General features: G+C 48.3%; 112 protein-coding genes (1 of these 112 running past the window's edge). 95 read left to right on the top strand and 17 right to left on the bottom strand.

Annotation, left to right across the window (positions count from 1 at the left end):
• Positions 1–550, top strand: partial view of an isocitrate/isopropylmalate dehydrogenase family protein gene (locus tag ACZYR9_RS10845; RefSeq protein WP_488978499.1) — the 3' portion only. 524 nt of this gene lie to the left of the window's left edge; 550 of the gene's 1074 nt are visible here — the last part of the coding sequence; its start codon lies off the left edge, out of view; it ends in the stop codon at positions 548–550.
• A gap of 20 nt (positions 551–570) precedes the next feature.
• Here ACZYR9_RS10845 and ACZYR9_RS10840 read toward each other — a convergent pair whose 3' ends face one another.
• Positions 571–1443: a polysaccharide deacetylase family protein gene (locus ACZYR9_RS10840; protein WP_488978498.1), complete on the bottom strand. Its 873-nt coding sequence runs from the start codon at positions 1441–1443 to the stop codon at positions 571–573.
• Between the two features lie 384 nt (positions 1444–1827).
• Between ACZYR9_RS10840 and ACZYR9_RS10835 the strand changes: the two genes are divergently transcribed.
• The 9 genes from ACZYR9_RS10835 to ACZYR9_RS10795 all read left to right on the top strand — a co-directional run bounded on the left by ACZYR9_RS10835 (position 1828) and on the right by ACZYR9_RS10795 (position 12883).
• A complete protein-coding gene (locus tag ACZYR9_RS10835) occupies positions 1828–3573 on the top strand; it encodes a methyl-accepting chemotaxis protein (RefSeq protein WP_488978497.1) in 1746 nt (581 codons plus the stop codon).
• 159 nt (positions 3574–3732) lie between these two features.
• The gene (locus tag ACZYR9_RS10830) at positions 3733–4443 is read left to right on the top strand and encodes a FadR/GntR family transcriptional regulator (RefSeq protein WP_488978496.1); all 711 of its coding nucleotides are present in this window, start codon (positions 3733–3735) and stop codon (positions 4441–4443) included.
• Between the two features lie 100 nt (positions 4444–4543).
• Positions 4544–5734 carry an iron-containing alcohol dehydrogenase gene (locus ACZYR9_RS10825; protein WP_488978495.1) on the top strand — a complete coding sequence of 397 codons (1191 nt, stop codon included), beginning with the start codon at positions 4544–4546 and terminating at the stop codon, positions 5732–5734.
• Positions 5735–5751: 17 nt separating this feature from the next.
• Complete coding sequence (locus ACZYR9_RS10820; RefSeq protein ID WP_488978494.1) at positions 5752–6807, top strand: TRAP transporter substrate-binding protein; 1056 nt, start codon at positions 5752–5754, stop codon at positions 6805–6807.
• 60 nt (positions 6808–6867) lie between these two features.
• The gene (locus ACZYR9_RS10815; protein ID WP_488978493.1) at positions 6868–7398 is read left to right on the top strand and encodes a TRAP transporter small permease; all 531 of its coding nucleotides are present in this window, start codon (positions 6868–6870) and stop codon (positions 7396–7398) included.
• Positions 7395–8660, top strand: a complete 1266-nt coding sequence (locus ACZYR9_RS10810) for a TRAP transporter large permease (protein WP_488978492.1) — start codon at positions 7395–7397, stop codon at positions 8658–8660. The genes ACZYR9_RS10815 and ACZYR9_RS10810 overlap by 4 nt, the downstream gene beginning before the upstream one ends.
• 52 nt (positions 8661–8712) lie before the next feature.
• Positions 8713–10146: an NAD-dependent succinate-semialdehyde dehydrogenase gene (locus ACZYR9_RS10805; RefSeq protein WP_488978491.1), complete on the top strand. Its 1434-nt coding sequence runs from the start codon at positions 8713–8715 to the stop codon at positions 10144–10146.
• 85 nt (positions 10147–10231) lie between these two features.
• Positions 10232–11584 (top strand): FAD-binding oxidoreductase, encoded by a 1353-nt coding sequence (locus ACZYR9_RS10800; RefSeq protein ID WP_488978573.1) that lies wholly within the window; start codon positions 10232–10234, stop codon positions 11582–11584.
• A gap of 6 nt (positions 11585–11590) precedes the next feature.
• Positions 11591–12883, top strand: a complete 1293-nt coding sequence (locus ACZYR9_RS10795; protein ID WP_488978490.1) for a (Fe-S)-binding protein — start codon at positions 11591–11593, stop codon at positions 12881–12883.
• 127 nt (positions 12884–13010) lie between these two features.
• Here the strand turns inward: ACZYR9_RS10795 and ACZYR9_RS10790 are convergent, their stop codons facing one another.
• Positions 13011–13256 carry a hypothetical protein gene (locus ACZYR9_RS10790; protein ID WP_488978489.1) on the bottom strand — a complete coding sequence of 82 codons (246 nt, stop codon included), beginning with the start codon at positions 13254–13256 and terminating at the stop codon, positions 13011–13013.
• 196 nt (positions 13257–13452) lie between these two features.
• Here ACZYR9_RS10790 and ACZYR9_RS10785 point away from each other — a divergent pair, with 196 nt between their 5' ends.
• The 28 genes from ACZYR9_RS10785 (at position 13453) to ACZYR9_RS10650 (ending at position 38893) form a co-directional block, all read left to right on the top strand.
• Positions 13453–14409 carry an LLM class oxidoreductase gene (locus tag ACZYR9_RS10785; protein ID WP_488978488.1) on the top strand — a complete coding sequence of 319 codons (957 nt, stop codon included), beginning with the start codon at positions 13453–13455 and terminating at the stop codon, positions 14407–14409.
• A gap of 36 nt (positions 14410–14445) precedes the next feature.
• On the top strand, positions 14446–14649 hold the full coding sequence (locus ACZYR9_RS10780) for a hypothetical protein (RefSeq protein ID WP_488978487.1): 204 nt from the start codon (positions 14446–14448) through the stop codon (positions 14647–14649).
• A 524-nt stretch (positions 14650–15173) separates the two neighbouring features.
• Positions 15174–15974 (top strand): enoyl-CoA hydratase/isomerase family protein, encoded by an 801-nt coding sequence (locus ACZYR9_RS10775; RefSeq protein ID WP_488978486.1) that lies wholly within the window; start codon positions 15174–15176, stop codon positions 15972–15974.
• 137 nt (positions 15975–16111) lie between these two features.
• A complete protein-coding gene (locus tag ACZYR9_RS10770; protein ID WP_488978485.1) occupies positions 16112–17674 on the top strand; it encodes a benzoate-CoA ligase family protein in 1563 nt (520 codons plus the stop codon).
• A 105-nt stretch (positions 17675–17779) separates the two neighbouring features.
• A complete protein-coding gene (gene paaX, locus ACZYR9_RS10765; protein WP_488978484.1) occupies positions 17780–18658 on the top strand; it encodes a phenylacetic acid degradation operon negative regulatory protein PaaX in 879 nt (292 codons plus the stop codon).
• 17 nt (positions 18659–18675) lie between these two features.
• A complete protein-coding gene (locus ACZYR9_RS10760; protein ID WP_488978483.1) occupies positions 18676–20472 on the top strand; it encodes an adenine deaminase C-terminal domain-containing protein in 1797 nt (598 codons plus the stop codon).
• Between the two features lie 3 nt (positions 20473–20475).
• Complete coding sequence (locus ACZYR9_RS10755) at positions 20476–21246, top strand: enoyl-CoA hydratase/isomerase family protein (protein ID WP_488978482.1); 771 nt, start codon at positions 20476–20478, stop codon at positions 21244–21246.
• Positions 21247–21259: 13 nt separating this feature from the next.
• Positions 21260–22246 carry an MBL fold metallo-hydrolase gene (locus ACZYR9_RS10750; RefSeq protein WP_488978481.1) on the top strand — a complete coding sequence of 329 codons (987 nt, stop codon included), beginning with the start codon at positions 21260–21262 and terminating at the stop codon, positions 22244–22246.
• 70 nt (positions 22247–22316) lie between these two features.
• Positions 22317–23561 (top strand): ABC transporter substrate-binding protein, encoded by a 1245-nt coding sequence (locus ACZYR9_RS10745; protein WP_488978480.1) that lies wholly within the window; start codon positions 22317–22319, stop codon positions 23559–23561.
• Positions 23562–23609: 48 nt separating this feature from the next.
• Positions 23610–24476 (top strand): branched-chain amino acid ABC transporter permease, encoded by an 867-nt coding sequence (locus ACZYR9_RS10740; RefSeq protein ID WP_488978479.1) that lies wholly within the window; start codon positions 23610–23612, stop codon positions 24474–24476.
• Positions 24476–25501 (top strand): branched-chain amino acid ABC transporter permease, encoded by a 1026-nt coding sequence (locus ACZYR9_RS10735; RefSeq protein WP_488978478.1) that lies wholly within the window; start codon positions 24476–24478, stop codon positions 25499–25501. The genes ACZYR9_RS10740 and ACZYR9_RS10735 overlap by 1 nt, the downstream gene beginning before the upstream one ends.
• Positions 25491–26273 carry an ABC transporter ATP-binding protein gene (locus ACZYR9_RS10730; protein WP_488978477.1) on the top strand — a complete coding sequence of 261 codons (783 nt, stop codon included), beginning with the start codon at positions 25491–25493 and terminating at the stop codon, positions 26271–26273. The genes ACZYR9_RS10735 and ACZYR9_RS10730 overlap by 11 nt, the downstream gene beginning before the upstream one ends.
• 1 nt (position 26274) lies before the next feature.
• The gene (locus ACZYR9_RS10725; protein ID WP_488978476.1) at positions 26275–26976 is read left to right on the top strand and encodes an ABC transporter ATP-binding protein; all 702 of its coding nucleotides are present in this window, start codon (positions 26275–26277) and stop codon (positions 26974–26976) included.
• A 104-nt stretch (positions 26977–27080) separates the two neighbouring features.
• Complete coding sequence (locus tag ACZYR9_RS10720) at positions 27081–27905, top strand: methyl-accepting chemotaxis protein (protein ID WP_488978475.1); 825 nt, start codon at positions 27081–27083, stop codon at positions 27903–27905.
• Positions 27906–27948: 43 nt separating this feature from the next.
• Entirely contained in the window at positions 27949–28932 is a 984-nt protein-coding gene (locus tag ACZYR9_RS10715) for an MBL fold metallo-hydrolase (RefSeq protein ID WP_488978474.1), read from the top strand.
• Between the two features lie 124 nt (positions 28933–29056).
• A complete protein-coding gene (locus tag ACZYR9_RS10710) occupies positions 29057–29992 on the top strand; it encodes a Phenylacetic acid catabolic protein (protein ID WP_488978572.1) in 936 nt (311 codons plus the stop codon).
• A gap of 1 nt (position 29993) precedes the next feature.
• Complete coding sequence (locus ACZYR9_RS10705) at positions 29994–30320, top strand: metal-sulfur cluster assembly factor (RefSeq protein WP_488978473.1); 327 nt, start codon at positions 29994–29996, stop codon at positions 30318–30320.
• Positions 30317–30556, top strand: coding sequence for a hypothetical protein (locus tag ACZYR9_RS10700; RefSeq protein ID WP_488978472.1), 240 nt, complete (start codon positions 30317–30319; stop codon positions 30554–30556). Before ACZYR9_RS10705 ends, ACZYR9_RS10700 begins: the two co-directional genes overlap by 4 nt.
• A complete protein-coding gene (locus ACZYR9_RS10695; protein WP_488978471.1) occupies positions 30549–31190 on the top strand; it encodes a Phenylacetic acid catabolic protein in 642 nt (213 codons plus the stop codon). The genes ACZYR9_RS10700 and ACZYR9_RS10695 overlap by 8 nt, the downstream gene beginning before the upstream one ends.
• The gene (locus ACZYR9_RS10690) at positions 31180–31344 is read left to right on the top strand and encodes a PaaD-like zinc ribbon domain-containing protein (protein ID WP_488978470.1); all 165 of its coding nucleotides are present in this window, start codon (positions 31180–31182) and stop codon (positions 31342–31344) included. The genes ACZYR9_RS10695 and ACZYR9_RS10690 overlap by 11 nt, the downstream gene beginning before the upstream one ends.
• An 18-nt stretch (positions 31345–31362) precedes the next feature.
• On the top strand, positions 31363–32220 hold the full coding sequence (locus ACZYR9_RS10685; protein WP_488978469.1) for a 3-hydroxyacyl-CoA dehydrogenase family protein: 858 nt from the start codon (positions 31363–31365) through the stop codon (positions 32218–32220).
• Positions 32210–32971 carry a 3-hydroxyacyl-CoA dehydrogenase family protein gene (locus tag ACZYR9_RS10680; RefSeq protein ID WP_488978468.1) on the top strand — a complete coding sequence of 254 codons (762 nt, stop codon included), beginning with the start codon at positions 32210–32212 and terminating at the stop codon, positions 32969–32971. Before ACZYR9_RS10685 ends, ACZYR9_RS10680 begins: the two co-directional genes overlap by 11 nt.
• Positions 32968–34164, top strand: coding sequence for a thiolase family protein (locus ACZYR9_RS10675; protein WP_488978467.1), 1197 nt, complete (start codon positions 32968–32970; stop codon positions 34162–34164). Before ACZYR9_RS10680 ends, ACZYR9_RS10675 begins: the two co-directional genes overlap by 4 nt.
• Positions 34165–34175: 11 nt before the next feature.
• The gene (locus ACZYR9_RS10670) at positions 34176–35657 is read left to right on the top strand and encodes an aldehyde dehydrogenase family protein (protein ID WP_488978466.1); all 1482 of its coding nucleotides are present in this window, start codon (positions 34176–34178) and stop codon (positions 35655–35657) included.
• Between the two features lie 53 nt (positions 35658–35710).
• On the top strand, positions 35711–36487 hold the full coding sequence (locus ACZYR9_RS10665) for an enoyl-CoA hydratase/isomerase family protein (protein WP_488978465.1): 777 nt from the start codon (positions 35711–35713) through the stop codon (positions 36485–36487).
• Positions 36488–36560: 73 nt separating this feature from the next.
• The gene (locus tag ACZYR9_RS10660) at positions 36561–37097 is read left to right on the top strand and encodes a gamma carbonic anhydrase family protein (RefSeq protein ID WP_488978464.1); all 537 of its coding nucleotides are present in this window, start codon (positions 36561–36563) and stop codon (positions 37095–37097) included.
• Positions 37094–37879: an enoyl-CoA hydratase-related protein gene (locus ACZYR9_RS10655; protein ID WP_488978463.1), complete on the top strand. Its 786-nt coding sequence runs from the start codon at positions 37094–37096 to the stop codon at positions 37877–37879. Before ACZYR9_RS10660 ends, ACZYR9_RS10655 begins: the two co-directional genes overlap by 4 nt.
• A 33-nt stretch (positions 37880–37912) precedes the next feature.
• Complete coding sequence (locus tag ACZYR9_RS10650) at positions 37913–38893, top strand: beta-ketoacyl-ACP synthase III (RefSeq protein WP_488978462.1); 981 nt, start codon at positions 37913–37915, stop codon at positions 38891–38893.
• Positions 38894–38944: 51 nt separating this feature from the next.
• Here ACZYR9_RS10650 and ACZYR9_RS10645 read toward each other — a convergent pair whose 3' ends face one another.
• The 4 genes from ACZYR9_RS10645 to ACZYR9_RS10630 all read right to left on the bottom strand — a co-directional run bounded on the left by ACZYR9_RS10645 (position 38945) and on the right by ACZYR9_RS10630 (position 42350).
• Positions 38945–39196, bottom strand: coding sequence for a DUF1450 domain-containing protein (locus tag ACZYR9_RS10645; protein WP_488978461.1), 252 nt, complete (start codon positions 39194–39196; stop codon positions 38945–38947).
• Between the two features lie 68 nt (positions 39197–39264).
• Positions 39265–40539: a metal-dependent hydrolase family protein gene (locus ACZYR9_RS10640; RefSeq protein ID WP_488978460.1), complete on the bottom strand. Its 1275-nt coding sequence runs from the start codon at positions 40537–40539 to the stop codon at positions 39265–39267.
• Positions 40540–40659: 120 nt separating this feature from the next.
• Positions 40660–41439 carry an alpha/beta fold hydrolase gene (locus ACZYR9_RS10635; protein WP_488978459.1) on the bottom strand — a complete coding sequence of 260 codons (780 nt, stop codon included), beginning with the start codon at positions 41437–41439 and terminating at the stop codon, positions 40660–40662.
• 194 nt (positions 41440–41633) lie between these two features.
• Positions 41634–42350 carry a FadR/GntR family transcriptional regulator gene (locus ACZYR9_RS10630; RefSeq protein ID WP_488978458.1) on the bottom strand — a complete coding sequence of 239 codons (717 nt, stop codon included), beginning with the start codon at positions 42348–42350 and terminating at the stop codon, positions 41634–41636.
• A gap of 243 nt (positions 42351–42593) precedes the next feature.
• On the opposite strand from ACZYR9_RS10630, the gene ACZYR9_RS10625 reads away from it, so the two are divergent.
• The gene (locus ACZYR9_RS10625; protein WP_488978457.1) at positions 42594–43499 is read left to right on the top strand and encodes a fumarylacetoacetate hydrolase family protein; all 906 of its coding nucleotides are present in this window, start codon (positions 42594–42596) and stop codon (positions 43497–43499) included.
• 385 nt (positions 43500–43884) lie between these two features.
• Here the strand turns inward: ACZYR9_RS10625 and ACZYR9_RS10620 are convergent, their stop codons facing one another.
• The gene (locus ACZYR9_RS10620; RefSeq protein ID WP_488978456.1) at positions 43885–46008 is read right to left on the bottom strand and encodes a PAS domain S-box protein; all 2124 of its coding nucleotides are present in this window, start codon (positions 46006–46008) and stop codon (positions 43885–43887) included.
• A 247-nt stretch (positions 46009–46255) separates the two neighbouring features.
• Between ACZYR9_RS10620 and ACZYR9_RS10615 the strand changes: the two genes are divergently transcribed.
• The 6 genes from ACZYR9_RS10615 to ACZYR9_RS10590 all read left to right on the top strand — a co-directional run bounded on the left by ACZYR9_RS10615 (position 46256) and on the right by ACZYR9_RS10590 (position 54793).
• Complete coding sequence (locus tag ACZYR9_RS10615; RefSeq protein WP_488978455.1) at positions 46256–47407, top strand: type III polyketide synthase; 1152 nt, start codon at positions 46256–46258, stop codon at positions 47405–47407.
• Positions 47400–48131: a methyltransferase domain-containing protein gene (locus tag ACZYR9_RS10610; RefSeq protein WP_488978454.1), complete on the top strand. Its 732-nt coding sequence runs from the start codon at positions 47400–47402 to the stop codon at positions 48129–48131. The genes ACZYR9_RS10615 and ACZYR9_RS10610 overlap by 8 nt, the downstream gene beginning before the upstream one ends.
• Before the next feature lie 2 nt (positions 48132–48133).
• Complete coding sequence (locus tag ACZYR9_RS10605; RefSeq protein ID WP_488978453.1) at positions 48134–49282, top strand: NAD(P)/FAD-dependent oxidoreductase; 1149 nt, start codon at positions 48134–48136, stop codon at positions 49280–49282.
• A gap of 34 nt (positions 49283–49316) precedes the next feature.
• On the top strand, positions 49317–51467 hold the full coding sequence (locus ACZYR9_RS10600) for an MMPL family transporter (protein ID WP_488978452.1): 2151 nt from the start codon (positions 49317–49319) through the stop codon (positions 51465–51467).
• A 304-nt stretch (positions 51468–51771) separates the two neighbouring features.
• Positions 51772–53346 (top strand): phosphoenolpyruvate carboxykinase (ATP), encoded by a 1575-nt coding sequence (gene pckA, locus ACZYR9_RS10595; protein WP_488978451.1) that lies wholly within the window; start codon positions 51772–51774, stop codon positions 53344–53346.
• 187 nt (positions 53347–53533) lie between these two features.
• Positions 53534–54793 (top strand): ATP-binding protein, encoded by a 1260-nt coding sequence (locus tag ACZYR9_RS10590; RefSeq protein ID WP_488978450.1) that lies wholly within the window; start codon positions 53534–53536, stop codon positions 54791–54793.
• A 70-nt stretch (positions 54794–54863) separates the two neighbouring features.
• On the opposite strand, the gene ACZYR9_RS10585 is transcribed toward ACZYR9_RS10590, so the two are convergent.
• Both ACZYR9_RS10585 and ACZYR9_RS10580 read right to left on the bottom strand, forming a co-directional pair.
• Complete coding sequence (locus ACZYR9_RS10585; protein ID WP_488978449.1) at positions 54864–55073, bottom strand: hypothetical protein; 210 nt, start codon at positions 55071–55073, stop codon at positions 54864–54866.
• A gap of 98 nt (positions 55074–55171) precedes the next feature.
• Complete coding sequence (locus tag ACZYR9_RS10580) at positions 55172–56605, bottom strand: aminotransferase-like domain-containing protein (protein ID WP_488978448.1); 1434 nt, start codon at positions 56603–56605, stop codon at positions 55172–55174.
• A 232-nt stretch (positions 56606–56837) separates the two neighbouring features.
• Here ACZYR9_RS10580 and ACZYR9_RS10575 point away from each other — a divergent pair, with 232 nt between their 5' ends.
• On the top strand, positions 56838–57785 hold the full coding sequence (locus ACZYR9_RS10575; RefSeq protein WP_488978447.1) for a carbon-nitrogen hydrolase family protein: 948 nt from the start codon (positions 56838–56840) through the stop codon (positions 57783–57785).
• A gap of 220 nt (positions 57786–58005) precedes the next feature.
• A complete protein-coding gene (locus tag ACZYR9_RS10570) occupies positions 58006–58908 on the top strand; it encodes a WD40/YVTN/BNR-like repeat-containing protein (protein WP_488978446.1) in 903 nt (300 codons plus the stop codon).
• A gap of 64 nt (positions 58909–58972) precedes the next feature.
• Here ACZYR9_RS10570 and ACZYR9_RS10565 read toward each other — a convergent pair whose 3' ends face one another.
• Positions 58973–61294, bottom strand: a complete 2322-nt coding sequence (locus ACZYR9_RS10565) for an ankyrin repeat domain-containing protein (RefSeq protein WP_488978571.1) — start codon at positions 61292–61294, stop codon at positions 58973–58975.
• Positions 61295–61485: 191 nt separating this feature from the next.
• Between ACZYR9_RS10565 and ACZYR9_RS10560 the strand changes: the two genes are divergently transcribed.
• Together ACZYR9_RS10560 and ACZYR9_RS10555 are read left to right on the top strand one after the other, a co-directional pair.
• Positions 61486–61917: a BlaI/MecI/CopY family transcriptional regulator gene (locus ACZYR9_RS10560; RefSeq protein WP_488978445.1), complete on the top strand. Its 432-nt coding sequence runs from the start codon at positions 61486–61488 to the stop codon at positions 61915–61917.
• Positions 61914–62780 (top strand): M56 family metallopeptidase, encoded by an 867-nt coding sequence (locus ACZYR9_RS10555; protein ID WP_488978444.1) that lies wholly within the window; start codon positions 61914–61916, stop codon positions 62778–62780. The genes ACZYR9_RS10560 and ACZYR9_RS10555 overlap by 4 nt, the downstream gene beginning before the upstream one ends.
• A gap of 71 nt (positions 62781–62851) precedes the next feature.
• On the opposite strand, the gene ACZYR9_RS10550 is transcribed toward ACZYR9_RS10555, so the two are convergent.
• The gene (locus tag ACZYR9_RS10550; protein ID WP_488978443.1) at positions 62852–63199 is read right to left on the bottom strand and encodes a four-helix bundle copper-binding protein; all 348 of its coding nucleotides are present in this window, start codon (positions 63197–63199) and stop codon (positions 62852–62854) included.
• A 179-nt stretch (positions 63200–63378) separates the two neighbouring features.
• Here ACZYR9_RS10550 and ACZYR9_RS10545 point away from each other — a divergent pair, with 179 nt between their 5' ends.
• The 5 genes from ACZYR9_RS10545 to ACZYR9_RS10525 all read left to right on the top strand — a co-directional run bounded on the left by ACZYR9_RS10545 (position 63379) and on the right by ACZYR9_RS10525 (position 68169).
• Complete coding sequence (locus ACZYR9_RS10545) at positions 63379–64059, top strand: urease accessory protein UreH (protein ID WP_488978442.1); 681 nt, start codon at positions 63379–63381, stop codon at positions 64057–64059.
• 196 nt (positions 64060–64255) lie between these two features.
• Entirely contained in the window at positions 64256–64456 is a 201-nt protein-coding gene (locus ACZYR9_RS10540) for a cation transporter (RefSeq protein WP_488978441.1), read from the top strand.
• Between the two features lie 49 nt (positions 64457–64505).
• On the top strand, positions 64506–66947 hold the full coding sequence (locus tag ACZYR9_RS10535) for a heavy metal translocating P-type ATPase (RefSeq protein WP_488978440.1): 2442 nt from the start codon (positions 64506–64508) through the stop codon (positions 66945–66947).
• Between the two features lie 200 nt (positions 66948–67147).
• On the top strand, positions 67148–67414 hold the full coding sequence (locus ACZYR9_RS10530; RefSeq protein ID WP_488978439.1) for a QcrA and Rieske domain-containing protein: 267 nt from the start codon (positions 67148–67150) through the stop codon (positions 67412–67414).
• A gap of 230 nt (positions 67415–67644) precedes the next feature.
• Positions 67645–68169: a gamma carbonic anhydrase family protein gene (locus ACZYR9_RS10525; RefSeq protein ID WP_488978438.1), complete on the top strand. Its 525-nt coding sequence runs from the start codon at positions 67645–67647 to the stop codon at positions 68167–68169.
• A gap of 10 nt (positions 68170–68179) precedes the next feature.
• Here the strand turns inward: ACZYR9_RS10525 and ACZYR9_RS10520 are convergent, their stop codons facing one another.
• Both ACZYR9_RS10520 and ACZYR9_RS10515 read right to left on the bottom strand, forming a co-directional pair.
• Positions 68180–68866: a response regulator gene (locus tag ACZYR9_RS10520; protein ID WP_488978437.1), complete on the bottom strand. Its 687-nt coding sequence runs from the start codon at positions 68864–68866 to the stop codon at positions 68180–68182.
• Positions 68867–68896: 30 nt separating this feature from the next.
• Entirely contained in the window at positions 68897–70474 is a 1578-nt protein-coding gene (locus tag ACZYR9_RS10515; protein WP_488978436.1) for an ATP-binding protein, read from the bottom strand.
• 91 nt (positions 70475–70565) lie between these two features.
• Here ACZYR9_RS10515 and ACZYR9_RS10510 point away from each other — a divergent pair, with 91 nt between their 5' ends.
• The 5 genes from ACZYR9_RS10510 (at position 70566) to ACZYR9_RS10490 (ending at position 75763) form a co-directional block, all read left to right on the top strand.
• Positions 70566–71753: a CaiB/BaiF CoA transferase family protein gene (locus ACZYR9_RS10510; protein ID WP_488978435.1), complete on the top strand. Its 1188-nt coding sequence runs from the start codon at positions 70566–70568 to the stop codon at positions 71751–71753.
• A gap of 32 nt (positions 71754–71785) precedes the next feature.
• A complete protein-coding gene (locus tag ACZYR9_RS10505) occupies positions 71786–72571 on the top strand; it encodes an enoyl-CoA hydratase-related protein (protein ID WP_488978434.1) in 786 nt (261 codons plus the stop codon).
• 86 nt (positions 72572–72657) lie between these two features.
• Positions 72658–73716 carry a Bug family tripartite tricarboxylate transporter substrate binding protein gene (locus tag ACZYR9_RS10500; protein ID WP_488978433.1) on the top strand — a complete coding sequence of 353 codons (1059 nt, stop codon included), beginning with the start codon at positions 72658–72660 and terminating at the stop codon, positions 73714–73716.
• Between the two features lie 90 nt (positions 73717–73806).
• Positions 73807–74226, top strand: coding sequence for a tripartite tricarboxylate transporter TctB family protein (locus ACZYR9_RS10495; RefSeq protein WP_488978432.1), 420 nt, complete (start codon positions 73807–73809; stop codon positions 74224–74226).
• A gap of 16 nt (positions 74227–74242) precedes the next feature.
• The gene (locus ACZYR9_RS10490) at positions 74243–75763 is read left to right on the top strand and encodes a tripartite tricarboxylate transporter permease (RefSeq protein WP_488978431.1); all 1521 of its coding nucleotides are present in this window, start codon (positions 74243–74245) and stop codon (positions 75761–75763) included.
• A 91-nt stretch (positions 75764–75854) separates the two neighbouring features.
• Here the strand turns inward: ACZYR9_RS10490 and ACZYR9_RS10485 are convergent, their stop codons facing one another.
• The gene (locus ACZYR9_RS10485) at positions 75855–77063 is read right to left on the bottom strand and encodes a XylR family transcriptional regulator (RefSeq protein ID WP_488978430.1); all 1209 of its coding nucleotides are present in this window, start codon (positions 77061–77063) and stop codon (positions 75855–75857) included.
• A gap of 158 nt (positions 77064–77221) precedes the next feature.
• On the opposite strand from ACZYR9_RS10485, the gene ACZYR9_RS10480 reads away from it, so the two are divergent.
• The 24 genes from ACZYR9_RS10480 to ACZYR9_RS10365 all read left to right on the top strand — a co-directional run bounded on the left by ACZYR9_RS10480 (position 77222) and on the right by ACZYR9_RS10365 (position 101203).
• Complete coding sequence (locus ACZYR9_RS10480; RefSeq protein WP_488978429.1) at positions 77222–78022, top strand: sugar phosphate isomerase/epimerase family protein; 801 nt, start codon at positions 77222–77224, stop codon at positions 78020–78022.
• Positions 78019–78999 (top strand): aldo/keto reductase, encoded by a 981-nt coding sequence (locus ACZYR9_RS10475; protein ID WP_488978428.1) that lies wholly within the window; start codon positions 78019–78021, stop codon positions 78997–78999. Before ACZYR9_RS10480 ends, ACZYR9_RS10475 begins: the two co-directional genes overlap by 4 nt.
• Before the next feature lie 31 nt (positions 79000–79030).
• Positions 79031–79177 carry a hypothetical protein gene (locus ACZYR9_RS10470; protein ID WP_488978427.1) on the top strand — a complete coding sequence of 49 codons (147 nt, stop codon included), beginning with the start codon at positions 79031–79033 and terminating at the stop codon, positions 79175–79177.
• The gene (locus ACZYR9_RS10465; protein ID WP_488978426.1) at positions 79174–80130 is read left to right on the top strand and encodes a Gfo/Idh/MocA family protein; all 957 of its coding nucleotides are present in this window, start codon (positions 79174–79176) and stop codon (positions 80128–80130) included. Before ACZYR9_RS10470 ends, ACZYR9_RS10465 begins: the two co-directional genes overlap by 4 nt.
• A 66-nt stretch (positions 80131–80196) precedes the next feature.
• Positions 80197–81405: an MFS transporter gene (locus ACZYR9_RS10460; protein WP_488978425.1), complete on the top strand. Its 1209-nt coding sequence runs from the start codon at positions 80197–80199 to the stop codon at positions 81403–81405.
• A gap of 85 nt (positions 81406–81490) precedes the next feature.
• Entirely contained in the window at positions 81491–82504 is a 1014-nt protein-coding gene (locus tag ACZYR9_RS10455; protein WP_488978424.1) for an LLM class flavin-dependent oxidoreductase, read from the top strand.
• 413 nt (positions 82505–82917) lie between these two features.
• Positions 82918–84255, top strand: coding sequence for an ABC transporter substrate-binding protein (locus tag ACZYR9_RS10450; RefSeq protein WP_488978423.1), 1338 nt, complete (start codon positions 82918–82920; stop codon positions 84253–84255).
• Positions 84256–84352: 97 nt separating this feature from the next.
• Positions 84353–85270 carry a carbohydrate ABC transporter permease gene (locus ACZYR9_RS10445; protein WP_488978570.1) on the top strand — a complete coding sequence of 306 codons (918 nt, stop codon included), beginning with the start codon at positions 84353–84355 and terminating at the stop codon, positions 85268–85270.
• Between the two features lie 3 nt (positions 85271–85273).
• Positions 85274–86116: a carbohydrate ABC transporter permease gene (locus ACZYR9_RS10440; protein ID WP_488978422.1), complete on the top strand. Its 843-nt coding sequence runs from the start codon at positions 85274–85276 to the stop codon at positions 86114–86116.
• A gap of 44 nt (positions 86117–86160) precedes the next feature.
• Positions 86161–87696 carry an alpha-N-arabinofuranosidase gene (locus tag ACZYR9_RS10435; RefSeq protein ID WP_488978421.1) on the top strand — a complete coding sequence of 512 codons (1536 nt, stop codon included), beginning with the start codon at positions 86161–86163 and terminating at the stop codon, positions 87694–87696.
• A 70-nt stretch (positions 87697–87766) separates the two neighbouring features.
• On the top strand, positions 87767–89275 hold the full coding sequence (gene arfA, locus ACZYR9_RS10430) for an arabinosylfuranosidase ArfA (protein WP_488978420.1): 1509 nt from the start codon (positions 87767–87769) through the stop codon (positions 89273–89275).
• Between the two features lie 201 nt (positions 89276–89476).
• The gene (locus tag ACZYR9_RS10425; protein ID WP_488978419.1) at positions 89477–90466 is read left to right on the top strand and encodes a LacI family DNA-binding transcriptional regulator; all 990 of its coding nucleotides are present in this window, start codon (positions 89477–89479) and stop codon (positions 90464–90466) included.
• Positions 90467–90648: 182 nt separating this feature from the next.
• Positions 90649–91173: a thiol-disulfide oxidoreductase ResA gene (gene resA / locus ACZYR9_RS10420; RefSeq protein ID WP_488978418.1), complete on the top strand. Its 525-nt coding sequence runs from the start codon at positions 90649–90651 to the stop codon at positions 91171–91173.
• Positions 91174–91280: 107 nt separating this feature from the next.
• The gene (locus ACZYR9_RS10415) at positions 91281–91502 is read left to right on the top strand and encodes a hypothetical protein (RefSeq protein ID WP_488978417.1); all 222 of its coding nucleotides are present in this window, start codon (positions 91281–91283) and stop codon (positions 91500–91502) included.
• Between the two features lie 122 nt (positions 91503–91624).
• A complete protein-coding gene (locus ACZYR9_RS10410) occupies positions 91625–92638 on the top strand; it encodes a LacI family DNA-binding transcriptional regulator (RefSeq protein ID WP_488978416.1) in 1014 nt (337 codons plus the stop codon).
• Between the two features lie 211 nt (positions 92639–92849).
• Positions 92850–94169 carry an extracellular solute-binding protein gene (locus tag ACZYR9_RS10405; protein WP_488978415.1) on the top strand — a complete coding sequence of 440 codons (1320 nt, stop codon included), beginning with the start codon at positions 92850–92852 and terminating at the stop codon, positions 94167–94169.
• A gap of 61 nt (positions 94170–94230) precedes the next feature.
• On the top strand, positions 94231–95166 hold the full coding sequence (locus ACZYR9_RS10400) for a carbohydrate ABC transporter permease (protein WP_488978414.1): 936 nt from the start codon (positions 94231–94233) through the stop codon (positions 95164–95166).
• Positions 95163–95981 carry a carbohydrate ABC transporter permease gene (locus tag ACZYR9_RS10395; protein ID WP_488978413.1) on the top strand — a complete coding sequence of 273 codons (819 nt, stop codon included), beginning with the start codon at positions 95163–95165 and terminating at the stop codon, positions 95979–95981. The genes ACZYR9_RS10400 and ACZYR9_RS10395 overlap by 4 nt, the downstream gene beginning before the upstream one ends.
• 31 nt (positions 95982–96012) lie before the next feature.
• Positions 96013–96777: a sugar phosphate isomerase/epimerase family protein gene (locus ACZYR9_RS10390; protein ID WP_488978412.1), complete on the top strand. Its 765-nt coding sequence runs from the start codon at positions 96013–96015 to the stop codon at positions 96775–96777.
• A 24-nt stretch (positions 96778–96801) separates the two neighbouring features.
• Positions 96802–97821 carry a Gfo/Idh/MocA family protein gene (locus ACZYR9_RS10385; protein WP_488978411.1) on the top strand — a complete coding sequence of 340 codons (1020 nt, stop codon included), beginning with the start codon at positions 96802–96804 and terminating at the stop codon, positions 97819–97821.
• Between the two features lie 176 nt (positions 97822–97997).
• Positions 97998–98579, top strand: coding sequence for a DUF421 domain-containing protein (locus tag ACZYR9_RS10380; RefSeq protein WP_488978410.1), 582 nt, complete (start codon positions 97998–98000; stop codon positions 98577–98579).
• A gap of 196 nt (positions 98580–98775) precedes the next feature.
• Positions 98776–99033, top strand: a complete 258-nt coding sequence (locus ACZYR9_RS10375; RefSeq protein WP_488978409.1) for a hypothetical protein — start codon at positions 98776–98778, stop codon at positions 99031–99033.
• A gap of 180 nt (positions 99034–99213) precedes the next feature.
• Positions 99214–99693: a nucleoside deaminase gene (locus tag ACZYR9_RS10370; protein WP_488978408.1), complete on the top strand. Its 480-nt coding sequence runs from the start codon at positions 99214–99216 to the stop codon at positions 99691–99693.
• A 172-nt stretch (positions 99694–99865) separates the two neighbouring features.
• Entirely contained in the window at positions 99866–101203 is a 1338-nt protein-coding gene (locus tag ACZYR9_RS10365) for a DRTGG domain-containing protein (RefSeq protein ID WP_488978407.1), read from the top strand.
• 94 nt (positions 101204–101297) lie between these two features.
• Here the strand turns inward: ACZYR9_RS10365 and ACZYR9_RS10360 are convergent, their stop codons facing one another.
• A complete protein-coding gene (locus tag ACZYR9_RS10360) occupies positions 101298–102089 on the bottom strand; it encodes a phosphatase PAP2 family protein (protein WP_488978569.1) in 792 nt (263 codons plus the stop codon).
• A 239-nt stretch (positions 102090–102328) separates the two neighbouring features.
• Here ACZYR9_RS10360 and ACZYR9_RS10355 point away from each other — a divergent pair, with 239 nt between their 5' ends.
• Positions 102329–102739 (top strand): cytochrome-c oxidase, encoded by a 411-nt coding sequence (locus ACZYR9_RS10355; protein ID WP_488978406.1) that lies wholly within the window; start codon positions 102329–102331, stop codon positions 102737–102739.
• 90 nt (positions 102740–102829) lie between these two features.
• On the opposite strand, the gene ACZYR9_RS10350 is transcribed toward ACZYR9_RS10355, so the two are convergent.
• Positions 102830–103144 carry a YbjQ family protein gene (locus ACZYR9_RS10350; protein WP_488978405.1) on the bottom strand — a complete coding sequence of 105 codons (315 nt, stop codon included), beginning with the start codon at positions 103142–103144 and terminating at the stop codon, positions 102830–102832.
• Positions 103145–103223: 79 nt separating this feature from the next.
• Positions 103224–103670 (bottom strand): DUF6376 family protein, encoded by a 447-nt coding sequence (locus ACZYR9_RS10345; protein ID WP_488978404.1) that lies wholly within the window; start codon positions 103668–103670, stop codon positions 103224–103226.
• 392 nt (positions 103671–104062) lie between these two features.
• On the opposite strand from ACZYR9_RS10345, the gene ACZYR9_RS10340 reads away from it, so the two are divergent.
• From ACZYR9_RS10340 to ACZYR9_RS10290, 11 genes are all read left to right on the top strand, one after another.
• Positions 104063–104938 (top strand): sugar phosphate isomerase/epimerase family protein, encoded by an 876-nt coding sequence (locus ACZYR9_RS10340; RefSeq protein ID WP_488978403.1) that lies wholly within the window; start codon positions 104063–104065, stop codon positions 104936–104938.
• 34 nt (positions 104939–104972) lie between these two features.
• Positions 104973–106250: an ABC transporter substrate-binding protein gene (locus ACZYR9_RS10335; protein WP_488978402.1), complete on the top strand. Its 1278-nt coding sequence runs from the start codon at positions 104973–104975 to the stop codon at positions 106248–106250.
• 46 nt (positions 106251–106296) lie between these two features.
• Positions 106297–107067, top strand: coding sequence for an ABC transporter permease (locus tag ACZYR9_RS10330; RefSeq protein ID WP_488978401.1), 771 nt, complete (start codon positions 106297–106299; stop codon positions 107065–107067).
• Between the two features lies 1 nt (position 107068).
• Positions 107069–107866 (top strand): ABC transporter permease, encoded by a 798-nt coding sequence (locus ACZYR9_RS10325; RefSeq protein ID WP_488978400.1) that lies wholly within the window; start codon positions 107069–107071, stop codon positions 107864–107866.
• An 11-nt stretch (positions 107867–107877) separates the two neighbouring features.
• Positions 107878–108678, top strand: coding sequence for an ABC transporter ATP-binding protein (locus ACZYR9_RS10320; protein ID WP_488978399.1), 801 nt, complete (start codon positions 107878–107880; stop codon positions 108676–108678).
• A 28-nt stretch (positions 108679–108706) separates the two neighbouring features.
• Positions 108707–109747 carry a Gfo/Idh/MocA family protein gene (locus ACZYR9_RS10315; RefSeq protein WP_488978398.1) on the top strand — a complete coding sequence of 347 codons (1041 nt, stop codon included), beginning with the start codon at positions 108707–108709 and terminating at the stop codon, positions 109745–109747.
• A gap of 14 nt (positions 109748–109761) precedes the next feature.
• Complete coding sequence (locus ACZYR9_RS10310) at positions 109762–110796, top strand: Gfo/Idh/MocA family protein (protein WP_488978397.1); 1035 nt, start codon at positions 109762–109764, stop codon at positions 110794–110796.
• A complete protein-coding gene (locus ACZYR9_RS10305) occupies positions 110789–111829 on the top strand; it encodes a Gfo/Idh/MocA family protein (RefSeq protein ID WP_488978396.1) in 1041 nt (346 codons plus the stop codon). Before ACZYR9_RS10310 ends, ACZYR9_RS10305 begins: the two co-directional genes overlap by 8 nt.
• Positions 111830–111915: 86 nt before the next feature.
• On the top strand, positions 111916–112932 hold the full coding sequence (locus tag ACZYR9_RS10300; protein ID WP_488978395.1) for a LacI family DNA-binding transcriptional regulator: 1017 nt from the start codon (positions 111916–111918) through the stop codon (positions 112930–112932).
• Between the two features lie 14 nt (positions 112933–112946).
• Positions 112947–114266: a sulfatase family protein gene (locus ACZYR9_RS10295; protein ID WP_488978394.1), complete on the top strand. Its 1320-nt coding sequence runs from the start codon at positions 112947–112949 to the stop codon at positions 114264–114266.
• 15 nt (positions 114267–114281) lie between these two features.
• Entirely contained in the window at positions 114282–115097 is an 816-nt protein-coding gene (locus ACZYR9_RS10290; RefSeq protein ID WP_488978393.1) for a sugar phosphate isomerase/epimerase family protein, read from the top strand.
• Positions 115098–115343 lie beyond the last annotated feature (246 nt).

The raw sequence follows: 115343 nt of genomic DNA, 5'->3' as shown, positions 1-115343 counted from the left end.
TATGAGACGTCGCAAGAAGGTAACCATCGTCCACAAAGCCAACGTGATCAAGCTGGGGTACGGTTTGTTTCTGGAGACATGCCGCGAGGTAGGCAAGCAATACCCTGAAGTACATGTGGACGACTGCCATATTGATGCGGTGACGGCTCATCTGGTTCGCAGAGCCAAGGATTTTGATGTGATCGTCACAACCAACATGTTCGGCGATATTCTCTCGGATCTGGCCGGCGAGCTGACAGGCAGCCTGGGTCTTGCCCCTTCGATCAATACGAACGGCCATCAAGCGATGGCCCAAGCGGCTCACGGTTCGGCGCCGGACATTGCCGGCAAAAACATGGCGAACCCGACGGGGATACTGCTGTCAACGGTGATGCTCTTGGATTGGCTGAACAGCCGCCATAACGATCCGCAGCTGGAGGACATGGCGCGTCTTGCGGAGCAAGCCGTCCTCAGTACGATTTCCGAAGGGATCCGTACCCGTGATTTGGGCGGCAGCGCTACAACCACGGCATTTACTCAAGCGATTATGGAGAGGATACGAAGGTCTTAAGTATAAGCAAAGAAGTGCGCCTAGCCTGATGCTTCTTTCTTCAGGTTCAACAGCTGAGGAACGCTAACCAGCTTGCAGCCGCCGCTGCGCAGCGTTTGGATGACAACGGGAAGGGCGTCTAACGTTCCCTGCAGGCTTTCGCCGACACCTCCGGCACTGTGCTGAAGTATAATCGATCCCGGAGTCGTATGGGCCAGAATGTTAGCGGCGACCTGTTTGCCGTTCAACTGCATCCAATCCAGGCTGTCCACATTCCATAAAATGATTTTTTTCTTCGCTTTCATCGCCTCTTCTACGACGGTATTGCTAAGCGCTCCGTAAGGCGGCCGAAAGAGGGCGGGTGCTGCTCCTGCCAGCCTTTGGATCGCCTCATCGGTTCGTTGGATTTGGGAGCGGATCTCTTCAGCTCCCAGCCTGGCCATATTGGGGTGGTCCCAGCTATGATTGCCGATCGTATGTCCTTCCCGTGCGATACGGCGCAGCACATCGGGGTTTCTCTCGCAACGGCGGCCAACGACGAAAAACGAAGCCTTCACTTGGAAACGGGCCAGCACATCGAGAATCTTCGGGGTCCATTGTTCGTCGGGACCGTCGTCGAACGTTAAGGCCGCTTCTTTGCGCAGAGGACCGTGAAGTATGACCTCGGTCGGATATTTGGCTGACCAATCGATATGCTTCAGGTAAGGGACGTATTCCTCCGGTCTTTCAGGACCTCCGCTATGAGGTTCCATCGTGGCCGGCTTTCGTAATCTGCCGTTGGCAGCCCATACACCGGGGGAACCATACCACAGATGATGGGATGAAGGGGCGTTGGGCCTTACGCAGCAGGAAGGACCATATCCGATAGGACCTCTCCGACCGGTCCAAGGGTTTATTGAGAAAAAAGGCTGCATCGATCAAACTCTCCTAAATAGTATAGGCGGAAAGCCCGATTCAAGCGCGTTTCCCGCATTCAAAATTTCGGCGGATGCGCCCGTATTTACAGCCTATGCGCAACCGCATAAACGTGTTCCTTATCATAAGTCCATCAGAAATTCTGATGGGCTTTTTTGGAGTAGGAAAACAACACTTTCGTAAGCGCATACATTAAAGTTATAAGACTATAGTCCTTCATTTTGTCGAAACTTAATAAAAAAATCCCAAAAAAACCTAAAGGTTAGGGATTTCTATGTCGATATAATAGATACATTATGCAATAAAAACGCAACCATCCTAAGATTTGGAGGGAAAGGCGCTAACATCAAGCGGTTTCTTAATTTAGCATTGGAGGAGAAGGCATGAAATGGTTTAAAAATTTGTTTAATGTGCTTCATTGGTTTAACAATTTGAAAATTGCGTGGAAGTTTCTTCTAAGCTTCTCAGTCGTGCTGCTTATTTTGGTAGCTATTGGGATATTCGGCATTACGAATGCCAATAAGATCAATAGTAATTTGGAAGATATTTATGCAAACCGTTTGGTGGCCATTACTGAGTTGGGTACGGTATCCTCAAATTTGCATAGAATCAACAGCAGTGTCGGAAGTTACATGTTAAACGAGGATGCGGAAAGCAGAAAGACGGAACAGGCCAAAATTGAAGAAAGTGCCAAACAGATCGATGAGGCGCTGCAGCGGCTCTCCACTGTCCAACTCACGGCTGCGGAACAAAAGGAATTGAACCTGTTCGTAAGTTTATGGCAGCAGTATCTGCCTGAAGTGGAAAAGGTATATGGTTATATTAGCAATAACCAGATGGCATTTGCGGTCACCCATTATCAGAGACAAGTATTGAACCGGATGAGTGGCGTAGACAGAAGCTTCCAAAATTTCATTGAAATGAACAAGGCTAACGCGAATAAGGCATATACGGATTCCAACCACGTGTATCAGGGCGTTATTCAGTTCTCAACGATATTTATCGTAGTTTCTTTTATCGTATCGGCATTGATGGGTTATTTGATGACGACCTCGATCCGTAGGCCGTTGAACCAGCTTTTAGGACTTTCCGAGCGCATAGGACGGGGGGATTTATCCCAGACGATCAGCATCAAGCGCAAGGATGAGTTCGGAGATTTGGCGGAATCATTTGAGAAAATGAGATTGAATCTGATCGACATCGTGGAGAACGTAAAGCACTCCTCCGCCATATTGTCGGGCTTGTTTAATGAAATTCGGGAGCATGCCGATAATACCGGCAAGGCCTCCAACTTATTCTATGAAGGCTTGCAGGATAGCGCTGAGAAATCGAGAGTTCAATCCGAACAAGTAACCAACGATGCCATTATTATCAAGGAAATGGCCCATGGTCTCCAGCAGGTAGCCGGCAGTATCGATCAAATCGGAATTCATTCCATTGAAATGGAGCAGTCGTCTACCAGCGGTGTCGTTGTCGTTCAAAAAGCGGTGGATAAGATAAGCCATGTACAAAAAGAAGTCCATCATTCGTTTGAAACCATGAGTCATTTAATGGAGCTTTCCAGAGAGATTGAACAAGTCATGCACACGATCAGAAGCATTGCCGAGGAAACCAACCTGTTATCCTTGAATGCCTCGATTGAAGCGGCACGAGCCGGTGATGCGGGACGGGGATTTGCGGTGGTCGCCCATGAAGTCAGAAAGCTGGCGGACAACAGCAGTCAGGCGGCAAATCATGTGCAAACGATGATTTCCAAGATTCAGCAAAGCAGCGAGAATGCCATGAAGTCTATCGAGCTTTCACTTCGAGAAATCGACGAAGGTCAAGCCAGTGTGGGAGAAGCCGGTAGGGCTTTCTCCGAAATTCAAAGCTGGATTCTTAACATCAACAATAACATTCAGGATGTATCGGCATCCGTTGAAGAATTGGCGGCGGGAAGCCAGCAAATCAATGTATCCATTCAAGGGATCGAGCAATTCTCTACTCAAACGGCTCAATCGAGTCAGGAATTTGCCGCCATTTCAGCCGAACAAATCCATTCTATGGATCAGGTGATCGGATCCATTCGACAGCTGTATGAGACGACGCAGGAAATGAATAAGGCGATTAACCGGTTTGTTTTAAAATAGCAATGAGCAAGGGAACGTCGGGATCTTAAGATTCCGGCGTTTTTGCTATGTAAAATAATTGTTGAAATTGTTCGAATTCAGTGGTAAAATGGTTTTCAGGTAAGGTGGTATTACCACTTAGCCACTCTACAACCCGATCAATTTAAAGGCGTGATTAATTTGAATTATGCTCCAATCAAAAAACAAAAAGTACATGAGATTATCATTGGCAGAATTAAAGAGTCCATTGAATCGGGAGAGTTGAAGCCTGGAGACAAGCTTCCGGCAGAAAGAGATTTAGCAGCGATGTTTTCCGTTTCCAGAGGGCCTATTCGTGAGGCCATCAGCGTGCTTGCTTCGAAAGGAATCATTACAGTAAAGCCTGGAAGCGGTATCTTTTTGAATCATAACGATAAAGACGAACTGTTCTCGTTATTCGATTCCATTCTAAACGACGGGGAACAGGATATATTTGAATTGCTGGAATTGCGTATCGGCGTCGAAAGCTACGCAGCTTTCTTTGCCGCCCAGCGCAGAACCGAGCAGGAGCTGAAACGAATCAAAAGCGCACTCGACCAAATGGAAAGCTCCATCAAGCGGGGGGAGCTTGCCGTTGAAGAGGATTTTGCTTTTCATAGGGCGATCATTGAAGCCAGTCATAACTCGATGATGATCAATACGTTCAAGTTAATCTCGGATATTTTTATTCAAGGGGTATACCAGGCTCGGATTGACGCCCTTAAAATTCCGGGCAAAACAGAAGAGGTGTTTGTTGAGCACAGACTGGTCTACGAAGCGATCCTGGCTTCAGATGCCGAAATGGCGCGAAAAGCCATGGCTGATCATATCGGCAACATTTCGCATCAATTGAATGCGATGGAAGAAATTTGATCCCACGGGTGCTCTCTCAAGCCAAGTGGGAGAGCAAACCGTTTTACATATAAGAGATGGTCGTGCTTGGATTGATACATTTCCATCTGGTGATCGCATTATGTTGATAGAAAGGGGCAGCAGCAATTTGGACAGCTACAAATATTTTATGCCTACACATATGGAGTGTGGGAAGGGGCTCGCGAGAAAAACGGGAGAGTTTTTGAAACCGTATACAAAGGATAAAGTGCTGATTGTCACAGATCCGGGAGTCAGAAAAGCCAACATTCTGGAACCGATCGAAGCTTCATTGAAGGAACACAGCATCCCATATGACGTCTTTGATGAAGTGGAGCCCAATCCTACGAGCGAGGTGGTCGAGAAAGCCGCCGGCTTTTTACAAAAGGATAGCTATGATCTCGTATTAGCCGTTGGCGGAGGAAGCAGTATCGATACGGCGAAGGCTATCGCTGTGATGGCCAATAACAGCGGGAGCATTCTCGATTATGAGGGAGTGAACAAAATTCCTAATCCAGCGCTGCCGTTGGTTGCCATTCCTACTACAGCCGGAACGGGGAGTGAAGCCACATCCTCCACGGTAGTTACAAATACACAAACCTTATTTAAAACGGCGATTCTAAGCCCGTATTTATATCCGAAGCTGGCGATTTTGGATCCTGAGCTTACCTTGCGTTTACCGCCTTCTATTACAGCTGCCACAGGAATGGATGCGCTTACTCACGCTATCGAATCATATACTTCCAAGCTGGCCAATCCCGTAAGTCAGGCTTTGGCGATACAAGCTGTAAAAATGATCGGCGAAAACCTGCATAAAGCCTACTTTGTGGGGACGGATTTGCAAAGCAGGGAAAATATGCTTGCGGCCTCTTTCATTGCCGGAATCGCTTTTGCTCACTCGCGGTTGGGCAATGTGCACGCGATTTCACATACATTTGGAGGCGTTTTCAATATTCCTCATGGAATCGCGAATGCGACTTTACTGCCGTATGTGCTTGCATTTAATCTGCCTGCGAGTCCTGAGAAATTCAAGGATATTGCCGCTGCCCTAGGGGAGGATGTGAGCGGTTTATCGACGATGGAAGCAGGACGGAAGGCTATTGAAGCTGTCGTAAAGATGAATAAGGCGTTTCATATTCCTAACAACATCAAAGATTTGGGAGTATCGCTCGATTATCTGCCGCAAATGATCAAGGACTCTATGAGAAGCGGCAATGTATTAGCGAATCCGAGACTGACCAGCGATAACGATATTAAACAAATTATTGAAAACGCTTATCAAGGCGTTATATAAATAAGGGGGTCATTATTGTGAAAAAATCGGTCTTATCCATGGTATTCGTATTAGCAGCAGGAGCGGTATTATCCGCATGCTCTTCCTCTAGTCCTTCTGCCGGAACGGCAGGGAATTCGGGCGGTGCGGCTGCACCGGGCAAAACGTATGAAATTAAAGTCGCCCACTCCGCTCCGGCTACGAATGACCGGCTTGAAACCTCTTTGCAGGAATTCAAAAAAGAAGTGGAATCCAAAAGCAATGGCGCAATCAAAATTAATACCTTTCCGGCAAGTCAGCTTGGCGGAGAAAGAGAACAAATCGAGGGCGTCCAATTGGGCTCGCTTCATATGGCTGCTGTAAGTACGGGACCGCTTCCGGGTGTATTCAAAGACTCCATGGTGTTTGATCTGCCGTTTCTATTTAACAATGAAGAGCAGGCCCATAAAGTATTGGATGGCCCGGTAGGTCAAGAGCTTTTGCAAAGCATGGTGACTCAGACAGGCATTCGCGGACTGGCTTGGGGTGAGAATGGCTTCAGACACTTTACCAATAATATAAGACCCGTACAAAAGCCGGAAGATTTGAAAGGCCTGAAAATCAGAACTCAGGAAAACCCTCTTCATATGGATATGGTAAAAGCGTTGGCCGCCAGCCCAACACCGATGGCGTTTGGAGAAGTGTATTCGGCACTTCAGCAGGGAGTGATTGATGGCCAGGAGAACCCGATCTCCTTGATTGAGAGCATGCGTTTTTATGAAGTGAATAAATATGCGACTTTAGACGGTCACGTGTACAGCCCTTATGTGCTTTTGATCAATGATGCTTTCTATCAAACGCTTCCGCAGGAGCTCCAGCAGGTGATGGCGGACGCAGCCAAGAATTGGAGTAAAGTGCAGCGTGACTTGAATAAAAAACAAGTGGACGCAGGTCTGGAGAACCTGAAGCAAAAAGGGATGAATATTCTTGAATTGACGGATGCGGAGAAGGATGCCTTCCGGAATGCGACCAAATCCGTTTATGACAAATACCGTAATGAGCTGAGCAGCGGGCTGATGGATAAAGTTGTGAAGGCCGCAGAAGAAGCAAAATAAAAGAATTCATTCAGTCCGGGGGCTCTCCCTGGACTGCTTTAACGGATTGGGGGCGGGATTTTGCGGAAATTGGTTAAAGGGATAGATAAGATTCTGACCAAAATTGAAGAGAATCTTCTTTTTGTTCTAATGCTCGCAATGCTTATCGTAGTATTTATAGGGATCATGAACCGTTTTATTCTTAAAGAATCATTGCCATGGGCGGAAGAGCTTTCCCGGTATTTATTAATTTGGTCTGCCTTGGTTGGAGCGAGTCTGGGCGTGAAGCATTCCGTTCATATCAGCATTGATGCGATAACGAATTTTATGCCTCCGCGACTGCAGCGGGGTATCGTTATTGTGAGTTATATCCTTTCTTTTAGCTTTTGTGTAACCGTGCTGGTCATCGGGATCCCGTTTGTGCTGAGATTAATGGAAACCAATCAGCTTTCTCCGGCCATGAGAATCCCGATTTATTTTGCGTATGCCTCTGTGCCGGTAGGTATCTTCTTTATGGCGATCCGTTATTTTTGCTTGACGGTGTATGAATTTACAACAAGCCGTCAGGCGGCTGAAAAGGTCGAAACCGACAAGGAGGTCTTGGCAGGGTGAGCGCTACTTTATTTCTATCGATGCTGACACTGTTGGCCTTAAATGTTCCGCTGGCGATCGGGATCGCATTCGCATCGATTATCGCTATTGTTTTTGCTTCAGATGTTCCTTCATTTGTAGCTGTTCAAAGAATATTTACGGGGCTGGATTCCTTTACGATCATGGCGATTCCGTTCTTTGTTTTAGCTGGTAAAATAATGGAAAAAGGCGGGATATCCCAGCGTTTGATCGGGCTTGCCGCAAGTATTGTAGGTTCCACAACAGGCGGTCTGGCGATTATCGCAATTCTTGCCAGCATGTTCTTTGCCGCCATCTCCGGGTCGGCGCCGGCCACGGTTGTGGCGATCGGAAGCATCATGGTTCCGGCCATGGTGAAAGCAGGATATGAAAAAGGCTTCTCCATTGCGCTGATGGCCACGGCTGGAACGATAGGCGTGATTATTCCGCCGAGTATTCCTTTCATTACTTATGGAATTACGGCAAATGTCAGTATCGGCGATCTGTTTATCGCAGGTGTCATACCAGGCATATTGATCGGGATCTCATTAATGATTTACAGCTACTTGTATTCTAAAAAGCATGGTTATCGCGGAGGAGAAAAAACCAGTTTTTCAAGATTCTTCAAGCAACTAAAGGTCTCGATCTTGGGCGTGCTCATGCCGGTGATTATTCTAGGCGGGATTTACGGCGGGATCTTTACTCCGACGGAATCGGGGGCGATTGCCTGCGTCTATGGTTTGATTGTATCCTATTTCTTTTATAAGGAATTGAAGCTATCGGATTTAAAAACGCTTTTTGTAGAATCCGGTTACATATCGGCCATGATTTTGCTCATTATGGCGGCTGCGAATATTATGAGCTGGATTTTGACGGCTGAGCAAGTTCCTAACAAAGTAGCCGCGATGGTGGGACCTTATGCTACAGACGGAATTATGCTTCTGATTATCATTAACATTATTTTGCTAATTCTCGGAACCTTCCTGGAATTGAATGCGGCTATTATTATTGTCGTTCCTATCCTGCTGCCATTGCTGGCTCAGTTCGATATTAATCTTGTCCATTTTGGGGTTATCATGATTGTAAACATGGCGATTGGTTTGTTAACCCCGCCGCTGGGGGTCAATTTGTTTGTGGCCAAAACGTTGGGAGACATCAGCTTCAATATGATCGTCAGAAGGGTTATCCCCTTATTAATTGTTGTAATCATCGATTTAGTTTTAATTACTTTTATTCCGAAAATATCGATGTTTCTTTTGGAATAAATGTTATAATTAGACTATTCACTTATTTAGGATCTTATGGGAGGTAGATATCGTGCTGTATATCAATGGAGAATTTTGTAACGCCAAGTCCAATCAAACCTTTGACGTGATCAATCCGGCTACAGGCGAGGTTGTTGAAAGCGTAGCCAAAGGTGGCGCGGAGGACGCTCAAGCCGCCATTGACGCCGCGCAGGCTGCCCTGCAGCCGTGGTCCCGCTTGACGGCGAAGGAACGCTACACCTATTTGACCCGGACGGCGGGGATCCTCCGCAGCCGTACCGAAGCGATTGCCGAGCTGATCACCCGCGAGATGGGCAAGCCGCTGGCCGAAGCCAGAGGCGAGATCGCGCTTGCGATCGACTATCTGGACTGGTACGCGGAGGAAGGCAAACGGATCTATGGTGATACCTTGCCGGCATCGGCTCCGAACAAGCGGATCATCGTCCTGCGTCAGCCCGTAGGTGTGGTCGGGGCGATCACCCCGTGGAACTTCCCGATTGCGATGATTACCCGCAAGCTGGCCCCGGCGCTGGCGGCAGGCTGCACGATCATCCTCAAGGCGGCATCGGCTACGCCGCTGGCGGCCATCGAGGTATTCAAAGCGCTGCATGAGGCCGGTGTGCCCAAGGGCGTAGCGAACCTGGTCAACGGCTCTGCCTCCGAAGTGGTCGGCACCCTGATGAAAAGTTCCGTGGTGCGCAAAATTACCTTCACCGGCTCTACCGAAGTCGGTAAAGAGCTGGTTCGCCAATCGGCCGACACGATGAAGAAAGTCTCGATGGAGCTTGGCGGACACGCTCCGCTACTCGTATTCGAGGATGCCGATTTGGAGAAGGCGGCTGAAGGTGCGATTGCCAGCAAGTTCCGCAACGCCGGGCAAACATGCGTATGCACCAACCGCATTTACGTGCACAAATCCGCTGCCGAGAAGTTTGCCTCCATCATGGCGGAAAAAGTCAAGAAGCTGGTCATCGGCAACGGCTTAAATGACGGCGTCAACATCGGCCCGTTAATTGATAAGGCGGCGATGGAAAAGGCGCAGGAGCATATCGACGATGCGGTAGCCAAGGGCGCAACGGTCATGACCGGCGGCAGCAAGCTGACCGAGGGCGAACTGGCCAACGGCTGCTTCTTTGCGCCGACAGTGCTGCTGAATGCGACGCATGACATGAAGATTTCCTATGAAGAAACCTTCGGCCCGGTCGCGCCGATCTTCACGTTTGAGACCGAGGAAGAAGCAATCCGCTATGCCAACGATACCGAATACGGACTGGCTTCCTATATTTATACCAAAGACGGCTCCCGTATGTTCCGGGTGGCCGAAGCGCTGGAATACGGCATCGTCGGCATCAACGACTCCCTGCCTACCGTAGCGCAGGCGCCGTTTGGCGGGATTAAGGAGTCCGGCGTCGGACGCGAGGGCGGCAAATACGGCATTGAAGATTATTTAGAGTATAAATTCCTGTCCCTCCAGTTGGACCTGTAAAAGGATGATTGCTGTGGCTTACCGAAAAATAGATTCAGACATCGTGCGCCGGGTGCGTACCATCATTCCTGATAGCAAACGCGTGATGACGGAGAAGCCGGATTTGGCCGGCTATTCCTTTGACGGCTCGTTTGGCACCTATATGCCGGAGCTGGTCGTGCAGCCCAAAAGCACCGCCGAGGTGGCGGCCATCGTCAAACTGGCCTACGAGGAAACCATTCCGGTGTATCCGCGCGGCCAGTCGACTTCGCTTTCGGGCGGACCGCTGCCGGTCGAAGGCGGCATTGTCCTGGACCTATCGCGGTGGGATGACAAGCTGGAGGTTTACCCCGAGGATCTTATCGCGGTGGTGTCCCCCGGCGTATTGACCTCCAACATTCATGCAGCGGCGGAAAAGGTTGGGCTGATGTATCCGCCGGATCCGAGCAGCTCCGCGGTTTCGACCATCGGCGGTAATCTGGCCGAGAACTCCGGGGGCCCGCGCGGCTTGAAGTATGGAGTGACCAAAGACTATGTGCTGGGGCTGGAGTTCGTCACGCCGCAGGGCGAGATTATCCGTACCGGCGGCCGTACGGTGAAGAATGTGACAGGCTACGATCTGACCAAGCTGATCGTCGGATCGGAAGGCACGCTCGGCGTCATTACAGAGGCGACGCTGCAGCTGATTCCCAAGCCGCCGAAAACGGCGACGCTTTTGGCGGTCTTTGACGACATCGTGACCTCCGGCGAAGCGATCTCGAAGGTACTGACCTCCGGTATCCTGCCCTCCAAAATGGAGATCATGGACCAGGCCTGCATTCATGCGGTGGAAAACTACGAGCCGAGCGGACTGCCGGTCGATGCCGAGGCGATCATCCTCATCGAGGTGGACGGCCATGCCCGCACGGTGGAGGAAGAGATCCGAGAAGCCGGACGGATTTGCGAGGCCATCGGGGCCCGAGAGGTACAAATCGCCAGCACGGCAGCGGAGGAGGCCAACTTGTGGAAGGCGCGCAAAATGGTGTCTCCGGCGATCACCCGGGTCAAGCCGACCAAAATTTCCGAGGATGCTACCGTGCCGCGCAGCCAGATTCCGGCGATGTTCGCCCGGTTAAAGAAAATACGTGAAAAATACAACGTCAATCTCGTTGTGTTCGGCCATGCCGGAGACGGCAATCTCCATCCGAACATTGTCGCCGACAAGCGGGACAAAGAAGAGATGAAGCGCGTCGAGCAGGCCGTGACAGAGATTTTTGAAACGGCGATTGAGCTGGGCGGTACGCTGTCGGGCGAGCACGGCATTGGAAACATGAAAGCTCCGTTCATGGAGATGGAGCTGGGCAAGGCCGGGCTTGAGATGATGAAGCTGATCAAGGATAGTTGGGATCCGAAAAACATTATGAATCCGGGCAAGATTTTTCCTGCCCCCGGACAGCGGCTCAACTTAACGGAGGGGTAGCGTCCGATGAATCATATCAAAGCATTGCCATATAACGAAACGATCCAATGCGTCCAATGCGGCTACTGCTTGCCGGCATGTCCCACCTACACGACCATGGAACGGGAAACCCATTCACCGCGCGGCCGGATCAATCTGGTGAGGATGGCGGCGGAAGGGCATCTGTCGGTAGGTGAGCTGGAGGGGCCGCTTGATCTTTGTCTGGGCTGCCGCGCCTGCGAAACGGCCTGCCCGTCAGGGGTGGAATACGGAAAAATTTTGGAAGGGGCGCGGGAGGTGCTCGCGGAGCATAAGGCGAAGCAGACTTCCAAACCGGTGCGTAAGCTGCAGAACGCCCTGTTCCAGGATGTCTTCCCGGACTCGAAGAAGCTTAAGGTCGCGGCCGATATGATCTGGCTGTACCAAAAGAGCGGACTGCAGAAGGTGGCGCACAAAGGCAAGCTGACGAGGGTTCTGCCCCCAAACCTGTGGGCCTTCGAGGAAGTGCTGCCGCAGGTGACGTCCCCCGCCGCGCGGCGTAATCGTCCGCGTCTTTTTGAGCCGCCGAAGGGAACTAAGCCGAAGTGGAAGGTGGCCTTTTTTACCGGCTGCATCATGGATGCGATGTTCGAGAAGATTAACCGGCTATCGATGGAGCTCTTGGCGCTGGCCGGCTGCGAGGTGCAGGTGATCGCGGAGCAGACCTGCTGCGGGGCGCTGCATGCGCATGCCGGACGCCGGGAAGATACGGTCATGCTGGCCAAGCGGAACATTGAGGCTTTTGAGCGGCTGGATGTCGATTTCATCATCAACAATGCGGGCGGCTGCGGCGCGATGCTGGTGGAGTACGATCACTTGTTCCATGACGATCCGCAGTGGGAAGCGCGCGCCAAGGCCTTCGTGGCCAAAACCCGTGATATTAGCCAGGTGCTGGCGCGATGCGAGCTGCCACTCGCCAAACCGGTTGACGAGATCGTCACCTACCAGCGCTCCTGTCATATGACCAATGTGCAGAAGGTAGTCAAGGAGCCTTTGGAGCTGATCAAGCGGATTCCGGGGATTGCGTATAAGGAAATGGCTAACCCGAATATGTGCTGCGGGTCGGCCGGAATTTACAATGTGGTTAATTACGAGGAATCGATGGAAATCCTCGACGTCAAGATGGAGTCGGTGAAGCCGACCCAGGCGACGACAATCGTCACCACCAACCCGGGCTGTCTTCTGCAAATGAAGCTGGGCGTACAGAGGGAAGGCATGTCGTCCAAGGTTCGGACGGTTCACCTCGTTGAGCTGTTGGCGGAGTCCTGCGGTATTTCATAAACGATTACAAGGGCTGTCCCATAAGTCATTCTGACTGAGGGGCGGCCCTTGGTTTTGGAATATGGAAGTAACCAGAGACGAGCCCGCTGTGAGGCAGCTTTGCTGCGTAAATTTGTGGCATGTACATTTATTGCTTCCCAAGCACCTGAAGCTTACCGTTATCCGGAATGGTGTAGTTAGGGCTTTGAAAGCCTCTTCTCACCAATTCCTTTCTCATACTCATACTCATCATTAAGCCGGTATGGCTTACAATCAGCACGTTTTCCTGGCCGGGAAGCACAACCTCATCCAAAAACGTTCGGGCTCGTGTCTCCGCCAGCTTTAATTCCAAACGGGTCTGACGATTCGTAAGCCATGACAAACGGATAAGCATGGCCCACCATAAGAAAGGTACAAGAAAGGCGCAGCGGAGGCCGCTATCATTTTACTTTAGCTCATAGAATTGATATCCTTTTTTTAAGGAGGAAGTTACATAAAAGGAGAAATGACAGGGCAACTTACCTTTAGCCCTGCGTTTTGGAAAATAAAGGGGTTCATGTTCATTTTGCATGGGAAGGAAATTTCGACCTATGAGTGACTTCAGTCGGCACCAAGGCTACAGACGAATGTTTAAAGAAAATCATTTGACGCTGGGATTGTTCTTTCCTTTGGAAGCGTATGAAGGAAGTATTCCCGAAATGAATCTGGAGGAACAGGTCAAGCTGGCAAAGAAAGCGGAGCAATTGAATTTTGCTTCGCTGTTTGTAAGGGATGTTCCATTGTATGATCCCAACTTTGGAGACGTAGGACAAATGTATGACCCCTGGGTCTATCTTGGCTACATAGCTGCCCATACCAAGAAGATTGCTCTGGGTACGGGAAGTATTATTGTAACGCTAAGGCATCCTTTGCATGTCGCAAAAGCGGCTGCTTCCACCGACATCATTTCCTGCGGCCGACTGATTCTTGGTGTGGCTACTGGCGACCGGCCTATTGAGTTTCCCAGTTTTTCGGCTGATTTTGATCAAAGAGGGGAAGGGTTTCGGGAAGCGTTGTCCGTCATCAAAAACGTATGGCAGCATCATTTTCCTGTCATTCAAACCTCCAGGGTACAGATGGTAAGCGGAGATCTTTTGCCCAAGCCGGATGGGGGCGACATTCCGATTCTCGTTACCGGTCATAGCGGCCAGTCTATGGAATGGATTGCGGCCCATGCAGACGGATGGCTGTATTATCCCCGTAATCTGTTTTATCAAACAAGCCTGATTCGCGATTGGCGCTCGCACGTGAAGGGCTTCAAGCCGTTTAGCCAGTCTTTATATATCGATTTGGCCGAAGACCCGGATGAAGCGGCAAGTGCCATTCATTTGGGGTTTAGAATCGGACGCCGTGGGTTGATCCGATTCCTTGAAAATTTGAAATCTGCTGGTGTAAATCATGTCGTATTCAATTTGAAATATGGACAACGCCCCGCAGCCGAAGTGATTGAGGAGCTTGGACAGGAAGTGGTGCCTTGGTTTCCAGCCTTAGATCATTTTGAAAATTGAAGATGATAACAGTAGAAAAATGGATGGAGGGTTCATATGTTTGTAGTGAAACTGTATAACAAATCGGCGGAATGTCTGCATATCGGCCGTTTCGACGATCTTGCCTCATCGGAAGAAGCAGCCAAGAAGGGATTAAAATATAGTCAGATAGCGATCATCTATGAAGGAGAAATGCCGATTAAGCTGTATGATACAGGCGAATATCAAGATGGTTTTCCTTTAGGCGTCGGAAGCTACTAATCAAAGCTCGGCAGCAAAGCCAAAGTAAATTCGGAATGACCGTCCGATTTGCTTTGGTTTTTTTTGTTCCCCGAAAAAGAGGGAAATATACCTGAAACAGGGAAATATTAAAATATTCAATTTGATCCCGGACATCGTAATAAACGACACAGTAATTTATATTATGATAATATAACGATTGTAAATAAAACGCAATATAAACTGGAGAATTAATGAGTTTGCATTAACCGTTCTTATAAATGTATGATATATAACGTTATTTTAGTAATAAATAAGTCCAAAGCAAAGCTTTGAAAGCGATTTCTAATCCTCGTTATCTTCCTAAAAGTTATATGATATAAAATCTTACGATAAAAAAACATAATATTGGTGTAAAATCGAGTATTTGAAAGAATTTATGAGATTTATCCGAGAAATCGCGGGAAAAATAACCAAATTTAATCTTGATAATATTCAAACAATTTTGTAAATTATGTATTGTATACGTAAGTCAAAAAAACGTAATAAATAGGAGGGTTATAACCATGTCATCCGTATCCGTTAACAATGAAACCGCACTCACGCTAAAAAAAGAAAATGGAATTGCTGAAATTCATCTGCACGTAAACAAAACGAACTCCTACAGTTTGGACTTTTATAAAGAGCTGAATGCGGCGATCGACGATATCCGCTTTGATTCCTCCATTAAAGTAGCCATCCTTATGAGCGATGTGCCTAAGTTTTTCTCCGCAGGAGCGGACATTAACTTCCTCAAAGCGGCTGAACCTCGTTTTAAAACGCAATTCTGCTTGTTCTGCAATGAGACACTGGATAAAATGGCGCGTTCCCCGCAAATTTTCATTGCCTGTCTTGAGGGGCATACTGTTGGCGGCGGTCTGGAGATGGCGCTTGGCTGCGACCTTCGTTTCATGGGCGATCAAGCAGGTAAAATCGGACTTCCGGAAATTTCTCTCGGGGTGCTGGCCGGAACCGGCGGAACTCAGCGCTTGGCTCGTCTCATCGGTTTCTCCCGTGCGCTGGACATGAATATCACCGGCAAAACGATTTCACCGCAGGAAGCTCTCGAAATCGGGCTGGTCAATGACGTATTCCCGCAGGAGCAAACGCGTGAAAAAGTGTTTGAATACGCCAGAAAAATCGTCAACAGCGCATCCTATGCGGCTTCGAACATCAAGCTTTCCATTATGAACGGCAAAGAAATGCCGCTGAATGTGGCCATTCGTTATGAAGGCGAGCTGCAAAATCTGCTTTTCCGCTCCGAGGATGCTAAAGAAGGGTTAAGCGCTTTCCTGGAAAAACGGGATGCCAACTGGCAAGGTCTGTAATTGAATCGACGACGGTGATCCATTAGACAGAGCAACTTTGAGACGACGACGATATCGGCTGCGGCTCATAGCTGATATTGTCGTTATCCCTTTCAAAAAAACGTTTGGTAACCCTGAACAAGAAGGTGGATATAACAATGGAACTACGTGGAATCGATTCTTCCTATAATGCGGCTGCCCGTTTTATCGACGACAATGTAATTAATGGATTAGGCGGCAAGGTTGCTGTTTATTATAAGGATCAAAGCATAACCTACAGCCAGCTGCAAGAATCCGTTAATAGAGCGGGAAATGGGCTTAGAGGGCTTTCGGTTGAGATGGAGAATCGCGTTTTACTGATATGTCACGATACACCGGAATTTATTGCCGCGTTCTATGGTGCGGTGAAGATCGGAGCGGTCCCTATTCCGGTCAATACCATTATGGCGCCCGCCGATTATGAATATTTTTTAAACAACAGCAGAGCGAAGGTGGTTGTCGTTCATGAAGACCTTTGGGAGCATATCCGTCACTTGCGTGACCGGTTTATTTTTCTCAAGCATGTCATAGTCATTCATGACAGCGCTGCCAAACGTACGGATGTGATTGATTATCACGAGTGGATCCAGGCGGCTTCACCCCGGCTGGAGGCGGTTCAGACGGGTCCCAACGATTCGGCATTTTGGCTGTACAGCTCGGGCAGTACAGGAAAGCCCAAAGGCGTAATCCATTTGCAGCATGATATGGAATGGGCTTATGATAACTATGCCAAGAAAATTTTGCAAATCAAGGAAGACGACATTACGTTTTCAGCCTCCAAGCTCTTTTTTGCTTACGGCTTGGGTAATGGAATGTATTTCCCGTTAGGGGCGGGAGCGTCGACCGCTTTGTTGCGGGAGCGTCCAAAGCCGGAAACGGTGCTTGAGACGATTGAGAAATATAAGCCGACGATCTTTTTCGGCGTACCGACGCTTTACGGCGCGATCATTGATCTGGTGGAGCGTTCCGGCAAAATGTATGATTTATCTTCCCTTAGGCTTTGCGTATCGGCAGGAGAAGCTCTGCCGGCCCAATTCATCAGGAAGTGGAAGCTGCTGTTCGGCGTTGATATCCTGGACGGAATCGGCTCTACGGAAGCGCTTCATATCTTCATATCGAACCGGATTGGAGACATACGCGAAGGCAGCACAGGCAAGATTGTTCCCGGTTATGAGGCCAAAATTGTAAATGAAACGGGAGAAACGCTTCCTCCAAATGAAACCGGCGATCTTCTCATTAAAGGGGACAGCATCGCCAGCGCCTATTGGAATCTTCACGAGGAAAACAAAAGGAAATTCAACGGAGAATGGTTTGAAACCGGCGATAAATACTATATGGATGAAGAAGGCTACTTCTGGTACTGCGGGCGCTCCGATGACATGATCAAAGTCGGGGGAATCTGGGTCTCTCCTGTCGAGGTTGAAAACGCTTTAATACGGCATGAGGCTGTGCTTGAGGTCGCTGTGGTGGGGGCGAAGCTGGACAGCAACCTGGTACAACCCAAAGCCTATGTGGTCTTAAAAGAAGGCATAGCCCCGTCGGAAAGCTTAAAAAATGATCTGAAGGATTTTTTGAAAAAAGAGCTGGCTCCCTATAAATATCCTAGAATCGTGGAGTTTATCGATGAGCTGCCAAAAACGGCCTCAGGTAAAATTCAACGCTTTAAGCTGAGAATCAGTTAGGATGACTCCATACAACAACCCCGTAATCTTGAAATTTTCTGGAAACTGACATAATCTATTATCAGTGATTAACTATATAAAATTTAGAAGGAGAATTAACCAAGCATGAAACCCAGATCACTGATGTTTACATTGTACGGTGACTTTATTCAATATTACGGCGGGGAAATTTGGATTGGCAGTCTGATTCGAATGATGGCTGAATTCGGGATTTCCGAATCCTCCGTCCGCGGCGCAACGCTCCGCATGGTACAGCAGGATCTTTTTGAGGTGAGAAGAGTAGGGAATAAAAGCTATTACAGCTTAACGGATAAAGGAAAACGCAGAATTGAGGACGGCGTCAGAAGGGTATATTCGATCAAGAGTCACAAGTGGGACGGGTTCTGGCGAATATTAACGTATTCCATGCCGGAGGAAAAGCGCGACTTGAGAAACCAGGTCCGCAAGGAATTAAGCTGGACCGGCTTCGGGATGATTTCCAACAGTACCTGGGTAAGTCCCAATCCCTTGGAAAGACAAATTTTAGAAATGATTGAAACCTACGAATTAAAGGAATATGCGATGCTGTTCAGCTCCAGCTCCTTATTGTCGCACGATCAGCAGTATATCATCGACAAAGGCTGGAATTTGCAAAGCATTCAAGGGGATTACAATACCTTCATCGAGACCTACAGGCCGAAATATGAGGTGTTAAAGGAAAGCGTTTGGAATGAATCCTTGACCAGCTTGGAGGCATTTGTAGAACGAACCTACCTTGTTCATAATTACAGGAAATTCCTGTTTAATGATCCGGGCTTTCCTCAGGATCTTCTGCCGCACGATTGGAACGGGAATGAAGCGAGGGATTTATTCTGGAATATGCACCAGCTTCTCTCTACCCTTTCGGTCAAATATTTTGAAAGCTTGTTTGAACAGGCCCCTGACCGGGAAATTCAGGCTAAAAGGGAGAAGGCCATCAATCCATTCGCAGAAATATATATTTGACCTGATCTTGAAATTCAATGCGTAAGGAGGACCTTGCTTTGAAATCACATGCAACAAGGATTGAATTGATTGACGTTGCACAAGGTCGCCGTCCCGCGGATCTGTTTATCAAGGACGGTACGGTGATCAACGTGTACTCAGGCGAGTTCCTGCAGCAAAACGTAGCTATCTATAAAGACCGCATCGCTTATATCGGGAATAGCGATGCGGCCATAGGGGAACAGACCAAGGTTATTGATGCTGAAGGGAAGTATGTTTCCCCAGGCTTTATTGAACCGCATGCGCACCCTTGGGTTGTTTACAACCCGATCAGCCTCGCAATGAAATCGCTTTCAATGGGTACGACGACGCTGGTAAACGATAATCTGTTTTTTTACCTTTTCATGGGGGCAGGCGGGTTTAAAGCCATGCTGCAGGATTTGAGGGAATTGCCGGGAAACAACTTATGGCTTGCGCGCCTGGTATCGCAGGCGGAATACCTCGAAGAGCGGGAAGATTTTAACTCCAAGGACGTCCGTTCTTTACTGGAGCTTGAGGAAGTCGTAGGTACGGCGGAGGTCACCCGTTGGCCGCTTCTGTATAAAGGTGACCCGTTTGTGATCGATACGATCGAGTTTGCCAAACGTCTGGGGAAAATATCGGATGGGCATACGGCGGGCTGCTCCTATGAAAAGCTGAATTCGATTGTGGCTGCCGGAATCAGCGCCTGCCATGAAGCGATTACGGCGGAAGAGGCGCTGGACCGGCTGCGGTTAGGGATGTGGACGACACTTCGCAACAGCTCGCTGCGACCGGATTTTCCTGAGATTATGAAACTGATCACAGAGAGAAAAGTAAGCACGAATCGCATTATGCTGACAACCGATGGTCCGCACCCTGCCTTTATCGAAGAACAAGGCTCCGTGGACGGGCTGCTGAGATCAGCGGTGGAGCTTGGGGTAACTCCAATGCAGGCGCTTCAAATGGCGACGATCAATCCGGCCACCTTCCTTGGCTTGGAGCAGGACATCGGCGGAATCGCTCCTGCCCGCCGAGCCGATGTGCTTATCCTGCCGAATCTGGTTGATTTTCGTCCGGAGCTGGTCATTTCCGCCGGTAAAGTTGCAGCGTCGGAAGGCCGGACGCTTGTATCTCCGCCGGTCATCGATTGGATGAAATATGTGTCCAAACCGGCGTTTGCCATCGACCGGGCGTTTCTCCAAAAGCCGGATTTATACCGTTACCCGCATACCTCTTCAGCAGAACCCGTACCCGTCATTTATTTCCAAAGCAATGTGATCACAAAGAAAAAAGATACCGAGCTGCCGGTGAAAAATGGTTTTGCGGATCTGTCGGAGCATTCGGGACTCGTCATGGCTAACCTGATCGACAGGGAGGGCCGATGGATCACCAAAGGGATCATGGAACGCTTTGCCGTGGATCTTGACGGGATGGCCTCCACCTATAATACGACGACGCAATTGCTTGTCATCGGAAGAGATGCGGAGGCTATGGCGAAGGCGGCGGCACGTGTCCATGACATGGGCGGCGGCATCGTCGTCGTAGACCGTGGAGAAATCATTGTAGAGATTCCGCTTCCGTTGGCCGGAATGATGACCACCGATCCGGATTTTCACAAGGCGGTGGAGTATCAGGAAATGCTTCTGTCCGAGCTGAAGCAGCGGGGATTTCCTTTCCACGACATTCTGTATACGCTGTTGTTCCTGACATGCGACTTCCTTCCCGGGCTGCGATTAATCCCTCTTGGCCTTTATGACGTGAAGGCGGGCGGGGTCATCCGGCCGGCTGCAGCGATCGAAACAGAAAGGGTGTAAACCGTGAGCGAATATCAGTGGATCGGCTTTTCGATCGAAGACAAGGTTGCCACTCTTGTATTGCAAAGAGCTCCTGTCAATGTCATGAACATGGAAATGATGGAGGAAATGGTTCACGCGCTTTCGTCGCTTCAGGGCAATGAACATTTGAATGCGCTCGTCATCCGTGCGGAAGGCAAAGTGTTTTCCGCGGGGGTGGCTGTGGAAGACCATATGGGCGACAAGACGGAGCCAATGATTCATTTGTTTCATCAAATGTTTTATTGTCTTGCTGACGTTCCCTGTCCGACGATCGCCGTGGTCGACGGAGCAGCGCTTGGAGGCGGCTGCGAGCTGGCTACGTTCTGCGATATCGTGCTCGCCAGCGAACGGGCGAAGTTCGGTCAGCCGGAGATTCATCTGGCGCTGTTCCCGCCCGTATCCATCGTAACCTTCCCTTGGATGACCAGCTATAACCGAACGATGGAGCTGCTGTTGACAGGGGAAAGTATCAGTGCGGCCAAGGCCTATGAGTGGGGGCTGGTCAACCGGGTCGTACCTTCCAATGAGCTGGACGGAGCATTGGAGCAGCTGCTCTCGCAGCTACGCTCCAAAAGTGCCCTGGCCTTGCGTTTAACGCGAAAAGCAGTCCGCCAAGCCATGTCCACAACCTTTGCTTCGGCAATCCAGCCCGTGGAAAACATTTATTTAAAGGAACTGGTGCAAACCGCAGACGCACAAGAAGGCCTGAATGCTTTTTTGGAGAAGCGTCAGCCTGTTTGGCGCAACAAATAGGGAGGCGCGCTTGATGATGGAGGAGATTAGAAAGGGCCTGTTCCGAATACCTATTCCGGTGCCGTTCCCGATGAAGTACATCTATTGCTATTTGGCTGCAGGACAGCAGGGGATGGCCATGATCGATGCGGGTTTTAATACCAAGGACGCACAAGAGGCATGGAAACAGGCGTTTGCCGAGCTGAAGCTTCAGCCCGGAGATATCGAGGTCATTTACCTTACCCATTTTCATCCGGATCATTCTGGTTTGTCGGGATGGATGCAGGAGTTGACCGGCGCTCCGGTCTACATCAGTGAAGCGGACCTGGCGATGGTGGACAGGGCGTGGAGAAACGACGATGTTCAAGCAAGGCTTGTCGGGCAAATGAGCATAGAGAACGGTGTGCCCGGGCGATTGGCGGAGCAAATTGTCGAACATATGTTGAAGCTCCATGACCACGTGCTTCCCCTGCCTGAGCTGAAGCCATTGACGATGCCGGAGATCAGATTGGGCGATGAGCTTTGGCGGGTCGTTCCGACTCCGGGACACAGCGACGGACATCGATGCTTCTATCAACCGGAGAACCGGCTTCTGCTTGCCGGAGATCATATTCTAGATAAAATCACGCCGAATATCAGCTTGTGGCCCGGAGGCCGGCCCAATCCTCTGGATGACTATGTTCAATCGCTGCGGCAAACGGCGGCGTTGGAAATCTCGTTGGCGCTTCCTGCGCACGGCAAGCCGATCGATAACCTTCCTCAACGGGTGTCGGAATTATTGAAGCATCATGAACAGCGGTTAGAGCAAATGTGGGGGCTCGCAAAGCAAGGGAGGACTGCGTATGAAGTGGCCTCGGAGGTGTTCCGGCATAAAGAGCTGACCCCGCACCAATGGCGGTTCGCTATGGCGGAGACCCTTGCTCATCTGGAATGTCTGGCCTTTCAAGGAAGGCTGAGCAAAAGCCAAGACGGTCAAATCACGATCTATACCCAAACGAATCCCAATGAAGCGGTGGTGTAAGGATTCCATTGAAAATATCTTTTTTCCTTCCGTGTTCCACAATTATAAAAATATATAGAGGTGATCAAGGATGAGAAAATTAAAAGGGAGTTTATTGATCGTTTTGGCTTTATGTATGGCATTCGTTACGGCCTGTGGACAATCATCGGGAACAACAACCCCAAATAACACCGGGAGCAATCCCGGTACAGGCGGCGCTTCAACCCCGCCCGCCAATGGCAAGGAGCCTGTAAAAGTAGGAGCTATATTGCCGTACTCCGGCGTCTACGCTTCTTTGGGAGAGAATTTGACCCGGGGCATGGAGCTTTATTTTGAAAGCGTGAATTGGGAAGCCGGGGGTAGAAAAATTACGCTCATTAAAGAAGACGAAGAGAATGATCCTCAAGGGGCGCTGCGTAAATTGCGCAAGCTGATGGAAAAAGACAATATCGACATTTTGACCGGTCCCGTAAGTACGGCCGTCGCTTACGCCTTGCGCGATGAGGTGGACAGCAAAAAGCTGCCCTTCCTTGTATCTCACGCCGGCGGTAACGACTTGACGAGAACCAAGCGCAGCGATTACATCTGGCGTTCCTCATTCAGCTCCTGGCAGATCGGCAACTCGATGGGGAAATACGCTTATGAGCATATCGCCAAAAAGATTTATGTAACCGCTGCCGATTACGCCTTCGGTAAAGAAGTCGCAGGCGCCTTCAAAGAAGCGTTTACGGCAGCCGGCGGCGAGATTGTCGGTGAAGTATACCCTCCTCTGGGCTCCAATGATTATGCTTCTTACTTAACGCAGATTAAAGGTAAAAAACCGGAAGCCGTATATGCCTTCTTCGCAGGCGCCGATGCCGTGCGTTTTGTCAAACAGTATGAGCAGTACGGTTTAAAAGGACAAATTCCGCTGATCGGCTCCGGATGGTTAAATGCGGAGGACATTCGACCGGAACAAGGCAATGCCCCGGAAGGCATTACCAGCACGATGTTCTGGGATTACCATCTCGATACGCCGGAGAACAAAGCCTTCGTTGCGGCCTATGAGAAAAAGTACAATGCGCGTCCGAGCATCGAATCGGTTGAGGGCTATGACGCCGCACGTGTGATTGTGGAAGCATTGAAAAGCTTGAACGGGGATACGTCCGATAAGCAAAAATTGTCTCAAGCGATCGGCAAGGTTCAATTTACAAGTCCGCGCGGACCGATCAAATTTGATCCGGAGACGCATCATGTGATTCAAAAGCTGTACCTGATCAAAACGGAAATTCAAAATGGCAAGACAGAGAATAAGGTTGTTCAGGAGATCGGGGAAATTAAAGACCCAGGGAAGTGACGGGAAGGCCTTGTTTGCCCCGCATCCCCGTGAAGGAGAGGGATTGTCTTGGATATTATAGCTATACAGCTGGTCAACGGGTTGTCATATGGTCTGCTCCTTTTCATGATCACGATCGGTTTGTCGTTAATCTTCGGAATAATGGGCGTATTGAATTTAGCCCATGGTTCCCTTTATATGATAGGGGCCTATATGGCCCTTAGCATTACCCAACACATTGCTCCCAACTTTATTTATGCGCTGGTTTTGGCTCCCATCTTTGTCGCCGTGATCAGCTTCCTGCTTGAAATTTGTCTGCTGCGCCCCACATATAAATTGGGGCACTTGTCCCAAGTGCTGCTCACCTTCGGGGTAGCCTACATTCTCCACGATGTAGTTCGTTTAATCTGGGGGGCTAACGTCAAATCCTTGACGCTTCCCCCGTGGTTAAGCGGCTCTGTAGAGCTGTTCGGCCAAACCTTTCCTCTATACCGCATCCTGATTATGGGCTTTGGTCTGCTGGTTGCCGCTGTCATGTGGTACCTGCAGGAAAAAACCAGATGGGGAGCGATTATTCGCGCGGGCTTGAGCAACCGTGAGATGGTAAGCGGGCTTGGCATTAATATCAAAATCGTATTTTCCGTCGTCTTTGCCATCGGAGGACTTCTGGCCGGACTCGGCGGTGTAGCCGCTGGTCCGGTATTGGGACTCTATCTGGGAATGGAATTTGAAGTGCTGATTCTTGCACTGGTGATCCTGGTGGTCGGGGGACTCGGATCCATTACAGGCACATTGCTTGCCGGCTTGATTGTCGGGGTTGTGGAAACCTTCGGGAAGGTGATGTTTCCGCAGCTGAGCTTGCTCATTATTTTCGGTCTGATGGCTCTCGTTCTGGTTGTGAAACCTACCGGAATGCTAGGAAAGCAGGTGCATTGATGGCTGGATTGAATAAAAACGCGGTTGTTTATTTGGCTCTTTTGGTAATGCTGTGCATGTTTCCGTTTGTCATGTCCAATTATTTCCTCAGTATTCTGATCGAAATCTTGATTTTGGGCATTTTTGCTCTCAGCCTGAATATCCTGGTAGGTTATACGGGGCTGGTATCGCTTGGACACGCGGCATTTTTCGGTGTGGGGGCGTATACCTCAAGTCTGATTGCGCTTCATTACACTTCGAATGCCTTCGTTACTTTGCTTGCAGGTATAATTTTATCGGTGATCATGGCCAGTATTATCGGCTTTTTCTGCAACCGGGTCAACGGATTTTATTTTCTGATGCTTACTCTCGCTTTTTCGCAAATGTTCTATGCGCTGGTGTATCGTTGGGGCGCTCTGACGAAAGGGGACAATGGTTTATCCGGCATTCCAAAGCCTACTCTTGGGGTTAACGGGCTTTTGGATCACCCCATCGCGTTTTATTTCTTTATCCTGGCGGTCTTTTTGATCGTGTTCATCGGTTTGAGAGTGGTTTTGCATTCTCCGCTCGGTCAAATTTTTGTGGGGATCCGGGAGAACGAAACCAGAGTCAGGGTCATGGGCTATAATACGACGGTCTATAAAAACATTTCCTTTATTCTAGCGGGAGGAATCGGCGGATTGGCCGGAGGCCTGTATGCCTTTTTCAACGGATTTATATCTCCAAAGGATATTTATTGGACGATGTCCGGCGAAGTCCTGATTATGGTGCTTGTCGGAGGCGTCGGAACGCTGATCGGTCCGGTGCTGGGGGCGGCGTTTATCGTCATTCTGGAGACGTTCGTCAGCTCTTATACGGATTTGTGGATGCTCATTGTCGGCATTACGTTCATTCTGTTTGTGATCTTCATCCCCAAAGGCCTTGTCAGTATCGGGTCTTTGTGGAATGGGCACAGAGATGTCCATCAAGTCAATCAGGGGAAACAGAAAGGGAAAGAGAAGGAACTGAAGGTCAGGATGAGCGGGGTGATTCAAGATGAGAAATGAAGATCATTCCATCGTGACGGATCACGCTTTGCGTGTAGAAGGGATAGGAAAGCGCTTTGGCGGATTGGAAATATTAAAAGACATTTCCTTTGCCGTTCAACCGGGTGAGCGCCGGGCGTTCATCGGACCCAACGGAGCGGGGAAATCGACCTTGTTTAACATGATCGCCGGAGATCTGGCGGCGTCCAGCGGAGACATTTACTATTTTAACGAGAATATTTCACGGGTACCCAGTCATCAACGGGTCAGAAAAGGCATGGTTCGGACCTTTCAAAAAAGCAATTTACTTCAAGAGCTGACGGTTCTGGATAACCTGTTGCTGGTGCTGCAGGTGAAGTATGGGCATCATCATGTCTGGCACCGCAGAAGAACCGTCAAACAATTTCCGGAGCTGTATAACCGGGCGGAGCAGCTCCTGCACACTTGGGGACTTGCAGAGCGGAAGGATACGGTAGTCAAAAAGCTTTCCTATGGAGAGCAGAGGCAAGTGGAGATCATGCTGGGCATTGCGACGGAGCCCAAAGTACTGCTTCTGGATGAACCGACGGCCGGCATGTCCAATACCGAAACCCAGCATATTCTGAAGCTGCTGCAAAATATGCCCCGAGACCTGACTCTTTTGATCATTGAGCATGATATGGAGGTCGTGTTCGGGCTGGCTGACCGTATTTCGGTGTTGTATAACGGCAGCATTTTTGTGGAAGGCGATCCTCAGACGATTAAGACGGATCCCAGAGTATATGAAATTTATTTTGGGAAGGAGGGGGCATAAGATGCTGCAGGTGGAAAATATCCATTCCTATTATGGAGACAGCCATGTGCTGCAGGGCGTCTCTGTGAACGTAAACAAGGGCTCGCTTTCCGTGCTTCTGGGGCGTAACGGTATGGGCAAAACGACGACCATCCGCTCCATTATCGGGTTTACCCCTCCAAGGCAGGGGAAAATCCGGTTTCAGGGTAACGAGATTCAGAAGCTTCCCTCGTACCGCGTAGCGCAGCTGGGCATCGGATTGGTTCCGCAGGGCAGAGGTGTGTTTCCCAATCTTACGGTGAAGGAAAATCTGACGATCGCCGCCCGCAACAGCTCCAAAAGAGGATGGACGTTGGACAAAATTTATGAGCTGTTTCCGCGTCTTAAGGAACGGTCATCCTCCATGGGAGGAAACCTCAGCGGGGGCGAGCAGCAAATGCTGACCATCGGACGGGCGTTAATGACCAATCCCGATCTATTGCTGCTCGATGAACCGTCGGAGGGGTTGTCGCCGTTGATGGTACAGGAGGTGGAGAACATCATCTCCGCATTGAAGCAGGAGGGCCTTTCCATGCTGATGGTGGAGCAGAATATTTCCATGGCTCTCAATGTAGCGGATTGGGTATATGTCATGTGTAAAGGGGAAGTCGTATTCGACGGATCCCCCGACGATTTAAAGCGCAATGAAGAAGTAAAACATAAATATCTAGGCATGAGCAGTTAATCGGATAAAGAACGAGGGGAGCAGATGGTGTTCATCAAGGGCGCCATCCACTTCGCTGTCTATTGTAGCTGTAAGTATTTTGGCCCGACATCGGAGGGATATACTTGAATCAGCTGTTAGCTCATTTCTGCGCCATCGCGCCATATTGGAATGCTCTTTCGCAAGAGGACACAACGATCGGCGTATCGGATACCGAAACGTTTTTGGAGTATATTCCAGGCCGTACTTTTACATTGGGCCTTAAAGCCGGCGATCCCATTAAACCGGGCGGCATAACCCATCGAACCATTACCAGCGGCATTCGGCAAATCGGGTATGTGCCCAAGGAAGTGTTTGGCGTGCCTACCATTGCGATCGGCCTCCCTCTTTTTGATGAGGGCCGCATTGTCGGGTGCATATCCACTGCGACCACACGTGAAAAGCAGGAGCAGTTATATCATGCGGCCGAACGGTTGTCATCCTCTATGCAGCATTTAGCTGCTGCTTCGCAGCAGTTCAGCGCCTCAACCACCGAAGTTGAACAAATTATTTCGCAGATCGCGGACCAAACCCTACTTTTGAGTAAAAATATCAGCGGCATTGAAAGCATCACCAACCTGTTAAAGGAAGTGTCGATGCGCACTCATTTATTGAGCATCAACGCCAAAATTGAAACGGCTCACTTGGGTGAAAAGGGCAAGGCCATGGGCGTGGTAGCCCACGAAATGAATAAGCTGTCCTCCGATACGAAGGAATCTTCGACGTCGATTGGCGAGCTGCTGGAAGAGATTACTTCAGCCGTCCAAACGATTAACGAGCGCATGCATACGGTCCGCAAGATCGCATCCGAACAGCTGGAGGGAATCGTGGAAATGGCCAGAACGACAACCGGCTTGGCGGAGCATGCCGAAAACCTGCACCGTTTGTCTGAATTTAGTGTTGCGGATTAAGGACAGTCTTACTAAAAAAGCTATGGAGCAAAGGAAGTATAAAATGATCAACCGAATGGAAAAAAGCGGCTGTAAAGTATATTCGATCACGGTCTCTACGCCTTATGACGTTGGAGACGTAAATATGTATTTAATAGAAGAAAACGGTAAGCTTACATTAATCGATGCGGGGATCGATACCGATGAGTGTTGGGATGCGTTCATGGGGATGCTGTCCCAATACGGGTATTCCTTAAGCGACCTGTCGCAAATTTGGATCACCCATAACCATCAGGATCATATCGGATTGATCAATCGCATAACCGCGATGAGGGATATACCGGTTTACGCGCACCGGGAATCGATCCCCCGGCTAAAGAGAGATCCAGACTTTTTATCCTTGCGCATTCGTTTTTTCGAACGGTTATATCGGGAGATGGGCTGCGGAGCGGCTGGAGACCGGCATATTCTCAAGCTTCAGGACGCTGTTCGCCGGAATGAACAATTCAAAATTCATGCGGAAATCACTCCGCTTTCCGATTCCGATGCTTTGGGGAATGTTCAAGTGATAGAGGTTCCCGGGCACGCTCCGGATCATATTGCTTTTTGGGATGCGCAAAGAAAATGGTTGTTTGCCGGTGATCATTTGCTGAAGACGATTTCCAGCAACGCCTTTATTGAGCCGGATCTGAACGGCAACCGGAAACTCACATTGGTTGAATATGCCCGTTCATTAAACAGATGCTTGTCGCTTGACGTGGACACTGTATTTCCGGGACATGGAGAGCTGATTTTCGATGCCAAGGATTTGATTGAAAAGAGGCTGATCCGCATGGGGCAAAAAGCGGAGAAAATACGTGATTTGATGCAAAACGGCGGATCGACGGCCTATGAGCTTGCGCAAAGCTATTATCCAACCAAATATATCAACGTATTTGCACCGGTCATGTCCGAAATGATTGGCTTATTGGATTATTTGGAAGTAAACGACCGTATTAAAAAAGTATTGAAAAATGGTGTGTGGCATTATGAACCCAAGTCCTCTTAAGTAAGAAAAAAGCCTTATTTAAGGGGTTTTTTTATGGGATAAAATGATCTTGACAGCTAAAAAAGGATATTATATCATTACGTTAAACAAACGAAAAATAAAAAAACATAATGAGGTGATTGCGGTGCAGCAGTCTACATTGTTAAAAGAGAAGGTCAATGCGGGATTTATGGTCGAACGGATAGAGGATATGGATGAGGAATATCTCAAAGCATTGAAGCAAACCTTGACGATCGTCGGCGATACGGAACTGCTTAGCGTTCCTCCTTTGTTAACCGTTTACAAACAGGCGCCCACGCTAAATAACAAAATTACGGCATTGGCGATTATGCAGGATGAAATCGGCCATGCACATATCGCTTATCGTTTATTAAAGGATCTTGGCGTTAATGTGAACGAGCTGATTTATGAACGTCCTGCCAATAAATGGAAAAATCCTTATGCTTTCGATTTTAAACTATCGAATTGGATTGAGTTGGGAGTATTTAATGCCTTGTTTGACCGCGCGGGTTACACACTCCTTGGAGATGCGCACGAGTTTACGTCCTACGGTCCGTGGAAGCGGGCGCTGGTCAAGGTGGATAAAGAGGAATTATTCCACCTTCGTAATGGAGAAATCATTATGAGAGCCGCCATGGATAACCCGGAAACCGCCAAGCAGGTACAGGATGCCGTGGACTGGATGTTCTTGATGGGGCTGGAGTTCTTCGGCGTAGCGGATGAATTAAAGAGCCGTTCGGCTCAGCTGGATTATCGTCTCAAGGGCAGATCGAACGATGAGCTCAGGCAAAAGTGGCTCTCCACGGCAGTTCCTTTCTGCGAATCGATTGGGGTTAAGGTGCCGGCCCGCTTGAATGAACAAACGCAAAAGTACGACATTACCGTACCGTTTCCGTGCAAATTCGATCTGGAGAATAAAAAATGGCTGCTGGAACAACCGGATACATGGGACGGCGTCATCGAACGGTTTAAAAACAGAGGCCCTCAGAATGTGGAATTCGTGGCACGTATCCAGGAAGGCGCCCACAAGATGGCGGCTCTTCGCAAAGAGGTGGGATAACATGCAGGATGTGAAGCAGGAAGTCAAGCGTTATTGGGAAGCGTTAAAAGAAGTGATGGATCCCGAATTTCCCGTTAGCGTCGTTGATATGGGGCTTATATACGAGATTGAAGAAACGGATGGAGTCGTCTCCGTTACCATGACGTACACGGCCGTCTCCTGCGCCTGTATGGAATGGATCGAAGCGGATATCAAGAAAAGGCTGGAGCAGGAAGCGGGCGTACGGGACGTGCACATCCATGTCGTATGGAATCCGCCGTGGACCGTTGATCGTCTAAGCCCGGAAGCGCGCGAAAGAATGAAAAAATGGGGGGTCAGCGCCCGATGAGCCAAACTGGAAACCGATTTGAATATGAAGTGTTTACGCGTATCAAAAGAGGCGACAACCTGCTCCACGTGGGGACGGTTGAAGCGCCGACGGATGAGTTGGCCAAGGTATACGCGGGTTATATTTACGACGAGGAAGATTGGGTGGAGATGTGCATCATCCGCAGAGATCACATTCATTGGGTGATTCAGCCGGAAGGGTTATTCCTTAAAGAAGGAGCAGTGCGTTATGGGTGATAAAACAGTCGGATTGACCTCATTTATCGATACCATTGAAACGATTGCGGACAATAAATATATTTTGGGAGATTTATTGGTTGAAATCGGAGTGAGCGGCCCGGATCTTGAAGCGACCCTTTCTACGATTGCCATGGCTCAAGGAGAGCTCGGACACGCGAGACTGCTATACAACTGGGCTTTCGATTTAAAAGGAGTCAAAAAGCAGGAGATCGAAAAACAATCCGGCAAAGCATTTGCAGCCGTGGTGGCCGTCGATAACTGGATTGACTTAATCGGTTCGCTGTATGTGGTGAACGTAGGGCTGGAGCTTGTGCTTAAAGCGATGCTGGACGGACGCCATGGTGATGTGGTTAACCGGATCAACAAGCTTTTGAAGGAGCAAAAAGAACACATTATGTATTCCAGGGGCTGGGTGGAACAGCTTCTAAGAGACCAAGGAGCAGTTCCACGTAAAATGGACGAAGGTATAAAAAAGGTAATGCCCGAGGTGCAGACTTGGCTGCAAGGACTGGAAAATTCCAGTGCCCTGATTGAAGAGGGTTATCTTAAGGCCGGCGTCAGCCTTGCAGCTCCCTTTCAGTCGCAAATCGGCAATGTTCAAGTGCTAAGGGCTGAATCCGATGTCGTCTAATGATGAAAAGCAGCCGCATTGCTCCTTTTGCAATTCGACGAACGTCGTGTTGTTATCCCGGTTTGGGACCGCGCAGCTGGTCAGGCAATATTACTGCAATGACTGCCGCAGCGCTTTTGAATATATCCGATGGCAGAGTGAGGATGCCGAGTAACGTGAGGTGGTAAGCCCAATGAAGGTTCAGACAGTCGGAGTGATTGGCTCAGGCACGATGGGCGCCGGTATTGCGCAAGTGATCGGCCAAAACGGCTATAGCGTTATGCTTTACGATATCAACGAAGAAATCGTTACGCGTTCCTTATCACGCATTTATTCTCAAATCGATAAATTGTTCGAAAAAGGCAAGCTGACAGAGACGGAGTCACAGGCTGTAAAAACAAAAATTCGAACAACCGTTCAGTTGTCCGATCTGCAAACGTGCGAAATGGTCATCGAAGCGGCTCCGGAGAAAATGGAAATTAAGCGCAGCATTTTCCAGGAAATCGACAGGTATTGCCCGAAGGAAACGATTTTGGCTACGAATACGTCCTCTTTTTCCATCACTGAAATTGCAGGCTTTACGAATCATCCGGAACGGGTTGCAGGATTGCACTTTTTCAACCCTGCTCCCTTGATGCCGCTGGTAGAGGTCATCTGCGGGCTGAGAACCGATGAGGCCACTATGGAACATCTTACGAATTTCGCCCGGAGCATCAACAAGAGCCCGGTAACGTGCAAGGATACCCCCGGATTCATCGTTAACCGGATCGCACGGCCCTACTATAATGAAGCGTTGCGGATTATGGGGGATCAAATGGCCTCTGCAGTACAAATTGACCGGATCATGACCAAAGCGGGGAGGTTCCGTATGGGGCCCTTTGAATTGCAGGATATGATCGGTGTGGATATTAATTTTTCCACAACGGAATCTTTACACGAGGGATTTTTCGGAGACGCCCGTTTTCGACCTCATTACTATCAGCAAAGAATGGTGCAGTCGGGACGGCTGGGGAGAAAGTCGGGAGGAGGGTACTACGAGTATGACCAATAAGCAGGTTGTCGCCGTGGTAGGAACCAACTCGCTTGCCGACGCTTTTAGAAAGCTGCTGGGTCGGATGAACGGAGTGGAGATTCTTGATCTTCAAGAGGCGAAAACGCGCTCCATACCGCTCCACATCGTGATAGAAACATCGAATCTGGAGCTTGCGGAGAAAAAAGCCAGGCTTCAGAACATGGAAAAGTATATTGCCCGGGATACGCTGATTTTGTCTTCGGTACTGGGGATTGCAGCAACCCAAGCGGCCTCATGTTTGTCTCATCCTTTCCGGCTTGTAGGGTTCGCGGCATTTGCCAATCTGGAGCAAACGGAATTGATTGAGCTGTGTACGGCGCTTCAAACGGATGAAGCGTATGCCCGGCAAGCGGAAGCCTTCATCGCCGCTATGGGTAAAGAAATCGAATGGGTGGAAGACGAAGTCGGCTTGGTGTTCCCTCGTATATTGTCGATGATTGTGAACGAAGCTGCGTTTGCGTTGACGGAGAAAATCTCCTCGGCGGAAGAGATCGATACGGCGATGCGAAAAGGTACGAATTATCCGATGGGGCCGTTAGCGTGGGCCGATGAGCTCGGATTGGATGACATTTATGCCGTATTATCCGGCTTACACCGTGATCTGGGCGAAGACCGGTACCGGCCTGCTCCCCTATTGCGCAAGCTTGTTCACGCCGGATGGCTGGGAAAGAAAACAGGCAGAGGATTTTATGCCTATGCCCATCAAGATGCAAAGGAGTCGATCGTATGAGGGAGGCCGTCATCGTTGACGCGCTGCGTACCCCGATCGGTAAATATAACGGATCGCTGCAGCACGTGCGCCCGGATGATTTGGCGGCGGCAGTCATTCGTGAGCTGCTGAAAAGAAATCCGGTCGACCCCGCTTTGGTAGAGGATGTGTTCTTCGGCTGTGCGAATCAGGCCGGAGAGGATAACCGCAACGTAGCCCGCATGGCCGTCCTGCTCTCGGGTATGCCGGAATCCGTTCCGGGCGTTACCGTCAACCGGTTGTGCGCTTCAGGATTGGAAGCGATTAACCAGGCAGCCGCCGCTATTCACTCGGGCATTGGCGATATCTTTATCGCCGGCGGTACGGAGAGCATGTCCCGAGCGCCTTACGTTATGCTGAAGCCGAATTTGAGCGGGGAACGGGGCAACCAGACGATGTATGACACCACGCTGGGCTGGCGTATGGTGAACGCCAAGCTGGCGGAACAATATCCTCCGGTCAGCTTGGGGGAGACGGCGGAGAATGTGGCCGAGCGTTACGGCATTTCCCGGGAAGAGCAGGATGAATTCGCATTATCCAGCCAGCTTAAGGCACAGGCAGCCATCCAGAGCGGCAGGTTTAAGAGCGAGATTGTCCCGGTCGAAGTAAAGCAGGGCAAACAAACCGTTATCTTCGATACGGACGAACACCCCAGAGGGGATACCACCTTGGAGAAGCTGGCTCAGCTCAAGCCTGCGTTCAAAGCAAATGGAAGCGTTACCGCAGGCAATTCTTCAGGCATCAACGACGGCGCAAGCGCCCTGCTGATCATGGAGAGGCAAACCGCCGAGAGATTGGGCTTGACCCCGATCGCGAAGATTGTGACCTGGGCGGCATCCGGAGTCGATCCGGCCTATATGGGCATCGGCCCGATTCCCGCCGTGACCAAGGCGCTGAAAAAAGCAAATCTAACGGTGGGTCAGCTGGATCTGATCGAAATCAATGAGGCGTTCGCGTCCCAATCGGTCGCCTGCGCCAAAGAGCTTAGCTTGGATATGAGCAAAGTCAATGTGAACGGAGGGGCGATCGCCTTAGGTCATCCGCTTGGATGCAGCGGCGCCCGCATCGTAACCACATTGGTGCATGAAATGACCCGCACCGACTGCCGCTATGGTTTGGCAACCATGTGTATCGGGGTAGGACAAGGACTCGCCACGGTGATCGAAAAACTCTGAGGAGGACTACGATGTTAAAGGAATACTATCCGCTCTTTATTAACGGCAAATGGGAAGACAGCAGCAACGGCGGGGTCTTCGAAACGCATAATCCCGTGACGGGAGAAGTACTGGCGAAAGTGGCGAAAGCGACCAAAGCCGATGTGGACAAAGCGGTAGCCGCAGCTAGAGCCGCATTCGAAACCGGCAAATGGTCCAAATTTTCCGCAACCCGGCGCGCGCGGGTGCTCAATAAAATCGCCGAGCTTCTGCGCAGCCGATTTAATGAATTGGTTCAGCTCGAGGTGCTTAACAGCGGGAAGACGGTAGACGCCGCCAAAGGGCAGATTAACCAGGCGATCGAGGACTTTGAATTTTATGCCGCCGCCGCAATCACCCAGAGCGGGCAAGTGAATCAAGTGCCTAACGGATTTTTCAACTATACGGTCAAGGAACCGGTCGGGGTCTGCGGACAAATCATTCCATGGAACTATCCGTTCATGATGGCGGCCTGGAAGGTGGCGCCTGCCTTGGCGGCAGGATGTACGGTGGTGCTCAAGCCGGCCAGCTTCACGCCGATCACCGCCTACGTTCTGGCAGAGGTTTGCCATGAAGCGGGAGTTCCCGAGGGTGTCGTGAACGTTCTTACCGGCAGCGGCTCGGAAATCGGACCTTACATGACCGAGCATCCGGGGATCGACAAGATTGCCTTTACCGGCGAAACCGAGACAGGAAAGGACATCATGGCCCGCGCGTCCGTTACATTGAAACGGGTAACGCTGGAATTAGGCGGCAAATCCCCGAATATCGTATTTGAGGATTGCGATATGGACGGAGCTGTGGACGGCTCGCTCTATGGTATTTTCTACAATACAGGACAATCCTGTGAAGCCCGTTCCCGGTTGTTTGTCCATGAATCGATCTATGACCAATTCATGGAAAAGTTCATTGAAAAGGCAAAGAAAATCCGTGTCGGCGATCCGTTTGCCGAAGGAGTACACATGGGAGCGGTGATCTCCGCCAGCCACGAGAAGGTTATCGACGGCTATGTAAAGCTGGCGGTGGAAGAGGGAGCCGAGGTGCTTTATGGCGGCAAGCGTCCTGAAGGACCGGAGTACGACAAGGGACATTGGTATATGCCGACGATTATCGGCAATGTCCGCAACGACATGAGAGTAGCCCAGGAGGAAATCTTCGGTCCGGTCGTTGTCGTCATGAAGTTCAGCGATGAGAAGGATGTGATCCGCCAAGCGAACGATTCCATCTTCGGTTTGGGATCTGCAGTTTGGACCAAGGACCATGGAAGGGCGCATCGGGTAGCAGCCGCTATGCGGGCAGGTATCGTGATGGTCAACTCGCCGATTTCCGCATTCCCGGGCACGCCGTTTGGCGGATATAAACAATCCGGCTTCGGCCGTGAGCTTTCGCTGGAAACGATGAACTTGTATACGGAGACCAAAAGCGTTGTCTCTTACGTAGGAAGCCGACCGCTGAATCTATTCGGTATTGAATAATTCATTATTTATTTATCAAAAATCATTTAATCCAACCCTTAGGAGGAATTCACATGTCTAACCTGACCCTTAAAAAAGAAAACGGAATCGCGGAAATTCATCTTCATGTAAACAAAACCAATTCTTACAGCCTGGATTTCTACAGAGAGCTGAACGCCGCGATCGACGATATTCGTTTCGATTCCTCGATTAAAGTCGCCATTCTGATGAGCGATGTACCGAAGTTCTTCTCCGCCGGAGCGGATATCAACTTCTTGAAGGCGGCAGAGCCTCGTTTTAAAACGCAATTCTGCTTATTCTGCAACGAGACGCTGGATAAAATGGCGCGTTCCCCTCAAATTTTCATTGCCTGCCTTGAAGGGCATACGGTCGGCGGCGGCTTGGAGATGGCGCTTGGCTGCGATCTTCGCTTTATGGGAGATCAAGCAGGCAAAATCGGTCTTCCGGAGATTTCCCTTGGAGTGCTCGCAGGAACAGGCGGAACGCAGCGCTTGGCCCGTCTCATCGGTTTCTCCCGTGCGCTGGATATGAATATCACGGGCAAAACGATTTCACCGCAGGAAGCGCTCGAAATCGGTCTGGTCAATGATGTGTTCCCGCAGGAGCAAACGCGTGAAAAAGTGCTTGAATATGCCAGGAAAATCGTCAACAGCGCATCCTACGCTGCGGCCAATATCAAGCTTTCCATCATGAACGGCAAAGAAATGCCGCTGAATGTCGCAATTCGTTATGAAGGGGAGCTGCAAAACCTGCTCTTCCGTTCCGAGGATGCCAAAGAAGGCCTGAGCTCTTTCTTGGAAAAACGGGAAGCCAACTGGATGGGCGCATAAAAATTATCTAATAACGCGATATCGGCTGCCGTGCGGGCCGATATCGCCATTTTTTTAAAGGCGGGTGTTCCACTTGATTCTGGAGTTTAACGGAAAAAAGCCGAAGATCGCGAGCACGGCGTTTATCGCACCCAATGCTACGATCATCGGCGATGTGACCATTGAAGACGGGGCGAGCATCTGGTTTGGCGCCGTGCTTCGGGGCGATTGCGGGCCGATCGTGGTCGGTGCGGGTACGAGCGTACAGGATAACTGCGTTATCCATATGACCAACAGCGGTGCCTTCATCGAGGAGGATGTCACCGTCGGACACGGCGCTATCTTGCACAACTGCCGAATCGGCCGCAAATCGGTCATCGGGATGAATTCGGTTGTGCTGGATGATGCGCAGATCGGGGAAGAATCTGTTGTCGCGGCGGGAAGCATTGTGACTCCAAGATCCGTATTTCCGCCGCGCATTTTGATTACCGGCAATCCGGCCCAGAAGAAAAAAGACATCGAAGGCTCTTCTCTCTGGTGGGTCCAGGAAGCGTCGAAGGTGTATAAGGACTTGACGAAGCAGTATCACAGCCAAGGGATCGGCCTATGGAAAGAGGAGGAACGGACATGACCCAAAAGCCAATCGTATGGGAGCAGCGCGGACATATCGGTTACATCACGTTGAACAGACCCGATGAATTGAACACGTTTCATTATGAGGCCCTTGTCCGTCTGGGGGAGATCATTGAAGAGATCGAGCAAAATCCCCGGGACATCCGGATAGTCATTGTGACTGGAGAAGGACGCGCATTCTGCGCAGGAGCCGATTTGAAGGAGCGCCGAACCTTGAATGAACAGCAGGTTCGACGAAACGTAAGAAAAATCCGCGACGTTTTCTCGGCCCTGGGACGATTGCCGCAGCCGACCATTGCCGCCATTAACGGCTTTGCCTTTGGCGGAGGCTTTGAATTGGCGCTGGCCTGCGATTTTCGCTACGCCGTCAAAGAAGTGAAAATGGGACTGACCGAGGTCAGTCTGGGAATCATACCCGGAGCTGGAGGAACGCAGCGTCTTTCCCGATTGATCGGACCGTCCAAAGCCAAAGAATTAATACTAAGCGCCCGCAAGATCAGCTCCGAAGAGGCTCTGAATTTTGGCATTCTAAACGGCCTGGCTGAAGATCAGGGCCAGCTTCTGAAGCTGTGCGAGCGGCTGGCAAACGAAATTCTCGATAATGCCCCTCTTGCCGTTTATCAAGCCAAGTATGCGATTGACCGGGGCTTGGGCGTTGACCTGCAGACCGGTCTGGATCTGGAATCTAAAGCGTATGAGGTGATTATTCCGACCAAAGACCGGCTTGAAGCGCTGGAAGCGTTCCGTGAGAAGAGAAAGCCAAAGTTTACCGGGGAGTAATTGAATATAGATGAAGCATTGAGGTGTATAATCATGTCGAGATCCAGGGTTAGCGGAGTGGGATCTTATGTCCCGGAAAACATATTGACCAATCGTGAGCTGGAGAATATCGTGGATACTTCAGACGAATGGATATTGGAGCGTACCGGCATCTCCGAAAGAAGGATTGCCTCTGCTGAACAGGCGACTTCGGATTTGGCCTTTTTTGCGGCGGCAGCGGCGATCAAGGATGCAGGGCTGAAAGCCTCCGACATCGATCTGATTATCGTGGCTACCGAAACCCCCGATCATCCGTTCCCGCCGGTCGCTTGTCAGATCCAGCACCGGTTAGGGTGCGGCAGCGTTGCAGCGTTCGATGTACATCTTGCCTGCACCGGATTTATTGCCGCATTGCATGTCGCAGAGAAATTCATAAAATCCAAAGCCTGCAGGCATGCTTTGGTGGTCGGCGCCGACACCCTGTCCAGAATTACAGATTACACGGACCGGTCGACTTGTATTTTGTTTTCCGACGGAGCCGGTGCATTTGTGTTGTCTGCCATCGACGATGCCTCTTCAGAGGGCATTATTCATTCGGCGATCCATTCGAACGGGGAATATTTTGATGCGGCGATCGTACCGGGAGGGGGCAGCAGGCACCCTCAGCCGCACAGCGAGGAAACCAAATACAAAATTTTGATGAACGGCAACCGAATTTTCCGGCTTGCTGTGACGCTGATGAGTCAAAGCGTTAAAGAGACGCTGGAGCACAGCGGCTTTACTTTGGATCAGGTGGACTGGGTGATTCCTCATCAGGCCAATCAACGGATTATTGACGCTGTCGGAAGAACCCTGGACGTTCCTCACGAGAAGATGATCAGTACAATCCGATATTACGGAAATAATTCGGCGGCTACGATCCCGCTGGCCATGGATTATTCCGTCAAAACGGGCAAGATTAAGCGCGGAGATCTTATCGCGTTGACCGCTTTCGGCGGCGGGCTGGGGTGGGGATCGTTGTTATTGAGATACTAATGGTGCGGCGGGCATGGGAGCATGACTATTTTGCATCACATGCTGATAAAGCTATTTTGGATCCGGTTGGTCTACTTTTTGTAGAATACACTCGAGGAGCTCGTTCATTTCTTTTGCCACGTACAGTTCATGATTAACCACAATAAGATGTCGTTGTTCGCATATCATGCATAGTTTCATACAGTTGGTTGCTTGCAAAGTATAATCGTGTTTATTGGTTTCCAGCAGGGCCTTGATTTGATCTGTATGCCGTCTCACTTCATTGCGGAAGCAATAATAAAATCGATTGCACAAGTAGACCACATCCTTATTGGAATGATTTCCTAAGACTAGAAGCCATCAAACCTTTGATGGCTTCTTCATGATTCTTATTATGCGCCTTGGACTTGTCTGACTTGAAGCGTGTTCACAATATATGTTCCGTCTTTCATAATTACATTGAGCTTGTCATGATTCTGGAGAATGGAGATATTATCGAGCGGATTACCGTCTACTACCAAAATATCGGCAAGCTTGCCCGCCTCAATCGTTCCGATCTTATCCTCCATCAGCATAATTTGACCACCGTATTTCGTGGCAGAGACAATGGCATCCATCGGCGTCATCCCGACCAGCTTGACAAAGTGCTCGAGATCCCGGGCATAGCCGCCGTGAGGGCACCATTTAAATCCATAGTCGCCGCCCGGCAATACGCGAACCCCGGCTTTGTAAAGCCGATTCATATTCGACAGGGCAATTTCTAATCCTTCCTTGTATCCGGTGGCATCTATAGCTTCCTGGCTGAAATATTGGGCTCCATGCTCCAATGTGGAGACAAGCCAATTCAGTGCAGGCACTACGAATAAACGATCTTTATGTTCAACAAGCATTTCAAACGCTTCATCATTGATGAAATCGGCATGTCCTATAATATCGACCCCGGCTTCTACACAAATCTTCACGGAATCGGATGAACGAGCGTGAGTATACACCCGTTTGCCTCTGGCGTGAGCTTCTTCGACCGCTGCCCGTACTTCCTTCAAAGTATAAAGGGTCATTTCACTTCGAGCATGCGGAGTTAGGCTCTCGCCGCTTACATTCAGCTTAACCAAATCCGCCCCTTCCTTGAGCAAGCTTCTTACGGTTCTGCGCACCGCATCCTCTCCATCAGCAAAAATAGAGAGACCGGAAACATGGACATGATTCGGATGAAGATCGACAAAGCTTCCGGTTGCAGAAATCTCGGCTCCATTGGCCAGCATGCGGGGGCCAATAACCAGCCCCTTATTAATTGCATCCCGCAGAGCAATGTCTACCCGTCCTCTTGCGGCAGCGCTTACACAAGAAGTGAAGCCGCTTTTAATCATCGTTTGAGCGTTTAAATAACAACCAAGCATGGTTTCCTCAAGAGGTTTGAAATCGATATCTTGAATATAGAGGGAGTCTTGCCATGTAAAGTGGGTGTGGGCTTCTGTCATACCGGGCATGATGGTTTTGCCGTCTAATTCAATCACGTCAACATCGTTCGGGTCGTAATGAGGGGGGATCGAAAGGTTAGAACCTACGGAAGTGATTTGATTCCCTTCAATAAGGACATCCATTCCTGCTTGAGCATCTTTTCCTGTACCATCGATCAATAAACCGTTGCGAAGCAATACAGCTTTCATATTTGTAACCCCTTTCATGAAATAAAATAGAATGTGAACGACATTTTATTTTTACAAAAGCCGCGGGCCGTCCAAATCGCAAAGACTATCCCTGGCTTCTGCATTCTAGGGAAACCAATATTAGAGTCTAGACAGGAAGTTGAGAAGATTTTTATTGACCGCATCCGGCATTTCAATCGTTGCCCAATGTCCGCAATTCGATATAATTTCCAAATGCGCGTTAGGGAAACGCTGGTTCATTAGTTTTGACATGGAGATAGGGCTTACCTTGTCCTCGTCACCGACGATAAGCAGTACGGGGGCGTCGACTTTGGAATGCTCGATCGCTTTAGCTTGGGCAAGTGCTCTGCAGGAGGCGGCATAGGCTTCGGGATGATTGCGCAGCAGCAGATCCTTTACCAAACCGATTAAAGTGCTATTCGTATGCTTGGAATAGGAGGAGAAGCCGCCTTCAATAATGGCGTCTGCAACAGCATCCATTCCATTGGTGCGGACCACATCGGAGCGATCGTTAATCCCCTTCCTTGCAGCATCGGAAGGCTCGGTAAGACCTCCTATGAGAGTCAGGCTTTTGACCATGCTTGGATTGGAGACTGCAAAATGTTGTACGATAAGTGTACCCAGCGAATGGCCTACAAAATGTGCCGACTCAATGTTTTCGTATTGCAGCAATTCCTTTAAATCGGCAACCCATAGTTCAATAGAAAACTCGCACTGTGCTAGATCTGTTCGCCCGGACCCGCGCAAATCGTAGGAAAGCGTTCTGTAATACCTGGAGCAAACCGTGGTCTGGCTATTCCAGATATTCAAACTGCCACCCAGGCCATGGACAAAGACAATGACATCACCGGTTCCTTTACTTTCATAGTTAACCTGTAAATCATTAACCTGGCCTAACATATCAAACCTCCTCAAATATAGTAATGTCAGAAATGGTTAATCCAAAATCGAAAATTGGTTGAACCAATATCTAAACCTTATAGTAAACTACGCTTATACTTACGTCAATAAAAAAAATATAAAAAACAAGCTAATGAGCTAGTCATAATAGCTTGTTCTTACGTAATTTTTATGGAAGTCTGCAAAGCTGAAAGTTATTGTTCCAACATATTGCTTCTTACGGTTTTTATATGTTCCAAGGCGACAATTTCCGCTCTGCGGGCATCGCGTTCGGTTATCGCTTGATAAATTTCAAAATGCTGGATACTGTATTTTTTCATTCTCTCCGGATTTAAACTCTTTTCTTTCAATGTACCCCACAGTTTTTCCGAACGAACGTTATTCACGATGTTCATGATGTATAAGAGAAATGAATTCTTGGAGGAAACGGCGATCATATGATGAAATTGGCCGTCCAATTGTTCGAATTGACGAATATCGAAATGGTCTATGGATTGGTTCAGTTGATCCATATTCTGTTTTAATTGCAGAAGCTCTTCTTGCGTGGCCCGAAGTGCCGCCAAATGAGCAAGATAAGGTTCGAAGGCCATTCTAACTTCAAACACTTCAGAAGGACTTGTTTGCTTCGATATTTCAGCGAATAAACCATCCATACTTGAGAAATTTGAGTTTTTTATGAAGGTTCCTTGTCCCACATGGCTTTCAATAACGCCGATGATTTCAAGAGCACGCAATGCTTCCCTGACGGTTGCGCGACTGGTTTGAAATTTTTCGGCCAGTTCACGTTCGGAAGGCAGGCGATTGCCTACTTTTAAAACGCCTTTTTCAATGTGTTCTCTTATCTGATTTGCAATTTCAAGAAAAGCTTTATTTTCACCTACGGGAAAAAAGGCAATATCAAATTCTGTCATTATAAGGTCTCCCCTCATGGTCTTACCAATACGGTTTTCAAACGCATCCGGTGATTTAAATAATTATTAATTATAGCTATAGTATGATCATATCGTCAATTCAGTATTAACCGCAAAACATATGAAATTATATAAAGACGCTTGACTAGAAGCATAGGAATGCTCTAAGATATGGATACATTATTGGTTAGGCCAATTATCGTTGGTTGTTCGACTATGATTAACGACTAGGGAGGATTTATAATGTACTTAACCTCATTTATTCACATCGGGCAATTAAAGTATGGATTTCTCACAGCAGATGGACAATCTGTCGTGGATGCGCAGGCGGCTGAGAAACAGCTTTTTAAGGAAGCTTTATTGCCGAAAAGTTTAATCGAAGTGATCGAATCCGGGGAGGCCTATTCCCGTCTGCAAGAAATCAACCGTCTGACCAAAGATAGCCGGGATCATGGCTTGCCGCTTTCCGAAGTGACGCTTGAAGCCCCTATTCCAACGCCTAGACGAGATATTATTTGCCTTGGTCTTAATTATAGAGAGCATGCTCTGGAGTATACAGACGCTATGGAGGAAGCGAAGAATATTCCTCAGCATCCGATTGTTTTCAGTAAAGCAACGACAGCCGTAATTGGTCCGAACAAGGAAATCAAAAGTCATCCGGATGTAACGAAGCAAATCGATTATGAAGCCGAGCTTGCTATTGTCATCGGAAAGGAGGGCACGAATATTTCAGAAGCCGATGCTTATGACTATATTTTTGGCTATACGGTGATTAACGATGTAACCGCACGTGACTTGCAAAAAAAGCATAGTCAATGGTTTTTGGGGAAAAGCCTGGATACCTTCGGCCCCATGGGACCTTATTTAGTTACCGCTGATGAAATTCCGGTTCCTGTCAAACTGGATATTCAATGTAGAGTCAACGGAGAAGTGCGGCAAAATTCAAATACCGCATATCTCATTTTTGACATTCCTACTATTATTAAAACTCTCTCAAGCGGAATTACGTTAAAACCGGGTGATATTATTGCTACCGGAACCCCGAAAGGCGTAGGTCTTGGGTTTCAGCCGCCAAGATTTTTGAATCCGGGTGATCTTGTAGAAGTGGAGATTGAAAGCATCGGGGTACTAAGTAACGTTGTCTCGTGAAAATAATGTTCTTTGCCCCGCTTTACATAAAAATAAGGAAAGGTGATCGATATGTTGGATACAACACTGCTAGCCGAAATGACCAGCGGATATTCGAATGAGGAACTGCATGCCATCGCAAAGGGTTTTTGTCCGAAATGCTTGCTGTTTAATAACAGGTACCGTATTCTCGAAACCTATCATAGCGAAGAGCGAAGGATGAATATGCATCGGGTAAAATGTAATAACATTGTTAGATGTGATTGGGATGAAAACATACCCGCAGCGCGGGTTGATAATGGATTGGAAGGTTTTTTTGAATCGTAGCTCAATCAATTGCATTTCTATTTGATATTAACGCCCCTCTTGCCGGTATATGCCGACTAGAGGGGCGCTGCTCATATGGTTAAACGTTGGGCAATACGATCTCGATTTGCGTTCCCTTATTCATTTCACTGTAAATATTCATTTTGCCCTTATGAGATTCTATAATTTTGTAGCTGAGCATTAAACCCAGTCCTGTACCTTGCTCCTTGGTGGTATAAAAGGGCTCCCCGATTTTTTTTAACCGGTCTTTAGAGATACCGACCCCCTGGTCGATGAACCTTATGAAAACGGCATCCTGCTCTATAGATTCATGGCAATCAATGGTGATTTCCCCGCCGCGAGGCATGGATTCCACCGCATTTTTTAACATGTTGATAAATACCTGCTTGATCTGGTTCTCATCACAATTAATGGCCACCCGATCATCCTCATAGTGGGCGCGGATATAGACATTATTGATAATGGCTTGCGTATTCATTAAGGAAATGACATGATCGAGAATACTGCTTAATTTGACTTTTTTGAACTCCACGGGGTTCGGTTTGGCCAAATACATGAATTCAGTGACTATCTCATTGATACGGTCCAATTCGGAGATCATGATTTCGTAATAATCTTTGTACGAATCGTTCTTTTCCTTCAACAGCTGCGAGAAGCCTTTAATCGAGGTCAACGGATTTCGTATTTCATGGGCTACACCTGCCGCCATTTGACCAACGAGGTTCAGCTTCTCCGATCTTCGGAGGAGTTCTTCGGCTTGCTTTCTCTCTGTCACATCACGAAATACACTTTGAATGACGGATTCCCCCATGTATTTGTAAATATGGATGGCTGAAGATTCCACCTCGATAATATCTCCGTCTAAACGGATGAGCTTGAACTCGGAAAATCCCGAGCTGTGATCGTTTTTCAGGACCGTTTCCAGTTTTTTGCGCACATGTTCCCGGTCCTGCGGGTGAAATTGCTCGATAAACGAGTGTCCGATTAATTCCAACGGATCCTTTGTGCCGAATAATTTGAGTCCGGCATCATTCACATAAATAATGATATCGTTTTTATGAAGCATGATCGGCTCCGGAGAAAGCTTAAGCAGCCGCTGATACTGCCTGTCCGTTTCTTTTCTTTCCGTAATATCGAGGACCGTCCCGATGAGTGCAGGTCTGCCTCGAAAAAGAGTTAGTGTGGAGTTGCCCTCCAATTCCACATAAGAGCCATTTTTTCGTATTCCCCGAACTTTATAATCCCGATTCTTGGAGCCCTTGACGTTTGATTCTTGACAATAGGTCAATTTCGTCGTCATATAGTCCCGCTCCTCGCGGACGAATAAGTCAATCAAGTCCAGCCTCGTCATTTCGTTTTGACTGTATCCGAAGATGTTGGCGAATACGGGGTTGGCGTAAACGATTTTCCCATCCTGATACAAATACACACCGACCAAGGCGTCTTCCACCAGGCACCGATAGAGCGCTTCGGCCTCCTGCAGGGCTTTTTCCGCACATTTTCTTTGGGTGATGTCCACACAAGAGGCAATGACTTCGACGACGATTCCGTCTCGCTTCATCGGCTTTAATGAGGCCAGATACGTTAACCCGTTCTCTTCTCCTTCATAGATGACATTTTCTTCACCCTGCCAGGCGCGTTCGTAATGCTGCTCCTTTACAACAGCCGTCTCCAGCGGCAAAAATTGCTTCAGCTCCTTTCCCACCACTCTCTCGGGCCCCAGCCCCAAACGATAAATGAGCTCGCCGTCACATAGCGTATGGATGAATCGTCCATCTATTTTTTTGTATTTAAAGCTCATCCCCTGCTGATATCGTATGGTTTCTTTATGCTCTTGCTCAATCTTATCGAGCTTTTCAAAAAAGTCATTCGGGGCGACCTCTTTCAGTACGATGAGATAGGTATGGTGATGTACAAGAGGCAGTGCTTTCATCTGTACAATCACAGGGGTCCCGTCTTTGCGCTGTATCGTCAGGTGATCCTTCTCGATGATGCCGGTTGGGAGCGTCTTTAAATCAAACGCTTGTTGAAAGGGCAACGGGCGTCCTGTCAATTCATCATCTGTCCATCCAAATAGCCTGGAGAAGGGAGGATTGGTTATGCGTACGAGTCCCTGATTATCCAATATACATAGTGCATCAAAAGAATGGGTAAAAAGTGGATCCATTGGAAAAGAAGCATCCGTTATACTTAATGATTCCACAAACGCAACCTCCATATTTTGGATAAATAACCCTAATGAATTATTAATCACCACTATTTCGACACAGCCCATATTTTTCCTTCTAGTATCCTGAAGGTGTTTTAACAAAATGATATACAGCATAGTCTGACGGGTTATATAGGAAGAACGGCATAATGAAACGGAGTTGCGAATAGACATGTGTAAAGCGTGGCTTTGTCCGCGCTTTGCACGATTCCGACACTAAAGCGAAAGGATGAACCAGACCATGGAACAGAGGACTCCAATGATCGCCGTCCTGGGGATCGGTACGTCCGTACCGGCTTTTCGAATGGATCAAGCCGATGTATCCCAAAGGCTTACCGAAGCATTAAAGGAGCATCCCCATTCCGCGCGCTGGGCAAAACGAATATTCAAGCAGTGTGGAGTGGACACACGTTACACTTGTGAGCCTAATCTGCTCGAATCCGCAGCGGCATGCCGTTATTTCCCCGATGCTTCGATTAAAGACGTACCTGCCACTGCCGAGCGTATGCGAATCTATAAGAAAGCGTCTGTGCCCTTGGGGCTGGAGGCGGCCCAAAAAGCTTTATCGGATAGCGGAATGACGGCGTCCGACATCACCCATGTGATCACGGTCAGCTGTACCGGTCAATTTCTTCCGGGGTTGGATGCCGCTTTGGTTCAACAGTTGGGCCTGGCATCTACCGTTAACCGGATTCCCCTGCAATTTCTGGGCTGCGCAGCGGGCTTGAAGGCCATTGGCCTATCGAGGCAAATCATCTTGGGTACTCCGTCCGCCAAAGTGCTCATCGTCTGTGTAGAGCTTTGTACGCTTCATTTTCAGCCCTCAAGCGAAAAGGAGGCGTTATATGGCGCTTCGTTCTTCGGTGACGGGGCTTCCGCTTGTATCGTAGGCCGCCCCGGCGCGGATCATCATGGTATTTTTCAGCTGGGAAGGGAAAGCTCGGCGCTCCTGCCCGAGTCTGCTGATGAGATGGTATGGGAGGTAGGGAATTACGGCTTCGATCTTTATCTTTCCCCGAATATCCCCAGACTGATCGGCAGGTCGATATCTGCGGAGGTAGAGCGATTATTATCGGGAGGGTACAGACCGGAGCTGTGGGCGATTCATCCCGGGGGCCGAGGGATTATTGATTCGCTGCAGGAGGTGTTCGGGCTTGCCGATGAGCAGGTTGACCCCAGCCGCAGCGTACTTCGCCATTATGGAAATTTGTCCTCCGCCACGATTCTTTTCGTGCTTAACGAGATGAGGCAGCGATTGCTGGACCGCCGCTCCGGCCCGGTTAGCGGGATTGCCATAGCGTTTGGTCCCGGGATAACGGCTGAGATGGTGCAAATCACGTATTTTCCGTCTGTTGTCGGGCAGGAACAGCTCATAGGAGATACCCGTGTTTAATCGATTGAAGCAGCGGTCCGCGGAGCCCGAACTAATGGATGACCTTTCCGCAGGGGGAGCTGAGCTTCGTGAAGCATTACGGCATTTGCGAAGGCTTAATCGGATCTTCAGCGCATCGGGACCCACACTCTATGGCGTAAGGAAACTGTGGTCGGAGGCGGGCAAGCCGGGCTGCTTGTCTATCCTGGATATCGGAGCCGGATCGGGAGACATCAACCGCAAGCTTTTGCGATGGGCGGATGCCAACCGGATCAAGCTCAAGATCACTTTAGCGGACATCACCGAGGAGGCTTGTGAAGAAGCGAGGCTGTATTATTGCAGCGAACCTCGGGTTGACGTGCTGCGCAGAGATCTGTTCGCGCTGCCGGAAGCTTGCGCGGACCTGGTGACGGGGTCGCAGTTTATACATCATTTTGCTTCGGACGAGCTGCCCGGGGTTGTCCGAAGCATGCTGAAGGCTTCCCGAATGGGAGTCGTCATCAATGATATTCACAGGCATTGGATCCCCTGGACGGCGGTGTGGCTGACGGCTCGTTTGATTTCAAGCAACCGGTATATTGTACATGATGGTCCCTTGTCCGTGGCCAAAGGTTTCCGTTCAATCGATTGGGAGCTTCTGGGGAAAGCTTTGGATACAGCGGAATTATTCTATGCCTGGAGACCGTTGTTTCGGTATGCGGCCGTCATCCGGAAGGCGGATGTCCAGTTCAACGGACGGAGCTGAGGATGATGAAACGAAACTATGAGGTGGCGGTGCTTGGGGCGGGAATCGCAGGAAGCGGTATGGCCAAGGCATTGGCTGACAGGGGCTGGGAGACGGTGCTGATCGACCGTGATTCCTTCCCTCGTCATAAGGTATGCGGAGAATTTCTATCTCCGGAGTCGCAAAGCACGTTGAATGCCCTTGGTTTGGCTGGATCTGTCGATGCGCTCCATCCCGCAACGATGAGCCGGATCCGCTTGATCCTTAGGCATGGAGAGGTATTGGAAATTCCGCTGCCCGGCAGGGCATTAGGAATCAGCAGGTATGCATTGGATTCTGCGCTGCACCGAGCAGCGTTGAATGCAGGCGTGGAGGTGCGGACCTCAGCCGCGGTCACATCCGTTTCCCGAAGCGACGGGGGATATCGAATTGAGATCAGCAGGGAAGGGGAGAAAACGGCCTGCGAGGCACGTGCTGTGATAGCGGCATGGGGGGCTAATCCCCGGGCGGGGCTTCCGGGCCGTCGCCCAAGTGGACCCGAAAGAAAGATGTATATGGGCGTGAAATCGCACTTTCGGGGGATAGCGATGGAGCCGGCGGTAGAGCTTTATTTATTTCCGGGCGGATATTTGGGACTTGCCCCGGTGGAAGATGGAATCGTCAATGCTGCGGCGCTGCTGAAGCGGGAAGCGTTAATGGATGCAGACAAATCGATTCTGGGGATCATGGCTGCCGCCGCCCGTAGACACCCGAAGCTTCATGAAAAGCTGGCACAAGCCGTACCGGTTCCCGGCACGCAGGCCGCCGTCGCCCCGGTGATTCTCAATCGCAGGCCGGTTGCCTGGGATGCGCTTCCCTGTGTGGGGGACGCTTCATCGATGGTGCCGCCGCTCTGTGGTGACGGCATGTCGATGGCCCTGCGTTCGGCCTTTTTGTGCGCGCCTTTTGCCGACCGCTTTCTTCGCGGAGAGATTCCCCTGACCCGATGGGAGCACGAATATACACTGTCGCTGCAGCGGGAATTTACGGGTCCCCTCAGGTGGGGACGATTTTTTCAATCGGTGTTCGGTATGCCTGTGATCTCGCGTCTTATGCTGGGCTTAGCGCAGCTTGCCCCTCAATTGGCATATGGGATGGTTCAAGCGACCCGGTTGAAAGAAAGCGATTATTAAAGAGCACCCAATCCGCAGGCAGAGGAGCTTGGTTATGGGGTACCGGCAGCTTGCTTTCCTTTCCCTTCGTTATCCCAAAGCGATCATTGCGTTTTGGTTCATGTTTGTCGTCTTTTTCGGGATGTACGCCGCGAAGCTGCCTTCCGTATTGAAGGACCATGGCTTGCTCCCTGACGGAGCCTATGTCAAGGTTTTGCAGATGCTGTCCTCCGACTTTCATATCCCTGAGGATCCGGTCATTCTAGTGTTTGAGAATGAGCATTCTATAGCCCGGGAACCCTTCCGCCTGTTTATTCAACATACCTTGGACCGGCTGCAGGGAATCCGCGGTTTGACCGATGTGATTTCCCCGCTGAACAGCGAAGGGATGCTCAAGAACAATGCCGCCTATGCGCTGCTTGTGTTTGAGCAAAACGCCTATGAAATGAAGCCGGTGCTTGAGGAAATTCATAAACGTCTGCCGAACCACAGCGGCATCTCGGTGAAAATGACAGGGAAATCGGTGGTCCAGGCCGACGTTAATCGAGCCAGCCAAAGTGATTTGAAAAAAGCGGAGCTGATCGGAATTCCGGCCGCATTCCTGATTTTATGGTTTGCATTCGGCGGTGTCGTATCTGCTATGATTCCTGTTATCCTCGGAATGTTTGCCGTTACCGGCACTATGGGGATCATGTACTGGCTGGGGACCCGGATCGAGCTCTCCAACTTTGTATTGAATGTCATCCCCATGGTGGGGCTGGCGCTGAGTATCGATTTTGCGTTGATGATGGTCAGCCGGTATCGGGAGGAATTGGATAGAACCTCGGCTGAGCAGGCGCTGGTAACAACGATGGAAACCGCCGGCAGAGCCGTTTTATTTTCGGCAGCCTGTGTTTTTCTCGGTTTGATGGGGATCTGCTTCATCCGCCTTCCGATGTTTACTACTGTAGCTTTAGGGGCGATGGCGGTAGTCGCGGTCTCGGTCCTGTTAACCGTTACTCTGCTTCCGGCGCTTCTAACGATGTTGGGAGCTATCATCCGATCGGAAAAAAAGTCGGAATCCATTTCCGGGGAAATAAAGCTTTGGCATTCTTTCTCCCGGTTTATTATGAAGAGGCCATTCCGGATGGCGTTCTTGGCCTCCTTTGTGCTCATCAGCTGCCTTATGCCTTTAACCCAAATGAAATTAGCCATTCCGGACGCCGCCTCCTTGCCTCAAGGCTATGATTCGCGTACGGCCGCCGAAACGCTTCAAGCCTACTTCGCCACTCCGTCAACCTCTGAGGTGTACATTGCAGCCCAAGGATTAAAGCCTAACCTGACTCAAGAAGAGTTGTTCAATGCCTATGGCCTGATTCAACGATTGGAAAACGATCCGGACGTGCTGCGGGTGGATTCTGTGTTTTCCCGCCTGCGCATGCCGCCCGAGCAGGTGTTCGACCTGATGCAAAATCCGGTGATCAAAGAAAAGGTTGAACCGGCGCTGAAGCCGTTTGTGAACCGTAATCGAATGCTCATTTATGTAACCCTGCAGGGCAATCCGGCATCGCAGGAAGCGATGGATTGGGTCAGGCGCTGGGAGCAGACGGGGAGCACCGGGAATCTCCGTTTCCTGTTGGGCGGAGAACCGAAGTACCAGCAGGAGGTTTTTGATGAGATTTATGGCAGTATCAAGAAGGTGCTGCTGTTTATATTCATTTCGCAGTTTGTCGTGCTGTTCATTGCGTTCCGTTCGATTCTCATTCCGTTCAAAACGATCCTGATGAATCTTCTGAGCCTGGGAGCATCGTTTGGCATCCTGGTATGGATATTTCAAGAAGGACGATTCGGGATGGAGCCGTACAGCATCGCCATCATGATTCCCGTCTTTATTTTCGGGCTGGCTTTTGGCATCAGTATGGATTACGGGGTTTTCTTATTATCGCGCATATCGGAGGTATACCGGCAAACACAGGATAACGACCGCGCCATTCTGGTAGGGCTGACCTCAACTAGCAGAATTATCACCTCGGCTGCAGCGATCATGATTGCCGTTACCGCGCCCTTCGCATTCGGAGAGGTCGTTGGGGTCAAGCAGCTGGGAATTGGCATCGCAGCCGCAATCTTCATTGATGCGACCCTGATCAGGCTGGTTTTGGTCCCCTCCTTCATGAAATGGCTAGGCAGGCGGAATTGGTGGGCGCCCCGATGGTTTAGGCTTAAATAAGCCCGAAGATACTTGCTTCGAAGGCTCAGGCTACAATATGTACACTGCCATTTGACTGATGGATGCCAGGGAGCACCAGCAGGATAAATGGCTTTTTGTGTGTTTTGAACGAAGCTAGCGAACGGATAGCTACAGGTATCATTAATCAGAAGATTGCTCTCTATGGATTCTGAATAGAGTGTTATATTTGACGGAATTGTGTAAAAAAGCAACTAAAAATTGTGTAATAGATAAATTTATATTGTGTACTATACATTGATTGATGTACACTATATAAAAGCGAACCAAAGGAGGCAGTTACAGTATGGTCTTGGATATTAAGACAGTTCAACAGCAGCATGCTAAGAACTCACATCATAACTTGTCCGTATCAAAATTAGTTGAAACGGCTTTGCAGAGAAAGGAAGGAGTACTGGCTTCCTCCGGAGCATTGCGGGCATTGACGGGAAAATATACCGGCCGCTCCCCTAAGGATAAATTTGTGGTGCAGGAACCGTCTGTGATGGACCATATTGCTTGGGGCGCCGTAAATCAGCCTATCTCACAGCTTCAGTTCGAGAAGCTGTATCAAAAAGCGCAAGAATATATGGCACAACGGGAGCTGTTTATATTTGACGGCTTTGCAGGGGCGGATTCGGATTACAGGCTTCCGATTCGGGTAATCAATGAGTACGCTTGGCATAATTTATTTGTCCGCCAGCTCTTTGTACGTCCGACACAAGAAGAACTGAAGACGCATCAGCCGGAATTTACCGTGATCGCCCTTCCGGGGTTGAAGGCCGATCCTGCCGTTGACGGCACACATTCTGAAACCTTCATCTGCGTATCGTTTGAAAAGAAAGTGGTCCTGATCGGCGGCACCGAGTATGCCGGCGAGATGAAAAAATCGATATTCACCGTATTGAACTACCTCCTTCCGTTCCAAGGGGTTATGCCGATGCATTGTTCAGCCAACGTTGGAGAGGATGGCGACACCGCTCTGTTCTTTGGACTGTCAGGTACAGGGAAAACGACGCTTTCTGCCGATCCGAACCGCCGTTTAATCGGAGACGATGAGCATGGCTGGTCGGATCAGGGCGTGTTTAACTTTGAAGGCGGATGCTATGCCAAATGCATAGGCCTCTCGGAAGAAAAGGAACCGCAAATTTGGAATGCCATACGTTACGGATCGGTGTTGGAAAATGTGGTTTTGGATGCGGACACCGGAGTGGCCGATTACAACGACAATCAGATTACTGAAAATACGCGCGCGGCATACCCTGTCGATTATATTCCCGGCGCACTGATTCCGGGGGTTGCCGGCCATCCAGACGTGATTATTTTCTTGACGGCCGATGCGTTTGGCGTCCTGCCGCCAATTTCCAAGCTGACAAAGGAACAGGCGATGTATCACTTCTTGTCGGGATACACCTCGAAGCTGGCAGGAACGGAGAGAGGGGTTACGGAACCGGAAGCGACGTTCTCTACCTGCTTTGGAGCACCTTTTCTTCCTTTGCGTCCAAGCGTGTATGCGGAAATGCTCGGGAAAAAAATCGAGGAGCACAACGCAAGAGTATACTTGGTTAATACCGGTTGGTCCGGCGGACCTTACGGCGTAGGAAAACGGATGAATCTTGCTTATACCCGTGCAATGGTGACGGCTGCGATCAATGGCAGCATTGAACAAACGACATTTGTTGCCGACCCGATCTTTGGCGTGCTTTGCCCTGAGTCCGTCCCGGGTGTTCCAAGTGAAGTGCTGGTGCCCCGAAACACATGGGAGGATAAAGCGGCGTATGAAGCGAAAGCGGCGGAATTGGCTGAACGCTTCATCCAAAATTTCGAGAAATTCTCTGATTTGAGCGAGGAAATTATTTCGGCAGGTCCTCGGAAAAAGTAATAAGCATGTTACAAAAACTGTGCTGCATTAGCCGCACAGTTTTTTGTAGTACTTGTAACGGAATGTATGTTCACTATTATTGGCAACAGGAGAAAGTAAGCAGGTTTTTGGTTTTAAATATTCTGGAAAATAATAGTTGGTTTATTGTATAATGTAAAATATTATACATATAAAAGTGGGGAGCGTTATGGTCGCTAGCTTTGCTCTTAACAATTTTTTATTGAATGTTTTTTTCGTAACGTTCCCCTTCATATTTTACCAATGGATCCTCCATGAGAAATTGAAAGCAAGAGCGGCAGCAAGGGGGATATGGACATTTCTATTGTTTGGTATTCCTATGGTTTTATGTATGTTTTTTCCTACAACAGAACAAAATGGAGTATTATTTGATCTTCGCTTGGTTCCACTGATTTTGGGATGCTTTTATGGCAACGGCATAACAACGCTTATGTTATTTACCTCACTGATTGGTGTCCGGTTTATGATAGGAGGCGCAGGCGCTTATATCAATGTGATGACCGCAGGCATTATTTTGATCCTTATCCTCTTGGTATTCAAAAAATTTCAATCCTTCAGTTTAGCTCAAAAAATTTTTATTTCCTCTTTTATATCTTTAGCGGGCAAAATGATCGGTTTATCCGGCAGTCTGATGTATAATCCTCATTTCAATTACAACTTTACCAGCGGGACCCTTTTTTATATTTTGCAAAGTATATTTATGGGTTTAACCGTATACATTATCGAAGCCATAACCAAAAGCGTAGAGATGCGTAAAGAGCTGATGGACTCTGAAAAAATGAAAGTAGCGAGTGTGATCTCCGCTTCCGTCGCCCATGAAATCAGAAATCCTCTAACCGCTGTCAGAGGATTTATTCAACTGCTCAGCACATCCGATTTGGCTCTGGAGAAAAAACAGTTATACGGACAAATATGCATTGAGGAGCTGGATCGTGCGCAGCAAATCATTCATGACTATCTATCTTTAGCAAGACCTCATTCCCAGAGCGTAGAGAGGTTGGATATCGACGAAGAAATTCAATACGTCAGCAATGTTTTATTATCCTATGCCCATTTGAAAGGCGTCGAGGTTGAAATCCAATCCGAACCCGATCTGTTTATTATTGGAGAACGCCAAAGGCTCAGACAGAGTATAATTAACATTGCCAAGAATGGAATTGAAGCGATGGGTGAGCAGGGGGGGTATTTAAAATTTTCAGTGAGCGGACAAAGGAACAATGTCATTCTGCACATCAGCGATACGGGAACGGGGATGACAGAGGAACAAATCCGGCGTTTGGGAACTCCCTATTTCTCGACTAAAGAAAAAGGCACCGGTCTTGGTACCATGGTCGCGTTTAACATTATAAAAAATATGACGGGAAAAGTCGTCGTCGATAGTGAGGTAGGAAAGGGGACGGACTTTAAGCTTATTTTTCCTAAAGCCTAATCCTCAGGATTGCCGCAAAAGCAAAGAAGGAGCCGGGAAATTCCAGCTCCTTCTTTACTGCCTGTTTTTGCTATTTCACTATATATAAAATCAGCGCAAGATAACCTAGAACAATAGCGATAATATAATAAATGGAGAGATTTTTAAAAATGCTGCCTGTTCTTTTGTCGTAACCGGGATTCCCTTCCTTGTTTTTCTTGGAAAGTCCGATCATGATCGTGGCTACCGTTGCAAATAACATAATCGTTAAGAAAATAATGTAATAAATATAGAGAGGCATCTCATTCACCATCCAGCTTAGTCTTATATTTGGATCGTATCAAGAAAAGGCTGAGTTGTAACCATCCAATTCGATACGTGTTATCCCGTCCATTGCACTCAGCAATGTCTTAAACCTTCTGCAAATGCACGTACTCCCTTGTGTATGCATCCCGGATCCGGCCTTGAAAATGAAAAACGGACATAACCGGGCTTCGAGCCATAAACGCTTCCCGGGACAAAAATGACGCCGCGTTTAATTCCTTCCTCCAACAGCTTGAAATCATCCACTTGTTTATGTATGCCGCACCACAGGTTTAATCCGCCTTGAGGTAAGAAGAATTCCACCTCTCCGTCTAAATATTCCTGCAGGGCTGAGGCAAGAAGATCCCGCTTGAACAGCAAAGCACTTCTCAAAAAGGACATATGATCTTCAAAATCAGTCTTTGATCCTAAAAATTGTGCTGCAATCCATTGTGGAATGATGCTTAAACCAAAATCCATCTGCTGCCGGGCATCTGCCAAGCGATGCACTACTGATTGCGGCGCCACCATCCACCCAATGCGTAAGCCGGACGCGGCAATTTTGGACAGCGATCCAATGTAGAGCACATTTCCGGCCGTGTCGAACGCTTTTAAGGGTTTAGGCGTACTGCCGTCAAAGGCCGTCAAGCTGAAGGGATCATCCTCTACAATGGGAATCCCTAAATCCGCGGCAATATCCAGAAGCTTCATCCGATGCTCAGGCCTCAGGACCGTGCCGGTAGGATTTTGATAATTCGGGTTTAAAAAAATCATACGCACACGCTGCTGATGATATAAGGACAAGATATCATCGGGTTGAACACCATCGTCTTTAACCGGTAAGCGGAGCAGCCGTAATCCTGCCGATTGAAACATAGGCAGGGAATAGCAATAAGAAGGGTCTTCAATGGCAACCGCGTCCCCTGCACTAAGCAGGCACTGAGTAATCAAAAATAACGATTGCTGTGATCCTGATGTAATCAGGATGGATGACGCGGTGGAACTTATACCGTGATACGTTTGCAAAAAGGATACAAGAGTTTCTCTTAACGGCAGGTAGCCTTGAGGATCGTCATAGCCCCAGTGATCGAGATAAGGCTTGTCCTGCCACAGCTTCTGGAAGGCCTGGCTCGGAAATAAATCCGTCGAAAGCTCGCCGCTGGCGAAATCGATAATGTCGGGATGCTTACGAATCTCTTCCCGAATACGCCGAATGAAGGGGATGTTCGGTAAAAAAGCTCCGCTTTCTTCATATAAGCGCCAGTTGGCGGCATGCCTTGGGGTAAATCCCCATTTATCGCCGCTCACTCGGGTTCCGAAGCCGACGCGGCTCTCTACGAGTCCGGAGGCGCGAAGCTCTTCATAAGCCTGTACGATGGTGCTCCGATTGACTTGCAGCTCGCCGGCGAGCTTTCTTTCGGATGGCAAAGTGCTGCCCGGAGGGTATTCACCATAGCTGATTCTGCGTTCCATATATTCGGCAATTTGTTGATATAACGGCTTTTTGCTTGTGCGATCGGGTTTCCACATAGGGACACCGCCTAACTGTTGAATCGGCTTAATCAACCATATTATTTGGTATCTTAACACAAATCATGCTTTAAATCTGGTAATAATTTATGAATTTCAGTTCAGGGGCCACGGTACATTGAAGATTGGATGGGAATAAAGCAGGAGAATTGGCTGTTTACCAAATTTTCAAGCACGGTATGATAAATTTATGAACGTTAAGGAGAAAGCACGATAAAGGGAGGTCATTCCTATGGAACGCACGGTGCGTGCAGCGGTAGTTCAATCGGCTCCTGTACTTTTTGACAAGGCATCTGCGCTGAAGAAAATAGCGGAGTGGACGAAAGAAGCGGCAAAGCAAGAGGCTCAGTTGGTCGTATTTCCGGAAACGTTCATCTCAGGCTATCCTCGAGGATTTACGTTTGGAACCCGGGTAGGCAGCCGGACGGCTTCGGGGCGACAGGACTGGGCGCGATATTGGGAGAGCGCTGTACAAATTCCGGGAGAGGACATGGATATACTTGGACAGCTGGCCTATGAAGCCGGGGTCTACCTCATTGTCGGAGTCGTCGAACGCGAAGCCGATCCGGGCAGTTCAACCTTGTATAACTCGATGGTGTATATAGGACCGGACGGACGGCTGCTCGGCAAACACCGCAAGCTGATGCCAACGGGGGCAGAGCGACTGCTGTGGGGATCGGGAGACGGAAGCACGCTGACGGTCATTCAAACTCCATTCGGGAGAATCGGCGGTTTGATCTGCTGGGAAAACTACATGCCCTTGGCGCGAGCCGCGATGTATGCCAAAGGAATCGATCTGTTGATCACTCCGACTGCAGATGCACGCGATACTTGGCAAGCCACGCTTCAGCATATCGCCTGCGAGGGCCGCTGCTTCGTATTATCCTCCAATCAATATGCAACCAAAAGCACGTATCCGGATGATTTAGCCTGCCTGGACGAGCTTTCCGGCCAGCCTGACGTGTTATCCAGAGGAGGAAGCGCGATCGTTGGGCCGCTAGGAGAATATGTAGCACAGCCGCTCTGGGATCAGGAGGGGCTGCTGATTGCCGATTTGCCGTTAGAGCAGATCATACAAAGCCGATATGACTTTGATGTGATGGGACACTATAATCGGCCGGACATATTCCAGCTCACGGTCAATGAAAAAAAGCAAAGCATCGTTGAATTTCAACGTTAAATAGAATGAAATCCTGGACGTTAGCCGCTGGATGGTTAACGTCTTTTTTAAATTCATCAAATGATTTTCCGGCGAAGCGCCGGTATATTTGACACGTGACTGGATATTAACTACAATGTGTAGTGTTGGTTGGGCATACGTTTTGCGTATTGAATTTCATTAGGTTCGTCAGCATGATTGGACCGTTCTATTCTGAAAAAGCAAATTAAAGGAGTTAGCCATGAAAACGAAAGCAAAGCGTTCTTTTGGCCTAGGAGGACTTTTCATTGCTGTGGTGGTCTGTATTTTGGGACTTGTGATATGGGGAATATTCAATAAGCCCGCCAGTTCTGCCGGCAATGAACTGATCCCCGGCTCCAAAGATAATCATCCTCATGTATTCACCTATGCTCCGGATGGAGAAACGGTCTGGCTCGGAACACACACCGGCGTTTATGAATGGATGGAGAGCAGGTGGCAAAGGATACTTCCGCCGTTGAGCCGGGATGATGTTATGGGCTTGGAAATCGATCCTGCGAAGCCGGAGCATATGATTGTATCAGGCCATGGATTTGTCAAACGGACCGTAGATGGCGGAGAAACTTGGGAAACGTCTGAGAGCGGACTGCCGAACCAGCCGAAGCCGGACACGCCAGATGCGCATTTACTTGCGATGAATTCGAGGAATCCGAATCCGTTGTTTACGTTGTTAGCGGGCAGCGGGGAGAACCTGTACCAAACGCAAGATGCGGGAGTGACCTGGACGAAAGCCGGTACCATCCCAATGCACGCGTATTCGATTGCATGGGCCCCGGATGATGATGCTTCATTGTTAGTAGGTGCGGAGAATGGGCTTTTCCGATATGACCTTGCCAATGGAAGCGCACAGGAGACGAAGATTAGCCATGAACCTGCTTTTCAGCTGTTGACATTACCGGACGGGAATGTCATCGCTTTAACGGAAGGAGGATTCCTTCGCTCGAAGGATTTGAAGAACTGGGAGCCGATGCAGGTGGAATTGAACGGTGAAATGCCACTGGGCATCAAAAGCTCCGCTAAAGATGCAAGCCGTTTGCTGATCGTAACAAGCGGGCTCAAGGTATACGAAAGCACAGATAACGGAAAGACTTGGACGCAACAATAATACCAGGCAAAAAAGGCTTAGTCACAGCGAAAACTGCATGACTAAGCTTTTGCTTTTCCTCGCATTATCTTCTGTGCGATGTGCCGAAGGAATAATTGCAACCGCATGCACTGCAAGGACAAATAATCCATTTACATGTACTGCAAATAAGATAGCGAACAGAGTCAATGTTCGTTTTACAGCTCCAGCAATGTGTGAATCGTCCCCTGGGCTTTGACCTCCCGAACACGGCGGACAGCAATGTACCCATAAACGATTCACTGCTCTGACCTGTAGTATTAGGCTTACTGGAAAGGATCCGGAGCATGCCTGCATTTTTGCCTGCAAGCGCAGCACTTCTTGCAGTCTCCCCCCGTTGATTCTGTCGTTGGATATTCGCACCGGCCAAAAGGAGTTCGTACACCATTTTGGAATGGCCGGCTTTGACTGCATGCATAAGGGCGCTCGTACCATCCGCATCAGCCACATTAGGTCCGATTCCATTTCTGATGAACATCAGTACCATCGGCAAGGAATCATTCTTGACGCTAATCATAAACGCATGGTAAATCTCCTGTATGTTTACAATAGGAATTAATTTTTCCGTGACTTGAACCAATTGACGTTCAACCGTAAAGGAGAAGGCGTCTTGCCCATTTTTTAGTTTGGAATGCGGGTCGGCCCCGCGCTTTAAGACTAGTAAAGCCATATCGGTCTGATTTTTTTGCAAGGAAGTCAGGAAGGCTTCGTTTAGTTGTTCCTGTGCAGGCTTTTTTTGCAGCATTCTCTCGACCAGTGCAGTCATTCGGTACTCTATAGCTAATTGAAGGATAGTTTGTCCGTAGAAATTTTTTGTTTCTGAATTGGCTCCGTGATCCAATAGGAAAAGAGCCAATTTTTCATTCTTTTTAGCCATCGCCTCAAGTAAGGCTTTGTCCAGCTCCTGAAGCTGTTTGCCATGAACAACGAAATGTTCCGCAATGGAGTCCATCCCTAAGGATATTGCCTTTAGCAATGGAGAATTCAATGAATGGCTTTCTTGATCCGGATCAATACCAAGCTCAATCAATAATTGTACCATTTCCGGTTGTTTTGTGCCGATGGCCGCGGTGAACAACCGGCTTCCGCTGCCAGCGTCTGCTCCGTGAATCACCATTAACCTTACCGCACCCGGTAATTGGTTGATAATAGCCTGTTCCAGATGGTGCTTGTTGGGTATGACACCTCGATCCAGCAGCAGTTCAATGATGGTTTGTTCTTTGGAAGATACGGCAAGATCCATCGTGTTCAATTCTTTGTCCCTTGTTCTACAGCTGTATGGAGGGACTTGATGTTCGAATAGGCGGGAAGCAAGCTCCGAATGCTTGCTAATTAAAGCAAGCCATAAAAGGCGCTGTGCCATATACGGCTCAAGATCGTATAAAGATAAGGATTCAAAACAGGTTTGGCAAAGCGGCGCGTTCGCCTGAGAAGGAAAAAAACGTTCGAAAAGCTCCTTGTCCTTCTTTTTTATAGAAAAGGAAAGAAAGGAGAAAACGTCTTTTTGCTCCGGTTTGAGATCATGGTTGCCAAAGATCTTTAAAAGTCGAATATCCGTTACAATAGATTCATTAAACCGCCTTACTTCAGAAGAATGGATATTTCCGTTTGTCAACATATTGAGCCATAATCGGATGCTGCTTTCAGGATGCATTTCTTTTGATATTTGGTAGGCAGCACGGTAGGCTATGGGAGCTTTCCGGGAATACAGTGAGTGGAGTAATTCAATCATTATCCCCTCATCGTTGATTTCTGCGGCTTTCATTACGGCATTGACGCCGTTGATGTTCGCTTCTTCCGGTTTGGCTTTATGCTTGAGAAGCAGCTTGATGATGCTAACATGACCTGGTCTCACAGCATGAAGAAGGGCGGTATAGCCGTTCATGTCTTTTTTATGTACATTTGCCCCAGCCTCCAATAAAAATGTAACCATATCCTGATGACCATCTATACAAGCTAGCATTAAAGCAGTGAGTCCCTTATGATTTGCTGAATTTATCCAGGCGCCTTTTTCCACAAGAGTTTTTGCCATTTGCAGTGCGTTGTTCCGGGAAGCAAACATTAAAGGGGTTGTACCGTTCACGTTTGAATGTGACGTCTTAGCTCCGTGGTTCAGGAGTAATAAAGCAATGTTCATATGATTACGTTCCACTGCCGTGATTAACGGGGTATTCCCTTGTTTGTTGGGGATATTCGGATCGGCGCGATGGTTAAGCAGCATTTGAACGATCTCGTAACTTCCTTGACTTGCTGCGAACATTAAAGCCGTATTTCCGTTATGGTTCTGGGTATTGGGATTGGCGCCGGAGTTTAATAATGTTCTGACCTGCACTCCATCATGATGTTTTGCCGCATCTAAGATATTCATTTCCAAGACATTCGCCCCTTGATCAATTCGCGTTATCACTTATGCAAGTTTATCAAGATTAGACATCATTTGCTAGGAGGGTACATCATGTTTTGTTTGTATGTATTGACTCCTATGCCCTTTTAAATAGAAGTTGACTTCCCTGGGGATAATATTCTACGATTTGTAGTGTGAAGGGATGGGAGAAGCCGATGAGAGTCAAAAAATATAATGTAAATGAAGAAGGGCTGAATCATTTTTTTGGTCCTCTTGAAGCCAAAATTATGGAATTATTATGGTCCTCCGAAGGATTATCGGTAAAAGAGGTGCAGTCCATCGTAAATGAAGAGCACCCTATCACATTTAATGCCGTTATGACCGTAATGAACCGGTTAATTGAAAAGGGACATCTCAAAAAACAAGCTCTTGGCCGCGGCAAAGGAAAAGTTTCCCGTTACACGACAGTGCAGACCAAAGAACAGTTTATTGCGGAGCAAACCAAAGCGGTAACGGAAGGACTTATCCACGAATATGGAGATCTTGTGGTAAATCATATGGTGGAAGCGCTGGAAGATGCGGACCCACAGCTGCTGGTCAAGCTTCAAGAGAAATTAAATGACCTGCAGAGCAGGAAACGGACATGAAGGCCATGGAAACGAAATGGAAGCCTGCAGCGATCATAGGATTTATCTTCTTGTTCAGTTTTCTTTTATTATCGCAAATGGGGCTTTTCATAGCTCATGAGCTATGGAATGTGGAATTAGATTGGAATTTGTTCCAGTATTGCCTTTCCGTGGTGAACGAAAGCTCCATTGGCCATACGGCTACCAGACTGCTGTTCTTTCTGGTTATCTTGTACACCGTAACAAGAATGTTATGGAGGGTCTTAAAGCAGTGGTATTTATCCGTGAAATGGGAACGTATTTTTGCGGAAAAACTGCACATGAAGCTTACAAAAAAACTGAATTACAAGTATCGTCATTGGAACGTGAAGTTTCTTGTGATAAACGATGCGTCATTTACCGCTTTGACCATGGGGCTTATCCGTCCGCGGATCATTGTATCATCAGCGGTGCTTACTTCTTTCCCGGCCAAAGAGCTGGAGGTCATCCTGCAGCATGAACGATACCACTGCATATACCGTGATCCGCTCAAAATCTTTCTATCCACTTTACTTATGGATAGCTTGGGGTATGTCCCGATGTTTAAAGCGTTCCATCATTATTACAAAGCGTTAAAGGAAGTGCTGGCCGATCGTTTCGTCATGACCAAGACCGGTACTGAATATGACTTAGGAAATGTTTTGTTGAGACTTTCGACGATTCGAACGGTCACCCGTCCGGGAGTCGGCGTATCATTTGCTGATACGGCGATCAACTACAGGCTTCATCAGGTGCTAAATCCGGACAAATCGGTGCATATTCCTTTCTTTGAATTCAGGCCTACGGTCATTTCCATGTTTATTGTCCTCATTATGCCAAGTATCGTACTGGGCGGATGCTCATAAACCCGTCTAAAAAATCCCGGTGGGATTACATCGCGTAATCCAATCGGGATTTTTTAGGGCGTCAGGTTTATTTAGGCGATCATCTTACGGCAGGCTTCAGCACACTTTCTGCACATCTGGGCGCATAGTTTACAATGCTCATCTTGAAATTTACCGCAGTGCTCCGCACAATGCTCGCATACGCTCGCGCATAATTCGCAAATTTGTTTCATATTCATGCTGTTGCGGGCCATATGCTGTGAAGCGAGTGAACAGAGATCGGCACATTCCCGGACCATAGTGATGCAATGTACTCGTACTTGAACGTCGGGCTCTTGTAAACAGGCGGTGAAGCATCGTTCACATGCTTTCATACATTCCAGACAAGCATCGATACATTGCTGAAGATCTTGAGGAATCGTTTGCGGGTTCATATTCATCCTCCTTTTTGACTACAATATGTAGTTTCAAAAGTAACTTAAACGAACTACAGAGCAATGAAACATAATAACTTATTCCAGAGAAAAGGCTTCTTTTATTTATGGATTTGTGTTACATTAATTATAAATTGTGTTACGATTTCTCTTCGGCATGTATTATACATAAGGAGTGGGAAAGCTTGGAGTGGTTAACGGTATTATTTTTAGGTTTTTTACTAGGCATGAAGCATTCGACGGATGCGGATCATGTGGTGGCAGTAACGACCATTGTCAGTCAGCAGAAGAAACTATCCCTGGCCTCCAAGATCGGAATGATCTGGGGATTCGGGCATACGTTAACGATTCTGATCATCGGTTCGGCTATTATTTATTTGCAGTTCACGATTTCTCCAAGACTCGGGCTGTCCATGGAGTTTAGTGTCGGCGTCATGATTGTTATTTTGGGAATATGGAGCTTGAGAAAGTTTTTGTTTCATGGACATCTCCATGGAAACGATTCCGGCTCAGCGGCTGAGCACAAAGTTAAGCCGCCTGGCTGGATCCGGCCCTTAGTTGTCGGTTTCATCCACGGTATGGCCGGATCTGCAGCAGTGGCATTGCTCGTGCTAAATGCGATCACCAATCAGAAGCTTGCGTTTATTTATTTGCTGCTTTTTGGATTGGGTACGGTAGCGGGAATGATGCTGGTCACTGTTTTATTGGGTCTTCCGTATATTTATTCCAAAAACATTCGATTTCTCAACCGGGGCTTGGGCATAACGACCGCTGTGTTTAGTATCGGCTTCGGCTTGTTTATGATGTACGAGCTTGGATTTGTGAACGGCCTGTTTACCAGCACGCCTGTTTGGACACCGGAGTAATTCGCTGGACACAACAAAATAACGCTGATCACAGAGGAGCCCTCAGGGGTTCCTTTTTTGCGGAGTATGATTCATACATTCAATGGGAACGGTAAATAAAAACAAAAGTGCGTTGACAAATATACCATAGGGGGGTATACTAAATCACAAGCAGAACACCTGCAAAGCCAATTGATGAAAAAAGGAGAAATGAGTTATGACTCATATCACATTAAAAGTGCAAGGCATGTCCTGCGGACATTGCGTGAATTCCGTTGAAGGAGCGCTCAGGGAATTGGGTGCGGAAGGAAAGGTGGATCTGGCGGAAGGCATGGTGTCCGTTGAATATGATGAAACCCGAATAAGCTTGGAGAAAGTGAAAGAAGCCATTGAGGACCAGGGATATTCGGTCCAATAAGGGATAGGTTTGAAAGGCTGTGAAAGGTTAATGAAAGAGGGTGTTTACTATGGGTTCTGCAAATGCCGGAACAAAGCAAACCTCTATACAAATCACAGGAATGACCTGTGCCGCTTGCGCCAATCGAATTGAAAAGGGCTTGAATAAAATCGAAGGCATCGAGGAAGCGAATGTCAACTTTGCCTTAGAGAGAGCCACTGTTTCTTATGACCCGCAAAAAGTCGATATTCATCAAATGGAGCAAAGCATCCGTAAGCTTGGATATGACACGGCGAAGGAAATGGCGGAGCTGCAATTGGAAGGAATGACCTGTGCCGCTTGCGCCAATCGAATTGAAAAAGGGTTAAATAAACTGGAGGGTGTCTCCAAAGCCGCGGTCAATTTTGCAATGGAAACGGCTCATGTCGAGTTTAATCCGCTTGAAGTATCCATTGCGGATATGCAGCAGAAGGTCGAGAAGCTCGGCTATAAGGCTGTCCCGAAGCAGGAGGAGGCGGATACCGACACGCGACGTCAGAAAGAACTGGCGCGGCAGAAGGCGACTCTGCGTATTTCCGCCATTTTGTCCTTTCCGCTGCTTTGGGCGATGGTCACTCACTTTTCGTTTACTTCATGGATTTGGATGCCTGAGGTTTTCATGAATCCATGGTTTCAATTAGCGTTGGCAACGCCGGTTCAGTTCATCATCGCTAAACCGTTTTATGTCGGTGCGTTTAAAGCGCTGAAAAATAAAAGCGCCAATATGGATGTGCTTATCGCGTTAGGCACCTCCGCGGCTTACTTTTACAGCTTGTATTTGACGATCGATTGGGCGGCAAACGCCCCTGGCGGACACCACGCCCCGGCCATGTATTATGAGACCAGCGCTGTGCTGATCACGTTGGTTATTCTCGGAAAGCTGTTTGAAACATTGGCTAAAGGACGGACGTCGGAAGCGATTAAATCGCTTATGGGACTGCAGGCCAAGACGGCTTTGGTCGTCAGAAACGGGCAGGAGATCCATATCCCTGTAGAGGAAGTGCTCGCTGGCGACATCTTGTTGGTGAAGCCCGGCGAGAAAATACCGGTGGACGGTGAAGTGCTCGAAGGCGTGTCGTCCGTAGATGAATCAATGCTGACCGGTGAAAGCATCCCTGTTGAAAAAAGAACTGGGGACCGCGTGATCGGAGCCACGATGAACAAAAACGGGATGCTTCAAATCAAAGCAACCCGAGTCGGCAAGGAAACGGCGCTTGCACAAATCATTAAAGTAGTGGAGACAGCGCAGGGCTCAAAGGCGCCTATTCAGCGGGTGGCGGACGTCATTTCCGGTATTTTTGTACCGATCGTGGTTGGAATTGCCCTCATTACGTTTGCCGTATGGTATATATGGGCTGAACCGGGCCATGTTGCCGGAGCTTTGGAAAAAGCCATTGCGGTGCTGGTGATTGCCTGTCCATGTGCGCTTGGGCTCGCTACGCCTACTTCCATTATGGCCGGTTCCGGTCGTGCAGCGGAGCTGGGGATACTGTTCAAGGGCGGGGAGCACCTGGAGTTAACACACCGGATCGAAACCATCGTGTTGGATAAAACGGGTACCGTGACCAAAGGCAAACCGGAGCTCACGGATGTGATTCCCGTTGATATAGATGAAACGACTTTTTTGAAGCTGGTTGGATCCGCCGAGAAAAATTCCGAGCATCCGCTGGCCGAGGCCATTGTGTCCGGGATTGCAGCCCAAGGCATTTCATTGGCGCTGACCGGTGAATTTGAGGCTATTCCCGGATACGGAATTCGAGCCGTCGTCGAAGGCAAAGAAGTGCTGGCCGGAACCCGCAAGCTGATGGCTAAATACGATGTCTCGATCGAACGTGCTGTGGAACCTATGGAAAAGCTGGAGCTGGCCGGCAAAACGGTGATGCTTATCGCTATCGGACGGCAGTATGCCGGACTTATTGCGGTGGCGGATACGATCAAGGATACATCTAAAGAGGCCGTCGCCCGCCTAAAGCAAATGGGCATTCAGGTCATTATGATTACGGGTGACAACGAACGTACGGCTAAAGCCATAGCGAAGCAAGCAGGCATCGATGAGGTATTGGCGGAAGTGCTGCCGGAAGGGAAGGCGCAGGAGGTCAAGAAGCTTCAAGATCAAGGCAGGAAGGTGGCTATGGTCGGCGACGGCATCAATGATGCGCCGGCGCTTGCGGTTGCGGACATCGGCATGGCCATCGGTACAGGAACGGATGTGGCTATGGAGGCGGCGGATGTGACCCTGATGCGCGGAGATTTGAACAGCATTGCCGACGCCATGGCGATGAGCAGAAAAACGATGGCCAACATCCGGCAAAATTTGTTCTGGGCGCTTGCTTATAACACGCTTGGAATCCCGGTTGCAGCGATCGGTCTATTGGCACCATGGGTGGCCGGTGCGGCGATGGCCTTGAGTTCGGTATCCGTTGTTCTTAACGCGCTGCGGCTGCAAAAAGCTAAAGTGTCATCGGCAGATTGAGATAAATGCCCAACATCACCTTGAAAATACAAGCGGTGCTGGGCTTTATTCCATTTCATGAATTAGCGAGTTTCAATAATTCTTCACCACTTCTAATAGTACATATCTTAACTAAAGGGGGGATAAGAATGGAACGTAAAAAACCGGTCAAGCTCAGACCAAAAGATTTATAGGCTTGACAGGCAAGCTGGTTTTAGGTATTGCAGGGGTGGAGACTGCCTTCACCAAGAATGAAAATTTTGTCTCCGGTATGTTCTCATTTGGGCTGTACGGTAGGGTTGGCTTCGGAGGAAGAGAAAAAAGGGGAGGCTTTACTTCACTTTAGATGCCCCTGTCATGGGGAAGAATTTGACGCCAATGGCAATCATATCGGCGGACCGCCGCCGCGGCCAATGGATGCGTTTGAACCTATTGAAAGAGAAGGGAAAGTATATATCGATATCTTTACGCCGGTGAAAAGAGGGTAAGCAGGTGAACGTCTTGAGCGTCAGGTATACAGAATAATCCGCAGCCGGTTGACGGACTGCGGATTTTTGCTTTTGGTTACAGAAGTTACAAAATTGCTTTACAAAAGTTGTATTAACTTACATTGAATACGAAAAAACAAAACCGTTGATCCATTCGCTATAATAAAACTTGTAACCGCTATCATTAAAAGGTGCTGGTCTTGAGCCAAGTAAAAGGAGGAAGCACACAGATGATCTTTTCCCTAGGTGATGCTAAACCGCAGCTGCATCCCACCTCATATGTGGCACCGGGGGCTCAGTTAATAGGCGATATTACGATCGGGGCTGAGTCAAGTGTATGGTTCAATTCGGTGCTGCGTGGAGACAATGCGCCGATTGTGATTGGTGACAAAACCAATATTCAAGACGGCTGTACGCTTCACGTCGACCCCGGAGTGCCGCTAAATATCGGCAGCAACGTATCGGTCGGACACAACGTCATTCTGCATGGCTGTACGATCCGCGACGGAGCGTTGATCGGTATGGGGGCCATCGTTATGAATCACGTAGAAATCGGAGAACTAACCTTGATTGCCGCAGGAACCATGATTACAGAAAAGAAAAAAATCCCCGCCGGAGTATTGGTCATGGGATCTCCCGGTAAAATCATCCGGGAACTGAATGAGGAGGATTTACGCATGCTCCGGTTCGTATCCGAGCACTATGTCGGACAGAGCCGAAGATATAGGGAAGACCATTTAACAGCTGTTCAGTAACCGCTTACAACTAATCGTTATAAACATAAAGCTTGGTAGGACGTCCTTTACTGGAATATTTTAATTCAAGCATAATTTCATCGATTTCACACAAATATTCCAAATATTTTCTTGTGGTTATACGTGACACCATCAATTGATCGGCAATGTCCTGAGCGGATAAAGGCTGACCGGAATGGATAAGTGTTTCGCGGATCATTTGCAGTGTCATCGGATCAATTCCTTTGGGCACATGGGTTTCTTCACTGCTTGATTGCTTTTTATCCGATTTAACGTACAACGAATCGAGCAGCTGCTGATTCAGGTTCGTATGCTGACGGAAGAGCGCATGTCTTTTTTTCAATGTTTCGAGGGCGGAACGAAAGCGCTCAAAGTCGAACGGCTTAATGATGTAATCTACAATGCCAAGCCGCATGGATTCTTCGATGATTTGCGGATGATCGGCAGCTGTGATCAAAATGACATCGACTTCAATGAGCTGGCGGCGAATTTCACGAAGAAGCTCCAAGCCGTTCATGTTGGGCATGTAGATATCCAGAAGAATCACATCCGGAGAAAGCTCTACAATCAGTTTCATGGCTTCTTGACCGTTTCTGGCGCTGCCGGTACATTCCACCCAATCGATTTTGTTGAGATACTTTTGATTGATGCTAGATACCATTGGATCATCTTCAATAATCAATACTTTAAGCAACAAGGTGAACCCTCCTGTATTTTGCGATTTCAATCAACGTTTGGGAATGCTGATCCAAAAGACGGTGCCAAGATTCGGAGAGGATGTTACATTCAGCTCTCCATGCAGTACATGATCGATATGGTTCTTCACCAGATACAGTCCATAGCCTCTGTCGGAATTTTTGGTTGAATAGTGCTTGTTGAAAATAAACGGAATCTGGTCTTCCGGTATGCCGTGGCCGTTATCCTCCACCATGATGATCCATTGGTCCTGCTGATCGAGCAAGGTGACCTCAATCTCTCCGTGAGGGGCACCTTTAACGGCATCAAACGCATTATTAATCAAATTGCCGAGAATCAGGATCATGCTGTTGGAAATGTCTTCAGGCAAATTCGGCAGATGGCTCCCGGGGTCGATTTTTAACGAGATGTTTAGCTCCTCGGCTTGTTGGATCTTTCCGAGAAGAAGGGCGGAGGTTTTGGGATCCAGGATTTTGCGTCCTAAAAATTGCAGCAGCTTTTGCTGACTGTTGGTGGTTTGTAATATGAATGACTTCGCTTCTTCATATTCCTGCAGCTCCAGCAGACCGTGAAGGGTGTGAAGCCTGTTCATAAATTCGTGGGTTTTGGCACGCAGTCCTTCCACGTATTGCTTCACGCCGGTCAGCTCTTCCGCAAGGCTTCGCATTTCGGTGGTATCTCTAAAGGTGGAAACGGCGCCGACGACCTCATGGTTTACGACAATGGGAGCGCGGTTGACAATCACCGTTACGTCGTTGACGGTATGTTCCGTATTGTACTCTTTTTCTTTCGAATCAATGACTTCGCTTAATCTGGATGAAGGAATGATCTCCGTGACATGCTTGCCAAGCGCCTCGCTGTCCAGCGACAGGATCTTGCGGGCCGTTTCATTGATCAAGGTAACCTTGCGGTTTTTGTCTACGGCAATGACTCCTTCATGCAGACAATCCAAGAGCGCTTCACGTTCCTTGACAATGTTAGCGATTTCATCCGGCTCCAGGCCGTACATCGTTTTCTTGATGCTCCTGGCGAGCAGGATGGAGAGAAGAATGCCGAGCGCCAAAGCGATGGACAGAAAATAGATGACAGAGATAAAATACGAATTCACGATTTTGTAGATGTTGTTGTTGAACATCCCCACGGCGATGACGCCAATAACTTTGCCGTCTTTTTTGACGGGAACGAAGGCCCGGATCGACGGTCCGGAAATACCGACGGCCTTGGAAATATATTCTGCGCCTGCAAGGGCGGGGCCTTCATCGCCGCCGGTAAATCGTTGACCGATCAATTCCGTATTGTTATGTGTGTAGCGTATGCCGTTGGGATCGAGAATCGTAATGAAGCCGGCCTGCGTTTTCTCCCTTAAATCCTGTGAACGGGGCTGAAGGTAACCATGTGGGTCGCCAAGCTCCAGAGCTTCTCTGACATCCGGCAGTTCGGCGATCATTTTGGCGACATCGAGCGCGCTGTCGCCGACCGCGTCTTCTACCGATCGAACAATGATCATATTAAAAAGGTAGCCGATACTCACCAGAATAAGCAGCACTACGGTAAGCACTAGTCCGATAATATGAAGCTGCAGCGGGAGTTTACGCTTGATGAATGGCAAAGGCTCTATCCCCTTTTGGAAGATTATCTCAATATTATATTCGAAATGTTCGAAATAATATACTACTTTTCTAGGTTAGGAGTGTTGCAATATGCTTCCTTTAGAAGGAGTTCGTATTCTGGATATTTCACAAATTATGGCTGGACCGCACTGCACGATGATTTTGGGGGATTTGGGAGCCGATGTCATTAAAGTTGAAAAAAAAGCCGGCGGAGACGATTCCCGCCAGCTGGGTCCCTTTATCAACGGGGAATCGACAAGCTTCTTCCAAATTAACCGCAACAAAAAAAGCATCGCGCTCGATTTGAAAAGCGATGAAGGAAAACAAATCTTTTATGAATTGGCCAAAACCGCAGATATCATTGTGGAAAATTACCGCCCAGGGGTGACCCAATCGTTAAAAATCGATTACGAGACCGTGAAGGAAATCAATCCCGGCATTGTGTATTGTTCGATTTCCGGGTACGGCCAAACGGGTCCATACGCTCATAAGGGCGGCTTCGACCTGGTGCTTCAAGGCATGACGGGCTTGATGAGCATGACCGGCGAACCGGGCAAAAAACCAATGAAATCAGGAATTGCCGTATATGATATCGGAGCGGGAATCACGGCGGCTTATTCCATTCTGGCGGCTTATATTTATAAGCAAAAAACAGGCCAGGGACAGCATGTGGATGTTTCTCTGGCGGAGATCGGGTTGCCGTGGTTTACCTGGGAGGCTGCAGCTTATTTTGCTACCGGCAAAATTCCCGGACCTTCAGGCTGGAGGCATCGTTCTGTGGCGCCGTATCAGTCGGTCCAAACAGGAAGCGGTTATATTATGGTCGGCTGCGCAAACCAGCGAACATGGGAGAAGCTGTGCACCGATGTGATCGACAAACCGGAATGGATCACCGACCCGCGGTTTAAGACCAATACGAACCGCATCAATAATGTAGAAGAATTGGAAGCCTTGATTGAGGAAGTAATGGCTGCCAATGATTCGGCCTACTGGCTTGAGAAGCTTGAGAAAGCGGGCGTTCCGTCAGGGCCGATCAATAATTTCGCCGAAGCGATGGAGGATCCTCACTATCTGGCCCGGGACATGGTACAGGAAGTGGAGCATCCGGTCATCGGCAAAATGAAAATGATCGGAATCCCGACCAAATTTTCGCTGACCCCCGGACAAATCCGGATGCCTGCTCCGACCTTGGGTCAACATACGGACGAGATTTTACAATCGATCGGTTTGGAGGAGGAAAAAATACAAACGCTGCGGGAGAATGGCGTCGTATTGTAATCACTCATTTAATTAACCTGAGGAGGATGTATATGTCAACGGAATACGTTTATATGGAGAAAAATAAGGAAGTGGCCACGGTTTATTTTAATCGACCGGAGAAGCGAAACGGCCTGAATTACGAGATGTGGGTTGCCATTGCAAACTTGATGGAGGAGTGCGAGCAGGACCCGGCGATTAAAGTGGTTGTGTTTCGCGGAGTGGATGAGACGGCATTCTCGGCCGGGGCCGATATCAGCGAGTTTAAGACGCTGCGGTATACGGCGGAAGGAGCGGACAAGTATAACCGGGCGACATTGATTGCCGAGGAAAAAATCATGCGCCTCAGCAAACCTACCATTGCGATGGTCCAGGGCTTTTGCGTCGGCGGCGGCTGCGAGATTGCCGTGGCATGCGATTTTCGTTTCTCCGATACGAACGGCAAATTCGGCATTACCCCGGCAAAGCTCGGCTTAGTTTACAATTTGCCGGGGACAAAAAATGTGGTGGAGCTGGTCGGTCCGGCCAAAGCCAAGGATATTTTGTACACGGGCCGGCTGCTGGAGGCTGACGAAGCGTTTCGGATCGGTTTGATTGACCGTATCTATCCCGCAGAGGAAATTGTAGAGAAAACGTATGAATATGCGGCGTTGATTTGTAAAAACGCACAGTTTGCCGTAAGAGGATCCAAGTATATTATCGGCAAGGTGTTGGAGGGAGAAACGGAGGATACTCCGGAGATTGCCAAGCTGGTATTGGATTCCTTTGAAACGGAGGATTACCGTGAAGGCGTCACCGCATTCTTGGAAAAAAGGCGTCCGGAGTTCAAATATTCCTGATCGCTTTTGATCGATAATCCGGGAATTGCGTTTGAATTATCTTGAAAGGGATTACAAAAAAATGAATCAAGGGGAGTTTGGATGCTATGAAAAAGCCAATCAGTGTGTTATTGTCGTCGATTATTGCTGTTTCACTTGTCTCTGCCTGTTCGAATCAGCAAACTGCTGCTCCGGCTGCGTCTGGTAACGGCGGGGGCTCCAACGCGGCAAACAATTCGGGAAGCGCAGCTCCGGCGCCGGCCGGATTTGTGCCCAGCAAAGATATTGAATTTGTAGTACCCTACAGTCCTGGGGGAGGAAGCGATATCAATGCCCGGACATTGGCGCAGGTCATGAAAAATGAAAAGCTGGTAGATAAAAATATTATGGTCGTCAACAAGCCCGGTGGTACAGGGGCGGTAGGCAACGCTTATACGTTCAGCAAAAAGGGAGACGCGCACACCCTCATGACATGGGTTTCCGGTCAACAGGCGGCCACGGTGGTGAATAATGCTCAAGTTACATTGAAAGACTTGACCCCGATCGCTACGCTGGCGGTAGATTCCTTTTTGGTTCTTGTAAAAGCGAACAGCCCGTACAAGACGTTTGACGACTTGGTCAAAGCGGCTAAAGCCAATCCGGAGAAGATTACGATCGGTGGAGCCGGAGCCACACAAGAGGACTTTCTGATTTACCATATGATCAACAAATATGCCGGAGCCAAGCTGAAATATGTGACGTTCAACAGCGGAGGCGAGGCTATGACGGCATTAGTCGGAGGTCATATCGATGTGGTTTCCAGCAATCCGAATGAAGTCATTGCCCAGATTGAGGCGGGAGAGCTTAGAGCTTTGGCTGCGACATCCGAAGAAAAATTGGCCAGCCCGTTAGATAAAATTCCGAATTTTAAAGAAATAGGCTACCCTGACATTCAATTAACTCAATTCCGTGCCGTTGCGGGTCCTCCGGATATGCCTAAGGAAGCGGTGAAGTATTGGGAGGAAGTCTTCAAGAAAGTCAGCGAATCCAAGGAGTGGCAGGAGAACTACATCAAGAAGTTTAATTTGAAGAGCGAATACATGAATGCGGAAGAGAGCAAGAAATATTTTGAAGAGGCGCTAGAGATGTATCTCCAAATTCATAAGGAAGCGGGAACGATCAAGTAACGTACGGGGAAGCGAAGGGCTTTGCCAAAAGCCTTTTGCTTCCTTACACATCAGCGGTTGGAAATAGAGTATAGGAGGTGCCGGACGGGAATGGGAAGAATCGTAGCTGCGGCGATTGCTTTATTTGGCGCTTTTTGGGCTTATCAAGGCTGGTTTAATAATGAAATTTGGGTGAATAACGGGCCAGGCGGCGGATTTTTGCCGTTTATCATAGGGATATTAACGGCAGTATTAGCTTTACTTGAGGTGTTCAAGAATGAACCGTCGTCTTCCAAAATTGAGAAGAAACACATCGTTCCGGTGATTGCCACCTTAGTGATGATCGCGGCTTTTGAAGTGTTCGGCATGATCTTAACCTTTGGCTTGTTCGTGATCGGCTGGCTGCTATTTCTGGAGAAATATCCGGTTCGCAAGGCTGCAGTGATTGGAATCAGCACAACGGCCGTCGTTTACTTCGTGTTCAAGTATTTCCTCCAAGTCCCCTTCCCAACGGGCTATTTGGGAATTTAAATGAAAGGATGATCGTATGGGGATCTTTCAATCGCTTCTGGATGGATTCGTTGTTGCTTTATCGTTCCAAAATATATTAGCTGCAGTCATCGGCGCGGTTTTGGGTATTCTCGTTGGAGGTCTTCCAGGTCTGGGCTCCGTTACCGGTGTCGCCCTGCTTCTGCCGATTACGTTTACGATGGACCCGACAACAGGGATCATCATGCTGGCGGGCATTTATTACGGGTGTATGTACGGTGGATCCTACACGGCTATTCTGGTGAATATTCCGGGAGAATCATCGTCGATTACCACGGCGCTGGACGGTTACCCGCTGGCCAGAAAAGGCCTGGCCGGCAAAGCGTTGTTTACGTCAAACGTGTCTTCGTTTATAGGCGGGACGATCGGCATTATTTTCTTGACCTTTATGGGTCCGGTACTGGCCAAAATCGGATTATCCTTTGGTCCTCCCGAAATTGCATGCGTGATTTTATTGGCTTTATGCTCGATCAGCTTGTTGTTTGGAGAAAATCAAAGAAAAGGGCTGATCGCGGCTTTTATCGGGATGCTGCTGGCAACGATCGGCGTAGATCCGACCTTGGGGCAATCGCGGTTTACCTTTGGATCGATTAATCTGTTGAACGGTATTTCCTTTGTCGCATTGATCATCGGCATGTTTGGGTTCTGTCAAATTATTGAGCTCATGCTGCAAAAAATACATGCGGAATACAATTCGAAAATTACGATTAAAGAAAGCTTATTAAATAAAAGTGAAATGAAAAGAATCGTGGCTCCATCGGTGCGTACAGGTATTCTTGGAAGCTTTATCGGGATTTTGCCGGGAGCGGGAGCGACGACGGGCTCGATGTTCGCTTATATACTGGAGAAAAAGGTAGGAAAAAATAAGGATCAGATGGGCAAGGGAGCCCTTGAGGGGGTTGCAGCCGCTGAGTCCGGAAACAATGCGACAGCCGTCGGAGCGTTCGCCCCTCTGCTTTCCTTGGGAATTCCCAGCTCCGGAACGACGGCTGTATTGCTGGGCGGATTAATTATGTGGGGCTTAAAGCCGGGTCCGCTGCTGTTTACAACCAATCCCGATTTTGTCTGGGGATTGATTTCGTCCATGTACATCGGAAATCTAATCAGCTTGGCGGCCTCGCTTGCCATTATCCCGCTGCTGATTTATTTTATCCGGATACCGAATGCCATTATGATTCCGTTGATCATTATCTTCTGTGTGTTGGGTGCCTATACGGATCAAAACAGCATGTTCGATGTATGGGTGATGCTGATTGCCGGAGTCGTCGCTTTTATTTTGAGTATCAACCGTTATCCGATCGCACCGCTGCTGATGGCTTTTGTTCTCACGCCAATGTTTGAGACATCTGTTCGCCAATCCTTCGATATGAGTAACGGCGACCCGGCTATCTTTGTCAGAGGTCCGATTAATATCACCATATTAGCCTTGATTGTACTCTTTGTCATTGCGCCCTTTATCGTAAACTATCTGATCAGGAACAGAAAGTCGATGCAAAAAAACGAAACGATCAGCAAATAAAACCGGGCCTCCAAAGAAGTCATGGTCAAGTCTTAAGAGCAGTACACCCGTCATCGGAAGGTTCTGACCGGGTGTTTTTTTCATGGCTTGGTTATCCCCGAAGCTGGCCGTGCTGCTGCCGATAGGATTTGGGTGATAGGCCGGTATTTCTTTTGAACATGACGCTCATGTATTCGGCATGTTCAAAGCCTGCCTGTTCGGCAATCAGCGAAATGGGAAGCTCCGTTTCGATCAGCAGTTGTTTCACCAGCTTCAGCTTGGCGAATATAATCTCTTCATGAGGCGTACGTCCGACTGCTTTTTGAAACCGGCTTTCCAGCGCCCGGCGGGACAAGGGGATGTGTTCCAACAAATCCTGCACATTCATATTTTGCGACGCGTGATTGCGGATCAGCCGGATCGCATCGGAAACATGCTTGTCGCAAATAGACAAGACATCCGTCGATAAGCGGGTAGCAATACCCAATGGCTCAATCAGGTGTGCCTGATGATTCATGGGTTCACCGTCCATCAAGCATTTCAGGAGGCTTGAGGCCTGGTAACCTGTCTTGAGGGTGTTGGGTATGATGCTCGATAACGGAGGGTTCGATAATTCGCAGATTAATTCATCGTTATCCACTCCAATGACGGCGACTTCATCCGGAACCCGGATACATGCCAGCCGGCAAGCCTCCAGCAATTGCTGACCGCGAATATCGAAGCAGGCCATAACCCCGACAGGTTTGGGAAGGGACCGAAGCCATTCCATTAAGCATGTCATTTCCATATTCCACAGCGGTTTTTGCCGATCTTCCGCATGATGGTCGAACGTCCTGCACGTATAGCCGGCATCGTTTAAATAACGGATAAAGTGTTTTTCACGTAACTGCGACCAAATAAAATGAGAGTCTCCGTAATAGGCAAAATGCTTGAAACCGCGTTCGATCAAATGATCGGCCGCCATTCGGGCAATCGATTCATCATTGGTTTCCACAAAGGGAATGGAGGGCAGCAGCCGGGCCGCACTTAAATCTACGGCAGGCAACCCGGTTTCTTGAATATACCGGGCGACGGCATCGTTTTCAATTCGTGCAAGAATCCCGTCTCCCCTCCAGCTGCGAAGCCAGGACAGATCCTGATCCTCCCGGCTGTGCTCACTCAAAAAGAGAGACCATGGCTCCTGCTCGCGGGTAAACGTTTTGATTCCCCTTAGAAGACCGCGAGCGTATTCATTCGATGTTTCGATAATTAGAGCAACAGTTCGGATGCTCCGTTGATCGGAGGATGACTTCTTTCTTTTTTTGCGGGAATGAGCATTCATGTTCACACGCCCCATGATTTATAAGTTTCACCATTACTTCCCATTTTATATTCCATTCTACTCTTCATTCAAGGTAAAATATCTCATTTTCTAAGCGAAATGTTTCATAGACCATCCACACGCTTCATACTAAAATAAAGACCAAAGGAGGTGTTGACTTGAATCCGTCGGGAATTCAGTGCTCCATCATGAGCTTGGGATGGGGATCGGTTGAGGGTGATCGTTTCCGCAGCTGGCTTACGGAAGCGAAGGAGGCCGGGTATGACGGAGTCTCCGGATTTGTGGATAAAGAATTCCGTCCTTTTCTCAAGAAACCGGATGAACTTATTCGGCTGTTCGACGATGCCGGTGTATCGTTGGGAAGCGCCAATATGGGGCTTCCGGAGGACATCGATCGGGAAACAGGCCATGTGGAGCTGGTTTGCCGTTTTTTGAATCAAATGGGCTGCAGCCATCTGGTCGTGGTTGGAGGCAAGGGAAAAGAAGAGGCCGATTTTCTGCGTCTGGCCAAAGTCCTTAACCGGATGGGAGAAATCGCCGGCAAGCATCAGGTCCATGTGGCATACCATAACCACACTCACCATACCGGTGAAACGTTGGAGGATATGGACCGGCTGCTGTATCTTACGGATCCCGGCAAGGTGAGCGTCATGCTGGATACCGGACATTCCACCGTCGATTTTGTAAATCAGCCTTTGGAAGAGAGGGCCTTGCAGTTCCTGGAAAAATACTGGAATCGCTTAACCTTGATCGAATTGAAGGATTGGAATGAAAAATCAGGCTTGAAGCTCCCATTAGGAGAAGGAAACTGCAACTTCAAAGGCATCTTCCGATTTCTGAAGGAGAAACGCTACCAGGGTTGGATTACAGTTGAGTTCAACGGTACGGACGACAGAAGAACGGCCAGGGAGTATGCGGCAAGCAGTCGCGAATTTATTCGAAGGGGAATGGGGATATGAACAAAATTCCGACAAGAAGATTGGGACGCACCGGCTTTCAAGTCAGTGAAATCGGACTCGGCACGGTTTGGATGCTGCGTCAGTTTCATAACACGCCCCGCAGTGTCGCCCATCGTATTCTCGATCAGGCATTTTCCTCGGGAATCAATTTTGTGGACACAGCGTCGGCCTATGGCACCGGTGAAGGGGAGGAGCTCGTTGGAAAGGCTTTGAAGCGGACGAATCAAACGGTCATCGTATCCACCAAAATCGGAACGCTGCGAAATACGTTTTTGAATTTTTGGGGCGGTCAGGATGAATCGTACCAGGATGAAGAAATGCTGATGCGGCTTGTGGAACACAGCATGCACTTGCTTGGCAGAGATTTTATCGAGGTCATGATGATTCATGAGCCGCATTTCCCGCAGTGGGGCATCGACCGGAAAACCGGCGACAGCGTGATTCTGAGCTTGCTGGAGCGCTTAAAGAAAGAGGGGGTGATCGGTGCGATCGGGCTTGGCGGCGGTCCTGCGGATTTGGCCTGCGACCTTCTCGAAACCGGAAGATTTGACGTGGTGCTGACTTGGAAGCATTATGATTTGGTTACACAGGTGGCCAAGGAGCGATTAATTCCTACGGCCAAACGGCATGATGTGGGCGTGATTTTGGGCGCTCCGTTCCGGCAGGGGATCTTATCCGGACCCAAGCGCGAGCTGCTTGCCGATGTGCGCGCGGGAAGAAGACAGCACAGTCATCTGGAAAACGAATCGATCCTTAAAAGGGTGGAAGCTATCTATGATTTGTCCGATGAAATCGGAATGGAGCTTCCGGAATTGGGCATCCGCTTCTTGCTGAGCAATCCCGATATCGCTTCCGTGATTCCAGGGCCTTCTACCGTAGAGGAGCTGGAGAGCAATTTGGCTGCAGCCGCCAAAGGTCCGCTGCCTTCGGATGTCTTGGAGAAGCTTGAAAGGATCAATCAGGATATTTATATTTAAATTCAGCCATCGGTGAAAGAGGTGAGCCCGGATGAAAAAAATCAATGTCGCCATTGTCGGGTTGGGATTCGGTGCGGAATTTATCCCGATCTATCAGCATCATCCCCATGCCCGCATGTATGCCATATGTCAAAGATCGGAAGACAAGCTGAATCAAATTGGCGATTATTCGGCGTGAGCAAGCGATACTCTTCTTTTGAGGACCTGCTGAAGGATCCGGAAGTGGATGCCGTGCATATCAATACCCCCATTCCTCAGCACGCTTCGCAAAGCATTGCCGCCTTGGAGGCCGGTAAGCATGTCGCCTGCACGGTCCCTATGGCCACGACGATCGAAGATTGCGCCAGCATTGTTAAGGCCCAAAAGGCCTCAGGGAGAAAATATATGATGATGGAAACCGCCGTATATACCCGCGAGTACCTGTATATCAAAGAGCAGTACACGAGCGGAAGGCTCGGACGCATTCAGTTTCTCCGCGGTTCGCATCAGCAGGAAATGGCCGGATGGCCAGGCTACTGGGAAGGGCTCCCTCCCATGTATTACGCAACGCACTGCGTGGGACCATGTCTCGGTTTAGCGGGGAAGGAAGCCGATTATGTGTCCTGCTTTGGCTCAGGTCGGATCGATGAGCACTTAATAAGCAAATACGGCTCGCCTTTTGCTGTCGAAACGGCGCATATCCGGCTGAAGGATACCGATGTGGCCGTTGAAGTGACCCGCTCGTTATTTAATACGGCACGGGAATATATCGAAAGCTTCGATGTATACGGCAGCAAAATGAGTTTCGAGTGGACCAGGGTAGAGCATGAGGATTCCTTGCTGCACATTGGCGAGAAGGTGGAGCGCGTGAAGATTCCCGATTATGCGCAGCTGCTGCCGGAAAGCATTCGGAAGTATACGACGCAGGGCGTGTATGATCGCGATACGAACGCCCACCTTTCTTTTACCCAAGGCAGCGGACACGGGGGGAGTCACCCTCATCTTGCGAATGAGTTTATTATGAGCATCATCGAGGACCGGGACCCGTTTCCGAACGCTCTTCAGTCCGCCAATTGGACCTCTACCGGCCTTTGCGCGCATGAATCGGCCATGCAGAGCGGCAAGCTCGTCAAGCTTCCACATTTTGAATGACGGGGATCAATTGGATCAGGGAAGCGGGATGATGAAGTGGACCCTATAAAGAGAAACTACTTACTCATGTGTATGGACAGCATCTTATTTGCCAATGCCATGACATTTATTTCGGTCAATGCTTTTATCGCGTATTTTCTAAACGAGCTGGGGGCAAGCACCTTCCAAATCGGAGTGGCGGGTGCGCTTGTGTCGGTAGGAGTCATTTCCTCTCAACCGTTCTTTGTCCAAAAAGTCATCAACCTGGCTTGCAAGCTGAATACGTTTGTCAAATATATGCTGATTCAAAGATCGCTTTTCTTGCTGTTCGTGCTTACGATTCCTTTGTTTGCCGTTTCGAGCCCTTCATTGATGGTGATATGCTTTTTGTTGTTTTGGATGATATTCAATTTTTTTGTCGGTTCTTATGCGCCGTTCTATATGAGCTTGTTCGCCAAAATGATCGCCGTTCAACAGCGCGGAAGGGTAAGAGGATTCTCCTTGGCTGTCGGCAATCTGCTGGCCTTGGGATCTTCCTATATCGCCGGCGTCATTTTAAAGGAGGTTGCGTTTCCATACAATTATACGATCATTTTTGGGATAGGAGCCCTGATTCTGCTTGCCGATACTTTGATTTTTGCCTTGATGAAGGAAGAACCGGATCAGGTGACCCCGATCGAGATGAGTTTTTTTCAATATTTCAAATCGATCCCCGCGACATTTCGCGAGAATCCCAAATTTAAACGGATCGTCATCGGCTTTTGCTTTATGCTGGCTTCTCAAGTCAGCTTGGTCTATTACGCGCTTTATGCGGTACGTGTATACGAGATAACCCCTCAGTATGTTGCTTTGTTCACAGCGCTTACGGGCATAATTAACATCGTGAGCAATATCTTGTTCGGGATCATTGCCGATAAATACGGTCACCGTCTGATCCTGCTGATTTCGTCCTTGTGCGCCGCCGCAGCGGGAGTGATCATGGTCAGTTTTCATCAGCTTTCGGCGGTATATGCGGCATTTTCTCTGACCACTTTCGGTTTCAGCGGGTACTTTCTGAGCAGCGGTGTTTTCATCATAGAGCATGTAGCTAAAGAAAAAATATCGATGTGCATCAGTGTGAATAGCCTGATTACGTTAATGGTATCGGCTGTTGCCACGCTGACGGGAAGCTTTTTGATCGATAACGTTTCCTTTCAATCGGTATTCGTCCTGGCAGGAGCGGCCGGATTGGTGAGCAGTGTGATCCTCTATGACTTTAAAAGGAATACAACAAGCCTTACGGTTTCAGGAAAATAATAAGCGCTTACATGTAATTTTTGGTATAATACCCCTTGAAGTGTGAAAGGTTCTCAATACTTACATTAAAAAAGGGGGGGTACGATTGCTTGCGCTTGGGATACTGGACCCGTCTCCATGCCTTTCAGGCCAATCGGCGGTACATTCGCTTCAGCAGACGCTGGAGCTTGCGAAGGCGGCTGACCGGCTCGGGTTTAGTCGTTTTTTGCTGACGGAGCACCACAACACGACATATTCGGCAGGCTCCGTCCCGGAGGTTCTCATCGCAGCGATAGCTGCACATACCAAGCGAATTCGCGTGGGTTCGGGAGGCGTCCTTTTGCCCCATTACAGTCCCTACAAGGTTGCGGAAACGTTCCGGCTGCTGGAAGGTCTTTACCCCAATCGCATCGATCTGGGCATCGGCCGTGCGCCGGGCGGGGAGCCTGTCGTTTCCAGCGCCTTAAGATACGGCCGTCCTCTGAAGCATGAGGAGCATTATAAGGAAATGCTCAAGGATTTAGCCTGTTTTTTAACTGACCGGTTTGAAGAGGGACATCGGTACAAGGAACTGAGAGCGACCCCGGTCGTGGAGACCATGCCCGAATGCTGGCTTCTCGGATCCAGCGCCTTCAGCGGTAAGCTGGCTGCGGAGCTGGGAGGAGCGTTCTCCTATGCCCACTTCTTAGGCGGTGAAGGGCAGGAAGCGGTGCATCTCTATTATGAGCAGTATCGTCCGGGTCCTTTGGGCAGCACCCCCCGGGCCAATGTTTGCATTTACGTCATTTGTGCCGAAAGCGATGAAGAAGCTGAGCGCCTGGCTGCTTCCTTAAGCTTGTTTCTATTGTGGTCCGAAAAGGGGCGGAAGGACCGATTCTTCCCATCCCCGGAGGAGGCTATGAAATGCCCGTCTTCGGCAGAGGATCTTATAAGAATGAAGGTGAATCGTAATCGGATGATTGTGGGCGGCCCTGATAAAGTCAAGCGGGAGCTGACCGCCGCCAGCCAGGCCTACGGTGTGAATGAAATGATCGTCGTGTCGTTAATCCACGATTTTTCTGCGAGATTGCGATCGTACGAGATTTTAGCGGAGCAATTTTCACTGCATTTGGTTTTTTAAGGAAAATGAAAAAAATATTGACTTTATGATTTTGGGATGATAAGGTTTTTTTAACGGAAAAATAATCCAAATGGAAGCGTTAACGACGAGGCTCCTTTTTTTATGCTCGGTAACGTTAACGCACACGAAATCGTTATCGTACACGTTTTCGTTAACGCACACGCAACCGTTATCGCGAACGAACAGGTGGCATAATGGCATCTGCAATCAGGAGGAGGTGCATGTATTAATGTAACGCAAAAATGTAAACGGTATCATATTTAAGTCGTATTCACGGGATTCATGGTTTGTACTGCACCCGGGGTCTTTTGTTCACGATGTGAAGTCGGCCAAAGCTTCATGGGAAATGATAGCTGCAAGTTGTTGGATAAGAGGATGAAAACATCAACTTCATCAATCAAGGAGGCTGAAATATGAAAAAAGCTATTGTGTCAAGCTTGTCTGTCCTTCTAGTGACAACAACGTTCTTAGCCGGTTGTACGGGGTCAAGCCCAACGGCGCCGGATCCGTCGACAAAAGCGCCGGAAGCTGCTCAAAAGCCGGGGGAGAAGACGAAGCTGACCCTATGGTCGTTTGTCCCTGTACATCTGGATTTCTACAATGATGCGCTTGCCCGATGGAATCAAGCGAATCCGAATAAACAAATCGAACTGGAAACGGCCACATATCCGTTTGAAGATTACCATAATAAATTGCTTATCTCGCTTCAATCCGGCGTCGGGGCTCCGGATATTGCCGATATCGAAATCAATAAGTTTCCCAATTTCCTGAAAGGAAAACCGCAGCTCGTTGATTTAACGAATGTTGTCGCGGGAGAGAAGGATAAATTTGTTCAATCCCGATTTGAAGTGTACAGCAAAGAAGGTAAGGTGTATGGCATCCCCTTCCATGTCGGCGCAACAGTGATGTATTACAATAAGGAAATTCTCGACAAAGCGGGAGTGAAGGCGGACGATATTAAAACCTGGGACGATTACGTTGAAGCGGGCAGGAAAGTATTGGCTGCTACAGGTAAGCCCATGGCTACCGTAGAAGGCACCGGACATTGGACCTTCATGCCGATGATTTCTCAAAGGGGCTCCGATTACTTTGACAAAGACGGTAAAGTGATCTTGGACAATCAAACGAACATAGAGACACTGCAGTTTATTCAGGACATGGTGTATAAGCATAAGATTGCGGTGCCGGCACCCGGAGGGGCACATAGCAAAGAGGAGTACTTTGGCTTTATGAATAAAGGCGGTGCGGCTTCTGTTCTGATGCCCTTCTGGTATATGGCGCGCTTTGTGAACTATATGCCGGATTTGAAAGGCAAAATGATTATCCGTCCAATGCCGGAATGGCCGGGTGGAAGCAAAAGATCGGCGGGCATGGGCGGAACCGGCACGGTGATTACGCTGCAATCCAAAAAAACTGAGCTGGCTACCGAATTTCTTACCTTCGCTAAGTTAACTAAAGAAGCCAACATCGAGATCTGGAAAAAGCTCGGATTTGATCCGCCAAGATGGGATGTATGGGATTCGCCGGAAATGAAGGCATCGAATAAGTTTACGGAATACTTTGGAAACGATATTTTTGATATTATTAAGCCCCTCAAGGATGAGGTCAATCCGGTGAATTATGCGGAGAACAGCCCGAGGGCCCGTTCGATTATCGAGCAAAAAACGATGTTCAACGTAATACAGAACAATAATGCCACTCCGGCGGACGCCCTAAAAAGTGCAGCCAACGAGCTTAGGAACGCCAAGTAATGGATGAAGGCCACGGAATTCAACCTTTCATCAGGTTGAATTCCGTTATTCTGAATGAAGAGGGGGAAAGCCATTGGATGACAACTATACAGCTCCCGTGAAGAAAAATAATCAAGTTATCCGCCGTAAAGGAAACGGAAATCTGTTATTTTCTCAAAAATTTGCCCCCTACATTTTTGTGTTCCCTTTTTTGATCACTTTCGCTGTTTTCTTTGCTTATCCCATTTACAGCACCGTGCAGATGAGCTTCTACGAAATCTATCCCGGGGAAAGCACCTTCGTCGGTTTGGCTAATTACGAAAGGCTGGGAAACCCTGAGTTTCGGACTGCGCTTTATAACAGCGTAAGATACACCTTCTGGACGCTATTGATCTTGATTCCGTTTCCGTTACTTTTCGCCATATTATTAAATTCCAAATTATTGCCTGTCAGAAATGTTTTTCGATCCGCCCTATTTATGCCGGCTCTGACATCCACCATCGTGGCAGGAATGATCTTTCGGTTAATGTTTGGGGAGATGGACACGGCTCTGGCTAATTCCGCCATCGGTTTATTGGGATTCGATCCGCAGAAGTGGATGATGCAAGCAGAATCGGCCATGTTCTTGATGGTCGCGTTGGCAAGCTGGCGTTGGATGGGAGTGAATATTTTATATTTTTTGGCCGGTCTGCAAAATATTCCGAACGAGCTGTATGAGGCTGCAGATATTGACGGGGCAAGCAGGTGGCAAAAATTCATCAAAATTACAGTGCCCATGCTGAAGCCGGTTACCGTTTATGTTTTGACGATTAGTATCTATGGCGGATTCAGGATGTTTGAAGAGAGCTATGTTTTTTGGCAAAACAACTCGCCTGCGAATATCGGTCTTACCATCGTCGGCTTTCTGTACAAATCGGCGTTTGAATATAATGACTTTGGATACGGGGCTGCGATCGGTGTGACTTTATTAGTGATTGTACTGACGATTAACCTGGTTCAATTGGCATTTTCCGGATTGTTCAGGAAGGGGGAATAGAAGGTGAAAGCCGATAAAACAGATCAAAGAAGCTCCGTCTTACTCACCTTATTATTTATTCTGTTATCCGTACTGGCTCTATTTCCCTTTTATGCGATGTTTCTGGCTTCATTTAAGCCCTCAACCGAACTGCTTCGGTTTGGCCTGAACGTAAAGCTGCAGCCGGATGTATTGAGCTTGGCCAACTATGAATACATTTTCACCGAAGGGAAGAGGTATTTTCTTTGGTATAAAAATAGTGTGTTGATTACGGTTTTTTATACCGTGTTTGCTCTGTTTTTCTCGTCCATGGTTGGTTATGCGCTGGCTATCTATCATTTCAGGGGAAGAAATATCATCATGATTCTGGTGCTTATGAAAATGATGATTCCCGTAGAAATTATGATGCTGCCGCTTTATAAATTGATGGTGGCCATCCAAATGGTCAATACCTATGGGGGGGTGATCCTGCCGTTTGTTGTCGCGCCGGTTGCCATTTTCTTTTTTAGGCAGTATGCGGTCGGGCTGCCCAAAGAGCTTCTCGACTCTGCCAGAATCGACGGCTGCTCCGAATTCGGAATTTTCTTCAAGATTATGGCGCCCTTGATGGCCCCGGCCTTTGGAGCCATGGGAATTTTGCAGGCGATGTACAGCTGGAACAATTTCTTATGGCCGTTGATCGTTCTGCGTACCGAAGACAAGTTTACACTGCCCATTGGATTGTCGGGGCTGCTGACACCTTACGGTAATAACTATGATCTGTTGATTTCAGGCTCGGTTCTGACGGTTTTGCCGATATTGATTTTGTTCTTCTTATTTCAGAAGTATTTTGTTGCCGGCCTGACGGTAGGCGGGGTAAAAGGATAGCTCCGGATGTAAGACATTAACTATTTTCGAAAGGTGCGGATACGATGAAATCAACCGTTGTCATTAACGCAGATTTGGGAGAGCACATAATCAATAAGCATATTTACGGGCATTTTGCGGAGCATCTCGGACGCTGCATCTATGAGGGAATTTGGGTAGGCGAGGATTCGCCGATTCCCAATACGCGCGGAATTCGTAATGATGTGGTTCAAGCGCTTAAGAAGCTTCAAATTCCAAATGTAAGATGGCCCGGAGGCTGCTTTGCCGACGAATACCATTGGAAAGACGGAATCGGGCCTCGCGAAGAAAGGCCTAGCATGATTAATACCCACTGGGGCGGAGTCGTTGAAAACAATCATTTCGGGACCCATGAATTTATGGATCTGTGTGAACAGCTCGAATGTGAACCTTACATATGCGGCAATGTGGGAAGCGGTACGGTGCGTGAAATGCAGGAATGGGTGGAGTATATGACCTTCGACGGGAAATCGCCGATGGCCGATCTTCGCCGCAAAAACGGACGGGAAGAGCCGTGGAAATTGAAATATTTTGGAATCGGCAATGAAAACTGGGGATGCGGAGGCCGGATGCGCGTAGAATATTATGCCGACCTGTACCGGCAATATCAGACCTATGTGAGAAATTTTGGCGGCAATGAAATTTATAAAATCGCATGCGGTGCCAGCGAGGCGGATTATCATTGGACCGAGGTCATGATGCGCGAGGGGATGGGCGGCAGTGGCATCGCCAGCCATAATAAGCCCGTAAGCTGCGGATGGCAGCATTATCGTCCGGAAATGGGAGGTCTCAGTCTTCATTATTACACCAGAGACCGGTTGAATTATACGTCTGCTACGGAATTTGGCGAAGATTTGTGGTTTGAATATTTGAAAAGAACCCTTGTGATGGAAGAACTCATCAATGGACATTCCGCCATCATGGATAAATATGATCCGCAAAAGAAAGTGGGATTAATTATTGACGAATGGGGGACCTGGTTCAAAGAGGAGCCCGGCTCGACACCAAAGTTTCTCTATCAGCAAAACACATTGCGCGATGCGCTGGTCGCAGGGATCAACCTGAATATTTTCAACCGGCACTGCGATCGTGTTCACATGGCCAATATTGCCCAGACGATTAATGTTCTGCAAGCGATGATTTTGACAGACAAAGAGAAGATGATCCTGACGCCTTCGTATCATGTATTCGAGATGTACAAAGTGCATCAGGACGCCACGCTGCTTCCGATACATGTGGAAAGCCGTGGCTACCAGTACAAGAATGATCGGCTGGATGCCTTGAACGTTTCCGCTTCGTGCGATCAAGACGGCAAAATTCACGTGACGTACTGCAATTTGGATCCGAACCGTCCGGAAGAGGTGTATTGTGATTTGCGCGGAGATGTTCAGATTCATCAAATCACAGGCCGTGTGTTAACCGCTTCCGAGATGAATGCCCACAACACATTCGAACAGCCGGACCGGGTTAAGCCTCAAGCCTTCAATGAGATCGTCATTGAAAAGCAAGGGTTTACGGTAAAGCTTCCTCCAATGTCCGTTGTCGTGGTAGAAGTGGCGTAAGTGATAAAACGTGTGCTTACACGGAATAGACTAATAAAATCATCGGAATTTATGATAGGAGAGGACATCCATGACTAAAAAAGCAAAGATGGTACTGGATAAGGAGTTTCAAGTCGGCAAGGTGGATGAACGCATTTACGGCTCTTTTATTGAACATTTGGGACGTGCGGTCTACAACGGAATGTATGAACCGGATCACCCGACAGCAGACGAGCTGGGCTTTCGTACCGATACGCTTGAGCTGATTAAGGAACTGCGGGTGCCGATCGTGCGGTACCCGGGAGGGAATTTCGTATCCGGCTACAACTGGGAGGACGGCGTAGGTCCTAAGGATCAGCGTCCGGCAAAGCTGGATTTGGCATGGTTCAGTACGGAAACCAACCAAGTGGGCACCAATGAATTTGTAGAATGGGCCAAGCGTGCGAACACGGAGGTGATGATGGCGGTCAATTTGGGAACCCGAGGTCCGGATGCGGCGCGCAATCTGGTGGAATATTGCAATCACCCCGGAGGCTCTTATTACAGCGATCTGAGAAAATCTCACGGATATCGGGATCCCCACAATATCAAAGTCTGGTGCCTTGGCAATGAAATGGACGGTCCTTGGCAGATCGGCCGCAAGACGGCAGAGGAATACGGCCGGGTGGCTGTGGAGGCCGCAAAGGTGATGAAATGGGTGGATCCAACCATCGAGCTGGTGCTGTGCGGCAGCTCCGGTACGCATATGCCCACCTTTCCCGAATGGGACGCTACGGCTTTGGAGCATGCCTATGAGCACGTGGAGTATATTTCCCTGCACCGGTATTACGATAACTATGATAACGATATCGGCAATTTTTTGTCCAAATCCGTAGACTTCGATGAATTTATTACCTCTGTCGTGGCGACCTGCGACTATATCAAAGCGAAGAAAAGAAGCAAAAAAACGATCCATCTTTCCTTTGACGAATGGAATGTATGGTTTCACACCAGAGAAATGGATCGAAGATTGGCCAAATGGCAGGTAGCGCCGCCGCTTCTTGAGGACATCTATACTTTTGAGGATGCGTTATTGGTGGGAAGTATGCTGATTACTCTATTAAAGCATGCCGACCGCGTAAAGATGGCCTGTCTGGCCCAGCTCGTCAATGTCATTGCGCCGATCATGACCGAAAATGGAGGAGGCGCTTGGCGGCAAACCATTTTCTATCCTTATTTGCACGCGTCCGTCTTTGGAAGAGGCACCGTTTTGAAGCCGGTGATTTCTTCTCCGACCTATAACAGCAAGCTGTACACGGACGTGCCTGTATTGGACGCAACAGCGGTGCTCAGCGAGGATGAGGAAGCCTTGACCCTGTTTGTCATCAATAAGGATCAGACGGACGCCTTGGATTTTGAATGCATGCTTAGGGACTCCGAGCAATATACTGTAGTGGAACATCTTGTTCTCGAGCATGAAGACATCAAGGCAACCAATACAAAGGATAATCCTTTTAACGTCAAGCCGCATAATAAAGGCAATGCCGTCGTAGAGGACGGCAGGGTAAAAGCAAGGCTGTCCAAGCTTTCATGGAATGTAATCCGATTAAAAAAACAATAAAGCATGCAGTAAGACAATAGCACAAAGATGCATCGCAAGAGGCATTTGGCAGAAGCATTCGCTTCTCCGAATGTCTTTTCTTTAACATTTAATATAATTAAACAGATGATTGACTGTTAAATTCTGTATGTTGTATGATGAAAAGAAATAGTGAGTCGTGTGCGATAACGTTAAGAAATTACATGATTTATTGGAGGTTTTATGGGCGTAACTATTAAAGATATTGCAAACATGTGCGGTGTATCTCCGGGTACAGTCGACCGTGCATTAAATAATCGTCCCGGCATTAGCGAAAGAACGAAAAAGAAAATTTTGCGAATGGTCAAAAAGTTGAATTATCAGCCTGACCTTATGGCGCGAAGTCTGGCAATGGGGAGAACGATGACGCTGGGTGTCGTCCTGTTTGATCTGTATAACCGTTCCTTTGCCCAGCTCATGAATGCTATTGAGCTCAAGTCCAGAGAGTTGGGTTATTATGTCCATTTGGTGCTTACGGAGAAAGATAAAGAAAATGAAAAGCGTTGTATTGAGCATCTGGTCAGCCGTAAAGTAGACGGCATCATTCTTTTTACTGTAAACAAAGGGGAGGAATTTAACCAGTATTTAAAAAGCCTGGACATTCCGGTCGTCACCATCTTTAACCGTTTGTCGGATGATTGGCAGTATATCGGCATTAATGACCGCCAGGCGATGAAGGATGCCGTTCATTATATTTGGGAAAGAAACTACAGAAAATATATATTTATATGCCCTCCGCTTGCTTATCGCAGCGTCTCGAACATTTATACGCAGGAGGAGCGGCTTTTCGGATGCATGGAAGGCTTATCGGAGCTCCATCCGGGAAACGAGCCTATCGTTATACAAGAGAAAGACTTCTTAAGCGCTTTGGATCAAATCGACTTGAAGGGCCCCGAGAAAACAGCCATTTTGTGTTCCTGCGATATTTATGCTCTGGAAGTGATGAACCACTTGAAATCGAAGGGCCTACGAGTGCCTCAGGATGTGGGCTTGATGGGCTTCGATCATATTGACGTATTAAAATACGTGACTCCGGCCCTGACTACAGTGGAATATGCGGTAGAGGAGTTTGGGGTAAAGGCCGTGGAGAGCTTGGTCAGTCAAATCGAACAGACGGACTATCCTAGCATCCCTCTATTAAACTACAAAATTATTCCCGGTGATTCGATTTGATGTCTTGATGCTGTACAACCGTAAAGCATGGACGGAAGGACGCTTTTTATTGAAAGCGTCCTTTTTTCGTGACGCGTGTTCAAGCTTTGGAGTTTTTACAATTTTATGGCTGAATTGACATGACGGGGACATTAATACTACAATTTGTAGTGAGGTGTTTCACATATGGGGGGACGCATGCGTTGAAAAACAGAAAATGGATACAGTTTATGATTCTCGCTGTTGCATTGCTGGCCGGGGTCTATACCATAGGAGCCGGTGTATTCAAGAAAGACGATCAGTCCGTGAAGGTCGGCCATGCTGCTCCGGATTTTTCACTGCAGGGGTTGGATGGTAAAGTCTACAAATTATCTGATTTCAAGGGCTCCGGTGTTGTCGTTAATTTTTGGGGTACATTTTGCCCTCCATGTGTCAATGAAATGCCGGCACTGGAAAGACAGCATGAGAAGTGGAAAAACGACGGTGTCGTTGTTCTGGGCTTGAATCTGAATGAAAGCCCGATCACCGTTAGATCCTTCCTGGACCGTTACAGCATCACGTTCCCCATTCTGATGGATCAGGATGAGGTGCGAAAGCAATACAGAGTGGTTTCTTATCCGACGACCTTTTACATCAATTCGGAAGGCATCATTGAGGATATCTTTATCGGAGAGATGAAGGAAAGCGACATCGAATCCAGAATCAGGAAGCTTGTCGCAAGCCGGTAACCCATGACACAGCCGCGGGCGTTTCCTTGATGGGAAGCGGGTTCGCGGCTTTGTTGTAATTATAAAGCGTTATGATACAATGAGTTAAAAACGCGGGAGAGAAAAATATGGAACAATATCAAACCTTAATTGGAGTTGTGCTGGAGAAGCTGGATCAAACGTATAAGGATTTAAAGTTTAACTATAACGGTCTTGACAGCATTCTTAACAACCATTCGCCGGAAGAGATCGCTAATACGCCCGAACTTATAACGATAACCGAATTGCGGGATTCGTATGGTGAATTCATCCAATGCATAGAAAGGCGTTTCCCGGGGATTAAATGCTAAAGATCCAAATGATGTATTGACAGGCAAGTAAATGTATATTAGAATCTTTGTAAGCGTATACAATGAAATGTAATGGATTACATTCTACTTAGCAGCATATAGAGATAGAAGGGGGAGTTCGGATGCGAAAGGTGACGATGGATGATGTGGCTAAGAAATGCAAGTTATCCGTCGCGACGGTCTCGCGCGTCTATACCAATCCGGAGAAGGTATCCCCGAAAAATCGCGAGAAGGTATATCGGGCTATTGAAGAGCTGAATTACCAACCGAATATTTTGGCTCGCAATTTGAGGAAGCTGCAAACCAACAGTATTTTGGTCGTGATCCCCAATATTATGAATACGTTTTTTTCGTATATCTTAAAATCGATTCAGAATGCGGCGTTTGAGAAAGGCTACCAGGTCCTGCTGGGAGATACGCATACTTCTCCAGAGATGGAAGAAAAGTATTTGCATTTTTTGCAGCAAAAACTGGTTGACGGCGTAATTCTTTTGTATCCTCGTATGCATCCCTCGGCAATACAAAATGTAATAGACAATCACCCGGTTGTAATTGTAGGGCACCAAGAGATACCTGCGAATATTCCTTTTGTAATCAACAACAACCGCTTAAGCTCACAGATGGCAACCGAACACCTCATCCAATTGGGTCACCGCAGAATCGCTTATTTATCCGGTCCTCTCGGGCTTTCCTTGAGCAAGGAGCGGCGCGAAGGCTACTTTTCCGCCATGGCAGCCCATGAATTGACTGTCGATGCTTCGCTGGTTTATGAAGGGGATTTTTATCTTCAATCCGGTTATGATTTGACATTACAACTGGTGGCTTCATCGAACCCTCCTACAGCATTGGTAGCGGCGAGCGATGAAATGGCCATTGGGGCTATCAAAGCGGCCAGAAAGCTGGGAATATCTACTCCGAGTGAATTTGCAGTCATCGGATTTGACGACATCAAGATGGCATCGATCTGTGAACCGCCTCTAACGACAATGGCACAGCCGAAAGAAGATTTGGGAAGAATTTCAATTGAGATGCTGATCAGCATAATTAAGGGGGAGCCCTTAAACAGCAATCATGTGATTCTTCATGACGAGCTAGTTATCAGGGAATCCTGCGGCTCTCATTTGAAACGTTTGTAATCGATTACAAAAATAAAAAGGGTACGTATCCGCTTAAGGACATGTTCAGTTAAACAAAATGTAATCGATTACAACTAATGAAAGTTCATTTTGTAATCGATTACAAAATCATATTTCTTGAAGGTGGTGATGAAACGCTCCCAATATTGAAGCTTAGCTCCAAATGCCGGTGTTGTCTTATCCTTCATAACCAAGATCAGGAGGGTTTAGAATGAAAAAAACAATAGCCATGGTAAGTGCCTTATCTCTCGTTTTGGCGGCTTGCAGCAGTTCCACAACACCAACCAACCAGCAAGGAAGCGCACCCGGAGCATCATCGGACACCAAGACTGCCGGAGCAGGGAATAACGGAGGCAAGAAAACATTAGAATTTTGGTATATTGATCCCGGTGAGAAAGAAAAAGTATATTTGGAAGCGGTGGAGCGTTTCAAGAAGAAGCATCCTGATGTGGAGGTCAAAACGCTGCAAACGCCAAACGACACCTATAAACAAAAGTTTGCCGTGGCGATGGCCGGAGGCAACCCGCCTGATGTATTCCATTCGTGGGGCGGCGGATGGCTGAAGGAGTTTGTCGGCCAAGACAACGTATTGGAAATTACAGGGAAATTCGAATCCAGCCATTATAATCAACAGGTTTTAGCTAATGCCACCTTTGATAATAAAGTATACGGACTTCCTTTGGGGCTTTCCCTGTCCGTGTTTTGGTACAACAAAGAAATCTTTGCCAAGCATAATATAAAAGCTCCTGCTACTTGGGAAGAGCTTTTGAATGCCGTCGATACGCTGAAGCAAAATAAAGTCATCCCGATCGCTCTGGCTAACCAGCCCAAGTGGCCGGGCGCTTACTACTTGATGTATCTGGCTGACCGCGCGGAAGGTCCGGAGCTGTTCACCAGTGCTTTTACTCGACAGGGGCGCGGCTTTGACGATCCGGGTTACGTAAAAGCAGGTCAGTACATTCAAGAGCTTTCCAAACGCGAAGCGTTTAACAAAGGCTTCAACGGCATTGCCTACGATGCGGGTCAAGGACGCCAGCTGATGTACACGGGGCAAGCAGCCATCATGCTGATGTCCAATGCGTTCGTAAATAACATGCGGGCGGAAGCGCCGGGCTTTGAGCAAAAACTGGACTTCTTCCCGTTCCCGACGTTACCGGGAGGCAAAGGCGATCCGGGCAACCTTCAAGCCGCATCGGCTCCGGTATGGTCCGTATCCAAGAAGTCGGCCAATCCGGATTTGGCGATCGAATTAATTAAAGAATTGACCAGCCTGGAAACCGCACAAGCGTATTCGGATCGTACGGCTTCCCCTGTGGCGGTTAACGGAGTAACCTACAAAGACGCATATGCCAAACGTTTGGCTGATATGGCGGCAAACGCCAAAGCGATGTTCTGGCCATATGACCAAACGCTGCCGCCGGAATTGGCCGAGCTGCATAAGGATACGACCCAGGCCTTGTTCGGATTGTCGATCACTCCGGAAGAAGCGGCGAAAAGAATGGAAGAAAAAGCGAAGCAAATCTTGAAATAAGCTCGGCGGGGAGAATGCTCTCCCCTTTCTTCTCATACGGTGGAGGAAGGATGTGAGGCACTTGCAAAAAACAGAATATGCTCGTCCTGCAGCGAAAATGCTGAGTCAGGGTCGAAAGAAACAGTTTGATAAAAGGCTGACCATTTGCTTATTTCTTGCGCCGGCACTGATTGTTTATTGCATTTATATCTTATATCCCATTTTTGGTACGGCTCAATATAGTCTTTACCAATGGAAGGGCGGAGCGGATAAAGCCTTTATCGGTCTCCAAAACTATGCGGTTCTTTTTTCAGATCCGGTTTTTTGGCGGTCTCTTTTGAATAACGTTAAAGTCATTTTCACTTCGGTCTTTCTTCAGATTCCTTTGGGTTTGATTATGGCATTGATTTTGTTTGCTCCCATCCGGGGCAAGCGGTTATTTCAAACGGTTTACTTTATGCCGTTTTTAATGTCGACGGTAGCCATAGGCATGCTGTGGATATTCATGTTTGATCCGTTGAATGGTGCGGTCAATCGGCTGATCGGTCTGTTTGGCTTCGAATACGTGGCCTGGCTCAGCGAAGAGAAAACGGCGATGAGCGCCATTTTATTGGTTATTGTTTGGCAGTACGCGCCCTTTTACATGATTTTGTTCAAAGCGGCGATCGTCGGGATTTCAGAGGATTTATATGAGGCGGCAAGCATAGACGGAGCTAGCGCGTTTGAACGGTTTTGGCATATTACGTTTCCGCTGCTGCTGCCCACGGTCGTGACTTCATCCACGTTGGCCATTGTCGGGTCGTTAAAAGCGTTCGATATCTTCTATATTATGACGGGCGGGGGACCGAATAACAGTACGGAGCTGCTCGGCACCTACATGTACAAACAGGCGTTTATTCATTTTGATATGGGGTATGGCAGTGCGGTGGCGTTTATGATGTTCCTGCTGGCGTTCATAGCAGCGGGAATTATCCAAGTCATGGATGCCAGACGTAAGAAGAAGGGGGCGATGTCATGACGGCGGCAATCAAAAGTATTCCCCAGTATGCACTTGCCATTGTGCTGCTGATCTTTACGGGATACCCGTTCCTGTATATGGTTGCAACCTCCTTCAAAACGCAGGAACAATTTTTTATGGATCCGTTTTCTTTGTTCACATCGATTCAATTCTCTAACTATGCTCTGGCGTTTAAACAAGGGCTTACCACGTATTTTTTCAACAGTGTTATCGTTACATCGGTCTCGGTGGTGCTGACCGTATTGATCGCATCCTTGGCGAGCTATCCGCTGAGCCGATTGAAATTCCGCTTAAATAAGCCGGTGTTCCTCTTGCTGGTGTCGGGCATGATGCTTCCTATTCATTCTACGTTGATCCCGATTTTCATATTGACCCGTAATGCCGGTTTGAGCGATTCTCTTCCGGCTTTAATCGGTCCTTATGTTGCGTTTAGCTTGCCGATTTCGGTCTTTATCTTGACCCAGTTCATGTCGGAGCTTCCGCGGGAGGTTGAAGAAGCGGCAGAAATCGATGGCTGCAGTCATATGCGGATTTTCTGGAACATTATTCTGCCGATGCTTACTCCTGCTTTAGCAACGATTGTAATCTACAATTTCATTCATATTTGGACGGAGTTTATTTTCGCTCTGGTCCTGATTTCGAGCCCGGATAACATGACGCTGCCGCTCGGAATGCAGAAATTTTACGGAGAATTAACGGTGAATGTTCCGGCGTTAATGGCAGCTTTGACTTTAGCCAGCTTGCCGATCCTGATGGTGTATTTTATGGCCCAGGAAAAAATCGTAACGGGCTTGACCGGAGGAGCGGTGAAATAATGGCAATTCCATCGGAGAAGGAGAGATTCAATTGAAAAGAATGAGTATCGGCTTACAAATGTTTACGGTCCGGAACGAAACGGCCAAAGATTTTCGCAGCGTGCTTCGCAAAGTGGCTGAGCTGGGGTATGAAGGAGTAGAGTTTGCCGGCTACGGCGACATTCCTGCCGAAGAGATGAAGAGCTTGCTTCAAGAGTTGAATCTGACAGCGATCGGCAGCCATGTAAGGTATCATCTTCTCCAAGACAATCTGGAAAATGAAATCGTCTATTTGAAAACCATCGGAGCTAAATATATCGTGTGTCCTGTTATTCCTCCGGAGGATCGAAAAGATTGGAAGCGGCATTTTGCTTTTTTTGAAAAGGTCGCTCTGGAGGTGCAAAAGCATGGTCTGCAGTTCGCTTATCATAACCACGCTTTTGAGTTTGAAGAAAAAGTAGGGGAGCAGTTCGTATTCGATGCATTGTATGATGCGCTGCCGCCGGCTTTGGCAAAGGTGGAAATGGATTTGGGGTGGGTACAATTTATCGGGCAGGACCCCCTTGCGTATATCGCTAAATATGCGGGACGCCTTCCGCTGCTGCATTTGAAGGATTTTCGCCATGCCGAAGACGGCACGATTGATACGCTGGAGCTCGGAAGAGGAATTATACATCTGCCCGAGGCTGTTCAAGCCGCATCGAATGCCGGTGTGGAGTGGCTGATCGTTGAACAGGACCGATGTCATAATCCGTCTCTGGAAAGTATAGAGATCAGCATGCAGTGGCTGCGTGAGAATTATTTGTCCCGGTTATAAAAGAATAGAAGGAGACTGAAGCTCATGAAAAAAATCAGAGTGGCTGTGATCGGTTGCGGCGCGATTGCCCAACGAAGACATATTCCGGAGTATGCGGTGAATCCTCATGTGGAGCTGGTCGCTTTTTGCGATCCGGTACTGGACCGTGCGCAAATGTGCGCGGAGCCGTATTCCGCTCAAGCGTTCGCCGATTATGAAGAAATGCTGCGGGAGGTCAAGCCGGATGCAGTCAGCGTCTGTACGCCAAATATTTTGCATGCCCCGGCGGCAATAGCCGCAGCGAACGCAGGCGCTCATGTATTGGTGGAAAAGCCGATAGCGGCATCCGCAGAAGAAGCGCAGGCCATGATTGAGGCGGCCCGGAAGAACCACGTTTATTTGATGGTCGGGCACAATCAAAGGCTCATGCCCCCGCATAGAAAGGCGAAGGAAATTCTTCAGTCGGGCAAGCTCGGCAAGGTGCTGACCTTCCGTACGTCCTTTGGTCATCCGGGTCCGGAAAGATGGAGTGTGGACGGGAGAGACAGCTGGTTTTTCCGCAAAGATGAGGCGATCATGGGAGCGATGGGCGACCTTGGAGTACATAAATCCGATTTGATCCGCTACTTTCTGGAAGACGAAGTGGCGGAGGTGGCTGCGTTCATCGATACGCTGCACAAAGAGGGCACGGCTGTCGATGACAACGCTACCTGCGTGCTGCGGATGAAAAGCGGTGCAATCGGGACATTGACGGCCAGCTGGACGTATTACAAAGGCGAAGACAACAGCACGGTATTATGGTGTGAGCATGGTGTTATGAAGGTCGGTACGCATCCGGAGGATCAGGTGATTGTCGAGCTGCGCGACGGCACGGTAGAACGCTATAAGGTGGGGGCCATGGCAACGAATGAAAAGCAGACAAGCAGCGGTGTGATCGACGTATTTGTAGACTGCCTGATTACGGAGACCGCTCCGAGCATTTCCGGAGAAGAGGGTCTGAAATCATTGGAAGTCATTCTGGGAGCTTTCGAATCTCAAGAGACCGGCAAAATCGTCAAATTGTAAGTCATTTTTGTTTGATTAGGACAATAAGGGCTCTCCTTTCATCATATCGGAGGGCTCCTTTTTTCTCCCAACATTCCATCATGAAAAGGATATTTTTGGGGAAGATTATGTTCAGAACAACGGTAGGAACCGAAACAGGATTCTTTGCTTCAGCCTTGGGAGGATACCAAACGAATATGCACTTTATGTTGGAGGCTTCAATCGTTTTATTGGTAAGCTTTGGTTTGATCAGGATTGCCGGCAAAAAAGCCGTATCGGAAATGACGGGTCTGGAACTCATTACGCTTTTATCGATAGCGTCGGTCATAGGCCATGCGATTTCAGGAGAAGGATTATGGAAAACGATCGTTATACTAACGATTTTTGTTGGCATCTTAATGGCGATCCAGTATCTAGGAGTAAAATTCAATTGGGTTGAAAAGTGGTTTATGGGGAAAGCCACCCTCGTCATTCAGGATGGGAAAATCCTGACGAACAATTTAAAGAAATTGCGAATGACCGTAGACCAGCTCGAAACAAGACTAAGAGAAAAAGGCATCTCTTCCTTCTCTGATGTAAAAAGCGCGACCATTGAAATGAGCGGCCATCTCGGATACGAGTTAATGAGGCATGCACAACCGGTGACGATCGGCGAATTGGAAAACATATTGGCGAAGCTTCATCCGATGCAGCCGAAGAAGCATGCCAAGCATGAAAATTTGTTCGATGAGGTTTGGTATCAGGAGCACCACAAAGAAATTTCACAAGAACTCGACTAATGAGGTTTTAAGACCATTGCTTATGCCGAAAAATAGCTCCTGTCCTTCCGGTTCGCGTCAGTGCAACCCAAGGACATTTTTTTATTTCTGTGTGATTTTATTGCGGATTCCAAAAATTACAGATGGATTCCGTGTAACATTTGGAGGCGGATCATGTCTATAAGTTAAATCATTTTTCCAACTTGGAGGGAAATGCATGGGACGATTCCTATCTGCCGCATCCGGCATGCTGGTTTTATGTTCGATGCTGGCTGCGGCTCCCGTTTCCGCCACTCAGCCTGCATCCATGCCGGCAAAAGCGACATTAACGGAGATGACAGAAGTATACAATACTCCGGATTTCACACAGCCGCCCGTTGCCGTTTTGACTCCGCAGGTGGTGAAGATCAGCGGGCTGGAGGGCCAGTGGAAGACAAAAGCGGTAAACGGTCATACGGATCCGATCTGGTTTTGAATTTCAACCTGGTTAGGGGACAAATGGGTTCTGCTGCCACAAGATACGTTCTTCGGCGAAGAGCAGCAGCGGGATACAGGAATGTAATTATAGTTGTGTCAAAAGGATCATAAAACTATAGTGTATATAAAAATGACATGGCGATTGCATCACCTCAAGCCAAGGGGAAGGGGAACTTGAATGAGTACGGATAAGCGGCATCAGTATATGGAGCAAGCGGTCGCGCTCGCGTTGAACAATGTGATGAAGGGAGGCGGCGGCCCCTTCGGAGCCGTCATCGTCAAGGACGGACAGGTGATTGCGACGGGGGTGAACGCGGTCACGACCTCGAACGATCCTACCGCCCATGCGGAGGTTCAGGCGATTCGGGAGGCGTGCCGCAAGCTGGGCGCGTATCAACTGACGGATTGTGAAATTTACACGAGCTGCGAGCCGTGTCCGATGTGCATCGGCGCGATGTATTGGGCGAGGCCGAAGGCGGTCTATTACGTCGGCACGAAAGAAGAAGCCGCGGCAATTCGGTTCGACGATCAATTCATCTACGAGGAGCTGGAAAAGCCGATTGAACGGCGGGGACTGCCCATGCATCGTCTGACGCCGGAAGGATATCATGCGCCCTTCGACGCATGGAAGGGCGCTTCCGATAAAGTTGAATATTAGAGGGACTTATTGGCCTGAGGTGAGAGAACGCCGCGGGCTTTTCCCATTCTGAGGACCTTCATGTGGAAAATATACCGGGAAGAAGCTTACAGTTCGTGCTGTTTTTTTTACACATCTATTATATAATAGTTGAAAAACAGAATGTTACAGTTTGCAAAGGGGTGTTTCGGACGTGAGCGAAGATCCGCAGGAGCTGCTCACCAAGCATGAGCAGATTATCCGATATATTAGCGAGCTGAGTGTGGGGACGCGAATCTCGGTACGTAAAATCGCCCAGGTGCTTGAGGTCAGCGAAGGAACCGCATATCGCGCCATCAAGGAAGCGGAAAATCAGGGGCTCGTCAGTACAAAGGAGCGTACCGGAACCGTCAGGGTAGATCGTAAGCAGCGGCAAAATATTGACAAGCTGACCTTTGCGGAGGTTGTGAGCATGGTGGACGGCGAAGTGCTGGGCGGGGCCGGAGGATTGGAAAAGACCCTGCACAAATTTGTTATCGGCGCCATGCAGCAGGATGCAATGATGCGATACATCGAGCCCGGAAGCTTATTGCTCGTAGGCAACCGCAACAGGGCGCATATGTGTGCGTTGGAGCAGGGGGCGGGTGTACTCATTACCGGAGGATTTGATACGGCTCCCGAGGTGAAGCGGTTGGCGGATGAACTCGAGCTGCCGCTGATCAGCAGCAGCTATGATACGTTTACCGTGGCGACCATGATCAACCGGGCCATCTACGACCGGCTGATTAAGAAAAAAATCATGCTGGTGGAGGATATTATCCGCACCGATACTCCCGTTAGCACCCTGCGCAGCTTTAACACGGTCGCGGACATGGAAAAGCTGATGGAGGAGACAGGGCATAACCGGTTTCCGGTAGTGGATGAGTGGCATCGGCCCATCGGGATCATAACGACGAAGGATGTGGTCGGAGCTGAACCGAACCAGACGGTGGACCGGCTTATGACGCGCAATCCCATCACGGTGCATCCCCAAGCCTCCGTCGCTTCGGCCGCGCATATCATGGTGTGGGAAGGCATCGAGCTTCTGCCGGTGATCGATACGAACCGCAAAATGATCGGAGTCATCAGCCGTCAGGAAGTGTTGAAGGCGATGCAGTACATTCAGATGCAGCCTCAAAACGGAGAGACATTTGAGGATTTGATTTGGTCGGGATTCGAGGATCGGAGAAACGACGAAGGAAGACTGTATTTCCGCGGGACGATTACGGCGCAAATGACGAATCATCTTGGAACGGTTTCCGAGGGCGTGCTGACCACCATTATGACCCAGGTAGCTTATCGAACGGCCAAGGAGCATAAGAAAGGCGATCTCATCCTGGATAATTTCTCCGGTTATTTTCTGAAGCCGGTTCAAATCGACAGCATTATTGAAATCATGCCGACAGTTATTGAAGTAAGCCGGCGCTTTTGCAAAATTGATATTGAAATTTTCCACAACGGCGCCCGCGTGGCCAAAGCGATGCTGACAGCCCGTGTCATTGATCAATCGTAGACGTTCCGATGAATAATATTTCCGGTAAATCCGGCAAAAAGGCCGTCTAAAGCAGGGTAAAATGCTTTAGACGGCCTCTTATGTGCGGATTAAATTAATGTCCTGAGGGACCGTGACTCATCTCCATGAACTGTAGAGGAGCCGTTTTATCTTCTTTTGCTTTTTCAATGATATCGTTGGCTACTTCCGCTCCCAGCTTTTCTCCTGCGACAATATCGCTTTTAAAATGAATTCCGGCATTCATTCTGGAGGTACTGCACTCTTCCAGCATTTTTTTGAAGGTAGCCTCTTCATGAGGGAAAATATAAGATAAAATGGTGCTCGCTGCCGCCCCTGTAGCGGAATGGCCTGAAGGGTAGGAAGGGTGTGCCGGCACGTTAAAGCCTTCAGGCAGCTTTATAGTGGCATCCAAATCTGTCGGTCTTGGACGCATATAATGATATTTCTCGTCGTATGTTGCAGTGGATGCGGTGTAGAATGCACTGGAAAGCAGCGCGTGGACTCTGGACGCCGCCGGCGGGGACAGCTTGTATTTTTTAATCATAGCTTCCGTAACCTCGAACCAGCGCTCGTATGGGCTTACCGTTGCCCCCGACCAGTAATGGATAAGCTCGATATCTTTTTCCGTTCTATTCTTGGTCATTTGATGCAACTCTTCCAGCTCTGCTTTTGTCACCTCGGAATCATTGGCAGGCGGAGCCTCAAGCTTAAAGGTTTTTCCATCCTTCATTTCTATGGCTTTCCACTCTCCGGCATGCGGCTCTACCGGAGTTTTGTGTGTCCAGCCCATTCCTTCCTCAGAGCCTTTCGTACCTCCGCAAGCGGATAAGAGAAGCGGAACGATGATGATGGTTGACATCACAGCCAAGCGTTTAAATCCTTTCATTGACACGTTATAATCCCCCCGATACATTTTCAATCGGATCGTTCTATGAGCACAGCCAGCAACGATCAAAATAAATTATAAATGGATGGATAACGTGCTAAAACTACCCACTTGGGCTATTTTCATTTCTATTCATGTCCAACCTGTGAAAAGCGGCAAACAAATGCTTCATGAATTTCCGTCAAGGAGCATACGCATGGCTATGTAAGAGGTTATCATCATTGAAGGGATGAGAGAGGATGAAGGGACTTATTTGGATCAGGGTGGCTGTGGTTTATTTTGTCATCGGGGTCATCTTCGGTATGTATATCGGGATAACGCAGCAATTCCAATTTTCCAGCGTCCATGCGCATATCAATTTGTTAGGCTGGGCCTCGCTCGCTTTATCAGGGATTATCTACTGTCTGTTTCCCGCGGCGGGCGAAAGCCGGTTAGGACAGTGGCACTTCTGGCTGCATAATATCGGACTGCCGGTGATGGTGCTCGGACTTTATCTCGAAATCGCGCAGCTTGCGGCGCTGCCGCTCATTCCGATCGGAGGGGTTGTCGCCATTATTGGCATTATATTGTTCGCGGTCAATATGTTTGTGAATGCAAAGACAGCGGACAACAGAACGGTCGGCACTGCAGCGGGAAGACGGGGGCGGTGAACAGCTTGAACACAAATGCAGCTTCAGCTCTCTTGAGGTAGAAACCGAAAAAGAACCTGACGGCGGTGATCTGCCGCCAGGTTCTTTGGTCTATTCCGTATACACCGCGGTCCCGCTGACCGCTACCATTAACATGCCTTCTCGAATCACTTCATAATCGATGTCAATGCCTACAACGGCGTTGGCACCCATTCGTGCGGCTTGGGATTTCATTTCCTCAATGGCGATATCGCGCGCTTCCTTGAGCTTGCTTTCGTAGGCTCCGGAACGGCCGCCGACAATATCGGTGATGGAGGCGAACAAATCGCGCACGATATTGGCCCCCATAATAGCTTCCCCATTGACTAATCCGAGATAACGAACAATCGTTTGACCTTCAATGCCGTTCGTGGTGGTAACAATCATGGGATCATCTCCTTGTTAAGTTAGACGCATATATGGTATACGTCAATTAATGGAAAAAGATGCAAGAAGCATGGGAGGCCTATCCAAGCTGATTCAACTGATCCAAAATGCTCGTGATTTGTCCGACGGTCTCCAACACGCCGTTGATTTGCAGAAGCTGAGGATCCCATACTCCCGACTGAAGCTGCTCCAGGGTGCCGTTAATTTCTTTTAGCAGGGATTCGTTGTATGAGACCAGCTTTTCATGAATTTGCAGAGCGAGCTTCGGAGGCTCGATGCCGTTGAAATCCTGGATGCGCTGTTTCATGTCATCCAGCTTTTGCAATAATTGCGCTCGTGCCTCTTCGTCGGTCAATATCTGTTCGGTAAGCGCGCTAACCTCTTCGGCAAATGTACGGGCTTCATGGATGTAGGCGGTCGCTTCGTTCACATAATTGACGGACTGATTCATGTCGTTTAGAATGCCACAGCCAGACAACAGCACCGCGAGCAGGATAACCATTAAGGCAGTGCCTTTTTTCCACATGGTTCATTCTCCTTTCTGGTTGCGCGATCCGGCTGCGGCTTCGCTCAATGACAAAAGACCTTCACCGGACCGTACGGTAAAGGTCTCGCCAACAGCTTGCGCTGCCGGCAAAGCCGGGGAGAATCACTCTCCCGTAATGACGACTTTGCCTCTGGGCTACTCCCCTTTATAGTTAATTTTATTATAACGAACCTTCAATTGGCGCGTCAAATCGGGTTTAGCAAAGGAGAGAGGACTTTCCTTTTTTTTTCGAAGAGATGGGAGTTTTTTTCTGGTTCCCCTCTTTATTATTTTTGACAGAGGTGATAATATACTTATAAAACCGATTTCAGAGACCGGTTTGAGAAACCGGTTTTAGAAAACGGTAACAAAATAATAAAGGAGCTTCCATCATGAAATTAGTTTGCGGATCAAACCATTTTGCCTCGCATCCGGTTGAAGAAGCATTAAAGAAAATTGCTGAGATAGGCTTCAAGTACGTGGATCTGTGGGCATGTCCTTCGCTTTGTGATCATGTTGATCCTAAGAAAATGTCAGCTAAGCAAGTGCAAAAGCTTTTAGACGAAAATAACTTAAAAGCGGTTTCATTGACGATTTATTTAACAACAGACGAGCAAAAAGAAGAACGCATAAAGCTTGCTGCGGAACTGAATATTCCTCTTGTGATCTGGGAACCGTCTCCGTCAGTTGATTGGCCCGATCATATGAAAATGAACGAAAAGGCGATCACCTACGGAAGTTCAACGGAAACCTTCAACCAGTATATTGACAGACTGAAACAATCTTTGGAGCTTTGTAAAAAATATGGCGTAAAGCTTGGACTTGAGGTTCCGCATGTATACACCCACGGCGAACATCTTCACCAAATTTTAAAGCTATCGAAGACGCTCGTCGATACCCATTTGGAATATGTCGTGGCGCCTACCCACGCCCAGGCCAGGGGGTTTACCGCCGAGCAGGTTATCCAAACCGTTGGTGCTGCAAAAACCAATATGCTCTATCTTTGGGATGTCCAAAAAGGCTTCCATTATCCGGACAGTGATCGGGCTTTCGGTACCGGAGAACAGCAGCTTCCCGGCGGTGGAGAGACGGATTTCAAAACCATGATTGCCAACGTGGAAGCCATGGGATTTGACGGCTGGTATAACATCAAATGCCATGGAACGGAAGGATGGACTGATTTGAATTATGTTTTCCAACAGGTTAAGCAAAGTCATGATTTGATTGCCGGTCTTTTGCAAGAGCAAGCGCAAGCAGTGAGCAAGTAAACTCAATGATCTCATTATCCTAGGGGGACTATCCATGTATAAAAAAGGATTTAAAATCTTGATGATCATGATGGCCGCACTTGTCATGTTGACCGCCTGCAGCTCCAACAACGCGCCAAATGGAAGCGATAACACGCAAACGGCAAACGCAGGGAAGGGTTCTGAAAACGCCGACAAATCAGGCTCGCCTGGACAAAATAACGAGAAAATCACGATTAAAGTCGGGCAAATACCTGGAGCAGCCGCCGGTTATTTTCTTGAATACGTTCGTGAAAACAAGCTGATTGAAAAATACGCAAAAGAATTCGGTTATAACAACGTTGAAGTTGTCTTTAACAGCTATCCCGGCGCGCCGCCTCAAATTGAGCACTTTATTGCAGGCAATCTTGATTTTGCCTATACCGGCATGATACCCAACTCGCAGGCAATCCAAAAAGGTGCGGGCATTACGCTGCTTGGCGCTCCTGAGGGGGCCGCAGAATTTTCGCTTTCGGTTCCGAAGGATTCTCCCATCAACAAGATCGAAGACTTGAAAGGCAAAACGATAGGTACTTATATCGGTGGAGACCTTAATATCTTTCTGGTACAGGTGCTAAAGGCTGCATTGGGCGGTTCTGGAAAGCCTGAAGAATACGGTATCAAGGTAGTCAATCTTTCGAGTGCTGCGCAAATGATTAATATTCCGAAGGGTATCGACGCTGTCACTACCTTTTATCCGCAGTATCTGTTAGGCAAAAACCAGGGTAAATTAAAGGCGTTGGCGACAAATCAAGGTAAATCAGATACTTCAGGAGATGGAAAAGCGCCTGCTTTCAGCAAATCGCCTTATGCACCTGAAGCGTTCTCTTTCCATCGCTCGCTGCTTGTAACCCGTACTGATTTCCTGAAGAAATATCCGGATCTGGTCACTGCTTTTCTGATGGCCGCCCAATATACGGCGGATCAGATGAAATCCGGGAATGTAAAGCCGATCGATATGGCGAAATTGGTTGAGGGTCCGAAAGGTTGGAATATGGAGGCGGCAACAGGAGCGAAAGTCATTGAGACGGCCTGGGCCCGTCCTTTCGTCTGGTTGACCGAAGGCGATGTGAAGGGTATGGAGTCTTCAATGAAAACGATGAAAGAACTAGGTATGGTCGATAAGGATTGGAGCACCGAACAAATTAAAGAGAACATGAAACCTGCGGTGCCGGCGATCAAAAAAGCTTACGACATGATGAAGAGCACAACTTATAAGGAAGAAGATTTTTTGAAGAAAGATCAGGATATTCGTGGGCTTCCGGTTTGGGAGATGGACAAGTGGGGGAAATAATCCCTTTTCCTGCAGCTTGAACAGGGGCATTGGAAAGGAGTACACCATGAGACGAAATGCATCCGTACTTTCGCCGTTTATTTCGTTTTCACAGTCGATTTTGCTGTTCATCGGGATATGGTTCGTCATCTCATTATGGGTCCATAACCCTATCGTTTTACCCTCGCCGGTTCAAGTCTTTGAAAAAGGGGTCGCCTTGATCAAACAGGGCGCAGCCCTTGAAAGCATCGTTGTAAGCTTTATCCGCTTCATGTCCGCTCTGTTTGCAGCTATCGTCATAGGTATCCCGATCGGGTTGCTAATGGGACTATGGAATCCGGCCAAAAAATCATTATATGTCATCATAGAACTATTCCGGCCGATTTCGGCAATCGCTTGGCTTCCGATCGGGCTTGCTCTTTTTGGAATAGGGAATAACCTGGCCGTGTTCATCATCTTTTACGCATCGGTATTTCCGATCATCGTGAATACGACGGCCAGTGTTTACTCCATAAAAAAAAGCTATGTAGATGCTGCTCAGGTTTTGGGAGCACGTAAAACGGATTTGCTGCTGAATGTGATTATTCCCGGCTCGATGCCTGGGATGTTTATGGGTATTCGGGTCGCATTGGGTCTTGGTTGGATGTCGATTATCGCAGCCGAAATGATCGGAACGACAAGCGGCCTCGGTTATTTGATCGATTCTCAAAGGAAAATGACCAATACAGACGGCATCATCTTTCTTATGTTTGCCATTGCCTTCTTAGGTTTCATTATCGATTTTACCATCAAGAAATTAATCAAGATGAAAACTCCTTGGATAGGAAAGGAGAAATAAAGTGGAAGCTATCGCCAAGATTGTCTCGAAGAACCCCAAAAAGGGGAATTTCAGCAAACAACTGAATAACTGGTGGCTTCTTGCTCTCATCTTGGGAGGCTGGGTCCTTTTAACATGGGGGGAGGATGTTTGGTATAGCCCGGTGAAAATCCTTGCTTCTTATCCAAAGCTTCTTGAAGACTATCAGATGTTCAAAAACATTTATCTGAGTACCGGACGTGTAGTAACCGGCTTTTTCATTGCCATGGTACTTGCCGTACCCATCGGTATCGCTGTAGGGATGTCCAAAAGGATAGCAGATTGGTTTGAGCCCATGATTGACATGCTTCGCTATATGGCGCCCATTGCCTGGATTCCCCTCTCGATATTTTGGTTTAAGGGCGGGGACGCTTCCTCTGTGTTTATTGTGGCTTATGCAGCCTTCTTTCCGGTGGTCGTTCAGATCATCTCTGGAATACGGAATGTACCGGTCTCCTATTTGGAAGCAGGCAGCATCCTCGGGGCCAAGCGAAAAGATTTGATTTTTCATGTGTATATCCCGGTAACGCTGCACGAAATGCTGGTCGGTTCTCGAATCGCAATGTCCACGGCTTGGGCAGCTATTGTTGCTGCGGAATTATCCTTGGCCTCTCAATCCGGACAAATCGGATCCAACGGACTCGGCCAGCTGATGTTTATCCTTTATTATAATGAGCCGGATATCAGTCTAATTGCAGCGACGATGTTGATTGTAGGCTTCCTGGCATTGATCTTCGATCAGATCATTCAAGGCCTGAAAAAAATATTTCTTAAGTGGTAGAGGGTGATTCTATGGAATCGATCGTATCGGTTAAAGACGTGACGAAAACTTTTTTTAGCAGTGACGGCACCGAAACGTTGGCGCTGAATAACATCAATCTAGATATTCAAGAGGGCGAGTTTATTTCCATTGTCGGCCCCAGCGGATGCGGTAAGTCCACGATATTGCGCATGATTGCGGGATTGGAGACGGCATCAACAGGCTTCGTCCAATTTCGGGGTACTGTAGTGAAAGGCCCCCACCACCAACGCGGCATGCTGTTTCAGGATTATGCTTTGTTTCCTTGGAAAAGCGTTTATAAAAATATCGAATTCGGGCTAAAAGTTAGAAAAGTGGATGTGGAGCAAAGAAAAGCGATCGTTACTCCGCTCATCAAGCTTATGGGACTGACAGGCTTTGAAAACAAGCTTCCCCATCAGCTTTCGGGCGGTATGAGGCAGCGCTGCGCTTTGGCCAGAGCCCTCGCCAACGATCCCTCTGTTCTTTTGCTGGATGAACCTCTGTCGGCTATTGATCCGCAAACCCGAAATGTATTGCAGGAGGAACTGCTTAAGGTTTGGGGAGAGGATAAGCCTGTGAAGGAACGGAAAACCTTCGTTTCCGTTACGCACAGTATAGAAGAGGCTGTGTTTTTATCCAGCAAAGTGGTGATTATGAGCGGTCGGCCGGGACAAATCCTGGATATCATCGATATCAACCTTCCATATCCGAGAATCAACTACCGGGCAACCGCCGAGTTCGCCGCTTACTACGATAAAATATGGGGCTATCTGAAGGATGAAGTAGAAAGATTAAGCAAGCAGGCCATCTAACAACAACGACAAAGGATGAGTGAATCTGATGAACAAAATAAGAATAGCGATGCTGGGAGTTGCCCATCCGCATGCAGACCTTTGGGTAAAGGCATGGAAAATGCTCGATAGCGCAGAAGTTGCAGGAATTTGGGATCTCAATCCAGACAGAGGAAAAGCTTGGGCTGAAAAATTCAAAGTTAAGCACTTTGAAAATATAGATGCTTTGCTCGACCCTAATGTGATCGATGCGGTCGGAATTTGCTCGGAGAACGATCAGCATGCCGAGTTGACTGTAAAAGCGGCCAAAGCCGGCATTCATGTTCTTTGTGAGAAACCGATGGCAGTCTCTTTGGAAGAATGCGATGAGATGATTAAAGCGGTAAGCCAATCCGGCGTACGGTACATGCAGGCGTTTCCGATGAGACTGGACCCTTCCAACTCTACAATTAAACAATTATTGGATGAAGGGACGATCGGTAAGATCAGTTCGGTTCGCAAAAGACATGGCATCGGCTGGGCTGTGAAAAAACCGATACCTGACGATTTGAAATGGTTTACCGATCCGAAACAAAACGGCGGAGGGGCATTTCTTGATGAAGGTGTTCATGCCGCTGATTTTCTGTACTGGCTTTTTGGCAGACCGGAAAGCGTCACGGCGGTCATTGATACGATTTCCACCGATATTCCGGTTGACGATAACGGCGTTGCTATCTACCGATTCAAAGGCGGAATCATCGGGATACTGCAATCCTCTTGGACTTTCCAGGCGGGCACGAATACGACGGAAATTTTCGGCAACGAGGGCACGATCATTCAACAGTTTACCGACTCGGCTTCCACAGCAGTCATGGGGGAAACCAGTTTACCGCTGCAGGTATTCAGCAACCGCAAGCCGGAACGAGGCTGGTGGTATCCGAAGCTTCCGATCAACTTCAAGCATACGCATGAGATTGTGGCCAGAACCTTTGTCGAATGTCTTGTGTCCGGCAAAGAATTCCCTTCAAGTCTTGAAGACGGCAAAAATGCACTGGAAATGATCCTGAAAGCTTATGAATCCGCACATCTGGGTAAAATCGTGTATTTCTAGAGAGGAGCGAGTCTATGAGCAGTACAGTAAAACTAGGGATTATCGGTTGCGGGGCCATTTCCCAGCAATATCACGTCCCTTCCTTTAAACATTTAACGAACATGGAAGTGCTCGCGGTATCGGACAATCGAATTGAAATGGCTCAAAAGGTGGCCGGTATCTTAAACGTTGCGGAAGACAAGATCTATACGAATGCTGAAGATTTGTTGAAGATCGATGAGATTGACGGCGTGTTGATTCTGACTCCGAACTTCACGCATTTGGAACTGGTGAAGCTGGCGGCTTCCTACAAAAAGCACGTGTTTATTCAGAAACCGATGGCACGTAATGTGGTTGAAGCCAAGGAAATGATTGCAGCTTGCGAAGCGGCGAACGTGAAGTTGTTCGCAAGCTATATGCATCGATATTTGCCTGAAGTTCAGGCAGCCTTGAAATATATTAAGGGAGGGTATATTGGTAAGGTAGAGATGGCTCGCATACGCAATGCGCCAGGTGCCACTTCAACCTTAAGCAAGTGGTTCTACGACAAAGAATTGGTCGGAGGTGGAGCCGTTCTTGATATCGGAGTCCATGGCATTGATATTACAAGGTTGTTGGTCGGAGATGTGGAGGAGGTTCTTTTCGCTAAAGTCGATACATTAAGGGAAAAAGTTGTTCTCAAGGATGAAGTGATTGTCCCGACCAATGAGGATCATGCCATTGCGATTTACAAAACGGAAAATGGCTGCTTGGTCAACCACGAAATGTCCTGGAACCATCGTTCGCCAGTCGACCGCTTCTCCATGGAATTATACGGCAGCGAAGGCTCAATCCTGCTCAGGGGAGCCATGGGACCACTAGCAATTCAATCGGAAAAGTTCGGAAAAGACAGCGACTGGCTTGTCCCGGAACTGCCTTATTCGCCTTTCGGTGCCACGCAGCACCAATCCTTTATCGATATGATTGCCAATGACACGGAGCCCAATCCCAGCGGGTACGACGGATTGCGCGGCATAGAGATCGCGGAAGAAATCTATAGAGTGGCAAGAGGTGAGCAGGTTGTTGGATAAAGTCAGAATCGGAATTATCGGCTGCGGCGCCATTGCCAAGCTGTATCATATTCCTGCATTGAAGCAAATCGAGAAAGCTGAGGTTATCGCGGTAGCTGACAATTCGGAGAAGCTGGCCAAAGAAACGGCACAGCTGTTGGACCTTGAGGATGACATGGTATTTTCCGAGGCAGAAGATTTATTGAAGGTAAAGGAAATTAATGCCGTTCTCATCCTAACCCCCAATTTCACCCATATGGAATTGGTTAAGCTTGCTGCCGGTTACGGAAAGCACATCTTCTGCCAGAAACCGATGGCGAAGAATGCTGACGAATGCCGCGAAATGATCAAGGCCTGCGAAGACAACAACGTGAAATTGTTTATCAGCTTCATGCACCGCTTTCTTCCGGAAGTACAAAAAGCCCGTTACTACATCGAAAACGGATATATTGGAAAAGTGGAAATGGCCCGTATGCATAATGCCCCGGGGGCAACCGCAACGTTGACAAATTGGTACTATAACAAGGACCTCATCGGCGGAGGAGTCGTAATCGAGGCGGGAGTTCACGGCATCGATATCATCCGTTACTTGCTTGGGGAAATTGAAGAAGTCCTTTTTGCCAAAGTCGGGCAGGTTAGAAAGGAAGTCGTCTTAAAGGGCGAGACCATTCATCCTACGAATGAAGACCACGCAGTGGTTGTGTATAATACGAAAAATAAAAGTTTGGTTACGCATGAAATCACTTGGAGCCATCGTTCTTCCGTAGACCGGTTTTCCATGGAAATTTTCGGGACCGAAGGTTCAATCATTCTCCGCAGCGGTAAAGGTCCTCTGATGATCTATTCCGATAAGTTCGGCGAGGATAAAAGCTGGCTCGTGCCCGAGCTGCCGTACAGTCCCTTCGGCCTGGATCAGCATGTATCCTTCGTGGAAGCTCTTTTGAACGATTCGGAAGCATCGCCAAGCGGCTATGATGGATTAAGAGGCCTTGAGATCGTAGAAACGATTTATAAAACAGCGAAAGACCATGGGCATGACGATAACCTGTTATAGGGAAAATGATGGTGATAATATGGTATATTGTAATTAGCAGCAGGTTTATCACCGGTGTACTAATTAGCAGAAAAGGGTAATGCCAAATGATTACAATTGATGAAGTGGCCAAAAAAGCTGGTGTGTCTAAAAGCTCCGTTTCCCGTTTTTTGAACGGCAACTTTATTTATATGTCCGAAGCGATGAAAAACAAAATAACCAGCGCTATCGAAGAGTTGAATTTTACTCCCAATGCTTTGGCCCAAAGCCTGAAAACCAAAAAAACGAAAGTGATCGGCCTAATGCTTTCGAACCTATCGCATCCGTTCTGGGCGGAGGTTCTTCATGGTGCACAACAGGAGGGGATGAAAAAAGGCTTCTCCTTGATGATCACGACGAACTTAAACGACGATCCCGAGCTGGAAAAGGAAAACATTTTAATGCTGCGCAACAAAATGGTCGACGGCATTATCATTCACGGTACGGGAACGAATGCTGAATTGATTCAACAGTTAAAAAAGGAAAATTTCCCTTTTATTTTGCTTGATCGGACGTATGAGAATATTCAGACGGATGCTGTCGTCAACGATAATCTGTTGGGTGCAGGCATGGTCATGCGTCATTTGTTCGAGAATGGGCACCAGCGGATCGGCCTTCTGTCCTATCCGATGAAAAGCTTCAGTCCCCGTATTGACAGGCTCAAAGGGTACAAGCAAGCTTTACTGGAAAAAAATTTTCCCGTCAACGAAGAATTGATCAAAATATGCGATGAAAAAACAACGGCAGAAAAGGCGTTGGCGGAACTTTTCGCGCTAGCTGAACCGCCTACGGCCATTTTTTCCACCAGTATTCTATTAACAATGGAAATTCTTGCAGGGCTAAGACGATTGAACAAAAAAATCCCGCGAGATATCTCGGTGGTCAGCTATGAATATACTCCTTGGGTCGATTTTCTTGATCCCCCATTGTCTACTGTTGTGCAACCGGGCTATCGAATGGGAGCAGAAGCGATATCGTTGCTGGTGCAGAGAATTAATGATGAGATGATGGAGGATGCCAAGGTCATCCGGTTGTCTCCGGAGTTAATTATCAGAGAGTCTTGTTCAACGCCCATCAGGAGATGAAAGGAAGTAGCCATGTGAACATTGTCTATATGCATACACATGATACCGGAAGATATATCGAACCCTACGGGTACTCCGTACAAACACCAAATTTAATGCAATTGGCTCAGGAAGGAACACTCTTCCGGCATGCGTACTGCGCCGCTCCGACGTGTTCCCCGAGCCGTTCCGCTCTATTGACCGGAATGTCGCCGCATTCCGCCGGCATGACAGGATTGGCACACCGCGGATTTCAATTAAAGGACTACAGTCAACATCTGGTTCAGTTTTTGGGACGCAACGGATTTGAAACGACTTTGTGCGGTATTCAACATGAAGCATCTGACCCGGAAATGCTCGGATATGATCTTATTTTAGGCAATTCAAATTTTGATATGGCCGATTTTGAAACGGATTCCGTCGCAAGCGATATGGCGAACGCGGTACAAGCGGCAAAGTACGTCAAGCAGCAAAAAGATAAGCCCTTCTTTCTCTCGTTCGGAATGTTTAACACCCATCGAGATTTTCCGGAGATCGATCCGGACGTTAATCCCAACTATGTGACTCCCCCATTTCCATTCTATGATAATGCTCAAAATCGGGAGGACATGGCCGGATATATCACGTCAGTGCGTGTAGTCGATCGCTGCGTCGGAATCGTATTGGACGCGATTAAGGAATCGGGGCATGAGGACGATACCTTTATCATTTTTACTACGGATCACGGAATTGCTTTTCCCCAAATGAAATGCAATTTATACGATACCGGTATAGGTATCTCACTTATTCTTAAATTCCCAGGGAATATACGCAAGGGAGAAGCCATGGATTCATTGGTTTCCCACATTGACCTGTTCCCAACCCTTTGCGAGTACTTGTCGTTAGATAGGCCATCGTGGCTGCAGGGTACATCCTTGATGCCCCTCTTGGAAGGGAAATCATCATCCGTCAGGAATGAGATTTTTGCCGAGGTTACTTATCATGCCGCTTATGAGCCGGTGAGAGGGATAAGGACAGAGCGCTACAAGCTGATTAAATTTTTTGATTCTCATGAAGGCTTTGTCCCGGCAAATATTGATGATTGTTTAAGCAAAGATTTTTTGCTGGAGAGCGGTTTCTTGGAGGGATCACGAGATCGTGAGATGCTTTTTGATTTATATCTGGATCCGGTCGAGAGAATCAATTTGATGGGGAATGAACGCTATTTGGAGGTCTATCGCGATTTATCGGATCGGCTGAAGACGTGGATGCAGAAAACGAACGATCCGCTGCTAGACGGGAAAGTTGAAAAGCCGGAAGGGGCCATTGCCAACAAACGAAGCTGTATCAGTCCGAAAATCGACGATTTCGAATAGAAGGTGTTCATTTTCATGTCAAAGGGTATATGTCTTGATACCATTACGATAAAAAATGCACTGGTCGAAGACAAGTTATCCATCGCCAAAGGATCGGGATATCAAGGCGTAGAGCTGCGCGGCAATGACATTAAAGAATTTGTCGAACGGGGTGGGGATGTTAGACTCTTGCAGGATTTAATTCGTGAGTCCGGCTTGAGGATTCCTGCATTCGTCCCTGAATCGGAATATTACGGGTGGCATGCTAAGCTGGATTCAAATTTGAACCGGCTGCTCGATGACTTGTTCCAGCTTGCCGGGTTTATCCAGAATCCGATGATGATTTTCCCCGTCATGAGCCCGGAAGGCGATTTGAAAACTACAGTGAAAAATTTCGAGGAAATTTGCCGCCGCGCCGCGGAGTACAATCTTGAGGTTTGTTTGGAATTCATAGGACATGTGCCTAAAGTGAGCGATGTGAAGACCGCTTGGGAAGTCGTTGCCGAAGCGGACATGTTCAATGGCGGCATTCTTGTGGATGCTTTTCACTACTATCGGGGCGGTTCAAGCCTGGACGATTTGAAGTTGGTTCCAATCGAAAAGATATTCCTCGTTCATGTGAATGATGCTATGGACATCCCCCTTCAGAATTTGATCGGTGCCAAGCACCGATTATATCCGGGTGAAGGCGTTATTCCTTTGCAGGATATTTTGAGTGTGCTTAAAGAGAAAAAATATGATCGCGATTATGCGGTTGAGATCTTTAATGAAGAATATTGGGATTCGGATCCCAAGGAAGTAGCCAGAGTGGCATGGGAAAAGACGATGGCTATTTTGAATCAAAAGGAATGAAGGAAAAGCCGGCTTTCTGAATGCAGAAAGCCGGCTTTTTTATTGCAGCAATAACCGGCCGATACCCTTTTATATAATGAAAGGACTGAGGATTAAAAGGTAAGCCTGAAAGTTTATAATAGGGCTTGCTGAACGAATCAAAAGTCCGACAGCCACAAGGGTTTAGGACCTCTTTTGTCGAATTCAAGTGCAAGGAAAACAGGGACTTACCCGCGAAAAACCTTGCACATGGAGGCGTCCGAATTG

The sequence above is a fragment of the Paenibacillus sp. F024 genome (assembly GCF_057814255.1).
The sequence above is the reverse complement of the archived record's forward strand: the minus strand, read 5'-3'. Positions and strand labels throughout refer to the sequence as shown.

Excerpts from the sequence above, each read along its gene's own strand:
- ACZYR9_RS10565 (WP_488978571.1), bottom strand. The coding sequence starts at position 61,294 with ATGAATATCTTAGATGCGGCAAAACATCATGATGGAGTGCAGGTCAGA.
- ACZYR9_RS10335 (WP_488978402.1), top strand. The coding sequence starts at position 104,973 with ATGTATAAAAAAGGATTTAAAATCTTGATGATCATGATGGCCGCACTT.
- ACZYR9_RS10615 (WP_488978455.1), top strand. The coding sequence starts at position 46,256 with ATGGAACAGAGGACTCCAATGATCGCCGTCCTGGGGATCGGTACGTCC.
- ACZYR9_RS10770 (WP_488978485.1), top strand. The coding sequence starts at position 16,112 with ATGGAACTACGTGGAATCGATTCTTCCTATAATGCGGCTGCCCGTTTT.
- ACZYR9_RS10575 (WP_488978447.1), top strand. The coding sequence starts at position 56,838 with ATGGAACGCACGGTGCGTGCAGCGGTAGTTCAATCGGCTCCTGTACTT.
- ACZYR9_RS10460 (WP_488978425.1), top strand. The coding sequence starts at position 80,197 with ATGTGTATGGACAGCATCTTATTTGCCAATGCCATGACATTTATTTCG.
- ACZYR9_RS10625 (WP_488978457.1), top strand. The coding sequence starts at position 42,594 with ATGTACTTAACCTCATTTATTCACATCGGGCAATTAAAGTATGGATTT.
- ACZYR9_RS10785 (WP_488978488.1), top strand. The coding sequence starts at position 13,453 with ATGAGTGACTTCAGTCGGCACCAAGGCTACAGACGAATGTTTAAAGAA.
- ACZYR9_RS10315 (WP_488978398.1), top strand. The coding sequence starts at position 108,707 with ATGAACAAAATAAGAATAGCGATGCTGGGAGTTGCCCATCCGCATGCA.
- ACZYR9_RS10665 (WP_488978465.1), top strand. The coding sequence starts at position 35,711 with ATGTCTAACCTGACCCTTAAAAAAGAAAACGGAATCGCGGAAATTCAT.
- ACZYR9_RS10510 (WP_488978435.1), top strand. The coding sequence starts at position 70,566 with ATGCTTCCTTTAGAAGGAGTTCGTATTCTGGATATTTCACAAATTATG.
- ACZYR9_RS10330 (WP_488978401.1), top strand. The coding sequence starts at position 106,297 with ATGAGACGAAATGCATCCGTACTTTCGCCGTTTATTTCGTTTTCACAG.
- ACZYR9_RS10650 (WP_488978462.1), top strand. The coding sequence starts at position 37,913 with ATGTCGAGATCCAGGGTTAGCGGAGTGGGATCTTATGTCCCGGAAAAC.
- ACZYR9_RS10310 (WP_488978397.1), top strand. The coding sequence starts at position 109,762 with ATGAGCAGTACAGTAAAACTAGGGATTATCGGTTGCGGGGCCATTTCC.
- ACZYR9_RS10320 (WP_488978399.1), top strand. The coding sequence starts at position 107,878 with ATGGAATCGATCGTATCGGTTAAAGACGTGACGAAAACTTTTTTTAGC.
- ACZYR9_RS10495 (WP_488978432.1), top strand. The coding sequence starts at position 73,807 with ATGGGAAGAATCGTAGCTGCGGCGATTGCTTTATTTGGCGCTTTTTGG.
- ACZYR9_RS10690 (WP_488978470.1), top strand. The coding sequence starts at position 31,180 with ATGTCGTCTAATGATGAAAAGCAGCCGCATTGCTCCTTTTGCAATTCG.
- ACZYR9_RS10835 (WP_488978497.1), top strand. The coding sequence starts at position 1,828 with ATGAAATGGTTTAAAAATTTGTTTAATGTGCTTCATTGGTTTAACAAT.
- ACZYR9_RS10385 (WP_488978411.1), top strand. The coding sequence starts at position 96,802 with ATGAAAAAAATCAGAGTGGCTGTGATCGGTTGCGGCGCGATTGCCCAA.
- ACZYR9_RS10370 (WP_488978408.1), top strand. The coding sequence starts at position 99,214 with ATGAGTACGGATAAGCGGCATCAGTATATGGAGCAAGCGGTCGCGCTC.
- ACZYR9_RS10700 (WP_488978472.1), top strand. The coding sequence starts at position 30,317 with ATGAGCCAAACTGGAAACCGATTTGAATATGAAGTGTTTACGCGTATC.
- ACZYR9_RS10500 (WP_488978433.1), top strand. The coding sequence starts at position 72,658 with ATGAAAAAGCCAATCAGTGTGTTATTGTCGTCGATTATTGCTGTTTCA.
- ACZYR9_RS10715 (WP_488978474.1), top strand. The coding sequence starts at position 27,949 with ATGATCAACCGAATGGAAAAAAGCGGCTGTAAAGTATATTCGATCACG.
- ACZYR9_RS10355 (WP_488978406.1), top strand. The coding sequence starts at position 102,329 with ATGAAGGGACTTATTTGGATCAGGGTGGCTGTGGTTTATTTTGTCATC.
- ACZYR9_RS10730 (WP_488978477.1), top strand. The coding sequence starts at position 25,491 with ATGAGAAATGAAGATCATTCCATCGTGACGGATCACGCTTTGCGTGTA.
- ACZYR9_RS10745 (WP_488978480.1), top strand. The coding sequence starts at position 22,317 with ATGAGAAAATTAAAAGGGAGTTTATTGATCGTTTTGGCTTTATGTATG.
- ACZYR9_RS10590 (WP_488978450.1), top strand. The coding sequence starts at position 53,534 with ATGGTCGCTAGCTTTGCTCTTAACAATTTTTTATTGAATGTTTTTTTC.
- ACZYR9_RS10840 (WP_488978498.1), bottom strand. The coding sequence starts at position 1,443 with ATGCAGCCTTTTTTCTCAATAAACCCTTGGACCGGTCGGAGAGGTCCT.
- ACZYR9_RS10425 (WP_488978419.1), top strand. The coding sequence starts at position 89,477 with ATGGGCGTAACTATTAAAGATATTGCAAACATGTGCGGTGTATCTCCG.
- ACZYR9_RS10800 (WP_488978573.1), top strand. The coding sequence starts at position 10,232 with ATGACGGAGAAGCCGGATTTGGCCGGCTATTCCTTTGACGGCTCGTTT.
- ACZYR9_RS10580 (WP_488978448.1), bottom strand. The coding sequence starts at position 56,605 with ATGTGGAAACCCGATCGCACAAGCAAAAAGCCGTTATATCAACAAATT.
- ACZYR9_RS10490 (WP_488978431.1), top strand. The coding sequence starts at position 74,243 with ATGGGGATCTTTCAATCGCTTCTGGATGGATTCGTTGTTGCTTTATCG.
- ACZYR9_RS10345 (WP_488978404.1), bottom strand. The coding sequence starts at position 103,670 with ATGTGGAAAAAAGGCACTGCCTTAATGGTTATCCTGCTCGCGGTGCTG.
- ACZYR9_RS10560 (WP_488978445.1), top strand. The coding sequence starts at position 61,486 with ATGAGAGTCAAAAAATATAATGTAAATGAAGAAGGGCTGAATCATTTT.
- arfA (WP_488978420.1), top strand. The coding sequence starts at position 87,767 with ATGACTAAAAAAGCAAAGATGGTACTGGATAAGGAGTTTCAAGTCGGC.
- ACZYR9_RS10410 (WP_488978416.1), top strand. The coding sequence starts at position 91,625 with ATGCGAAAGGTGACGATGGATGATGTGGCTAAGAAATGCAAGTTATCC.
- ACZYR9_RS10505 (WP_488978434.1), top strand. The coding sequence starts at position 71,786 with ATGTCAACGGAATACGTTTATATGGAGAAAAATAAGGAAGTGGCCACG.
- ACZYR9_RS10695 (WP_488978471.1), top strand. The coding sequence starts at position 30,549 with ATGGGTGATAAAACAGTCGGATTGACCTCATTTATCGATACCATTGAA.
- pckA (WP_488978451.1), top strand. The coding sequence starts at position 51,772 with ATGGTCTTGGATATTAAGACAGTTCAACAGCAGCATGCTAAGAACTCA.
- ACZYR9_RS10485 (WP_488978430.1), bottom strand. The coding sequence starts at position 77,063 with ATGAATGCTCATTCCCGCAAAAAAAGAAAGAAGTCATCCTCCGATCAA.
- ACZYR9_RS10450 (WP_488978423.1), top strand. The coding sequence starts at position 82,918 with ATGAAAAAAGCTATTGTGTCAAGCTTGTCTGTCCTTCTAGTGACAACA.
- ACZYR9_RS10375 (WP_488978409.1), top strand. The coding sequence starts at position 98,776 with ATGGGACGATTCCTATCTGCCGCATCCGGCATGCTGGTTTTATGTTCG.
- ACZYR9_RS10725 (WP_488978476.1), top strand. The coding sequence starts at position 26,275 with ATGCTGCAGGTGGAAAATATCCATTCCTATTATGGAGACAGCCATGTG.
- ACZYR9_RS10360 (WP_488978569.1), bottom strand. The coding sequence starts at position 102,089 with ATGAAAGGATTTAAACGCTTGGCTGTGATGTCAACCATCATCATCGTT.
- ACZYR9_RS10680 (WP_488978468.1), top strand. The coding sequence starts at position 32,210 with ATGACCAATAAGCAGGTTGTCGCCGTGGTAGGAACCAACTCGCTTGCC.
- ACZYR9_RS10670 (WP_488978466.1), top strand. The coding sequence starts at position 34,176 with ATGTTAAAGGAATACTATCCGCTCTTTATTAACGGCAAATGGGAAGAC.
- ACZYR9_RS10540 (WP_488978441.1), top strand. The coding sequence starts at position 64,256 with ATGACTCATATCACATTAAAAGTGCAAGGCATGTCCTGCGGACATTGC.
- ACZYR9_RS10570 (WP_488978446.1), top strand. The coding sequence starts at position 58,006 with ATGAAAACGAAAGCAAAGCGTTCTTTTGGCCTAGGAGGACTTTTCATT.
- ACZYR9_RS10290 (WP_488978393.1), top strand. The coding sequence starts at position 114,282 with ATGTCAAAGGGTATATGTCTTGATACCATTACGATAAAAAATGCACTG.
- ACZYR9_RS10635 (WP_488978459.1), bottom strand. The coding sequence starts at position 41,439 with ATGTTAGGCCAGGTTAATGATTTACAGGTTAACTATGAAAGTAAAGGA.
- ACZYR9_RS10470 (WP_488978427.1), top strand. The coding sequence starts at position 79,031 with ATGAAAAAAATCAATGTCGCCATTGTCGGGTTGGGATTCGGTGCGGAA.
- paaX (WP_488978484.1), top strand. The coding sequence starts at position 17,780 with ATGAAACCCAGATCACTGATGTTTACATTGTACGGTGACTTTATTCAA.
- ACZYR9_RS10535 (WP_488978440.1), top strand. The coding sequence starts at position 64,506 with ATGGGTTCTGCAAATGCCGGAACAAAGCAAACCTCTATACAAATCACA.
- ACZYR9_RS10300 (WP_488978395.1), top strand. The coding sequence starts at position 111,916 with ATGATTACAATTGATGAAGTGGCCAAAAAAGCTGGTGTGTCTAAAAGC.
- ACZYR9_RS10340 (WP_488978403.1), top strand. The coding sequence starts at position 104,063 with ATGAAATTAGTTTGCGGATCAAACCATTTTGCCTCGCATCCGGTTGAA.
- ACZYR9_RS10585 (WP_488978449.1), bottom strand. The coding sequence starts at position 55,073 with ATGCCTCTCTATATTTATTACATTATTTTCTTAACGATTATGTTATTT.
- ACZYR9_RS10550 (WP_488978443.1), bottom strand. The coding sequence starts at position 63,199 with ATGAATATGAACCCGCAAACGATTCCTCAAGATCTTCAGCAATGTATC.
- ACZYR9_RS10525 (WP_488978438.1), top strand. The coding sequence starts at position 67,645 with ATGATCTTTTCCCTAGGTGATGCTAAACCGCAGCTGCATCCCACCTCA.
- ACZYR9_RS10415 (WP_488978417.1), top strand. The coding sequence starts at position 91,281 with ATGGAACAATATCAAACCTTAATTGGAGTTGTGCTGGAGAAGCTGGAT.
- ACZYR9_RS10405 (WP_488978415.1), top strand. The coding sequence starts at position 92,850 with ATGAAAAAAACAATAGCCATGGTAAGTGCCTTATCTCTCGTTTTGGCG.
- ACZYR9_RS10655 (WP_488978463.1), top strand. The coding sequence starts at position 37,094 with ATGACCCAAAAGCCAATCGTATGGGAGCAGCGCGGACATATCGGTTAC.
- ACZYR9_RS10675 (WP_488978467.1), top strand. The coding sequence starts at position 32,968 with ATGAGGGAGGCCGTCATCGTTGACGCGCTGCGTACCCCGATCGGTAAA.
- ACZYR9_RS10630 (WP_488978458.1), bottom strand. The coding sequence starts at position 42,350 with ATGACAGAATTTGATATTGCCTTTTTTCCCGTAGGTGAAAATAAAGCT.
- ACZYR9_RS10790 (WP_488978489.1), bottom strand. The coding sequence starts at position 13,256 with ATGCTTATCCGTTTGTCATGGCTTACGAATCGTCAGACCCGTTTGGAA.
- ACZYR9_RS10475 (WP_488978428.1), top strand. The coding sequence starts at position 78,019 with ATGAACAAAATTCCGACAAGAAGATTGGGACGCACCGGCTTTCAAGTC.
- ACZYR9_RS10605 (WP_488978453.1), top strand. The coding sequence starts at position 48,134 with ATGATGAAACGAAACTATGAGGTGGCGGTGCTTGGGGCGGGAATCGCA.
- ACZYR9_RS10640 (WP_488978460.1), bottom strand. The coding sequence starts at position 40,539 with ATGAAAGCTGTATTGCTTCGCAACGGTTTATTGATCGATGGTACAGGA.
- ACZYR9_RS10775 (WP_488978486.1), top strand. The coding sequence starts at position 15,174 with ATGTCATCCGTATCCGTTAACAATGAAACCGCACTCACGCTAAAAAAA.
- ACZYR9_RS10705 (WP_488978473.1), top strand. The coding sequence starts at position 29,994 with ATGCAGGATGTGAAGCAGGAAGTCAAGCGTTATTGGGAAGCGTTAAAA.
- ACZYR9_RS10780 (WP_488978487.1), top strand. The coding sequence starts at position 14,446 with ATGTTTGTAGTGAAACTGTATAACAAATCGGCGGAATGTCTGCATATC.
- ACZYR9_RS10350 (WP_488978405.1), bottom strand. The coding sequence starts at position 103,144 with ATGATTGTTACCACCACGAACGGCATTGAAGGTCAAACGATTGTTCGT.
- ACZYR9_RS10380 (WP_488978410.1), top strand. The coding sequence starts at position 97,998 with ATGCACTTTATGTTGGAGGCTTCAATCGTTTTATTGGTAAGCTTTGGT.
- ACZYR9_RS10825 (WP_488978495.1), top strand. The coding sequence starts at position 4,544 with ATGTTGATAGAAAGGGGCAGCAGCAATTTGGACAGCTACAAATATTTT.
- ACZYR9_RS10395 (WP_488978413.1), top strand. The coding sequence starts at position 95,163 with ATGACGGCGGCAATCAAAAGTATTCCCCAGTATGCACTTGCCATTGTG.
- ACZYR9_RS10760 (WP_488978483.1), top strand. The coding sequence starts at position 18,676 with ATGCGTAAGGAGGACCTTGCTTTGAAATCACATGCAACAAGGATTGAA.
- ACZYR9_RS10795 (WP_488978490.1), top strand. The coding sequence starts at position 11,591 with ATGAATCATATCAAAGCATTGCCATATAACGAAACGATCCAATGCGTC.
- ACZYR9_RS10685 (WP_488978469.1), top strand. The coding sequence starts at position 31,363 with ATGAAGGTTCAGACAGTCGGAGTGATTGGCTCAGGCACGATGGGCGCC.
- ACZYR9_RS10600 (WP_488978452.1), top strand. The coding sequence starts at position 49,317 with ATGGGGTACCGGCAGCTTGCTTTCCTTTCCCTTCGTTATCCCAAAGCG.
- ACZYR9_RS10735 (WP_488978478.1), top strand. The coding sequence starts at position 24,476 with ATGGCTGGATTGAATAAAAACGCGGTTGTTTATTTGGCTCTTTTGGTA.
- ACZYR9_RS10555 (WP_488978444.1), top strand. The coding sequence starts at position 61,914 with ATGAAGGCCATGGAAACGAAATGGAAGCCTGCAGCGATCATAGGATTT.
- ACZYR9_RS10750 (WP_488978481.1), top strand. The coding sequence starts at position 21,260 with ATGATGGAGGAGATTAGAAAGGGCCTGTTCCGAATACCTATTCCGGTG.
- ACZYR9_RS10435 (WP_488978421.1), top strand. The coding sequence starts at position 86,161 with ATGAAATCAACCGTTGTCATTAACGCAGATTTGGGAGAGCACATAATC.